Origin of the sequence: Algibacter lectus (genome assembly GCF_900112395.1) — a bacterium.
Lineage (GTDB): Bacteria > Bacteroidota > Bacteroidia > Flavobacteriales > Flavobacteriaceae > Algibacter > Algibacter lectus.
On sequence record NZ_FOLN01000005.1, the window covers coordinates 115,343 to 230,685 of the forward strand.

The following is a 115,343-nucleotide window of genomic DNA, read 5'->3' on the forward strand; positions in this document are numbered from 1 at the left end:
TGCTTCCATGTTCGGTATGTGTTACGGAACCACTTCCATAATTACCATTAGTATTTCCGTCGTTACCGCGAGTAGCATCCCCATCGTAATCCGTTGTAGATTGTGAAGCAATGCCTCCATTTGAAGCTAAAGCTAAGTTAATTAATTCAGGTGTTTCTTGATGAAACTCGAACCAATCTAAATTGAAAGCGCCATTTCCAAAATATAAATAAACCTCATGGGTACCCGTAACATTTTGAAGTAAAGATTCTGTAACCTGCTCCCAAACTTCCCATCCGCCTGTTTTTGGAACGGTAGTTTGAGCAATTAAAGTACCTTCTGTTGGGTGTCCTAGCATCACATTTATAAATCCATTTTCTACAGTTTCCTCGGTAGGATAACCTGCTACATTAAATGTAATTTGTGCAGGGGCTTCCGAAGTAAAATCGACGCTACCGTAACGAATCCATTCGTTATCATTTATACCTCCAAGATACTCATTGTTTATTGGAACCACTCCAAACATGCCACAGTAATCTAATGCGTCTATCTGAGAAAATGCATTGTAATTTACACCGCTACATTCATCATTATTGAAAAAGAAGTTATCCATATTTAAAAAAGAAGATCCCGTCCCTTTAAAAACAAAGTATAAATCGTGTATTCCTGTTATTTCAGAAGCCGTATAGCTAGAAAATATTTCATAATTATCATTGCTTCCTGTATTTCCTACTACTACACTTGTTAATAATGCACCGTCTGCTGCGCCACTTCTAACTTCAATAGATCCTCCAGTTGTAGAAGATGCTAAAATTTCAATTTCATTGTAAACATCGTCATTTCCAAAATGGACATTACTAAATCTTAAATAATCTCCATCATCAATATCTCCAATTGATTTATTAAAGATAGACAAATCGTATACTGTTATTCCTGATGAAGCACAGAAATCTTCTGCACTTATAGGTAAAAACGGGTTGTATGAAGCCTGAGAACAGGCATCTTTATTAAAAGATAGTTTATCTAAATTAAATAACCATCCTGTTTCGCTCACACTGGTGAATACAAAATAGATATTGGTTTCCCCGTTAACAACTTGATTTAAGTTTGCAGAAAACTCTAAATAATTAGATTCGCTACTGGTACTAGTTATGGGTATTGTAGCGAGTAAAGTTCCGGTATTAATGCCTGTTCTAACTTCTATAGACACATCATTATGGATACTAGACAAGATAGCTTCAACTGAAGTCATATCAGTTAAATCAATAGCATTAAAATTTATCCAATCTCCAGTATGTATCCCATAAACTTCTTTAGTATTTGGATCATCATTTATTTCTCTCGTTCCTACACCAGACATCGTATCATAGCATTCAGCCTGAAGGTTGTTAACTGTATTATTACAAGGCTTTGTTGTAATACAATCGGTTAACTGAGTAATTGTATTATTAGATCCATTATCTTCAACTGGTCCGCAAGAAAAAATATTACAATCTGTAGCACTCTCTAAAACCAAAGGATAAGGTGTATTGTTTGTAAATGTAATATTGTTAGCGTTTCTAGAAGGTATTGGCTCTACAGAACCTGCTAAAAATCTATTTGCAGGTCTTGTACCTCCTAATACAATTTTAATATCTGGATTATAGTAAGTTGTACCATCGTGTATTGTAATATTATGATTGGTTCCTCCTGCATAAAAATAAGGTGTATCTCCAATTTTAGGAATATAATTATCTAGGATAGTAACTTCATAAGAAGCGTTAGAACGAGAAATATCTTCTGATAGAATCGGCCCAACTGATGCATCTGCACGACAATTAATAACATCACCATCATTACCTAGCCAAAATCCGCCTTCGCAAGCAAGTGCTGTACAGTTCTCAATTCGTTTATTATCTCCACCTTCAGCTCCTGTATTTACACCTACACGCATTTTAACAATGGTACAATCTATAACTGTTGTATTTTCAGTACCTCTACTTACACCTGTAGAATCTCCATTAGAATCGTGTATAACTCCGGTAGAATAAGCTCTAATACCTGCTTCTTGAAGACTGAAGGTATAATCACTTGTATGATCTTTTAAATTAAAACCCCAAACGGTTTCAAAATCTACATTATCCGCAGGAGAATCTGTACCTTCTTCCTGCAGCATTTCTCCAACCGTACGTAATTCTCCCTCAACATAACAACCTTCTATTATTGCATTATGAGAACCTTGTACAAATATACCATGTCCATAAGCTCTCATAATAACACTACAATTTTTTATATGGTTTCTGTCTCCTCTAACCAAAATACCTGCATGTTTTTGATGTGCAATTACAGAACCTCCTCCTTTACCAAAAGTATCGCCATATCCATAAGGAAAAGAACCTCTTACGGTGGTTTTAAAACCTTCTATTAAATTATCTGCACCATCAAGATGTATTGAACCTGCTCCTTTAGAAGGAACCGTCATCCCGATATCTTCCATGGTTAAATTCAAGTATACATTATCATTTCCCGCTGCCCAAAACTCAATAATATCAGTGTTTCCGTATAATTTGAATATTTTAGTATCAATTTCAAATTTTACATCGGTAAAGTCAAATTTACAGTCGTTTCCCGTAAACAGGAGTAATTTTGGATTTGAAAATAATTTATCTGGTCCGCAATTAGTTTCATTAAAGTAATACGTACCCGGAGTCATTACGAAATTACCATCATTATCACCTAAATGGTCCTTTAATTCGGCAAGGGAATTTATTTCGGTTTGGGCTTGTACATAACCTAGCCATAAAAACAAGACTGGGAGAATTATTAATTGTATATATTTTTTCATTATTTGATGTTTTTTGTTAAAATTAAGGCATGACAATAAGTGTTCACTAAAAACATAAACAACACAATATCAATGCCTTTAAAGTGACTTTATTTTAATAAACATTTAGATTAAAAACAAAAAGCCTCCTTATTCAACATATTGCCTAAGGAGACTTTAAGTTTTAATCAATTACTAATACTTATATTTTTTCTGGGAAAACCCCTTCTATAGGGTTGCTTTCAAATAAGTAAGGTGAACCTACTACGGCTTTGTAAAATGTAGTATAAACATAAGTGCCTTCTGAAATAAAATCTGGGATAATTGTTTCATCCTCAGATTCATCGATAATTATAGTTTTTACAGAACCATCTATACTACTAGTATAAGTGAGTTCGGTTTTAATTAATAAATTATCAATAACCTCTCCATCAGTATCCGGAACTCTATTTGACACCCAAGTAATAATAGCTTCAGAATCAGAATAAGCGCTAGCTCCAAAATTTTGCCGAGCTTGTAGCGACTCCTTATATTCATCACCTAGAACTGTACCAAAAACATCATACTTTATCGATTTTCGGCCTTCTAGACCTTCTATATGAACAAAATACTCATTTCCTCCTTCTGGCAATTCCGCCTCCAGTTCATAAATTTCTGGTTCATAAACTGTTCTATTAATATCTAAAGTTGCAAGTATTTTTTCATCGTTATCTGTTGTGTCATCATCAAATAAAGCAACAACAATTTTCTTTATTTTTGGATCTGAGTTAACAAACACTCTAAATAACAACTTATTATGCCCACTAGATATTGTAGACACAGAATCTGGCATAGCCAAACTTACTACGTTTTCAGGAACGTACTGTTTATATGTTTCAACCAAATCTGTATCCTCACAAGAAAAACACAGTAATACAGCCGTAAACACACCAATTCCTATAAAATTGACGGTTTTATTCTTAAAATTATTAATCATAATTTTTATAATATTTTATTTTATTAAATTTTTATCGATTATCACCGTAGAACTCCATTTCACTAATATGAAATAGTGAATTAGTTCTGTTTTGCGCTACTTTCTGAACAAATCTGATATAACGAACCTTCGGCATATCAGGTGAAATATCAAAATTAAAGCCCGCTTCTGCAGCTTCAATATCTTCAGCCGTATTGTCATTATCCGGCTGTCCAGAAGGCTTAATAACCATGGCATCTTCTAATAACAGTGTCCAACCATCAAAACTTCCGTCTGCATTTAAATGATCGCTACCCCAAAGATCAAATAACCAAGGATTTCCATGACGATACATATAATTACCTAGTCTTGGCCAAAACTTAAATCTGTATACTTGAGATATTGAACCTATATCTAATGTAATCATTGCAGGTGTAATAGGAACTCCATTATAAGACCAGTCTATATATTCTGGTAAAACTCCATCTGGATCTTTCCAGTTTGGAGGTGAGTGATATCCATTATCTCCTTTTGTTCCATCATAAACTCTCGGAAGTATCCAACCGTAATCTGAAGGTGTATCATGTATCTGATAAACAGCCTGATAGTTCACTCTATCAAATAACTCTATATAAAGCGGTGTTATTGTAGCCTTGATTTGGCCACATCGATTATTAAACCTATCTCTAATTATAAATACAAAATCTGTTTCTACAGCCTCTAACCCTAAGACTAAACGTTCACCATTTTGTGCAGAAGAATATACAGCATCCTTAAATATCAGGCCTCCAAACTCATTTTCGGTGTAAATCTCTATAGTAACATCTCCTTCCTCTGGATTTTCCCAAGTTAATCTAATACCACCATAATCTGGGGCATAGGTTAATGTTTCACAAACAGATTTGTAAGGAGGTTCTTCTGGGTTTATAACAACAGAAGCTCCTACAGATTTATTTCCTGATTGATCAACAGCATACAAAATCACGTTATATTCTGAAGCTTCAGAAAATCCTTCAACTGTTAAACTACTATTAAACACCGATGATTTCACGCTTGATATTTCTTCATTAGCTCCTCTTTGATATTCTGCAACTACATATAACAAATCTTCATCATCAGGAAGATTATATGTTATTTTTGATGCTCCCGCTAAGTTTTCAACGGAACTTACATCTACAACCACAGGGCCGGGAGCGATACCATCGTCAGTAATTAACGATGATATCTTATCTTCTTCGCAACTAAATACAGTTGCTATGCACAGAAGCACTATAAATGACTTTAAATTTTTCATCATAATATTATTTAATTGTTCATACTAATTTTAATTACCAACCAAAAGCCTGATCTAAATTTGGGTTTGCTAGTATATCATCTTCGGCTATAGGCCAAAAATAATCTCTTATTGAAAATTCTGTAACACCATATTCTACTTGGTTATAAAAAGTTTCTGCCGTTGCTTTTTCATAACTCCATCCTCTCATTGAAGTACTATTCAATAAAACATGAGCTTTAAACCATCTTCTTAAGTCCCAAAAACGGTGTCCTTCAAAGGCTAGTTCTATTGAACGTTCTTGATGGATTATTTCTCTTAAACCTTCTTTTGTACTTGGCTTTGTTGGATTATTTGAAGACGCGGTCCAAGAAGCTTGAACTCCGTCTAATCCAGATCTTTCTCTTACATCATCAACATATTGAAAAACCTCTGCAACCGGCCCTGATACCTCATTTAAGCATTCTGCATACAATAAATATAAATCTGCTAATCTATATACTGGCCATGAATAATTTTCAGCAGTAAAACTATTATTTCCTATTGCTGATTTATAGTGCACTAATTTTTTTGGCCAATATCCTGTTTGGTTAAATTGTCTTTCATTAAGGTAACCTGCCATACCACCATTCTTGGCATCTACAACAAATAAACTAGTGTCATCTGCTTCATTATTTACATCATAAGATAGAATACCATCTCCCGCTAAAGAGGCATAAAACCTAGATTCTCTATCTAAATGTAAACCAATTGTTTCATACCCTTGTTTTACGTAAAACTTATTAGCTTCATCTCCGGTTTTTAAGTCGAATCTACTACTATAATCATAAGAATTATCTTCTTCTATAGGCACTCCATTTTTAGAATAAAATATTTCTGCCATATGCAATGGTATAGAATAATAAGAGTTGACCTGCCCTGAACTTGAACCTGAAAATTCATCGTCAATCCTTGCAAAACTATTATTTTGAATTGTATTTGTGGTTGGGTTAGCTTGCCCCCAAATAATCTCATTATTCCATCTATCTGTGATGGCGCCTCTAAGATTCATTTTTGTTATCGTCTCCTCTGATAAATTGTATGCTGTTGAAAACTTATATAAATTGTTACCTGCTTCGTGTGCTAAGTCTATTGCTTCTCTGCAAGCATCTGCAGCTAAAGTCCATTTATTAGCATCATACGTTTGATTTATATATGGTGTTCCTGCATTATTAGTCCAAGATGAGTATACTGAATTACCATTTACTAAAGGGCTCGCACTAAAAGCTAAAACTTTTGCTTTTAACATCGCAGCAATTGGCTTAGTTGCTCTACCTAGCTCTTCACCTTCCAAAGTTATGCGTGGTGGTAAATTTTCTATTGCCTCATCTAAAACAGATACAATATAATCTACAACATCATCGACCCCATCCCTTTCTATACGTACAGAAATAACATCTTCACTTACCTCAATATTTTCATCGATAATAGGAATAGGACCATACATTTTTAATAAATAAAAATGATAATAAGCCTTTAAAAATTTAACTTCCGCAATCCATCTTGTTTTTTCATCTTCGGTCATATCCCTAACATCGCTAATTCTATTTAGGAAAATATTACAATCTCTCAATGCTACATGCGGCTCTAAACGACCTCCGTTTCCCCATAGATTATATATTGGATTTGCTTTTGATTGTTCTCCGATAGAAAGTCGCATTCCATCCCAAGTTTGATGTGTCCAAACCTCATCTCCGCCTACTAATCCAATATTACTATTTACATCAGAAAAATGTGGTAAATAACCATATAATGTATAAAAGAATTTCTTAGCATTCGCTCTATTATTAAAAACCAAATCGAAAGTAGCTACGTTATCTGGTACTATATCAATATAAGAATCACATGACATTATACATATGAATATTATAGAATATATAATTTTATTCGTTTTCTTCATTTTCTTTTTTTTTATAAATTAACTCTAGCTCCAATGTTCACCGTTTTCTGTAAAGGATAATTTAATCCATTCCCTCTTAATTCTGGGTCCCAAAGTTTGAATTTACTCCAATGCACTAAATTTGTTCCACTGAGATATAGACGCACACTTGCCTGTCCGAATACAGCTCCATTTTCTGGTTTAAAATTATACCCGATTTCTAAGGATTTTAATCTCATAAATGCTCCATCTCTCATCCACCAACTACTTGTTTGGTTATTGTTCTGTACAGCATAAGTAGATAAGCGTGGCCATAAAGCATAAAGATCTTGGTTCTCTTCAGACCAGTGACTATCAGCAAAAGCTTGTAAAATTTGATTTTCAGAAATAGCATCTGGTAAATAATCTCCATTAGCATCAGTATCCGCAAATGGTGTTATTCCTGCTGAATCAATAAAAAAGGATACATTATCTAAACCTGCAAAAAATGCCGATATATCAAGGTTCTTGTATCCTACGGAAAATCCGAAACCATAACTTACTTCAGCTTGAGTAGGCTCTCCAATTGGAACTATATCTAAATTAGACACAATACCATCACCATTGATATCAGTATACTTTATATCTCCTGGCATAACTTCCCCAAATTGTTGTTCTGGTGAATTAGCTACATCGGCGTCATCAATAAACAAACGCTCTGCGACTAAACCATAAGCCTGGTTGAAAGGGTTTCCTAATTTAGACAACCAAGGTGTTGCAGATAAATCAGACTCCTCATATACAGTATATTCACTACTAGTTTTTACAAAATTTGCAGTTGCCTGTAACCACCAGTCTTTATTGAAATTGTGATTTACCAATAGTGTAAACTCAAAACCATTGGATTTTCCTTCACCTAAATTTGCAACCGGAGATGCTTGTAAACCTAAAAAGGAAGGTATATCCGAACGAGTTTGTAAAATATCAGTTGTTGTTTGTTTAAAATACTCGGCTTGCAATTGAATAGCATCTTTAAGAAGGTTTATTTCTAAACCATAGTTTTGCTTATAGGCTCTTTCCCAGGAAATATGTGGGTTTTCATATCTACTGATACTAACACCTGCACTAGATTCTTGACCAAACGTTCCAAATTGGGCTCCTGCCCCTGAATCGTTTAAATTAACATTAGATAAATAGAAAAACCTATCATTACGATTTCCAATATTAGCATTACCAACTACGCCATAAGACCCTCTTAATTTAAGCCTACTTATTAAATCTACATTATCAAAAAAGTTCTCATTAGATATTACCCATGCCGCTCCAACAGACGGAAAGAAACCATACCTGTTTTTTTCAGCAAAACGTTCTGATCCATTATAACCAAAATTCCCTTCTATAAAATACCTTCTATCAAAGCTATAAGTAAAACGGCCAGATAAACCGACGTTTCTACTAGGAAGTGATGCCTGCAAATCATCCGCATTTCCATCAACAGATTCTCTTAAAATACCAACTAGCAAGCCGCTAACAGCATGTTTATCATTAAAAGTTCTATCATAGTTTAATGCAGACTCAAAATAGATATTTCTATTAACAACTCTAGAGTCTTCATTCTCTGTAAAATTTAAATACTCTGTTCCCGAATCTGGGTTAAGACTCGTTAATGTGTATGTATTATTCGCTCTATTATAATCAGTATCTCCAATAGCATAATAATAAGGCTCATATTCCCTTGTAATATTATAAGAAGACGTACTTGTAATATTCCCCAAAGCTCTCCATTTAAGCCCCTCAACAATACCTCCTAAGTCTTGCTTAACTTGTAAACTTAAAACATTTACAGATCTACTATAGTCACGATACCCCCTTACTAATTCGGCATAAGGATTTAAATAGCCGGCTAACTCTCCATCTCCAGTATCCACATTACCAAACAAAAGATGCTCTGTAAATTGGTTAGCCTCATCAGCTTCGTAATAAGCTGGGTACCTTACTGGATTAGTTCTATTAATCATGTTATATACTTGGTTTCCTGTTGGCACAGGACCTCTATAATCATCAACAGTAGCATTTAAATTCACTATCAATTCTGTGCTAGAAGTTAAATCTATATTAACATTAGATCTTAAATTATAAACTTTATTATCAATGTTATTGTTATAATTTGCTTGATTATCAACTTTTAGTATCCCATTATCTTGAGCAACAGAACCAGACACATAATACCTAGCTACTTTTCCTCCTCCAGAAACACTAAAATTTAATCTTTGATTCTTAGTAAAATCTTGCAACAACTCATCTTGCCAATTTGTAACAGGATAAACAAAAGGATTAATGTTACCAGCAAGAGTATTGTCTATCTTGTTTTGTAAATACGGTAGCCTATCATTTCTATTTGGCGACACATTTCTAGTATTAACAGCGTCCATATGTAATCTTAAATATTCAAGTGGGTCTGCTATTTCTAAATTCTGAGTAGCCTGAGAATAAGTAGTTTCATACCTAACAGATACTCTTGGCTTTCCTAATTCGCCTGTTTTCGTTTTAACAGCTATAACACCATTGGCCCCTCTAGCTCCATAAATAGCAGTTGCTGTCGCATCTTTAAATACAGAAAAACTTTCAATATCATCTGGTGATATTCTAGCTAAATCGTCTGCTGTTAATTCTATATTATCTATTAATATTAACGGAGAAGAATAAGCTCCAAAAGTAGTTGCACCCCTAATAAAAAACTCTGCATTATCAGATCCGCCCCCAGGTTCACCAGAACTTTGAAAAGCAATAACTCCTGGAACCCGACCAGCAAAAGAGGCCGTTAAATTACTCGATGGTATTTTTAAATCTTCAGGTTTAACAGTAGATACAGCTCCCACCAAAGCTTCTTTCGTTTGCGTACCAAACCCAACTACAACAACTTCATCTAACCCAGTAAGGTCTTCTATCATTGTAATGTTTAAACTTGTAAAATTTCCTATTTTAATTTCTTGAGTTTTAAAGCCTATTGAAGAAACAACCAGAACTTCTCCTTTTTTTGCAATTAATTTAAAATTGCCATCAAAATCTGTTTGTGTACCTCTGTTTGTACCTTGAACGAGTATATTAACACCGGGTATTGGTATCCCTTTTTCGTCAAGAACGATTCCTGACACTTCAATTTGTTGATAATCTTTAAGATCTATTTTATCTTCTTTTTCGGTTAGCTCTGTCATAGTGGTTAGAAATGGAGTTTTTGCGTTAGCATAACCACTGACAATAAAGGAAGTACATATTAATATTGATTTAATCATCTTAATTCCCCTGTGTTTAAAAGGACGAAATAGATGAATTAAAGAATAAATTTTATTCATATTGTTTTGTTTAATAAAGTTAGTTGAATACTTTTTTGGTTTTGTATTAGTTGGTTAGTTTTTAGTTGTTCTTTCTCATATCTTATATTTTATTGATTAGTAATTAATTAACCTAAATAAAGGACGATCCTACACTTATAGTTAAAATAAAGGTTAAACCTACACTTATTGTAGATACGCAAGTATTAATTATAACTTTTTCAATATAAATTATAACCGTTTTACTTAGATAACCCCCTATATATTAGATAAATGCTATTTTTTATCTAAAAAAAAATAAAGAATATGATATTTATGTTTAAGATTACGAATAGATATTAATTAATATAAAATTCGTACTTTAAACAGTAAGTAATTTTATACACTGTGTGTTTTGAAATTTTCATTGCTTTTTAAGCAAAAAAAAACATGACCATTACAAATGTTGTAACAATCATGTTTTTTTAATATAACTAATATATATTATTAGTCTAAACTACTAATTTGATAATACTACCTTTTCAAAGCCTTCCTTATAGCGGCTTTAACCAAAGGTTCCATAACAGCATAACCATCTAAATTTGGATGTACCGTATCTCTACCATACGCCTTTATTAAACCTTTATCTGCATTTACCATTGATGTGTAATAATCTAAATACACAATATTGTTCTTTTTAGCATATGCTTTAATTAAACTATTAAGTTCGCTAATTTTTTCTATAGGTTCTACCGACGGACTCCAAGAATAGCTACTAGCAGGAAGTACAGAAGCTAAAACTACTTTTATGTTATTGGCTTTAGCAATTTCGGCCATTGAAAAAATATTATCTGCAATTTCTGCGATAGAAATAGGTCCTCTATTTCCAGCAATGTCATTAGTTCCTGCATGTATCACTACAGCTTTCGGATTTAAATTAACCACATCGGGCTTAAACCTTAACAGCATTTGAGATGAAGTTTGCCCGCTAATACCACGACCTACATAATTGTTTTCATTGAAGAAATCGGCATGAAACATCACCCATTTTTCGGTGATAGAGTTCCCCATAAACACCACTCTATTTTCCTTTTTAGTTGGTGCTTTCAATTCTTTATTTGCTTTTCTGTACCTTCCAAAATTTGCCCAATCATCATTAGGTATTAATTGAATTTTAACAACTGAAATTTGAGAGCTAGGTGCCTTTTCAGGTAATAAAACAGTTAATTTATCATCAATCAATTTTATTTTTATTTTTTTATCAGGATCACAAAGTAATCTCGCCTCTCTTGGTTTAATGGCTCTATCTATAATTAGTTTACCATTTTCTGGCCAATTAACAACATGTGCCATTAAAAAACCTTCTTCACCTTCAGTATATGCCCCCCATTCTGGTTTTTCATAAGGAATGGTTTGAGCAAATCCAACACCAACATTTAATGTAAAAGCAATTGTAAAAATTATTAACGCCTTGTAAACATTCATCTTTTATATATTTTATGTTTTACTAGTTTAAACAGACAAACAACCCGAAGGTTGTATGTCTATTAATCACTATATAATCTACTTAATACTTCAATTAGTTTGCTAACTCAATTTTAACAACAGAAACCGTAGCGTCTGGTGCTAACATTGGTACATCTACTAATACATCTCTAGATGTTGCTAAAGCATTTAATGTTTTACCAGGAGCTGATAATAACGTTGCTTTTTTAACTTTTATTTCTTTATTTAATTTTAATACACCATCTTTTGGCCAATCGAAAACATGAGCATAGATAACATTACCTTTTTTAGTATAGCGTCCCCATTTTGGTTTTTCAAAAGGACTTGCAGAAGCACCATAAACAGCTTCACCGTTTATTTTAGTCCATTCTCCCATAGCATTTAAACGTCTAATACTTTCAGCAGGAAACCTACCAAAACCATCAGGGCCAATGTTTAATAAGAAGTTACCACCTTTAGAAACGATATCTACTAATTTCTCAATTAAATCTTCACTACTTTTCCAGTTATTATCCGATGGTTTATAACCCCAAGACCCATTCATAGTCATACAAGCTTCCCAATCCGAATCAATTCCTGTATCTGGAATTTCTTGCTCTGGTGTTCCAAAATCTCCAGCAAATTGTCCTGGTTTATTGTTCATCCCATCCATTCCTGTTCTACCTTTATCAACTCTATTATTTACAATAGTGTTAGGCTGAATATCACGAATAAAACTGTAAAGTTCTTTTCCCATTTCGGTAGTATAATCAGAAATCCAATCTCCATCAAACCACACCACACCAATATCTCCATAGTTAGATAAAAGTTCTTTAACCTGAGGTTTCATATAGTTTTTAAAATACTCTGGAAATTCTGGATTCACAACCGATGGATCATCATGCTGTGCAATGTTGTAATTTGGATACAAGTTTCCTTGTGCTTGTGGATGGTGCCAATCTACGATAGAATAGTATAAACAAAATTTAATACCTTGTTTTTTACAAGCTTCAGATAGTTCTTTCACAATATCACGCTTAAAAGGTGCCGTATCCATAACATCATAATCAGACACTTTAGAATCCCATAATCCAAAACCTTCATGGTGCTTAGAAGTCAATACAATATACTTCATCCCAGCATTTTTAGCCATACTTACCCAGGCATCGGCATCAAACATAACAGGATTAAACATTTCTGGAAATTTCTCGTAATCTTTAACGGTGTAATCTAACTTATCCATGGCCCACTCAGCACCACCTCCAGCTATTTTTGTACCACGTTCTCCACCAATGATAGAATACGCTCCCCAATGGATAAACATACCGAATTTAGAATCGCGCCACCATTCCATACGCTCGTCATCAGACAATTTTTTCTTGCTGGAACTTTGAGCAAAACCCACATTAGTGTTTAATGCAACCACCAATGCTAGCAATAGTATTTTGTTTAAATTTTTCATTTTCTTTTATTTAGTGTTTATAGTTATTTTCTTTTCCGATTGATTACGCATAATAACCAAGTCTAATTTATTCGTTTTATTTTCAACATTAATTTGAAAAAAGTCTTTTACAGTTTTCACCTTTTTACCGTCAGCCTCAAGAATCACATCGCCTTTTTTAAGTCCGTTATTTTTCACAGCAGGGCTACCCGACCAAACTTTTAAAAGAATAACACCTTCTGGAGTATTTAAACCATAAGCCGATTGTTCTTGCTCAGATTCTACACTTTTTAAGTCGTTACGTAACCAAGCCACAACAAGAGTTCCTTTTTTATTTTCTTCGGAAGGATCTCGCATCACTGGAATTTCTGGAGTTTTGGCCATTTTTTTCAACTCTGCATTCTGAACTCCAAATTGATCCATAGGAAAGTTTTTGAAACCTATTTTTAATGCTGGCGAATTTTCAGCAACCGAAAAATCTAATGATGCTGGATCTCTAAACATCGGATCGCCAAAAGCACTGTGTAAATCTCTATTATAAATTTGTGCTTTCAACATCGATTCTTCATTCGGAAAAAAGTTGTAATCCATCTCTTTTCCCCAACCAGACAATCTTACATCTTGATAGCTTTTTTGAACAATATTATGTTTAAAAACATCTTCACTATTAACAAACCAAACATGTGGATGCAGAGAATTATTCACCATAATATTATTTTCGGCAACACGATTAAAACCTTCACGCAGTTTTAATCCGCTATTTAGCATCAAATTGTTATAAATATGATAATTCGATGAACCATCGTCTAAATCAACATCCCAACCATGATCGCAACGAAAACGATTATTTCTAATAATAGTCGTTTTTATGGCGTCCCATTTTGGCATATCTGCATTAGCTGTGGTTAAACTATCCATAATACCACGGTTTGGATGCCAAAAACGATCTCTTCCCCATGAGTTAAACGAACCATGATCGCTAGTTTCTAAAACAGTATTAAAGACATCGTTAAACTCTAAAATATGTCCGCCCCAAGTACCATCTCCAATATTAATACCTGCTCTTGGTACATCGTAAATACTATTACGACTCACCGTAATATCCATCGCCATAGCAATTTGCACACCGGCCGTTTGTTTTTCAACACGACCAATACGGTGAATTAAATTGTTATCCACTAAACATTCACGCGGATACAATTCACCTTTAGGTCCAGAAACAGTATCCATTTCTGCAACAGGCACAAACTCTCTATAAGTTAAAGCTGGCGATCTTACAGCCGACACATCACCAACAAATGAAACAGCACTTGCTCCACAATCGTGAATATAATTATCTTTAATTTCTAGTCCTTTATTATATTTACTCGCCATAATAACGTTACCTCCTAAATTGGTAAATTCACTATGTTCTACTTTACAGTTTTCAGTGCCTTCAAAAAAGACAACAGCCCCACGGTAAATAGTCCAATCGCTACGTAATAACGGCTCGAAATCTTCCATAAATGTACGTGTAGTATTTTCGAATTTAATACCCGAAATGGTAACATCTTTTACAGGATTTTCCAAAGTTCCAACCACTTGAATTAAATCTTTTAATACTGACACTTCAAGGTTTAAATCGTTAATAGCACTTATACTTTCTGGCCAATAGAATAATTTATTTCTTTTTTTATCTAAAAACCACTCACCTGCACTATCAAGCTCTTCAAACACATTTTCTACCATACGGTATTCTTCATGCGGTTTTGAACCTCTATTGTTTTGTTGCCCTCCTCTTAAAATTGGTGTTCCATCATCGTTAACTCCTGTTATTTCAAAATGAAAACCTCCCCATCTTCCGTTGTGTAATGCATTAAAAATTGCGCCTTCAGGATTTGCCCAAGTTGCAACACGCTCTTTAGAAATAGCATCGGCAGCATAACCTTGCCAATATTGAGCACTCTCATCATAATTTGGATAACGTGCTAAAATTTGTGGTTTTCGGTTTACTAAAAACTGATCGAAATCTAAACCTGTAGGAATGTCGGTTACAAAAATATTATTGCTAAAAGTCTTCCATTTAGCCTCTAAAACCTGAGACCCTTTTATACTAACTTCCGAAGCACCGGCTCCTTTTATAGTTAAACCACTTAATGAGGCCGGTATTTTTATAGCTTCCGATAAACGATATGTTCCCGGTAAAATATTAATAACAACCTTAGCTTCCGTATTAGCCGATTTTATTTCATTTGCTTTTTTTATAGCTTCAGAAATATTTGAAAAAGGCGCATCCTTACTTCCGTTTGCATTTGCGACTTCATTTTGAGATACATAAATTTCCGTAATGTCCGTGGTCGACGAACAAGACATCATAAAAACAAAAAATATTACAATTACACTTAGTTTTTTCATCTTAATTTTCAGCTTTAGTTATTGTTGCTTTTCCTTTTAAATAGCCCAGCGATTGTAAAAACAAATCGGCTTCATAAACCGTTTCATAGTAATATTTACCTTTCTTTTTAGACTTATTAAAAAAGCCATGTTCTTGCCCTTCATATATAAAAAGATCACATCGACTTCCTACCGCTTCCATTCTAGATTTATATTCTTTTCCTGTTGCAACCGGTATGTGTTTATCATTATCTCCTAAAAAGAAAATAGTTGGTGGTGCGCCTTTTGTAATATTATGCATTGGTGAAATTTCCATATAACGATCGCCAATACGCTCGTAACCATAACCACCTTCGCCATTATCTATTACTGGGTTAAACAAGATTAAAGCAGTCGCTTTGGGACTTACAGAAAGATCATCTGTAGATTCATTTAAACCCGGAAGCAATGTCGTTGCAGCTGCTAAATGTCCTCCTGCAGACCCTCCAGAAGCCACCATTTTCTTGGTATCGATTCCGAAGTCTTTGGCATGAATTTTTAAATAGCGCATAGCCGACTTCGCATCTTTTACAGCATCAAAAGGTGTGGTTTTATTACGGCTTTTTACACGATAATCTACCACCGCAGTCACCATACCTCGCGATGCAAAATATTTAGATTGATCTTCAAACTGCGTAATAGTTCCGCCATTCCATCCGCCTCCAAAAAAGAAAACTATAGTTGGATATTTTTTCTTCTTTTTAAAGTTATCAGGAAAATAAACACGAAGCATTAAAGAATCGTTATTCACCACTTTGTAAATCGCATCTTTAGTAACAACATCTTGATTATTTTGACCTTTACATGATGCAAAAATCATTAAACCTAATACTGTAAAAAGCGCTTTTTTAAAATTCATTGTCTATCTATTTTTAATTTTTATCGAATATAATTTCTGCGTTTTCATAACCTTTCTCTATTTTAAAAACTAACTGGTCGTCTCTATTACGGTTGGTTGTTCCTTTCCGACTTCCTACTAATTTACCATTTTCGTATAAACGTAATTCCGCAGATTTGTCTCCTTTTACAAAAGGCATGTTTATAGTGATTGCTTTATCGGTTTGAAACTTAAACCCTTGGTCTGTTTTTTCAATAGATAGAGTAAATGGCTCGCCAGCTGCTACAATATCCCAACCGTTATTTTCAAATTTATACATTCCTGAAAGGAATAAAAACTCTAATTTATCACTTTGTTCCGATTGTCTTGTAACAGAAAGTAATCCTTTTTGATATAGGGCATCATTTTTAACAATATCAGATTCTGAAGCATTAAGAATGATATGATCCTTAGTCGATTTATCATTCATTAACACATTAATAACTTGCGTATTTGGATAGTCTTTAATAGTTGAATATGATACTGCATTAACCGGATTTTCTTCACCTTCGAAATAAGGATTATAAACCATCGCGAATGGGTTTGCCCAAGCTGATGCATTACGTTTTACAATTAAAGTTTGTATAGAATCGCCAATAACCTCAGCAGGTGCTGTACCAGAACCTCTTTTTAACACGTTAGATTTTGGAGCCAAAGCCGTGTAAATACTTTGGTTCTCACTTCCTTTAATCCAAATTTTCATTAAATTATCTAGTGCGTCGCTTGTTTTCAATCTAAAAAGTGCTTGCACATCTTTGGTTGTTTCCAACTTCTTTTTATTTGTGATATAATCGTAAGCTTTAATATCTCCCTGTTTACTTCCAAAATCTGAGGTTGATTTTAAAGCAAGTGCTTTAGAATTCGAATCTAAAATTTGAAGCGATTGTCCTAAATTATGATAAAAATAATCGTGACGTTGTTTACCACTTTCTTCTTTTTTAGAACGAAATACATCTAAAATATATCCTTTTTTACTATTCGATTTTATAAGAGCTGTAAAACGTTGTTGGTTTGCTTTTGTCTTTGGTTCAAAAAACGACACCTTAGAAAAAGTTAACTTATCAAAAGCAGGTGTTGTGCTAACTTCTGGGAAGTTATTATCCAATTTAAAAGGATGGTAACCACGCATGGCATTATAATCTGATACCCCATCGACAACAACCGTATTGTGAGCCGGAAATCTAGAATAATATTCTCTATGGTCTGTATGCCAATAACTAGAACCTTTACCCATATCTAGACCTAAAGCATATTTATTAGCAAACAACTCGATTGAAATACCATTTACATGGGAATGGTTTCCGAAGGAACCAGCCGTAGAAATCATCATAGCATCATCGCCTTTGCCTAATCTTTGGTTAAACATACTCACGTTAGATGCGTAAAATGTTGGTGAGGTTAACTTCTCTAAGCCATTTTCATTCGCATCTCCCTTTTTTAAATGATCAACATAAAAAAACAATTGAAATAAATCGTTTGCCTCACGCTCATATTCCCCTTTAGAAACCATTTGGTCTAATAAGCCAGAAATAACCGCTTCTTTTTCTTCATTGTTATATTTACTATAATTTGAAATTAAAAGTTCAAAATTTTCTGGAGGTAATGTTTTATGATTAGAATCGCCAAAACCTACCGTGTAACCACTAGGAAATAAATATTGAAACGATGCTAATGCTGCTTTCTCTATAATAGGAAATTTAGAAAGCTCATTATTGTTAGTCGAATTATCTAATAAAGTAAAAATATTAAGTAAAGTAGTAATAACATGCACAGAATATGAAGCGCACTCCGGCCACATACCATTTTCTTGATCGTAAACTAGCAGCGATTCTTCAATTGATAATTGGCGTTCTGTAGATGTAGTAAACGTATGGTCTAAAAAGTACTCACGACCTTTTCCGTTTTTGTAAGCATCATTATTATCTAAAGTTAAAGCGACGTAAGTTAAAAACCGAGCCTGAAAAAGATTCCAGTTATTATCTGGTATACCGTTAGTAATAATTTGATCGCCCCATTTTTGAAATACCGCTGCACTATGGTCTAAGTTTACTTTTTCATCTTCAAAATAATCATACAGAAAATCGTATGTTGTTAATAAACTGATTAGAATTTTTTCATGAATCACTTCAAAGGTGGCCAAGCCAGAAATACGCTGTTGTGTACCGTTTTCTAAATCGATAGGTGCATCTCTGTAATACATGCCTTCTATATAAGTTTCGAAAACTGGCTTTGCAAATTCAGCATATTTTTTATCACCAGTAACCCAGTATAAAAAAGATGCATCTTCAACCAAACTCATTATATGGCGGTTGGTGCCCTCAATGGCGTGGCCTATTTTTGATGGGTGAAGCCATTCTTTTTTCTTTGTTTTTTTATGGGCTAAATAATAACCACGAGGATCATCAAAATAAGGTTCAACGTCTTCTAATTTAGGTGAAGAATATTCGGTGGCCCAATCTCGTGTTCCAGAAAAACGAACGGTTGGTACAGGTGCAGTTCCTTCAGAATAAGCAAACTCCCCACCTTTTAGAAACACTTTATTATGCTTCGTTTTCCAATTCATTTGTAATCTAGAAACTAGCCATGTTGGGTCGTTCTCCACATACTTTAAATACTTTTCTAGATTAGCAATTTTCTTATCGACTAAGCTTTTTTTCCACTCAATAGATTTTATACTGTTTAAAAAATCCTTTTTAGCGGCATTGGTAGCATAAATTCTAGGATGTCCAGATTCTTGTGCTTGCAACATTGAAGCACAACACATGATACCAATCATTAGGGGAATTAAAAAAAATTTCATTCTCATTTTCATACTCTTTTTTTTGCTATTTAATTTCGATATGTTGTCCCTCAGGATATGTTTTAGACTTCCCTTTTTTAAGTTGAATTAAAACAGGTTGATTAGAAGAATAGAAATATTTACCATTTTCAATTTTTAATTCTGCTGTTACCGTATCATTAACCGCTTCAATTTTTAAATCGCCTTTTTGGATATATTTTCCTTTTCCTAAATACAAATATTGAAACGCATTATTTTCTTCGGAAACAACCGCAAATGTGCCTTGAAACTCTATGTCTTGAGGTGTTTGACAAACCTGACTATCTGCAGCATTCAAAATATATTGTGTGCTATTTTTAGAGTTTACAGCGATACTCACAAAATGCTCTGAAGTTTTTATTTTTTCAATAGTTTTAATTGATTTCTCTCCCGTTTCATAAGATTCAAAAACAGATACAAACGGATTTTTAGCACCGTTAATTCCGTTTTGACGTATAATTAATGTTGGTGTTGTATCAGGGCTTTTATTTACTTGCCCAGGCGTAATGTCACTACGTAATGTTGTTGGTGGCGCATCTACCGAGTAAAGTGCTCTGTTGTTTTGCCCCATCATCCACATGTTAACATGTAATGCAGGTGATACGCTGTTGATATCCCAAGTGGCATTAAAATCTTCGGAATAGTTTACCTTTCTTTGATTTTTGAAGAACTTATAATTATCATCATATTTTACACCTAAATCATCAACGTTCTCCAAGTTTAAAGCCTTATTTGATGCGTTTTTAAGTGTAACGGTATTTCCTAAGTTATGATGAATATAATCGTTATCAGCTTGATCCGATCTAAAAACATCTACATAATATCCAGAAGTTTCCGAAGTACGAATCATAGCTACTAAGCGTCGTTTTTCATCAGCAGAAACATCAGAAAATGAAACATTCTGAGATGTTTCCGAAGTATTGTAAAACCCATTTGTAATGTCTACTGCTGGATCCATAGCGTTTATGGTAATATCACCTTTTCCATATCCAGGAACAATAGTATTAGAACCTGTAATTCCCCTGTGGTAACCTGCATCTGAAGACCAATACGATTCGTAAGCTGAAGCATCAGGCGCTAAAGCCCAACCTTTACCATAGAATTGCATAGCCAAACCATTTTCTGCCAAATGCGACTGGTATTTCCCTCCATACAAAGTAAACATTAAACCGTTGTTTTCATCATTTCCATTTCTCATAATAATGTGTTTATGAAAAGGAGAATACGCTGATTTGTGAAAAGGCAAATCGCTTCCTGAACCTTGTAATGGTTGGTTTAAAACTATGCCTTGCCAGTTAGACATATTTCTATCATACTGACCAGAAGCTATATTTTTACGGATTACGGTTGCCATTTTTTCAGCTGTTTCCGTATCACCTTCCCAAGTGGCATAGGTTAATAAAGACTCAAAAGATGAAATATTTGCAGGACCACCACGCATATCACCAAAAACTACTAAATTTCCGCGAGCATCAAGCCAACCTAAATTTGCCAATGCTGCTTTAGAAATAATTGGATTTCCGGCCAAAGTATTGATTCCTGATTTATATAACTTAACACCCATTTCTAGAACCAAAGGAATCATAGATGAAGCATAACCTGGAGATTCTGGCCATAAGCCAGTAGTTGTATTATAATAATCCATTATTTCTGGCAAGGCTGCACAGTAATCACTCGATTTTTCGGTGTAAAACGGAATGTAAAATTCCTTTCCTTTTCCGTCTTCATAAAAATCGTTAGACTCTAAAACAAGCATACTACCCAATACATTCTTATAACGGTTTACGTTCCAGTTTCCTTTTTTACCACCACGAATAAGTCCGATATCTATAAAACGTTTAAAAACAACACCTGCAACATCGGCTGGTGTTTTATCAATAGCTTTTAAATGCTCATGCGGGTTTTCATTTAAATAATCATAAAGAAAATCGTAAGCAATAGCAGTTGGCATTTGTCTATCATCGTGAATCACTTCATAATCATAATACCCCATGATACCACCTGGCTCGTAACCTCCAGGACCTTTTGTTGATTTTTTCGGATCTAAAGGTGGCTCCATATAATAGGTACCTAATAACCAAGTCCATAAAATATCTGAAGAAAATTCAGCATATTTTTCATCTTCGGTTACATAATAAGCAAACGCCGCTTGTTCGGCCAACGTTAATATTTCCATATTATTAGCACGTATCATGTGTCCTGTTTCCTTATACGGAATTAAAACAGGCGTTTTATCGGCACTAGAACGACTAATACCTAGTAAATCTCCCGATTCGTTATAGGAAATTCGATCTTCTAAAGGTACGTTTATATAATCGTTCCAAGTACGCATACCCGGTAAACGTACGGTTGGTAATGGCGCATTGCCTTCACCATAATCCCAGTTTTGATTTTTAATATAACATTGTGTGAAATGAGCTCCATCTTTCCAATACATCGCTAATCGAGAAACTATCCATTCCGGATCTTCAACATGAAGATTTACATGCGGATCTATTGTAGAAAGTAAATTTTCCCAAGAGGCTTTTGCCCAAGCTTCATTTTTAATTTTAGCAACTATAGAAGCTTTATCCGATTTAGTAGCATAAAGTTTTGGATGGCTTGTTGCTTTTTGCCCATAACTAGAGCTTCCAATCAAAAATAAAAGGATTAATAAGGGGGTTAATTTTGATAATTTCATCTAACTAAAAAGCTATTTTATGATTTCTATTGTATGACGTCTAAATATAAATATTATTTCTAATGCAACGGCACCGTTTCAATATCCGGGTTGTTCTGAGCTTCAAGATATTTTCTAAGAATTTCTTGATCTAACTCCGAACTATCTCCATACTGTTCACGTAATTCCGCTAGTTGCTTTTTAAGCTTTACAACGACATCAGCGTAAGCAGGATCGTTTACTACATTTTTCATTTCTTGCGGATCATTTTTGCGATCGTAAAGTTCCCATTCATCCACATCATAATAAAAATGTGCTAGCTTATATTCTTGTGTAATAATGGCATAATGTCTTTTCACCATGTGAATACCAGGATATTCGTAATAATGATAGTAAACGGCTTCTCTAGTCCATTCTTCTTGATTTCCTAATAAAAGAGGTATTAAACTTTCACCTTGCATATCGCTAGGTGCTTCAATTTGAGCAGCTTCTAAAATGGTTTGCGCAAAATCTAAATTCTGTACCATTTCGGTATTTGTAATTCCTGGCTCAATAACGTTTGGCCATTTAATTAACAATGGTGTTTTAAACGATTCATCATAAACAAAACGCTTATCAAACCAACCGTGCTCTCCTAAATAAAATCCTTGATCGGATGTGTAAATCACCATAGTATTTTCATCTAAACCAGAATCTTCCATGTAATCTAACAAACGCCCAACATTTTCATCAACAGATGCTATACACCCTAAGTAATCTTGCATGTAGCGTTGGTAACGCCATTTCATTAATTCCTTATCATCCATTTCTGAATATTTGGCTTTGAAATCTTCCATAACAGGACGATAAACAGAATCCCAAACAGCACGTTGTTCTGCATTCATGGCGCCTACTTCACGCTCAAAAGCTTCTAAATCCCAACCAGACTCATCTTTTAAACCTAGCTCTGCCATAAGCTCAGGATAAATTTTAGCATCTCCAGCCCAGTTCATGTGCTTTAACAAATTCATTTCTGCAGTTTTTGCTGCAGTACCTCTACCTTCGTAATCATCGAACAACGTTTCTGGCTCAACAAATGTTTTTTTAGTGTATTCTTTAAAATGTCTTGGTGCTGGCAACCACTCTCTATGTGGTGCTTTTTGCATTGAAAATAACATGAATGGTTGCTCGTCGTCTTTATTTTCTTCTAACCATTCTAAAGTCATGTCCATGATGATGTCGGTAACATAACCTTCAACCGTAATTTGTCCATCATTTGTATTGAAAATAGGGTTGTAATAACGCCCTTGCCCTGGTAAAATTTTAAATTCATCTACACCTTTAGGGTTGTTTCCAAAGTGTAATTTCCCAAACATAGCCGTTTTGTAACCCGCCTGTTGCATTAACTGTGGAAAGGTAGTTTGTGACTCATCGAAAGGAAATACGTTATCTACTTTACCATGAATATGGCAATGTTTACCTGTTAAAATAGTAGCTCTAGATGGCGCACAAATAGAGTTTGAAACACAGGCATTGGTGAATTTAATTCCCTCGTCTGCAATACGATCTATATTTGGCGTTTCAATTAAATGATTGCTGTACGCACTAATGGCCTGATATGCATGATCATCAGACATCATAAAAATAATATTTGGTCGTTTAGCAGGAAGTTCTTTTTTAACCACCACAACGTCCTTTTTTTCTTTTGATTTACAGGAAACAATTCCTATTAAAAGAAATACCGTTAATAATTTTAAAATAGAGTTTTGACTCATCATTCTAGTTAATTATAGTTTAGTAATACGCATAGCAAAGCCGTTATTGCTTTTTACGTTTAAATTTAATTTTGATTTATTTGAAACTTCAATCGTCTCTATTTTAACATGCGTTCTAGTTTCGATAGTCTCGTCGTCTGTATATAATTTAGCTTTGTAACTTTGATTTTCATCTAAAAAAGAAAAATCTAACAACACGTTTCGTGCCGCTTCCCCATTAATTCCACCAATATACCAGTCGTTTCCTTTTCGTCTAGCAATAACACCTATCTCTCCAATTTCTGCTTCTAATACTTTAGTTTCGTCCCAAGTGGTTGGTACACTATCAAAAAACTCTAATTCCGGTTCATTACCAATAGTCTTGGTATCTCCCCAAAGTCCATCTTCTTTAACTGGAGCTAATGGTGCTTTATCATACCAATATAAAAACTGTAACGGACTAAAAATACAAACCGTTTTTGCTAATTGAGAGGCATGCGACCCCATGGTGTTCACTCGAGAACTATAATAACAAACCGTATTATCCGATGCACCAGCAAGTGTACGTGTAAACATACTAATAAGGGTGTGCGCGTTAGGAACAGATTCCTCATCACCACGAATACCTTCTTGAGTTAAAAAGTTTGGATACGTTCTAGAAAAACCTGTTGGTCTATATTCATCGTGTACATTAATAATCATTTCATATTGCGCCGTTTTTTTCACAGCCTCGTGCATCCATGCCGTAGCATCTTGATCGCCTACACGAACAAAACCGTATTTAATTCCGGCAACACCCCATTTTTTCAATAATGGTAAAACCTCATCTATTTGCTTTTCTAAAGCACGACGGTTTATATATAGAATTAAACCAATGCCTTTTTCTTTTCCATAAGCTGTTACAGCTTCCATATCTAATGGGCCTTTAGATCTTTTTGGGTCTAAAGTTACCGTTGTCGCATCTGAGCTGTTCTTCATTTCATCGCCATACCAACCCGCATCAAACATAATATATTGCATATTATGCTCGGCTACAAAATCGATAGCGGCATAAGCGCCTTGTGTGGTAAGCGTAGTTTCTCTTAAAACTTTACCTGGCTTAATCCAAGATTCATCAGCAATAGCAGAAGGATCATTTAAATTTTGAATTAAATAATTATTCTCTAATAATTCACCTTCATTTTTAGCCATCATAACAACACGCCATGGCGATTGAAAAGGTAATTTTTTATGCACTTTGGCTCCAACTTCTACGCGTTTAGAAATGATAGCTCCAGAAATGGTATCTTGTTCTTGTTTCCCCATTTTACCATCTAAACTAGAAAGAATACTATATTTTGAAGACGTCCCTTTATCGAAACTTAAACGTGCATAATCCACCAACTTTGCCTCAGCTAAAGCAATTTTTAAACTATCGTGAATTTCGATTACAAGCGGACGCTCACAACCTTTTTCGAGTATAGATAATGGGATTTTTTTATACTCACCTTGTGCCGTTAAAACACCAGGACCACGTTTTGGTGTAGCCCAAACGTTATAATCTTCCTTAAAATTGTAGTGAATATTTTCGGCTAAGCCTATTTCTTCAATATTTTGTTGCTCCGGAATTTCATAGGCAAAGGCAACACCTTCGTTGTATGCTCTACCAATAATATTTACCTGAGCTTCACCCAATTTTAAAAATATTTTTATTTGATTATAGTGGTCTGTAATTCTGCTTAACTCAGCAAAATTAGATTGCCACTCGCTATTTTCTGTGGATATTTCGGTTTTTAATATGGACAAATCACCAGAAAAATCAATCTCATTAGATAATAACTCCAATATTGAAGATTGAATAACCTCTTGCTCTCCATATTTTACTAAAAAGGTAATCGCATCACTATTTTCATCATTCAAAAATGTGATATTATTAATACCGTTTGGGGAACTAACTGCTGTTATTTCGGCTTTTTTACAACTAACAAACAACATCAAACAAAGCAACCCTAAGCCATAATCTTTTAATATTTTCTTCATCATTTTTTTATTTTAATCCTATTGAAATTTCTTGAAAATTCATGGCTGGCACTTTAAAGCTAACCACATTTTTACCATTCATTTTTAAACGCTCACCTCTAAATTGTTTAAAACCAAACGTTAAAACCACTTCGCCTTTTTTATAAGTATCTGGAACGGTTAGCAGCATAACATCATCACAAGTTAATTGCATATTATTGCCATAAACTAAAGTTGCCGCACCTGATTTTTTACCTAAAATTTGGATAGAAAAATCATCTTTCTCAATAGATTTACCTGCGCCTAAAAAAAGTGTTGTTTTGTTTTCTTCTGAAGTCACCATCCCGAATGTGCCGTTAAAATTGATGTTTTGAAAAGCGTATTTACCAATAACATCGGATGAAAACACAATATCTGTTCTATCCTGAAGGCTTTCTATTTTTAACCCCACAAAGCTTTTATTTGAAGGACTTCCAAAGGTATCAACCTGCTTTATTGTTGAAGGCTCACTTGTTGTTGATGGCTCGTATATGGCTACAAACGGACGATTCCAAGCTTCTCCATATTGTCTAACCACTGTTGTTAAAAGCGGCGCTTCTTCTATATTCTTCGGAATCATGCCGTGACGAAAAGCTTCAGAAGGTGGCGATTTCACTTTAAAAATCTCACGGTTTTCATTGCCTTGCATCCACATATTCATATGTACCTGCTCTTCCCCTTCAATAGATAAATTATAGGTCGCATTTAAAGTGTTATTCGTTTGGGTTGAAACTTCGTCCCATAGATAATCGTAAGCTTTAATATTACCAGCTTTGGATGTAAGCTTAGAACTTTCAACTAAATTTAAAAACGCTCCATTTTCGGATGTTAACTTTAATTTCTGACCTAAATTATGATAGAAATAATCGTGATATTCATCTTTTCCTTCATTTTGTTTAGATCGAAACACATCAATATAATAACCCGAAGTTTCTCCTGTACGCACAATACTCATCACACGATTTTGATCGGAATTTGTACTCGGTTCATTAAAATAAATATCAGAAAAATTAATATTTGGATAATATCCTGTTTTACGTTCTGATGCTGGATATAAACGCTTCACCTCAAAAGGATAATAGCTACGCATTTTGTTATACTGCGATTTTCCGTTAACGGAAACCGTATTGTGCGCAGGAAATTGCGAATAATAGTCTTTATAATCTGGTCTAAAATAACTAGAACCACGACCACCTTCGGGAGCTAAAACATAGTTTTTACCATAAAGTTCCATGGCAATTCCGTTGGAATGTGCATGATTTCCTAAAGACCCAACTTGAGACACCATTAAGCCATGCTTTGAACTTAATCCGTTTCGCATAGCCACCCAACTTACCGTTGGTGCGTAAAAGGAATTCGTCATAAAATCACTTTTATCCGCAGGCTCTATGCTTTCATCTAAATGCACTTTAGTGTTATGTAAAATATCGTGAATGGAGTTTTTTTCATTCCTTTTATGCTCACCTTGATTTTTATCTTGAAGCATATAAAGTAACGCCGTAAACGTTTCCTCCTGCTCACGGTTATTAAACTGTTGCGCATTGGCAACAAGGTCTAAAAAAGGTTCTGTTTCCAGCGGTCCATAATGTGAATCGCCAAAAGCAACAATATAATTATTTGGATATAAATATTGAGGCATAACCGCAACAGCTTCCGGTATTACCGGCATAAACTGCATCACATCAATATCTAAGGCATTTTGTAATGTGCGCGCCAAATGCGTATAGCCTTTTGCTACACTTAATGCGTAACTAGAACTCTCGTTCCAAACGCCATTATCTTGATTGTATCCATAGTCTAAAACATCTTTAACCGACCACTGTCTAGCTTCCGATTCGTTAAAAATACGGTTTAAGTAATATTGACATCCTTTGCTATCGGCATACATTTTATCTTCATCTAAAACTAAAGCAATTTGTATTACAAAATTGGCTTGGTGTAAATTCCAGTTATTATCTGGAACGCCATTTTTTATAATTATTTCGGCTAACTTCTTTAAAGATGTTGCGTAAATTTCGTTTTCAGATTTATGTTCCTTTTGAATATAATGGTAGAGAAAATCGTAACATTGGGTTAATTCATCTACAATATTTTCTTTAATAACCTGAAAAGAAGTTAGACCAATAATGTTTTGAACGTTCCCTTTTTGCATATCAATAGGCTCATTTCTATAATACAAACCTTGCATATACACATCGAATAAATGGGTAGCTAGTTTTGCATAATCTGCATCACCTTCAATGAAATAAACCAGTGCTGCATCGCGAGCAATACGCATAATTTTCTCATTAGTATTTTCAATAATTCTTCCGGTTTTAGATGGTTTTACCCACTCCCACGTCTTTGTTTTTTTATGCTGAAGAAATAAACCTCGATCATCTTCAAAATACGGCTTCAAATCTTCTAAATTCGGCGTGTTGTAATCGGTAACATAGTCTCTTTGCCCCGTAAACCGAACAGTTGGCACCGGCGCTTTACCTTTGGCATGCGAATAAAACTCGCCATCGACATAAACATCTGTAGCATGAGAATTCCAATACATTTGAAAACGAGATGATAACCATTCTGGATCCGTTTTATACTGCACTACATATTTAGAAATCTTGCTTTTTATAGCTTCATAAGATTGTTTAACATCTTTAGAATTTTCTATATTTTGAAGAATATCTTCTTTGGAAACTTTAGATGAAATTAAACGCGGATGTTCGCGCTCAATACTCTTAGGAAATATGAATTGCCCATAATTTACCTGTACAAAACAGAAACTAACACTAATAAATAGGACTATTCTTCTCATTTCACTAAATATCTATTCGTTACGAACCCAAATATGACTTTCGTTTAATAAATCTTTATACTGTACTAAAAACTCAGCTTTCATTTTCTCAAAAACTGCTGGTTCTTTAGAAGCTAAATCTTCAGATTCACTGATGTCATTTTTCAAATTGAATAATACAAAATTGGTGAGTTCAGCATTTTTAACATAAGCTTCATTACCATCGTATAGGTTATGAATATTTGGAAGCACTTTATTGTCCGACTCCAAACGTGCCATAATTTTCCAATCGCCACTTCGCATAGCAACTCGGCGCTCATTAATAGCATCATAAAATGCCCATATTAATGGCTTTTCGCGCTCCAAATCACCTGTACTTAAAAACTTTTTAATGGATTGCCCATCTAGGGTTCTTTTAGGTAGTTCCGCACCAGCGATATCAACAAACGTTGGTAAAAAATCTAAGGCAGACACCACTTTTTCTGAGGTTCCGGTAAAAGTTTCTTTTCCTAACCAGTTTACAATACAAGGCACTCTAAAACCAGCTTCGTTAGTCCAAAGTTTCATACCTTTTAATTCTCCAGGTGTTCCATAAGAATGTTTCGCTTTCGAATATCTCATAAAAGTTTCTGGTCCGTTATCCGAAGTAAAAATCACTAAAGTATTATCGCCATATTTTTCCTTTAAAAACGCTACCAAACGCCCCACAGCAATATCTACATTTTCAACATTTGCAAAATATTCTGCTTGTTGAAGGTTGTCTGCCAATGGTAAATATTTTTGAACTAAATCTTCTGGTGAAGCAATAGGTTCGTGCGGTTCGTGAAATGCCACTTCTAAGAAAAAAGGCTTATCACTTTTTTTGTTTTCAAGCCAATTAATAGCTTCACTAACTACAATTTGACTACTAAAACCTTCTATTTCGCCAACTTTCTCACCGTTTCTAACAAAATTCTTTGGGTTTTGATGACTTGGAGATGCATTATTGTGTGTTGAAAACCAATGATCGAATCCAAAATCGTTAGGCTGTGGCTGTTCTTTAGAATTAAAACGAGAATTACAATGCCATTTTCCTGATAAGCAAGTATCATAACCCGCCTTTTTCAACAAGGCAGGAATAGTAACCTCATCGGCCTGCATGTGTACTAAATCACGATTATCCTTACTCTTTTTAGGACCAGGAATAAAATCATAAACACCAGCTTTATTTGGGCTTCTTCCCGTAAGTAAACCTACACGAGAAGGCGAGCACACCGGTGCGGTAGAATAGAAATTAGTTAGTTTAATTCCTGTTTTAGCCAATGCGTCTAAATGATGGGTTTGTATAATGGAATGCCCAAAAGACGATAAATCTCCATACCCTAAATCGTCACACAAAAGCAGAACAATATTAGGTTGTTTAATGTCTTCCTTAACTTTACTTTCAACCGTTGTTTTTGTTTCATTTTTACAAGAAAAACTTACTAAAAGACAAACAACAGCTAGATATTTTACAAAATTAAAATGCATACTTATTTTTTAGTTGAATTAAAAAAGTCTTTAAAAAACACCATTTGATAGATTATTGAATTCGCCCAATATTGATTGGTATGTGCCCCAGGTCTTTCGATATAATCGTGAGGAATTCTACACTCTAAAAGTTTTTTATGCAAACGCACATTAGCATCGTAGAAAAAATCGTCTACGCCACAATCGAACATAAACTTCAGATTTTCACCATCGAGTAAGTGCGTCATATTAATAACGGTATTCTGCTCCCAAGTTTCTGGTGAATCGGCATAAACTCCTAAACGTTTTGCGATTTCCCATTGCAATGGAAAACCTCTTATGTCTAAACCACCACTCATACTAGCAGCAACACCCCAAACATCGTGATGTCTAAAAGCTAAATATAGCGCTCCATGACCGCCCATACTATATCCCGTAATGGCACGATGATTTTTATCGGCTATGGTATTGTAATTACTATCAACCCCAGTAATAAGCTCTTTAGAAATATAAGTTTCATATTGCATATTACTCTCTATTGGACTATCAAAATACCAACTGGTTTTATGCCCATCGGGACACACAATAATCACATTATATAAATCGGCATAAGCTTCAATATTTGGAGCTTTACCTAACCAAGCTTTGTGGTCGCCACCTGCGCCATGAAGTAAATAAACGACTGGCAATTTTGGTCCGTTTTTTTTATAAGAATCAGGGGTTATTACCACATTTTTTATGTCTTTATTCATGACTGTACTATGCACAACCAACGTATCAATTTTTGACGCATAAAGCGATAATGATGCACAAAAAACGAGTAAAAATCCGATTAACTTTTTCATAAAATTTAACTTATTATTTTTTCTTTAAAATGATATCTTCTAATTCTTCTAAAGTTTTTCCTTTAGTCTCAGGCATCATGAAAGCAACAAACAATAATTGTAAAACCATCATACCTGCGAATACCAAAAATACAACACCAGCCCCAATCATTGGGTGGTTAAACAAAAATGGAATTAAAGAAGGAATTAAAGCCGCTAACACCCAGTGCGTTGAACTCCCGAAAGATTGTCCTGATGCACGTAAATGGTTAGGAAAAATTTCTGAAATAAACACCCAAATTACAGCGCCTTGCCCAATAGCATGTGCTGCAATAAATAGAAATAAGAAAATAGGCACTGCCATTCCCGTCCATCCTAAAAAGAATGCCGCAGATACTAATCCTAATGAAATAATGTATCCAACCGAGCCTATATACATTAAGGTCTTTCTTCCTAATTTATCAATTAAAAACACGCCCAATAAAGTAAAAACAAGGTTAGTAACACCAATACCAACACTACTTAAAAGTGCTGTACTTTCTCCCAAACCAGCTTCTTCAAAAATACGTGGTGCATAATACAGGAAGGCATTAATACCTGATAACTGATTGAAAAAAGCAATTAAAAACGCTAAGGTTAATGGAAACCTATATTTTTTTATAAAAATAGTTTCGGTTTTATCGCTAGCATCAGAATGTGCTGTAAACTCTCTAATTTGTTCGTTAACATCTGCATTAGGATCTATTAATTTTAAAACTGCTTTAGCTTCTTCAGTTCTAGATTGAGATAATAACCAACGTGGACTTTTAGGAACTTTTAATGCAAATAAAATATATAAAACTGCTGGTATAGCCTCTACACCTAGCATCCAACGCCATGCATTTTCTCCAATACCACTTAATAAGTAGTTTGATAAAAAAGCAATTAAAATACCAAAAACAATATTGAATTGATATAAGGCTACTAAACGGCCACGATCTTTAGCTGGAGCAATTTCTGAAATATAAGCAGGAGCCGCAATGGTTGATGCTCCAACGCCAATACCACCAATAAAACGAGCAAAAGCGAATACATATGGATCGTTTGATAAAGCAGAACCAATGGCCGAAACAGCAAATAACACACCAATAGCAATTAAGGTGTTTTTACGTCCGTATTTGTTTGTTGGAAAGCCTCCAAAAATGGCTCCAATTACCGTTCCCCAAAGCGCCATCCCCATGACTACCCAACCATGAAAAGCATCTGATGATTCCCATAAGGCTTGTAGTTTTTTATCGGCTCCCGATATTACTACAACATCAAATCCGAATAAAAATCCTGCTAAAGCTGCAGTAATAGACCATAATAATATTTTCTTGTCCATGTTATATCTGTATTTATTGTATTAAAATATTTAGTTTAGTTATGTTATTTTTTAAGAGGAATAACCATATTCCAAGTTTTTGTACCGTTACTAAATCCGCCAGGGCCATCCATGGTGGCAAAGAAAATATGTGTAGGCTTTCCGTTTTCTACAAAAACAAAAGGTCTTTCTAACTGTCCTTGTTTAATGGTTTTTCCATTGTTCCATTTTACTTTTTTTGTGTAAGCTCTTGGATTTTCATCTATTACCCAGTCGATACCGTTTTCAGAATGTGCTACCAATCCATCACCTTTTCCTCCAGTAATTAAACCTCTTTGGTCTTTTGCTATCATGTGGTAACCAGCATTATCACTCCATAAATGTGGATCTTCAACCTCTCCAAAACGTTCCATAGAAAATAATGGTTCGTCACCGATTACGGTATAGTCACCATCAAAACTAGGTGCTGTGGCCACGCCGATACTCATATCGCTTTGCGAAACGCCATCTTCCTTATAACTTCTTCCTTTAAAAAGTAAAACTACCGAACCATCTTCTTTAATTAAAGGTGACGGATTGGAGGTTAAAAAACTATAATATGAATTTGGTTCCACCTCTAGAATTGGTTCGTTCTGACGTTTCCATGGGCCATTCGGATTTTTAGATGTTGCTATACCAATACGTTTTCCCCAACGCGCAGCAATACACCATTTACTTGATAAATCGAAATCGCTTAAATTTTCTTCCGTAACGTCCTCAAAAGGATGTGTAGATCCCATATAGTAAAGAATGTAAGTATCTTTATATTTTACAATTTTAGGGTTATGGCAAGATTTTCCATCCCAATATTGTGTACCACGATCGCCTAAAGCAATATCTTGAAATTGATAAGGTCCTTCTGGAGTTTTTGATGTGGCATGCACAATTTCTGAAGCCACCATCCAGCCTGGATGAAACGGTAACATTTTTGGCCAGCGCGATGCGTACATATGGTACAAACCATCGTCTCCCTTAATAACAGAACTGCCCCAAACCCAATAATCGTCCATTTGCAAACCGCCATCAATAGGTGCTTCATCTAAATTATTATAAAGACTATTTTGTGCACCGCAAGAGAACAAACATCCAATAAACAAAAGAAAAATATATTTCATCATTTTATAAATTCAATTAAACGGTGATTATTTTTTTAAGGGTTGAAGTTTAATGTCCTTCAAATTAATTCCATTCCATTTTCCTGCTACAGGCATTAAATAAAACTCATATTTACCAGGTTTATCCACTGTAAATTGTCCTAATTCTGCTTTTTTAAATCGTTTTGGATTACTTCCTGTTGCGGCAACGTTTACATTTTTAGAAGTTCCTGCAAGTGCTACTGTAATTTCAGTAGATTCACTTCCTGAATAGCCAAGCTCCACATTAAATGTGCCTGGTTTATCAATTTCGAAAGACCAATATACTCGAGCTGTTTCGCTATCCCAATCGCCTACACAATCCCACTCTTCTTTGTATAGCGCGCCTGGCCCTTGTAAGTTTTCATATTGCGCTCTGTAAGCTGTAAGTACAGCTAATCCGTTTTCATCTTGCCCTAAAGTTTTTACAGGTAATGCATTAGGCATTTCTTTCAACTTTAAAACAATAACAGAAGCTACGCTATCTGGCGCTTTTCCTGTTAATTTCACCTGAATTCCATTATCCAATGTTTCGGTTTTAAACGTTCTACTTTTATCAGTAAGTAAATAACAAGATTCTACATTGTTTTTTAATCGAATTGGTAATTCTGCTCCATCTTCCCAGTTGTAAACATGAAGATAAAGTAATGCTTTATCGTCAATAGTTTTCATGGTAATACGTCCCCAGTCTGGTTCGGTAGAAGTTGGACTTGCTTGTGTACCGTAAATCGCTTCGGAATTTGTATCCATCCAAGCACCAATGGCTTTCATGCGCTCAACAGCTTCGGTTCTTAAAATGCCTTCTCGGGTTGGGCTTACATTCAATAAATAATTTCCGCCTTTACTACTCTGATCAATTAAATTATGAATTAAAGTAGGTATCGATTTAAAATTATCATCGTCGCTACGATATCCCCAACTGCCACTAACGGGTTGACATAATTCCCAATATTTAGCTTCGGGTTGATGTCTTGGACCGTTTCTTTCAAAAGTTTTATGGTCTCCGGGATAATCATCACCCAAACGGTCGTTTGTAATAATCCATGGTTGTAATGCTGTAGTAATATGGTGCAGGCTATCGACAACAGATTTTGTCATTTCACGAGGTGTATCCCACCAAAAATTTGATATCGGTCCGTATTCTGTAAGTAATTGTTTTACTTCTGGCAATGCTTTTTCGTAAACATACTCGTCGCTACTAACACGCTCAAAAGATTTATCCCAGCTATTCCCTAAACCACCCGGATGGTGCCAATCTTGAGCTTGCGAGTAATAAAAACCGAATTTAAGGCCTTGCTCTTGGCAAGCGATAGATAATTCTTTTAAAATATCACGTTTAAAAGGCGTGGCATCTACAATGTTATAATCGGTGGCTTTAGAATGGAACATCGAGAATCCATCGTGATGTTTAGCCGTGATAATCATGTATTTCATTCCGGCTTGTTTAGCTAAAGCCACAAACTCGTCGGCATTAAATTTTGTTGGATTAAATTCGTCGGCAAATTTCTCATATTCAGCAACCGGAATTTTACCTTTATTCATAATCCACTCCGCACTATTTGTTTGTGCTTCGCCGTTATAAAAACCAGCAGGAACCGTATAAATCCCCCAGTGAATAAACATACCAAATCGGGCGTCTTGCCACCATTCCATACGCGCTTCATCTGTTATATTTTCCGGATCGATATTCGCCTCGGCAACTACAGCTTTTTCTACTTTAGAACCACATGCTGTTCCTAAAAGAAAAACAAACAACATTGTACAAATACCTATTTTTTTCATCCTTGGATTTTTTATTATTTATTCTAAAAAAACATAATAGATACAATAATAAAAATTAAAGACTTTTTACGGTATAAATCATGAGCCTTTCCATATAAACTATAGCTTATTTATGCGCTATATTAATGAAATAGGCTACTAACAAGCCGTTGATCGATTTTAAACAAAAATAAAACGTTACATTTTACATAAAATTAAGCAAACCTTTTTATGGATTTTCTATACAAAAAGAACGAAATAAAATTAAGGATTAGTTACCTTCAAAATAAAATCTACAATAGGTTTTGGATCTTTTAAAGAATGTGGATGATGCCCTACTTCTGGTTTATGAATCATGTTTAACTCCCAACCTAAACTATTTAAACGTTCTTCTAATAAAGCACTATTTTCTGCCACAGGAACAACCTTATCTACATCGCCAACAACAATTAAAATAGGCACTTTTTGAACAGCAATATATTCCATGTGATTTATAGGATTTCCAGAAAATTGAGACGCTACTTCTTCAGTAAAATCATAGCTAACTAAGCAGGCTTCCCATGCTTTTTTAGAGCCATCGTCTGTGCCTTGTCCAGCAGGCCAACTTTTAAAATCGCAAACTGGTGCGTCGGCATAAATGCAAGCTACTTTTTCGGCATTTTGGTTCGCCCAATTAAAGATAATTAAACCACCTCTACTCATGCCTTCTAGCACGACTTTAGGGTTTAATTTATATTTTTTTATAATGAAATCGTAAAATTCATTCCAAATATTAACAGCCTTCGGACTTCCGAATAAATTAGCCACTTCAATATAAACCACATGAAAGCCTGCATTTAAGAGCGCAATATCTGTTTGTGGTTCATGACCCCAGAATCTAGCACGCCATATCCAATTTTTACTAGCGTTCGCTTTCTTTGGAAACACCACTTTATAATCCACTCCATTTAAGGTAGCTTCCTTTATTTTAAAACCATTCCACTCCTTTTTTACGGCTTCATTTTCTTCGGAAATATTTCTAATTGAAGTTTCAAAATTAGCTTTTGCTTCCACAGAACTTATTTCAGAAGAAAAACAATGAAAACTGATAAATATGATGATGAATAAACTGATTTTTTTTTTCATTTTTGAATTTTGTTTAATGTACTGAATTTTCGATAATTGCTCTTGCATCCTCAGGACTTGTTTTTTGTTTTCCGGTTAATAGATAAATAATCATACCAGCATCCGACGGATCAAAATCTCCCTTTTTAACACAAGTTAATTGCCTTTGATACAACCAATCTAATTGTTTTTTCGCTTTTTCCGAAGTATTTCTTATTGGTGAAGTATTTATCCAATCGAACATGGCTTTTGGTGCTTTCATACCTTCGTAATCTTTCCCGCCATTTTGATCGGATATTCTATCGCAAATCAATCCGTAGGATTCAAAATTCTCCTTAATTTCATTCCAAGTCCAACCAGAATGTTCTTCCCAGTCGTAAGGTTTATCAGAATGTCTATCGTTCCAATTCGAATGAGAAATAATTCTGACATATTTTAATTTTGCTTTTTTAGACTGAGAAATCGCAGAGCCCACAACATGCATAGGCCCTGCAGCGACAATAGTTAACGGATTGCTCGCCTTAGATTTATTAATTTCTTTTACAATGGCATTAATGGATTTTGTAGAATCGGCAACCGCTTCCAAGAAATTACTCTTTTTAAAATTATATATTTTTTGACCTTCTAAAGCACTGATTAACATTTCGGCTTTTCCTTTTTTCATTTGATGGTCGCTACCCCAAATATGGTCACTAAACGTGTAAACAGTAAGTTTATCCTGAAGGCCTTTTGCCGCCAATAGCGCCAATGTAAAAGGTGTAGCAGCCCAATCGTCATGATCGTGCTCATTACCATCGGAACTCACTACAATACGACCAATAGAATACGGTACAGTTTGTGCGAAAATATTAGAACTAAAACTTAACGTGATACAAATAAGAATAAAAGCGAGCTTTTTCATTTTAAAATGTAGTATTTATTAAATATTTTCAAGTTTCTTTAATCGTAATAAGGCTTCCATGTAATAATAATCGGCGTAAATAATTGGCACATCCATTTCTTTATTCTTCGGATGATTTCCTGTGGAATGCAATAGCAAGGCATCATTTTTGGCATTACTCAAATAAGCACTAGATGATAGATTTTTAACCAGTGTTTTTCCTGCATTGAAATATTTAGATTTTAATTTTTCATCTTGAACCAAACCTGATAATTCCATTAAGCCACATGCTGCAACCGCTGCTGCAGAAGCATCTTTTGGAGCATTAGGAATTTTAGGATCGTCAAAATCCCAAAACGGAATACCATCTTCTGGTAAACGGTCTAAAAATTTATCTGAAAGTTTTATGGCAGTATTTAAAAAATTAGAATCACCAGTTTCACGGTATGCCATTGCAAAACCATAAATTCCCCAACCTTGCCCGCGTGCCCACATAGACTCGTTAGCATAACCTTGGTGTGTGTATCCTTGTAAAAAGGCTCCTGTTTCTATATCAAAAGATCCGACATGAAATGCAGAACCATCTTCTCTCACCAAATACTTCATGGTTTGTTCAGCATGACTTTTGGCTATATCGTACAAACTTTTATCTCCACCATTTTTAGCTGCCCAAAAAAGCAATTCTAAATTCATCATGTTATCTATAATGGTGTTGTGTTTATAGCGCTTAATTTGAGAAGGCCAAGATAAAATGCTACCAACTTTCGGGTTGTATAATGTAGCTAATGTATCGGCTGCCACTAATAAAATTTCCTTGTAATTTTGGTTTCCTGTTAATCTAAAACCATTACCATAACTGCAATATAATTGAAAACCAATATCGTGATTTCTCGCAGGACTGTATGCTATGGTTTTTAATGTTTCGGTGAATTTAATAGCTTTATTTTTTAGGACCTCATCTCCAGACTCTTCATAAGCATACCATAAAATCCCAGGATAAAAACCACTACACCAATCTTTTGTTTTAACATAGCTCCATTGTTTGTTTTTTTCATCTATATGCCTCGGGAAACTATCGTAAAATGTAAGTTTTTGAGTTACTGTTTTTATTTTGTCTACGTTTTGATTTAAAACCCTGTTTAAATCAAACTTTGATGATTGATTTATACCTGTTTCTTTCTTTACAGAATTACAGGAGAAACACACAAATAGCATTAAAAACAATATCGATTTTATTAAACGCATTTTTTCAGTTTTAAAACATTTACATCAAATTTATAAACCAACCTGATGTTTCTTTAATATTTATGCAATTTAAATATTAAAGCATTCTCTCTCGTTAAATTATCATTCGAAAACTATAAATTATGGTTTAAAATTACGATTTCTGATATAATTAAGAGTTAGTTTACCACTAACATACCTTTTAGCTGTGCATAAAGAAAATTAAAATTCATTACGGTAAACAGCTTTCACACTTTTACCTAAGAATACTTCTAAAGAAAACACATAAAACCTCTATCCCTCGTAATGATGGGCATTTCAAGAAAAAAGAATCATAATTTACATTGATTGGTCTATAAGTTATCATGAACAATTAAAATTTTAAATACCATTGTAATTCTAAAACTAGATTAAAACCACTCTCAAATTTTGATATGATTTAAAAATAAATATTTCATTACTAAATCGTAGAAAAAAACAAAAGAGTATCTAAACAAACAAACTAATTATTTATGATGAAAAAAATCAAAAATCAGACCAGTCTGAAAAAACCACTAAGCCTATTTTGGATGATAGCTTTTTTGGTTTGTAGTATGACTAATGTTGGGTACGCAAATACAAACCCGACAAATGAGCAAAACAAAACTATTACTGGAACAGTTATTAGCGCAGAAGATAACATGGGAATTCCTGGAGTAAATGTAATTGTAAAAGGCACCTCTACTGGCGCCGTAACAGATTTTGATGGAAACTACAGTATTACAGTACCGTCAAACAGTTCGGTTCTTTCGTTTTCTTACATAGGGTATTCTAGCAAAGAGGTTACAGTTGGAAGCAACTCTACTATTAATGTAACGTTAGAATTAGACGTTGCAGCCTTGGATGAAGTTATTGTTGTAGGTTTTGGTACTCAGAAAAAAGCAACACTTACAGGTGCTGTTACGCAAGTAAAGGGTGATGATGTTTTTAAAGGAAAAGGAACATCAAGTGCAGCATTAGCTCTACAAGGAGAGGTTCCTGGTTTAGTTGTAACTAGAACATCATCTCGTCCTGGTAATGACGGTGCGAATATCCAAATTCGTGGAGATATTTCAGTAAATAACATTGGGCCACTTATTTTGTTAGACGGACTAGAAATTGCAGAATGGCAATTAGCAACTATTAATGCAAACGATATAGAAAGCTATTCTGTATTGAAAGATGGAGCCGCTGCTATTTTTGGAACCAAAGCTGCTGGTGGTGTTATTTTAGTAACCACTAAAAAAGGTAAGCAAGGTAAAATGAAAGTGAATTACAAAGCTGAAACTCAAATGAATTTTGCTGGAGACATGCCTGTTTCAAGTTTAAAAGATTGGGGAAGATTATGGTTACTTGCAGGAGAAAACGACACCTTTGGATATACCGATGGTAATGGTGTTGCACAACAAGCAACAGGAACATATCGCTTTTTCACACAGGAAGAAACACAAGATATTGTTGATGGAACTTATCCCCTTGCACCAGAATCTGTTTTTTGGCTAGGTAAAGACCACCGTTTGGATGATGTTAATCAATATGATGCCGTTTACGGAACTACAATCTCTGAAAGACACGATTTATCTCTTTCTGGTGGTAGTGAAAATGCAACTTATAGAACCTCGTTTGGTTATGCTAACGAACGCTCTCCAATATCATTTGTTTATGATGGAGCTAAACGTTACAACTTTCGAACAAACTTAACATATAAAATGAGTGATATGGTGAAAACGGATTTCAGCGTATCTTACGATAGTAGAAAAGTTGACGAACCCACTCAAGGTGTTGGTCACGGGGTACAAGACATGTACTTATTTCCGCTTTACAATCCACAAGGTCAATATTACGATATCTTTGGAGCAAACAACTTGTTAGCAAAATTAGATGAAGGTGGGCGCACAGTAAACAGAGAAGAAATTTTTAGACTAGGAGCGAAAATCACTTTAGATTTAAATCAATACGTTGAAGGTCTATCTCTTACCTATAATGGTAATATGAGTTCACGTAACGGAACTAGAATGGAACGTACTACATCTGTTACTATGTACGATTGGGACGGAAACGTTTCTAGCACACCTACATCATTATTAAACTCTGGTGTTAAATATTTTGATACTGATATCCGTTTCCAAAACCATGTATTACAAGCAAATTATTTAAAATCTATTGGGAAACATAATTTCGGTGTTCTTGTTGGTACAACAGCAGAACAACAACAAATTAACAGAGCGTATACCGCAAGAACAAATATGCTAAGTGATGAATTAGATGATATTAATACAGGAGATATTACTACTCAAGTTACGGGAGGTTCTCCTAAACAATCTAACGGAAGCACATTTAACTCTGGTAGTGAAGCTGTTGGTTTAATATCTTACATTGGTAAATTTAACTATGATTATAATGGCATCTATCTTTTAGAAGCTTTAGGTCGTCGTGATGGATCTTCAAGATTAGACCCTGATTATCGTTGGAAAAATTTCTTTAGCGCATCTGGAGGTGTTCGTTTATCAGAATTAAGTTTCGTTAACGACTTAAATATTTTTAATAATTTAAAAATAAGAGCTTCTTATGGAGAAACAGGCTCTGTAACAGGAATTGGCGCTTATGATTACTTATCGAGCATCAATACAAGTTCTACCATTTTTGGAGCTGCTCCTTCTTTAGCTAACACTGCATGGGTTGCTGGCTTAACAACTACTCAACGTTCTTGGGAGCGCGTAGCAACAACAAATTACGGTTTAGATTTTACAATTTTAGACAACCGTTTAAGTGGTACTGCTGAAGTTTTCCATAGAGAAAACAACGACATGTTAGTTCAAATTACTTACCCTCAAATAGGCGGCTTTTCTGCTCCAGACACAAACAGTGGTGATTTCGTTTCAGATGGTTACGAACTTTCATTAAACTGGAGGGATCAAATAGGAGATTTTAAATACAGAGTTGGTGTTATGTTTTGGGATAGTAAAAGTGAAGTTGCACGTATGGAAGGACAAACTGCAATTACTTATGGTGTAAACCAGATTGTAGAAGGCGATCCATTAAATGCTATTTATGCTTATAAAACAGATGGATTATTTCAAAATGAAGAAGATATACTAGATTACTACAACCAAGTTGGTTTTAGCGATGTTACTAGCCAATCTATGAAATCGGGATCTTTATTACCCGCCTACAGAAGTGCAAACCGATTAACTCCAGGAAGTGTTAAACGTGTAGATGTAAACGGTGATGATACAATTACTACAGATGATTTGGTTTATGTTGGAGATGCCAACGCACATAATAGTTATAGCTTTAGTCTTGGGTTAGAGTATAAAGGTTTCGATTTTAGTGCCTTTTTTCAAGGTGTTGGAAAACAAAACATAGTACGTGATGGTGCTTTAGCATATCCTTTTCGTTCTTGGTGGACCAACCAAAATCCAACTTACCTAACATCTTCTTGGACACCAGAAAACACCAGTGCTTCTAATCCTGTAATATCTTACAACGGACAAAGAAACAACTGGAACTACAGACATATCAATGATATCAATGTTATTAAAGCGTCTTACCTACGTGCTAAAGTACTTTCATTAGGTTACACATTACCTCAAGATATTTTAGAAAGAGTTGGTTTAGATCGCATTAGATTGTCGTTAACCGGAAATGATTTATTTGTAATCGACAATATTAAAGATGGTTTCGATCCAGAAAAAGGAGATTCTGCAGGACAAGGTAGTACTGTTCCTTATACCTCTACTATGGTATTAGGACTAGAAATTACATTTTAATAAAAATTAGTTTAAAAGAAATATATCAAGAATATGAAAAATATAAATAAAACCTTGAGAACCATATATCTCCTACCTGTTTTAGCTATTTTTATGCTAACGGGTTGTGACGACTATTTAGATCAAGAACCACAAGACGCACTAACAGAAGCCCTGTACTTTGAAACGGCTGAACAATTTGAAAACTCTGCTAATTACCTTTATACAAGATTAGGTTTTGATTATGAAGGTGATCAAGATTCACAAGGAGATGCATCATCCGATTTATCAGGAAATATACCTGCAACAGATGCCTATGGACAAGGGAACTCGACAACTCCAACTACCGATAATATTTGGCAAAACAACTATACTTATTTACGTGCTGTAAATCAGTTAATTGAAAAAGCCGAAGATTACCCTGGAAACCAATCAGATATTGAAGGGCCTGTAGGGACAGCATACTTTTTTAGAGCGTGGCACCACAACAATTTATTGAAACGTTTTGGAGGTGTACCTATTGCTATTAAAGCTTTTGATGTCGATTCAGAAGAACTATATGCACCTAGAAATAGCCGTTATGAAGTTGTAGCACAAATGATTGAAGATTTAGATATGGCTATTGCTTTATTACCTTCACAAAATGCATTATCAACATCAGACCAAGGTAAGCTATCTTTAGAAGCTGCTAAATCTTTAAAAGCACGCGTTTTACTTTACGAAGCTACATGGGAAAAATACGTTGGAACAACTACTGATGGTGATGGAGTTGCTACAGGTGCAGGATCTAACAAACCTACCGGATACCCTTCTACTGAAAACATGCTTGCAGATGCTAAACAAGCTGCTTTAGAAGTTATTAATAGTGGTGCGTTCGAACTATGGGATTACAGAGATGAGCTAGGCGAAGAACATTTATTCTACTTATACAACTTAGAAGATGGCGGATCCAACCCTATTGGTTTAACGAAAGCAGAAAATAAAGAATTTATATTTCAAACCGTTTTCGATTTTAGCTTAAGAAAAATAGGAAAGAATTTAACGCATGCTAAACCGGTTACTCCTTCTAGAAAAATGATGGATATGTATTTATGTACAGATGGTTTACCTGTCCAACACTCATCTGTTTTTGAAGGCTATGATACGATGCTGTCTGAATTCCAAAATAGAGATTTTCGCTTAAAAAGTTTTGTTAACGAACCTTTAAAAGAATATTGGGGATGGGGATCTAACACTAATGGTGGTGGTGCTCAATACGGTGTAGCTTTTTCAGAAAGTGGAGTTGCTTTTGATTATCGCTATGTTCCTCAATTAACATCTCCTGGTGCTGGTCGTAATATCGGATACCAAGGACGTAAATTTACAACTGAATATATTCTAAGAGAAACTAATCAAGAGTCTTTTAATTATCCACAAATTCGTTTAGCTGAAGTTATGCTTATTTATGCTGAAGCTACTGTAGAATTAGGAAACGGAGCTATTAGTGATGGTGACCTTGATATATCTATTAATAAAATTAGAGAGCGTGCAGGTGTGGCTCCTTTAACAAATGCTTTAATCGCTCCTTTTAGTGATTTAACTATGTTAGGTGAAATTCGTCGTGAACGTGCTATCGAACTAGATGGAGAAAACTTCCGTTTTGATGATTTAAAACGTTGGGGAACTGCTGTTGAAGAATTATCTAGAAATGTTTGTACAACTTATATTGAAGGAACAGAGTACGAAACTGCTGAAAACCCTAAAAACCCAGGAACAAATATTTGGTTACCAAGTGCTTTCCCTCTTGGTTTAACCCAAGCCGAAGAGCCTGTTTCAACATACTCAGGAATTGCTTCAACAAAACCAGGTGCTTTAATTTTAGATCCGTCAGGTAATAGAATATTTTCATTAAAGAACTATTTAGATGCTATTCCAACTAATCAAATAGATCAAAATCCAAACTTGTTACAAAATCCAAATTGGTAATATAAAATAGAAATATTTTAAACAAAGTTTTTTATTAAACCGGCAAATCGAAGATTTCGATATGCCGGTTTTTTTGTTAGAATAAAATCTACTCTATGATAAAAAAATCATAGAAAGACTTTCATTAGCGGTCATACCTAGGGAGAAGAATCATGAGTTATAGCTACTTATTAATGATTTATAAAAACTCCTGTGTACAATTTTTAACATTGTAGTTCTAAAACTATTTAAAATTTCCCTTACCGTAAGAAGCATTGAATCTTAAAACATCAATAATTCAAACTAACCCTAAACTTCGAAGATTTTAAAGTATTAAACTAAATTATTTATGATGAGAAAAATTAAAAATCAGACCAGTCTGAAAAAACCACTAAGCTTATTTTGGATGATAGCTTTTTTGGTTTGCAGTATGACACATATTGGATATGCAAACACAAGTCCAACAATTGAACAAAACAAAACTATTACAGGGACGGTTGTTAGTGCTGAAGACAACATGGGGATTCCTGGTGTAAATGTAATTATAAAAGGCACCTCTACCGGATCCGTAACAGATTTTGATGGAAATTATAGTATTTCGGTACCAAATAATAGTGCTACACTTATTTTTTCATATGTTGGTTATGTTTCTCAAGAAGTAAACATAGCTAATAACTCTACTGTTAATGTAACATTAGAGTCGGACATCGCTGCATTAGACGAAGTTGTTGTTGTTGTTGTTGTTGTTGTTGTTGTTGTTGTGTAGGTTATGGTACTACAAAAAAAGAGACTCTAACAGGTTCTATTGAACAGATTAAATCTGAAACATTTGAAGATCGTGCTGTAACTAACGTAGCTTTGGCATTACAGGGTCAATCTCCAGGTTTAGTTGTTAATAGAAGTTCTTCAAGACCTGGTAATGAAAATGTTAATTTACAAATTAGAGGAGCAACTTCTGTAAATGGAGGAAGTCCATTAATTGTAATAGATGGTGCGCCGGCTTTTGACACTAATGAATTTTACCAAATGAATCCCGACGATATTCAATCAATTAGTGTACTTAAAGATGGTGCCGCATCGATATATGGTTCAAGAGCAGCAAATGGGGTAATTCTTGTTACTACTAAAAAAGGAAAAGGTAAAATGAAGGTTGAGTATAACTCTATGATTAGAACCAATTTTCTTGGTTTAAGACCTCCTGTTTCAACTTACCAACAATACGGACAATTATGGGTAGACGCAGGAGAACAAGATACCGTACCTTATTACTGGAACTGGGGTGAAGATGCTGTAAGAGGATTTGCCGCTGGAGAAGAAGGCTTTTTCCAAACCGTTCCTGCTGTATGGGGGTATAACGGAAGTATATACATGGGATCTGCAGATCGTTATGAAGAATTGTACGGCTCTAATACTGGAAATCAGCAGAGTTTAAGCCTTTCTGGAAGTTCAGACCAAGCTAGGTATAGATTATCTTTTGGTACTTCAGAAACTAAAGGAGCTTTAAAAACGGCTTATGATGTTTTAAAACAATATTCAGTAAGATTGAATACTGATTTTGATATTACAGAAAAATTAAATTTAGGAGCTAATGTTTCTTTAAACAAAAATGTAACATCAAGTCCTTCTTCTTCATTTGGACGTGCATTAGTTACGCAAGATCCCCCTGTATTTCCTTCAAAAAACCCTCAAGGTCAGTGGTATGCTAACTTTGGTATAGGTAATACCAATTCTATAGCTGGTACCGTAGATGGTGGTAGAAATAATTTAGAAGAAAATTTGGCCAAACTTTCTTTAAACCTAAATTGCGATATAGGATATGGTTTTAGCGTAAACGCCAACGCAACTTACAATCATGTAAATAGTAGAGAACAAACTACAACTTTAACAGTACCGCTTTATAACTGGAATGGAGAGTATTCTAATGCTATAAACTCGAACTCAACTATTGAAACTAGACATGTAACAAAATCTTACCAAACTTATGGTAGTTTTTTAAATTATGAAAAGACTCTAGGCGACCATAGTATGAAAGCCTTGGTAGGCATAACTGCAGAAAAAAATGAATTTGAAGAACTTACAGGAAAAAGAACAGATATCGTGGATGAAGGTGTTTACGATTTAGATGTTGCAACGGGTGTTCAAACTAACGAAGGAGGACAGCAACATGAAGGCCTATATTCTTATTTAACAAGAATTAATTATGATTTTCAAGAAAAATATTTAATTGAATTGGTTGGAAGGCGAGATGGTTCTTCAAGATTTGCTTCTGGCTTTAAATTTAATAATTACGGTAGTGTATCTTTAGGTTGGAATATTTTCAAAGAAAAAATTTTAGAAAATTTTGATGAATTAAGTAATTTAAAACTTCGCGGTAGTATTGGTTCTAGTGGTAACCAAGTAGGTATTGGTCCTTACGATTACGTATCAACTATTGGTACAGGAACCGATCTTTTTGGTACAGGAGGAACACTTAGCCCAACAGCTTATGTAAATGGATTAACAACCACTACCCGTACATGGGAAGATGTGATTATGAAAAACATTGGAATCGATTTTGCTTTTTTCAACAATAAACTATCTGGTTCTTTTGATACTTACGAAAGAAAAAATAATGGCATGTTAGTTAGTGTAACTTATCCTGAAGTTTTAGGCGCTACTGCTCCGGAAACAAATAGTGGTAATTTAAAAACTACAGGTTGGGAAGCTGCATTAAATTGGAGAGGTCAAAAAGATGATTTTTCATACAATATTGGCTTAAATATGAGTGATAGCAATAACGTACTAGAAAACCTCGAAGGAGGAAATGCCATACAAGCAGGACTACGTAATACAGTTGAAGGATATCCTTTAAATTCGTATTTTGTTTGGGAAACAGACGGACTATTCAAAACACAAGAAGAAGTAGATGCTTACAATGCACTGTATGCTAAATCTGGGTCTGAAGTTCCTACCGGTGCCGCAGCCTTACGTATTGGCGATACTAAAAAAGTAGATTTAGATGGAAATGGTGTAATTAACGATCAAAATGCTGATGACCCTAATGGTAAAGGCCAAGGTGACGTTAAATTTGCAGGAGATTCTCAAGCACATTATGTATTTGGTATAAATTTAGGAGCTAAATATAAAGGTTTTGATTTTACAGCATTCTTTCAAGGTGCTTTAGAACAAACTGTAATTAGATCTGGAGTTGAAGCCTTCCCTTTTTCGGTGCCATGGTCTAACCAAACAACGGCTTATAACGGTATCACTTGGACACCAGAAAACACAGGTGCTACTTACCCTAGATTATCGGCTCAAAGAAATCTAGCAAACTGGAACTGGGGAAACACAGATGTTTTTGCTCAAAACAACAAATACATTCGCCTTAAAACACTAGTAATAGGTTATTCTTTACCTGATACTGTTCTAGAAAAATTAAAAATGGATAAAATAAGATTTTATTTCTCAGGAAATGATCTTTTTGAATTCTCTTCTTTAGTTGATGGTTACGATCCTGAAGCTGGCAATACTGCAGCAGAGAGTGATGGCACTATTAATTCATCTATATACCCTTTTCAACGTACAATTGCTCTTGGAGTTAATATAGCATTTTAGTCTATGAAAAAGGAATTAATAATTAATGTAAAAAATATAAAAATGAAACAAACAATAATCTTATTCTCAATGGCCTTCTTATTATTGGCTAGTTGTGAAGATACATTTCTAGACCTAGAAGATCTAGATAGCGTAACCGAGGAAGTTTATTTTGACACACCTAAAAATTTCGAAGATGCTGCTAACTATTTTTACAGAAGCTTACATTCTCCCAAAGCGACAAACAACGATGGCTTTGATATGATAACCGATTATGGAACAGAATTAAGTGGGTATATACAAGAATACGGCCAAGGTATTAATACAGCCACAGATGAAGATATATATTGGAGCAACGGCTACACTTACCTAAGAGAAGCTAACATATTAATTGCAAAAGCAGATGAATATGTTGCTAATGGCGGTAATGCTTCTGATATTAGTGAATCTGTTGCTACAGCGTACTTCTTTAGAGCGTACCATCACTTTAGATTACTAAAACGTTTTGGAGCTGTTCCTATAGTAACAGAAGTAACCAATGTAGATTCAGACGTTCTTTACGCCCCTAGAAATAGTAGATATGAAGTAGTTGCGCAAATTCTTGCTGACTTAGAAATAGCCATCAGCGATTTGCCTTCAACAGCTACCGGAGAAAGTCTTGGAAAAATTAGTAATATAGCTGCGATGGCTTACAAAGCACGTGTTCTTTTATTTGAAGGTACTTGGGAAAAATATGTTGGTACAGCAACAGATTTTGAGGGATCTGGAACCGATAATAATTCAGAATCATACATTGCAGAAGCGGTTACAACTGCAAAAGCAGTTATGGATAGCGGTATGTTTAGTCTTTGAAACAAAAACAGTGACCCTAATATGGATAACAACTCATACAAATGGTTGTTTTCATTAGAAGGTGCTAACTCAAACCCTGGAGGCTATACTAAAGCGTCAAATAATGAATTTATATTCGATTTCGAATCAAACAATCAATTAGGCAGCCAATTTACCCAAATTAATTTTGGTAGAAATGCACCGTCTCAAGTTGCTTTAGACATGTGTAGATGGGTTACCAATAGATAAATCAACTCAATTTGAAGGTTATGCTATACAATCTGATCAATTTAAAAACAGAGACAGAAGAATGTGGGCAAACTTTGGAGAATTAGTAATTGAAGATGCCTCGTTAGAAATACCTGCTATATCTGGAGTTAACAACTCTAATTTATCTAATCAAAAATTCACAACATGGAATGGTTATAGACTTGTTAGAACAGAAGCTTACAATTACCCTCATTTAAGATATGCAGAAATACTACTGACCTATGCTGAAGCTTTATATGAACGTGATGGCTCAATTTCAGACAATGACTTAGATATATCTGTTAATTTAATCAGAGATAGAGCTGGCATTGCTCCTCTAACAAACAGTCTCGTTGCTGATAATAACTTAGATATGCTAGAAGAAATTAGAAGAGAAAGAACAGTAGAGCTCTATATGGAAGATAATAATCACTGGAATGATATACGCCGATGGAATACAGCCGTAGACTTACTTAGCACGGACATAATTGGGTATGTTATCGAAGGTACTGAGTATGATACTAATGCTGATCTTTTTGATCCATCAATTGCAATTTATGGTTTTGATGATGATTACCCATCTGGAGTAGGACCTGTAAAAGCCTTAATTATTGACCCAGCAGAAAACAGGCCTTTTAATCTAAAAAATTACTTGTGGCCATTACCAATAAATGAAACGGTGATAAATACCAATTTAAAACAAAACCCAGGTTGGTAATAATAATAATAATAATCAATTTAATCCTTTATGATTAATTATTAAATCTAAAAAACCAGCAAATCGAACTTTTCGATTTGCTGGTTTTCTTTTTAATCCACTCAAAATAAAACTTTAAGAACATTACATTTAAAAATACATTATAAGTTACTTTCCTATAAAAACTGTACACACACCTCTCAAAACCCTTAAAATAACTGATAATTTATAGATATAGAACCATAAATTATAGTCGGCAACCTTAAAATGAGATAATATTGTAAAAGGAAGTCGTTAGCATATCATTTTGATTTCAGTTGATATAAAAACGATAACCTTCATAAAGTTTGAAATTAAGTATTATATAGTTTGAGTTAGTTTTTTTTTAATTGAAAATAAGCAGTTATAATTTTATAGCTGCTTTTTTTTTGTCCTTTTCCCAGATACCATTTCATATTAAAACAAAAAAAAGCCACCTACAAAGGCAGCTTTTATTTAGAGTGACTAACTCAAAATAATTATATATGCTAATAATTATTTTTTCTTTTTCTCAGCTAGAGTTTCTTTAATAATTAAAGCCGCATCTGTTGCGCCATGAATTTCGGCATATTTAGCAGCTGTCATTTTTTTAGAATTCTTAGTTTTTAAATCTGCTCCATGTATTATTAAAAGTTCCAGAATTTCAGTTCTGTTAAACTTTGCAGCATACATAGCCGGCGTCATGCCATTAGAAATTTGATTCACATCTTCACCTAAAGATAATAACTTCATAACAGTATCAATATCACCTAAAGCGATAGAGACGCAAAAAGAATTCACTTTAAAATAGCGTACACTTTCTAAAGTATTAGGAGTTGAATTTAAAGGTGTTGCATTTACTGTTCCTAAAGAAAAGCATAAGGCGATTGCGGAAATAATGATTGATTTTTTCATGATGAAAGATTTTTGATTTGATTAAATTGATTATGTTTTTTGATATACTTAAAAGACGACGGAAACTTAAAAGTGTTACATAAAAAATAAATAATATTGAGTTTTCATCATTTAATTTCAATATAATTAAGCAAAACCTCCATTTTCAAACAGATTAACAAACCCCTATTAAATAGGCTATTTTCAGGCTATATTTAATGGTCACTTAGGCCAAGTTATGTATCTTTGTAGTGTTTCATAAAATTTTTAAATAAAATGAATAAAAAAGTAATCTTAATGATTCTAGACGGTTGGGGAAACTCTCCAGACCCAAAAGTTTCAGCTATCGATCATGCAAATACACCTTTCATAGACTCTTTATATAAAAAATACCCATTCGCGACCTTAAGGACCGATGGTTTACATGTTGGCTTGCCAGAAGGCCAAATGGGAAATAGTGAAGTTGGCCACATGAATTTAGGAGCTGGCAGAATTGTGTATCAAGATTTAGCTAAAATTAACTTAGCTATAGAAAAAGATACACTAAAAGATGAAAAAGTACTAGTAGACGCTTTAAAATATGCTTCTGATAATAATAAAAACGTTCACTTTTTAGGTTTACTAAGTGATGGTGGCGTACATGCACATACAAGCCATTTACGTGGTTTTATTGATGCAGCTAATAAAGCAGGCGTAAACTCTTATGTACATGCCTTTACTGATGGTCGTGATGTAGACCCAAAATCTAGTAAAGGTTATGTTGAAGACTTACAAAAATATACAGAAGGCACTAAAGCTAAAATAGCAACCATTACAGGCCGTTATTATGCCATGGATAGAGATACGCGTTGGGAACGTGTAAAACTAGCCTACGATGCTATTGTAAACAATGTGGGTACTAAAACAGATAATCCTACTGCCGAAATTCAGGCTAACTATGATAATGATGTTACCGATGAGTTCATCAAACCATTAATTATTACAGAAAACAATGAACCTGTTGCTAAAGTAGAAAAAGATGATGTTGTAATCTTCTTTAATTTTAGAACAGATAGAGGTCGTGAGTTAACCGAAATGTTAAACCAACAAGATTTCCCAGAATACGATACCCAAAAATTAGATTTATATTATGTAACCATCACAAACTATAGTGATGCTTTTAAAGGTATAAAAGTGATTTTCAATAAAGATAATATTACAGAAACACTTGGTGAGGTTTTATCCAAAAACGGAAAAAAACAAATTAGAATTGCCGAGACTGAAAAATACCCGCACGTAACATTTTTCTTTTCAGGAGGACAAGAAACTCCTTTTGAAGGCGAATCTCGAATTTTAAAAAACTCGCCAAAAGTAGCGACTTACGATTTACAACCAGAAATGAGTGCTTTTGAGTTAACTGATGCTTTAGTTCCTGAATTACAAAAAGGAGAAGCCGATTTTGTTTGCTTAAATTTTGCAAATGGTGATATGGTTGGGCACACAGGTGTTATGGAAGCTGCAATAAAAGCTTGTGAAGCTGTTGATACTTGTGTAAACAAAGTAGTAACAACAGGTTTAGAAAACGGGTACACTACCCTATTAATTGCCGACCACGGTAACTGTGAAACCATGATTAACCCAGATGGTTCTCCAAATACAGCGCACACAACAAACCCAGTGCCCGTTATTTTAATAGACAACGAATTAAAAAGTATTAAAGATGGTGTTTTAGGAGATATGGCTCCAACTATTTTAAAACTTATAGGCGTAGAACAACCAAAAGCAATGACGCAACATCCTTTAATTTAAAATACAATAACTTAGGCTTTGTAAACTACCGTTAATAATTATGAATTTTAATAACACTAAAATAATTGCTGTCGATTTTGACGGCACGATAGTAGAAGATGCTTATCCTAAAATAGGAAAGCCTATGATATTTGCTTTCGAAACGTTAAAGAAGTTACAACAAGAAGGACATCGTTTAATTCTATGGACCTACAGATGTGACAGTAGATTAGACGAAGCCGTTGCTTTTTGTGAAGAAAACGGCATCAGTTTTTATGCAATAAACAATAGTTTTTCTGGAGAAGAATATACTACTGATATTAGCAGAAAAATAAATGCTGATATTTTTATTGATGATAGAAACATTGGTGGTTTTATTGGTTGGGGAGAAGTTTATCAAATACTTACCAACGAAACACCAGTAATTCCTAAACAGAAAAAAGGCTTTTTTAGCTTCTTGAAATAGTTTGAATTTGAAGTCTCTTCATTTCAACCAAAATTCAATCTTAGCGATTTAAGTATCTTTGCCATTATTTTTTAGAATATGATAGTAATAAAAACAAAAGAAGAAATTGAATTAATGCGCGAAAGTGCCTTAATTGTATCTAAAACATTGGGCGAAGTTGCCAAGGCATTAAAGCCAGGTGTAACAACGCTTCAACTTGATAAAATTGCCGAAGAACATATTAGAGACCATGGTGCTATACCTGGTTTTTTAGGGCTTTACGATTTCCCGAATACACTTTGCATGAGTCCGAACACACAGGTAGTACATGGTATTCCTAATAATACACCTTTAGTTGAAGGTGATATTATTTCGATAGATTGTGGTGCTTTAAAAAACGGATTTTATGGCGATCACGCTTACACTTTTGCTGTAGGTGAAATTGCTCCCGAAACCGAAAAACTACTTCAAGTTACTAAAGAATCTTTATACGTTGGTATCCGCGAATTTAAAGCGAATAACCGTGTAGGCGATGTTGGTTATGCCATTCAAAAATATTGTGAAGATCATGGTTATGGTGTCGTTCGTGAATTAGTTGGTCATGGATTGGGTGCAAAAATGCACGAAGATCCAGAAATGCCAAACTATGGTAAACGTGGTAGAGGTAAAAAGTTTATAGATGGTATGGTAGTTGCCATAGAGCCAATGATAAACTTAGGTACACACCGTATTAAACAACATAGAGACGGTTGGACTATTACAACTTTAGACGAAAAACCATCGGCACATTTTGAGCACGATGTAGCATTAGTAGACGGTAAACCTGAGTTACTTTCAACTTTTGCTTACATTTATGATGCTTTAGGTATAGTTTCTAACGAAGAAGATGAATTTCGCCAAAACGCATTAGTACTTTAAATGAATACATCCATAAAATCTATTGAACTCGCACTAAAACCGTTGCGAGAAAAACTCAATTCGCATAAACTATACAGTGATTTAGCCTCGGTTGAAGATATTAAAACATTTATGGAACAGCATGTTTTTGCTGTTTGGGATTTTATGAGTTTGCTAAAAGCGCTTCAAAATCATTTAACTAACACATCAGTACCTTGGACCCCTGTAAAACATCCTTCTACGGCTCGTTTTATAAATGAAATTGTTCTAGGTGAGGAAAGTGATGTTAACGAGCTAGGCGAGCCTTACAGTCATTTTGAAATGTACTTAGATGCCATGCAACAAATTGGAGCAAGCACAACAGATATCGATAAATTTATAAAAAACATAGTAGCTGGCACTTCAGTTTCTAATGCGCTAACTGCTTTAAATTTACCTAAAGAAACTCTAGAATTTGTAGAGTTCTCTTTTAAAACCATTGCTACTAATGCACCGCATAAAATTGCTGCCGCTTTTACCTTTGGAAGAGAAGATGTAATTCCCGATATGTTTTTTCAAATTATTAAACAATCGGAACAACAACATAAAGCCTCTTATAGTAAACTTACTTATTATTTGGAGCGCCATATAGAGCTAGATGGTGATGAGCATGGCCCATTATCTTTAAAAATGGTTGAAGAATTATGCCAAAACGATTCTCAAAAATGGGACGAGGTATTAGAAACCGCACAAGATGCGCTAAAATATCGTATTGCGCTGTGGGATGGTATTTCAAACTTAATTTCATCAACAAAAGCTCTAGAAGCATAAACATTGAAAAAACTTTTTAAACTTATATTGAATACCATTCCGAGACCCTTATTAATAAGGTTAAGCTATGTTATTCGTCCGGTTTTAGCTTTTTTTTTAAAAGGAAATACTTTTACCGACCCTATAGACGGAAAGGGTTTTAAAAGTTTTTTACCATACGGTTATGGGCAACAACGCAATAATGTTTTATCGCCTTCTACTTTAAGTTTAGAGCGCCATAGATTACTTTGGCTTTACCTAAAGAATGAAACCGACTTCTTTTCTTCGGAAAAAAAAGTGCTTCATTTTGCTCCCGAACAGTGTTTTTTGAAACGCTTTAGAAAATTAAAAAACTTAGATTATACTACTACCGATTTGCTATCGCCTATTGCTGATGTAAAAGCTGATATTTGCAATTTACCTTTTGAAGATAATAGTTACGATATTATTTTTTGTAATCATGTTCTAGAGCATATTCCAGATGATACCAAAGCCATGCAAGAGCTTTACCGTGTTCTTAAACCTGGTGGCATGGGCATTTTTCAAATTCCGCAAGATTTATCTAGAGCCACTACTTTTGAAGATGATACTATTACCGACAAAGCAGAACGTGCTAAAATATTCGGACAGTATGATCATGTTCGTGTTTATGGCCGAGATTATTTTGATAAGCTACGCAGCATAGGTTTTAAAGTAGATGAAGTAGATTATACCGCAAACCTTTCCGCGGAAGCGATAAAAGAATACTGCTTAGCTCCAGGTGAAATTATTCCTGTAGTTTATAAATAACATTTTTAGTTTTTCTCAATATTATGACACAATCTATTATACTAGCAACAGGTGCCATTTTTGGTATGTTATCTGTTATTTTTGGTGCTTTTGGAGCGCATGCTTTAAAAAAAATACTATCTGCAGACCAATTACAAAGTTTTGAAGTTGGAGTAAAATACCAAATGTATCATGCTATTCTTTTAGTGGCGTTAGGTTTGAATCCTGAATATGTAACGATGCCAATTTATTGGTGCTTTACCATTGGTATCGTGTTGTTTTCTTTTAGTATTTATGGATTAATACTATCAGATGCTCGAGGTAAGAAGTTAAAATTTCTGGGGCCTATTACTCCTCTAGGTGGTTTACTTTTAGTAACCGGTTGGTTACTTTTGTGCATTGCTGCTTTCTAATAAAATTAAGGCTAATCACTTATTTTTAATTTTCTCCAAAGCCATTCAAACTCAACGTTTCGAACTCTTTTCTATCATTTTCAAATATTAGGAACACTTTTAATTCAGGATGCGATTCTAAAAAAGTCTTTACCCTTTCTATTCCCATAGCTTTAAATGCGGTAGCATAAGCATCTGCAGTCATACAATTGTCGGCAATTACAGAAATGCTTAATAGGTTCGTTTTACTCGGATAGCCAGTTTTAGTATCGATAATATGTGCATAGCGATTACCGTCGGCATCTATTTTAAACTTTCTATAAGTTCCTGATGTTGCCATGGCTTTATCTTTTAAAGAAAGAACCTTATTAATAGATTGTGTGCCATTAAAATTAGGGTTCTCTACACCTACTGTCCAAATCTTTCCACTAGCTTTATTTAAACCTCTTGCTCGTAATTCTCCTCCAATATTGACTAAATAGTTTTTTACGTTTCTGCTTTCTAAAAACTCTCCAACCACATCTACCCCATAGCCTTTTGCTATAGCATTGAAATCAATAAAAGTTCCTTCTGGCTTAATAATTTTATTTCCTTTTAAGGACACCTTATCCAACCCCACAGATTGCATGAGTGTATTGATTTTAAGACTATCTAAATCCATTATTTTTCCTTCTGGACCAAAATCCCATGCATTTACTACAGCGCCAATAGTGGGATCGAAAGCACCATTAGTTGCTATATAAATAGCTTCGGAATTAGAAAAAACTGTTTTAAAGTGATTATCAACATCAATCAACTCATTTCTGTTAAGTTTTGAAATATCAGAATTATCAATATAGGTAGACATTGATGTATTAATTACAGCAAATAAACTATCGAGTTGTACTTCATAATTAGCATCTGTATCGTAAGTTACTTGGTAAAACGTTCCGAATACAGAACCTTCTAGTTGGGTGTTTTTAAAACTTTGTTCTGTATAATTAGAAGGCGCCTGCTTACAAGCACAAATCACGAAACAACAGAGCACTAATTTTAATATATTCATTTAGTTTAAATTAGTTTCTAAAACCTGAATACCATTATATTCTAATAAATACTCTTCGTTTAAATAAAGCGGCTCGTTCTCACCTTTAACACTACCTATTCCAACACCCGCGTATAATACTTTAGCATCATTTTCCCTAGCGTGCTTTTTAAAGCTTTCCATCCAAACTACATCATAATTATTAGGGTTCTCAGGAAGAATAACTGCTCTAACAATTACAAAGAAATACTGCTTAGTTTTATCCATGCAAACAAATTGCGGATGCCTTTTTAGTTTACTATTTATAGCTATAAACTCGAAACCACGGTGTTCTAAATCTTTACCAACATGGTTCATGGCTAAATTATGAAGTTCTTGTTTTGATAATGCTTTGCTCATAGTGCAAAAATAAGTAACCCTATTTAAACCGCACAAATTTAAAGCTAAGAAATGAATAATATTACGCGCTCATAGGTAGCGAAAAACAAAATGTAGTACCCATACCTTTTTCTGAAGTAAACCATATTTTACCAGAATGCGATTCTACAATTTTTTTACAATGTGCTAAACCAATTCCAGAGCCCTCGTATTCTAATCTGGAATGTAATCTTTGAAAGATGGCAAAAACCCGATCTTGATATTCTGTAGCAATACCAATACCATTATCGGTAACCGAAAATTTCCAGTACTTCTCTGCTCCATTATTAGCATCTTCTCCTTCTGAAATTTCGGTACACTCTATATTAATTCTTGGTTTTACATTAGGGTCTCTAAATTTAATACCATTTGTAATCAGGTTTTGAAAGAGTAAACGTAACTCAACTTCATTACCCTTTATAATTGGTAAGTCTTTGTAGCTAATTTCCGCTTCACTATCTTTTATTGTGCTCTGTAAATCTGCCGTTAAAACATCTAATAATGGCATGCAATTAACATCTTCAAAAACTTTAGATCTACCTAATCGCGAATATTGTAAAAGCGCATCTATTAATTTTTTCATTCGCACACTTCCCTCTTTGATAAAACCTAAAATTTGCTGACCATCTCCATCGAACTGGCTATAGTAGTCTTCATTTAAAACATCAATAAAACTAGAAACCGTATTCAATGGTTCTTGTAAATCGTGACTGGCTATATACGCGAATTGCTCTAATTCCTTATTTTTTGAGGTTAATAATACAGATTGTTTTTTAATTTCTTTATGCTGAACATTCAAGCGTGTATTTAATTTTTTATTTTTAATATAAGCAAATAGTAACGACAGACAGGCAATAAATAACAAACCAGATAATATCGATAAGATGATATTATGCTTTCGTTGTGTATCAATTATAATATTCTTCTCTTCTAATATGGCCGTTTTTTCCTTTATGTTACTTGTTTGAATTTCTAATGTTCTTTTATGATTCAAAATTTCATTATTTACAGAATCTATCTCATTTTGTTGATCAATTATTTGATTAATTTGTTCGTCTAACCTTTTTTCTAACTCTCTTTCTAAATTAAGGTTTTCGGCTAATTGTTTTGCTTTTAACTCACTATCCAGAGCTAGTGTTTTTAAGGAATAATCTTTAATATAAATAACTTCATCCTTTTCATTAATAGCATTAATTTGATTACCAATTGTTTTTATTTGACTTTCAATAATCTTCTTCTGCTCTTTATTTTCCCTAGTAGCGATGTAAAGTTTTTGCTCTGTTTTTTTATAGAGAGATTCTTTAATTTCTTTGGAAGTTACAGCATGACCTGCAAGTATTGGTGTGATTTTCAGTTTGGCTTCTCTTATGTACTTTCGGTTTATATCATATTTATAGCTATCGTCAACTTGTACCATGTTAATCATTGAGGAATTTGTTGGATAGCCTTCGGTAATAATTAGTACTTCCAGCCCCTTACTTTCTTCTAAAATAGATTTTAATAAATACTCGTAGGTGCTATTTACATAAACAACATTATAGTTTTTTATATCTTCAAGTTTATTTATTCGATCTACTTGAATAAGTTTTTCAAATATTCTTCTGTTTTTAGAAATTTTAGATAAGCTATTTTTAATAGTATCAGGTCCCATAACTCCTATTTTAAAGGTAGTAATTTGAGATATTTTAGACCATTTAACTTCTTCTGTTAAATTTAAAACCATAACAGCGCGCTGTTCATCTACAGAAGTAACCTTATCATTTTTTACATCCTGCCCATAAGATATTACGGTAAATAAAAACATACACAGGAGTAAACCAACATACTTTGGAAACCAAATTGCAGTGTTTTTAAAAGCGACTATAGCTAAGCGCATATCGTCAATTAAATATTTAAAATAATTGTTTAGCATTCTAATTACTCCATCCAAAAAGCACCTTTAAAAGAAAATTTAAAGAGTATTGTTAACGTGATATTATTATTGCATAATATCAGTATCTGTTATTTATTAATTTTGAGGGGACAAATGGAATAACTAACTCGAATTGTTAAGCTATATTTTAAACTTAACTATTACTTATTTATAAATTTATTAACTACATACTTTCAATAAAACATCATTGAATAATTTTGAATCTAATGGTTTCTTCACAAAATCTAAAAGTGTATTACGACTTTTAAATTGATTTATATCACTAGGGTCATCTGAGGATGACAGAATAACTATTTCTATATCCTTGATTAATCCTGAATCTATTTTATAAAATACATCTAAAAACTCCCAACCATTCATGGCAGGCATATTAATATCTAAAAAAATAATATCGGGTCTATCCTCCGGGTTTACTATTTTTTTCTCAAGGTAGTCTATAGCTTCAAAAGCGCTATCTACTAATACAGTAGAACTAACGCTGGCATTTTTTTTAGCGATATGTTTATTTAAAAAATTGGTCGCTTTATCATCATCGATGAATAAAATTCTCAATTGTTTATCTACAATACTCATATTATTTAGAAAATAAGTTCTTACCTATAAAAAATTCAGATGAATTCCTACTTGCTAATTTAATCATTTTATCGGTTATACGCCTTTATTTTCGACGAAATACACAGTTTTTAACTATTCAATCATTTATAACCAAGAACCCTACAACAAAAAACCTCTCAAAATCAGAGTGTAAGAACAAAAATTTAACACAATTTAAAGCAAAAAAAAACCAACACTATCGTGTTGGTTTTTTATAATACCTTGAATTTAGAGATTATCCTCCAAAATCATCAAATCTAATATGCTCATCAGGGATTCCGAAATCTTCACCCATTTTTTGAACTGCTTTATTCATTAACGGTGGTCCACAGAAGTATAATTCTATATCTTCTGGCGACTCGTGTAATGATAAATAGTTATCGATAACACAATTGTGAATAAATCCAACAAAACCGTCTCCTGGCGCATCTATATTCTCTTTTACTTTCCAGTTATCTTCTTCCATTGGTTCAGATAATGCTAAATAGAATTTAAAGTTCGGGAACTCTTTTTCTAACTCGTAAAAATGCTCTAAATAAAATAACTCACGTTTAGAACGTCCACCATACCAATATGTTACTTTACGACCTGTTTTTAAGGTTTTAAATAAGTGATATAAATGAGAACGCATTGGTGCCATACCTGCACCACCACCAACGTAAAGCATTTCACTCTCAGACTCATTGATGAAGAATTCACCGTAGGGTCCAGAAATAGTTACTTTATCACCTGGTTTTTGGTTAAAAATGTAAGAGGAAGCTATTCCTGGATTTACATCCATCCAGCCACCTTTGGCTCTATCAAACGGTGGACAAGCCACACGTACGTTTAACATAATTTCTCTTCCTTCTGCAGGGTAAGAAGCCATAGAATAAGCACGTTCTATTGTTTCCGTATTCTTCATAACTAATGGCCAAAGCTTAAACTTATCCCATTCTGCTTGAAATTTGTCTGGAGTTTCGTGTTCTTCAGGGTGTGCTGTAATATCCATATCAGAATATTTTACTTCACATGGAGGAATTTCAATTTGAATATATCCACCTGCTTTGTACCCCATATCTTCAGGGATTTCAACAACAAACTCCTTAATAAATGATGCTACGTTATAGTTACGAACTACAACAGCTTCCCATTTCTTAATTCCAAATACTTCTTCAGGAATAGTGATGTCCATATCTTGTTTCACTTTAACTTGACAAGCTAAACGTGCACCATGTTGTAATTCTTTTCTTGTAAAATGCGGCACTTCTGTTGGTAAAGCTTCACCTCCACCAGAGTTTACGTGACACTCACATTGAATACAAGTTCCACCACCACCACAGGCAGATGGTAAAAATATTTTAGAATTTCCTAAAGTTGAAAGTAAACTCGCTCCTGAAGCTACTTCTATCTCCTTCTCACCATTAATGGTAATCTTTACAGGTCCCGATGGTGATAGTTTTTGTTTTACAACTAATAATAAACCAACGAGTAAAAGTAAAATGATTAAAAAAGCAATTACTGTTACTCCAATTGTTCCTATTGTACTTGCGGCTAATATCATATTACTCATTTACTTTTATGTTGTTAGCTAACACTTCTTTGTTATCCTTTGCAGAATTTACTTTTGCAGTTGTTTCTTCCTTTGGTGCTTCTTCATCACCTCCAGTTAACATACCTCCAAAACTCATGAATCCAATCGCCATTAATCCAGTAATGATGAATGTAATACCTAAGCCTCTTAATGCCGGTGGCACATTTGAATATCTAATTTTTTCACGAATAGCTGCAATAGCTAAAATCGCTAAAAACCATCCTATTCCAGAACCTATACCGTAAACTGTAGCTAAACCTAAAGTTGGTATTTCACGAGATTGCATAAATAATGATCCCCCTAAAATAGCACAGTTTACTGCAATTAATGGTAAAAAGATACCTAATGAATTGTATAATGATGGTGAGAACTTCTCTACCTCTATTTCTACCAATTGTACCATGGTTGCAATAGTTGCAATGAACATGATGAATGATAGGAAACTTAAATCGTAACTTGCATACTCTTCACCTAACCAAGATAAAGCTCCTGGCTGCAATAAATACTGATCTAACAACCAGTTTAAAGGCACGGTAATCGCTAGTACAAAAATTACAGCTGCTCCTAAACCAACCGCTGTACTTACTTTTTTAGATACCGCAAGGTAAGAACACATTCCTAAGAACGTGGCAAATACCATGTTGTCGATAAATATTGATTTGAAAAATAACTCTATATATTCCATTTTTTTTATAGTATTCAGTTTTCAGTTTTTCAATTTTCCATAGACTTAAAAAGCTAAAGTAAATTAATTTAACTGCTCACTAATTAATGATCTTCTACTAATGCTGTATTTCTGCTACGTTGTATCCAGATGATTATTCCAACTACTATTAAGGCCATTGGTGATAATAACATAAAACCGTTATTCTCGTAACCAATAGCATATAATCCGGTTTTTTCAATTGGATCTCCTAATACCTTAAATCCTAATAAAGTACCAGAACCTAAAAGCTCTCTAAAAAATCCAACAATAATTAAAATTAAACCGTAACCCGCAGCATTACCAATACCATCTAGAAAAGATCTCCAAGGTTTATTTGCTAATGCAAAAGCCTCAAAACGTCCCATGATGATACAGTTAGTAATAATTAAACCAACAAATACAGAAAGTGTTTTACTTAACTCGTAAGCAAAAGCTTTAAGTACTTGGTCAACTATAATTACCAAAGCGGCAACAACAACCAATTGTACAATAATTCTAATTTTAGAAGGAATAATATTTCTCATTAAAGAAATAACAACATTCCCTATTGCTAATACGGCCATTACTGAAACAGCCATTACAATAGATGCTTTTAGCTCAGCAGTAATTGCTAAAGCAGAACAAATACCAAGTACTTGAATAGTAATTGGGTTATTATCTGCTAATGGATCTGTGATTAACTTGGCGTCTTTTTTTGATAAAAGTCCCATAAATTAATTGTTTTTTAAGTTTTTAAAGAACGGCTCATAAAGCTTTAAATCGCTTTTAATCATTGCTGCAACACCATTACCTGTAATAGTAGCTCCTGCAATAGCATCGACTTCGTTATCTGTTTTATCCTCGTTTTTTGGATCGGCATTACTTTTAGAAACCTCAATACCTTTAAAACGGTCTGCGTTATCTAATAAATGCTCCCCAATAAAATCGTCCATAAAGAAACGTTGCTTAATATTAGCTCCTAAACCAGGCGTTTCTCCTTTATGATCAAAATAAGCACCTTGTATTACCATGTTTTCGTCCATAGCAACATAAGCCCAAATAGCATCCCAAAGCCCTTTACCACGAATTGGTGCAATGTAAAATGTTTTACCATCCTTTTCACCTTTTAACAAAGGTAAACGTCTTGCAATACCAGCTTTAGCGTTAGCTTGTTCCTTTTTAATATCAATTAAATACGCTTGGTCATCTTCGGTAACCTTACCATCTTGAATAACCAATTGCTTCTTAATATATTTCTTGAATAATTCTGGTGCTTTATCTGTTGAAACAAAATTAGCACTAGTTTCGTCATTCTCGTTCACGCCCATAGCATACAAAATGTTTTGTTGCTTTTCTAGACGTTTATTTTCATCAATACTAGGTTTCAATGATGAAGCTGTAAAGGCTAATAATGAACCTACAACCAACACCATAACAACGGCGAAAATTATAGTATATGAATTTTTATCTGTTCTATTCTCCATCGTTATGCAACTTTAGCTTTTAAACGTTTCATTCTTTTCTTCACATTTCCTTGTACCACGTAATGGTCAATTGTTGGTGCAAACACATTCATTAATAGAATAGCTAACATCACACCTTCTGGATATGCTGGGTTGAATACACGAATCATAATAGAAAGAAATCCTATTAAGAAACCATAAATCCATTTCCCTTTATTGGTTTGCGACGCCGTAACTGGGTCGGTAGCCATAAACACGGTACCAAAAGCAAAACCACCAATAAGTAGGTGATGCCAAAATTCAGTACTCATTAATCCGTAAAATTTACTTGTTTCAGTAATCCATCCAGAACTAACAACACCATTAAATATTAAGCCCATTACTATAGCCCCAACACACGATGATAACATTATTCTCCAGCTTCCAATTTTAGCAAATACTAAAAATAAACCACCTAAAACAATAAGTAACGTTGAAGTCTCTCCTACTGAACCAGGAATAAACCCTAAGAACATATCGGCAACAGAGTGTGTTACAGCTTTACCTTGAGCTAGAGTTCCTAAAATAGTTTCACCAGAAATGGCATCTAAATTAGCACCGGCTGCAATTTCATTTGTTCTTTCAACTGCACCTTCAACCCAAACTTTATCTCCAGACATCCAAGTAGGATATGCAAAGAATAAAAAGGCCCTAATAGTTAAAGCTGGATTTAAGATATTCATCCCTGTTCCACCAAAAACTTCTTTACCAATAACAACACCAAATACAACTGCAACTGCTAACATCCATAACGGAATATCTACTGGTACAATTAATGGCACTAACATTCCTGTTACTAAATAACCTTCTTCTACTTCGTGACCTTTAATTACAGCGAATAAGAATTCAATTCCTAAACCAACACCGTAAGACACGATTACTAAAGGAATAATTTTCCAGAAACCGATCATGAAGTTATCTAAAGCCCAAAACTCCGGACTAAAGAAACCTACTGTTACTGCTTGAATTTCTCCAACCTGTAAGTTATGCTGGTAACCAGCGTTAAACATACCAAACAATAAACATGGCACCATAGCCATAATTACTGTATTCATGGTACGCTTTAAATCGTCGGCAGCTTTTATATGAGTTCCATTATGTGTGGTCTCATCTGGCAAGTATAAAAAGGTATGGATTGCATTAAATGCAGGAGCCATTTTTGTCCCTTTATACTTTAGTTTTAATTTATGTAAATTATTTTTTAAACCCATTATCCTATCTCTTTAAGCATTAAGTCTAAACCTTCTCTAATAATTTTTTGATGCGGTTGTTTAGATACACATACAAACTCGGTTAAAGCGAAATCTTCTGGTGCAACTTCGTACATTCCTAAAGCTTCCATTTCATCTAAATCTTTATACATACAAGCTTTTAATATTTGCATAGGATAAATATCTAAAGGAAAAACTTCCTCGTAAACTCCTGTAGTAACAAAAGCACGGTGTTCACCATTAGTATTGGTGTTCAAATCGTATTTTTTAGATTTACTTAACCATGAGAATGTCATAGCTCTAGAAGTAGAGATTTTATTAAACACAGGTTTGTTCCATCCAAAAAGCTCGTAATCATCACCTTCAGGAATAACAGATACTACATTGCTGTAATAATCTAAATTTCCGTCTGGTTTAATTTGCTTTCCAGATAATACATTTCCAGAAATAACACGATCGTTACCACCTTTAGAAACACCTTTATCGTAAATTAGAGTAGAAATTTCGCTACCAATAATGGTTTTAAAATATCTTGGTTTTTCAACCGAAGAACCTACTAAAGCTACAATACGTTCAGCATTAAACTTACCAGTTAATAAAAGTTCACCAATAATAACTAAGTCTTGAGCATTAACTGTCCAAACAACTTCGCCTTTATTTACTGGATTCACTTTATTGATAAGTGTACCAACATTCCCTGAAGGATGTGGCCCTGAAACCTTGTGCGTAGTAACACCTGTTAAACCAGCAAGTGGCGAGCTAGAAGTACCAACCGAAATGTGCACTGCACCTTCTGTTAGTTTCCCTAAAGCCGTTACCGCAGCCTGCAATTCAGCTTCTTTACCTTTTAAGGTAAAGTCTAAATCGGCAGCCAATGGTGCGCTAGCATACCCCGAAATAAAAATCGCTTTTGGCGGCTTATTCGGATTTGCAATCACATCATATGGGCGTTGTTTTACAAACGGCCAGCATCCTGATGCTAACAAATGTGCTTTTACAGATTCCGCTGTGGCACTGTTTAAATCAAATGCTGCTAAATCTGCATATACTTGCGATTTATCGGCTTCAATTTTAATAGCGTCTATGCGTCTTTTTGGTCCACGTTGTACTTCAATCACTTTCCCTGAAACTGGCGATGCGAACATAACCGATTCCTGAGATTTATCGAAAAACAAAGTATCTCCAGCTTTTACTGAAGTCCCTTCTTTTGCAACAAGTTTTGGAATTACGCCGTGAAAATCCTCTGGCCTTATAGTGTAGTAGTTACTGATAATCGCTTGTTCAACGGTTTTATCAGCTTCACCTATAAGTTTAATGTCCAGACCTTTTTTGATACGGATGTCGTTTGACATATTTATTTTTATTGAAATTAGTTGTCTAAAAATCGGTGCAAAAATACAAATAAATACCTAAATTATTCGTCCTAAAAAATGCATATCATTTATTTATACTAATTCTAAATAAGTAAATTTAATTAGGCATAGATTTTGTTTATATTTACACACAAAACTATAATGAATATGCATTCTAAGGTAATAAAAAAAATTCTCATCGCCCTCCTGCCCGCTCTGGTTTTTTCACAAGTTCAAGAAGTAAATCCACCAGATTATATTAAAACTATAAATTTTAAAAGTAACACGCCTGAAACCCAACTTCCTATACTAAAACTGGGCGAATATGTAGTTTTAGAGTTCGATGCTTTAAATGGTGAAGAAGCCGATTACTACTATAAAATCGAGCATTTCAATTTCGACTGGACACCTTCAACACTTATTAAATCAGAATTCCTGAGCGGCTTTGACAACCAACGTATTCGTGATTACGAGAATTCACTAAACACCTACCAAATATTTTCGCATTACAAACTCACTATCCCTAATCAATTCACCAAAGGATTACTCGTTTCTGGAAACTACATGATTTCGGTTTATAATGACAATAATGAGCTTCAGTTCTCTAGAAAATTTATGATTTATGAAGATAAAACCGCTGTTGGCGTAAGCGTAAAACGCTCTAGAAACATCGAATTTATAGAACAAAAACAACGTGTAGAACTCATAATTACTTCAAATAACATACAATTAAACAACCCCACTCAAACCGTAAAAGCTGTTATTATTCAAAATAATAATTTAAACAATGTTATTACCAACATAAAGCCGCAATACACGCTTGGCAACCAACTTATTTACAGATACGACAGTGAAACAAGTTTTTGGGCAGGTAACGAATTCCTGTTTTTCGAAAATAAAGATGTTCGTGCCGCCAATACAGGCATCCAGTTTATAGACCTAAAAGATCTTTACCACAACTACCTCTACACCAATATACCGCGCGCCAAAATGCCGTACACATACAACCCAGATATTAACGGTAATTACCTTATCACCAACGTAGATGCCGATGATGCCAGCATTGAAGCCGATTACGTGTGGATGCATTTTTCTCTACGTGGCGACGACTTTTTAATCAATAAGAACGTACATATATATGGAAACTTTAACAACTATGCTATAGACGATAGCACAAGAATGATTTTTGATGAAGTCAACAATCGCTTTATCAACACCATGCTTTTAAAACAAGGTTTCTACAACTACAAATATATTGTAGTTAACGATGATGGTACTGTAGACGATGGTGCAGTGAGTGGTGATTTCTGGCAAACCGAAAATAATTACAAAGTGCTTGTTTATTACCGCGATCTAGGCGCTCGATACGATAAAATAATTGGTTTAGGCGAAGCCAGTTCAGTAAACATCACAAATTAATACGTTAATATTATAAAATCGACAAAATATAGGGTAAGAAATGCATTTCAACTAATTTATTCGCCAAACCCGTTGAAATCACGCACTAACTCTTTAATATTTATTATTTTAGCAAAGTAAATTGCTTAATCAATCATGGTACAACAAGTTACATCTGGCATTAAAATTTCGGTAGTTACAAACTTCGAAGGTTCATTTTATAAAAACTATAAAATGCAATACGCCTTTGGTTATACCGTAACTATAGAAAACCAAAGTAAAGATTCTGTGCAACTTTACGCGCGTCATTGGGAAATTCTAGACGCCTTAAACAATGTTGAAACCGTTATCGGCGAAGGCGTAGTAGGTAAAAAACCGGTTTTAAAACCTGGAGAATCTCACACTTACACCTCTGGCTGCCTACTCACCTCTCCTTTTGGTGCTATGCAAGGGCATTACAACATGGTTAATTTTACAACCACTAGAAAATTCCAAGTTACCATCCCTACATTTAAATTGAGCGCTACTTTTGCTATCAATTAATTTCTGAATTTATTTTATTTTAGCGTTACCCGAAAAGGGTCGGGCTTTCCGCTATATCTTTATTTGTGCAGTATTATTTCGGCTTAGCAACACGCTATTTTCTAAATCCAAATTTTGGAGCTTTCAACTAATTAAAAGGCTTGCACAAAAAAGGATGCCGCATCAATCCCTAACGCAATTATCCGCAAATATTTTCACATCACCCAAACCTATTCTCATCCGCGTATCAACACTGCATTTCACAAATGGATAACACCTTCTTAAAAAATAAAACCCCGCTTCTACTGTAACATTTTAATCCAAATTGTTACTTATATATAAAGCAGCTACTTTAAATATTCTTAAGATTATAACCAATAATCTTAAACACACTTTTTTGAATATCTCAATAGTGTTTCACTTTAAAATATAAATTATGGGAGGCGAAGGATCAATGATGGCTGCAAACCAGTCATTAAAAAACAATAGAAGTTTAACCTCAAAACGCAAAGAAAAAGGAGCGTTATCTGGCAGTTATGCCAATATAGAATTAAAAGAGTTTCCAAAAGCAACACAAGAACAACTAGACACTATAAAAGCACAAACCTTAACAGATAACAAAAAAGCTCTAATACAAACCATTGCGTTTTTTATAATCGCCAGCCTAGGTTTACTTATCGCTGTACACTACTTATTCTAACAAAAAAAGAGCTGCTAGATTAAAAAATCTAGCAGCTCTTGATATATAAAAGTTTTTTAAAGAACTAGCTTACTACTTCCTTAATACGCTTAATAGCTTCAATAATTTGATCTTGCGAAGCTGCATAAGAAATACGAATACAGTTAGGGTTACCAAAAGCATCACCTGTTACTGTTGCCACTAATGCTTCTTCTAATAAATATAAAGAAAAATCGGTAGCATTATTTATTGTTTTTCCTCTTAACGTTTTTCCGAAGTAATAAGATACATCTGGAAATACGTAAAACGCACCTTCTGGCGTGTTTGAGTTAAAACCTGTAACATCGCTCAATAAGTCTAAAACTAAATCACGACGCACTTTAAATTCATCTATCATGTATTTTACAGCACTCGGATCTGCGTTTAAAGCAGTAATTACAGCACGTTGTGCAATACAGTTAGCACCACTAGTAATTTGACCTTGCATTTTATTACATGCACGAGCAATTTTTTCTGGAGCACCAATAAAACCAATACGCCATCCCGTCATAGCAAAAGCTTTCGAAACACCGTTTACAGTAATAGTATTGTTATACATATCATCAAATTCCGCTATACTTGCGTGACCAGAACCATAGTTAATATGCTCGTAAATTTCATCTGAAACTACATAAATATTAGGATATTTAACCAATACATCGGCTAGAGCTCTTAACTCTTCTCTACTGTAAACAGATCCACTTGGGTTACATGGAGAACTAAACCACATCATTTTGGTTTTTGGAGTAATAGCCGCTTCCAATTGTGCTGGTGTCATTTTAAAATCTGTATCGATAGATGTTGCAACCTCAACTGGCACACCACCATTTAACTTAACAATATCAGAATAACTTACCCAGTAAGGACAAGGTAAAAGCACCTCATCACCATCATTTAGCATAACAGCTGCTATATTTGCCAAACATTGTTTAGCTCCCGTAGAAACAACAATTTGTGGTAAAGTATACGTTAAATTATTATCACGTTTAAACTTTGTAACAACCGCCTCTTTCAACTCTACATAACCATCTACTGGTGAGTAAGAATTGTAATTATCATTCACAGCCTGAATAGCTGCTTCTTTAATAAAATCTGGGGTGTTAAAATCTGGTTCCCCAAGACTTAAACCTATAATGTCTTTTCCTTCGCCTCTTAATTCGCGAGCTTTGGCTGCCATAGCTAACGTTGCCGAAGTAGCCATGTTTAAAATTCTTTCAGATAATAATTGCATGAATTGTGTTTATGAAGTAAATATAAAGTTTAGGCAATGTTAGGATTTTTCCCAAGTACCTTTAGTTGATTATAATGTTCTGAAACGGCTTTCCAAAATGTGTTGTATTCATTATATGGTAAGCTAAATTCGTTTGCTGTTTCCTTTACTATTTTTGCTATTTTGCTATAATGCACGTGGCTAATATTTGCAAACAAGTGGTGCTCTACTTGTCTGTTTAATCCACCCGTATAAAACTCGGCTAACCAACTTTTAGGTGAAAAATTACATGTAGTAAATAATTGGTGAATAGCCCAAGTATTTTTCATGTTACCATCTTCATCTGGTAAAGGCATAACTGTACTTGGTACAACGTGAGCCAATTGAAAAACCACACTTAAAATAATTCCTGCTGTGTAGTGCATAATTAAGAAGCCAATTAATACTTGCCACCAAGTAAAACCTACAACTAAAGGTAATGCTACCCAAATTGAATAATATACAATTTTACCAATAATAAGTTTAGTCCATTGCGTTGCAGGACTTGGTAACTTACCGTAAGCTAATTTACGCTTTAAGTATTTGTAAGTTTGTATAAAATCTGTTGTGATAGCCCAGTTTGCAGTAAGCAAACCGTATAAGAAAAACGCATAATACTTTTGATATTGATGAATTTTAAACCATTTTGAATGTTTAGAAAAACGAATAATTCTACCAGCATCAATATCTTCATCATGCCCTTGAATGTTTGTATATGTATGGTGCAATACGTTGTGTTGCACTTTCCAGTTATAATCGTTACCAGCTAGTATATAAATACTGCTTCCCATTAATTTGTTAACCCACTTTTTACTAGAAAAAGAACCATGGTTAGCATCGTGCATCACATTCATGCCTACACCAGCCATACCAATCCCAACAACCACCATGCATAAAGCTTGTAGCCATCCAGACATTGGAACAGTTAAAATTAATACTGCAGGAACAATTAATAAAGCAAACATTATTATGGCTTTTGTATATAATTCCCAGTTTCCTGTACGTTTAATATCATTTTCCTTAAAGTAATCATTAACACGTTTATTCAACGTTTTAAAGAACTTCGCGGGGTCTTTTCTCGAGAACGAGACGGTTTGTTTAGTCATTCTAATAATTTTAATATGATTTTAAAAATGTTTTTTTGATCATACCTATCTGCAAAGATATGAATAAAGCTATTTAAGTAATCCCAATTTTTTGTAAAATTATGTACTTAAAAAGTATATTTTTGTTGAAAATTTAACATAAATGAAACTGCTTTTAAAATATTTCCCTAACCTCACCGAAGACCAAATTGAAAAATTTACACTTTTAGAATCCCTATATCAAGATTGGAATTTGAAGATAAATGTAGTTTCACGTAAGGATATCGACGAGTTATATTTACGTCATGTATTACACTCTTTAGGTATTGCCAAAGTGATAGAGTTTAAAGATGGTAGCCACATTTTAGATGTTGGTACAGGTGGTGGATTTCCAGGAATCCCTTTAGCCATTATGTTTCCTGAGTGTTCTTTTCATTTAGTAGATAGCATTGCTAAAAAACTAAAGGTTGTAAATGAAGTGGTTGAAGGCTTAGGCTTAACCAACGTTAAAACAACACACAGCCGTGTTGAAGAAATTAAAGAAAACTACGATTTTATTGTAAGTCGTGCCGTTGCCGCTATGCCTACTTTTGTACATTGGGTAAAAGGAAAAATTGCAAAAGAGCAAAACCACGAATTGAAAAATGGCATTATCTATTTAAAAGGTGGCGATCTAGAAGAAGAGCTAAAAGATTACAAAACCACTACTATTTATAATTTAAGCGACTATTTTGAGGAAGATTTTTACGAAACCAAAAAAGTAGTACACTTACCTTTAAAATACCGTGGATAGTTTATAAAACACTTGTTAAAAATAAAAGCCAGTAATAACAATCGTTATTACTGGCTTTTTTATGTTCTGTATAATGACATTAATATGATAAACTAATCACAATGCAGCCACACCTATCAACTTATTGAAAACTTAAGCTTTCTCAGGTATTTCTTTTAAAATCTCAATAACGAAATCCCAATATTTTTGAGCCGATGAAATTTGAGCACGTTCATCCGGAGAGTGCGCACCTTTAATAGTTGGTCCAAAACTAATCATATCCATATCTGGATAATTGGTTCCAAGAATTCCACATTCTAAACCTGCATGACATGCTGCAACGTGTGGCTTCTCATTATTTAATTTTTCGTAAAGTTTTGTCATCACTTTCAAAATAGCCGAATCCATGTTTGGAGACCAACCAGGATAATCACCTGTGCATGTAACCTCGCAACCTGTTAACTCAAAAGTTGAGCGTAGTGTATTTGCTAAATCCCATTTAGAACTTTCTACAGAAGAACGTGTTAAACAACCAATTTTTACAGCGCCATCTTTTACAATAACTCTTGCTATGTTGTTTGATGTTTCTACCAATTCAGGAATATCTGCACTCATACGGTACACACCATTCCAAGCGGCATAAATAGCACGTGTTAAACCTTCTTGAACTCCTAAGTCCATAATTTTTTCTGGAGTTTCAACTTTAGAAACCACAATTTCTAAGTTAGGTTCCATAGTTTTTAACTCAGCCTTTAACATCGCTTCTTGTTCTTTTGTTTCTAAAAGAAAAGCTTCTTCGTGTATAGCATCGATTGCAACAATAGCATTGCTTTCACGAGGAATGGCGTTACGCAAACTTCCGCCATCGATTTCCGAAATACGTAAGCCAAAATTCTCAAAACCATCAAATAATACACGGTTCATTATTTTATTAGCATTACCTAAACCTTCGTGAATTTGCATTCCCGAGTGGCCACCTTGTAAACCTTTTACAGTTATTTTGTAACCTATTTTAAATTCTGGCGTTTCCTCTTCTTCGTAAGTTCTAGTAGCAGTAACATCGATACCACCGGCACAACCTACTCCAATTTCATCATCTTCTTCAGTATCTAAGTTCAATAGAATTCCTCCTGTAAGTAATCCGCCTTTTAAGCCCATTGCTCCTGTCATTCCAGTTTCTTCATCTATAGTAAACAAAGCTTCAATTGCAGGATGTGCAATATCTGTACTTTCTAGAATAGCCATAATGGTGGCCACACCTAATCCGTTATCGGCGCCTAAAGTGGTACCTTTTGCACGAACCCAATCACCATCAACATACATTTCAATACCTTGAGTATCAAAATCGAATTCAGTATCATTATTTTTTTGATGTACCATATCTAAATGCGATTGCATTACAATGGTCGTTCTATTTTCCATACCTGCCGTAGCTGGCTTTTTGATAATTACATTACCAACTTCATCTTCTATAGTTTCGAAACCAAGTTTTTTACCAAAGTCTTTCATAAAAGCGATAACACGTTCTTCTTTTTTAGACGGACGCGGTACAGCATTTAAATCGGCAAATTTATTCCAAAGCTGTTTAGGTTCTAAATTTCTTATTTCTGAGCTCATTTTGTTTACATTTTAATGCAAAGTTAGCAAAAATACACAGATATTGGTAGCTACTCCTGATTGATGTGGCATCCTTTTTTTTGAATACCGAATAGTTCTCCAAAAACTCCAAGTTTTAATAATTAAGATTGATGTTACCTAATAGAGAAATGCGTACATTAAAAAAAAGATATAACTGAAAGCAGGAAGAAACCTTTATAAATATGTATAACCTTTGGGTACAAATTTTTACTATTTTTGGTCTATGCTGAAAGATAAAAAAACGATTATTGCGCTGCTGTTGATTCCGCAGTACTTTTTAGTGAAATTATTAGGGAATTACCCCGGTTTTGTGGAGACTTTCTACAGTAACGGACTTTATGTATATATATCCAAAATGTTTCGGTTTTGCTTGGGTTGGTTGCCTTTTTCTTTCGGCGATTTGTTTTACGCAGCAGGTTTAATTTATATTTTTAGATGGTTTTATAAAAATTGGAAACGAATTAAAATCGATACCAAACAATGGTTTGCAGATGTGTTTTCGGCAGTTTCTATATTGTATTTTGCCTTTCATTTATTTTGGGGATTCAATTATTACCGATTGCCATTGTACAAAAGTTTGGATTTAAATCCGGAATACAGCACAGAACAATTAGTTAAAGTTACAGAGCAACTTATTTTAGAGGCAAACGCTTTACATTTTGAAATCACAAAAAACGATTCTATAAAAGTAGATGTTCCGTTAACCAAAAGCGAGATTTTAAAATTGGCTCCAGATGGTTATTTGGGATTAAAACAGGTGTTTCCAGATTTGGAATATTCGCCTAGAAGTGTAAAAAAATCCTTATTTAGTTATCCCTTAACCTATATGGGTTTTAGTGGCTACTTAAATCCGTTAACCAATGAAGCGCAAGTTGATGGCCTTATCCCTACTTTTAAATTTGCCACTACCACAACACACGAAATTGCACATCAGTTAGGTTTTGCTGCAGAAAACGAAGCTAATTTTATTGGTTGCTTAGCAGCCATAAACCATGAGAATATTTATTTTAGATATTGCGGTTACACCTTTGGCTTACGCTATTGCTTAAATGAAATTTATCGACGCGATCAAGACCTTTACCAAAAAACGGTTGAAAATTTAAATATTGGTGTTTTAAAAAATTACGAAGAAGTGCGATTGTTTTGGGAAGCACACCAAAATCCGGCCGAACCCTTTTTTAAAAGCTTCTATAGCGGCTTTTTAAAAGCAAATAAGCAAACTAAAGGCATGGAAAGCTATAGCTATGTTGTTGCATTATTGGTCAATTATTTTGAAGAAAAATGAGAAATTCTTAAAGATTACAACTTTATATGTAAAGGAACTTTGATTCTAGATAGATATCCGTATTTTTAGCTAAAACTAACAGATTGTATCTATGATTAAAAAATGTATTGGAATCTTGAGCTTCTTTTGCTGCAGTTGCTTATTCGGCCAAGATTATTTTCCAAAAAATGATGGTGTTAAAACTACAAACACCAACTACACAGCATTCACGAATGCAAAAATCCATGTTTCTAGCGGACAAATTATTAACAAAGGCACCTTGTTAATACATAATGGAAAGGTAATTTCTACCGGAACAAATGTTTCGATTCCAAAAAACACTAAAATTATTAATATTGAAGGTAAAAGCATTTACCCTTCTTTTATTGATATGTATTCCGATTTTGGAATTGAAAAACCAAAAGCACAACCAAGAAGCAGAAGTCAGGCTCCACAATACGATGCCAGCAGAACAGGATATTATTGGAACGACCATGTGATGCCAGAAAACGAGGCACTTTCTAAATTTAACTACGATTCTAAAACAGCCAAAGCATTATTAGATGCTGGGTTTGGCGTTGTAAATACACACATACAAGACGGTATTCATAGAGGAACCGGTGCTTTAGTAGCGCTTAATACTAAGGAAGGTAATGAAACACGTATACTAAAAGAGAACTCGGCACAATATCTATCTTTCGATAGAAGCGCCACGTCTCGACAAGCTTACCCAAATTCTATAATGGGTAGTATTGCTTTGCTACGCCAATTGTATAACGATGCGGCATGGTATAAAAAAGGACTTAGTAAAACGAAAGATTTATCTATTGAAGCCTTAAACAGAAACCAAGATTTAATTCAAATTTTTGAAGCTGGAAGTAAAGCCAATGCACTAAGAGCCGATAAAATTGGAGATCAGTTTGGTATTCAATATGTTATTTTAGGTGGTGGTGACGAGTATGAGCGTATTGATGAGATAAAAAACACCAATGCTGCGTTTATACTTCCCGTAAACTTTAAGGATGCTTACGATGTTGAAAACAGTTTTTTAACAAGTTCATTAGCACTTAGCGACATGCGCGCATGGAGCCAAGAACCAACGAACCCAAAGGTTTTAGCCGATAACAATATTAGTTTTGCACTAACAACGCATACTTTAAAATCGCCAAGTGAATTTAAAGGCAAATTAATGCAAGCTATTAAAAACGGACTTTCTAAAGAGAAGGCTCTAGAAGCATTAACGCTTGTACCTGCGCAATTACTTGGGCAATCTACAGCAATAGGAACACTTAACAATGGTGCTTATGCTAACTTTTTAATTACCTCGGGCGATATTTTTGAGAAGAAAACCAAGCTTTACGAAAACTGGGTACAAGGTCAACAACACATTGTTACCAACATGAACACTATAGATATTGTTGGTGATTATGAGTTTAGCGTAGATAATACGGCTTATAAAATGACTGTAGAAGGCGATATTAAAAAGCTGAAATCTAAAATTACAAGCGAGACTAAAACCTTAGGTTCTAAAATTAGTTATAATAATGACTGGGTTCAAATCTCGATGACTACAAAAGATTCTACGTCGCAAGATTTTATTCGTATTGTAGCTCATGTTGAAAACGATACTGCTTTAAAAGGAAAAGCTACTTTACCTAATGGTAATGAAATTCCATTTTCAGCCAAAAAGAGTACAAAAACCGAAGACGATTCCGAAGAAAAAGATAAAAAGGACGATGATTCTAAAAACAACATAGCCTCTATCTCCTACCCTAACACTGCTTACGGATTTAAAACACTACCAAAACAAGAAACGCTTTTGTTTAAAAACGCAACGGTTTGGACTAACGAAACCGATGGTATTTTAGAAAACACAGACGTGCTTATTAAAAATGGTAAAATAGTTAAAATCGGTAAAAACCTCAGCGACGGAAAAGCTCAAATTATTGATGCTACTGGCAAACATTTAACGGCTGGTATTATAGACGAGCATTCGCATATTGCAACCGCCTCTGTTAACGAAGGCGGGCAAAACTCGTCTGCAGAAGTAAGCATCGAAGATGTTATCGACAATGAAGATATTGGCATTTACCGCAACCTTGCTGGTGGTGTAACCTCTATACAAATATTGCACGGTTCAGCCAACCCAATTGGTGGACGTTCGGCTATTATAAAATTAAAATGGGGCGAATCTGCCGATAATTTAATTTATAACGATTCACCTAAATTTATAAAATTCGCTTTAGGAGAAAACGTAAAACAAACTAGATATTCTAATGGTGTGCGTTTTCCACAAACTAGAATGGGTGTCGAGCAAGTTTACATCGATTATTTTACACGCGCTAAAGAATATGATGCTTTAAAGAAAAGTGGTAAACCTTATAGAAAAGACGTCGAAATGGACGTGCTTGCTGAGATTTTAAACAAAGAGCGTTTTATTTCTTGTCACTCTTACGTTCAAAGTGAAATTAATATGCTTATGAAGGTTGCAGAACAATTCGATTTCAACATTAATACATTCACTCACATTTTAGAAGGTTATAAAGTAGCCGATAAAATGGTTGAACACGGTGTTGGTGGCTCTACATTTAGCGATTGGTGGGCGTACAAATACGAGGTTAACGATGCTATTCCATACAATGCTGCCATTATGCACAATGCAGGCGTTACGGTTGCTATTAATAGTGACGATCCAGAAATGTCTAGACGTTTAAATCAAGAAGCTGCAAAATCTATTAAATACGGAGGTATTAGCGAAGAAGAAGCTTGGAAGTTTGTTACTCTAAACCCTGCTAAACTTTTACACATCGATAACCGTGTAGGAAGTATAAAAGTTGGTAAAGATGCCGATGTTGTTTTATGGACCGATCACCCAATGTCTATTTATGCTAAAGCAGAAAAAACAATTATTGAAGGTGTCACTTATTTCGATTTAGAGCGCGATACTATGCTGCGTTCGGAAATTAAAAAAGAGAAAAACGAGCTTATCAACCAAATGCTAAAAGCTAAAAACAAAGGCTTAAAAACGCAACCTATTAAGAAAAAGGAAAAAGTAGATATGCATTGCGATTTTATTGGCAATATAATTAACTAAAACATAGAAAATGAAATATTTCAATTTATATATAGCGTGTGCCTGCCTCCTATTTTTCGGATCCATACACGCCCAACAAACCCCAGCAGACAAACAAAGCAAAGCTATATCTATAGAAGGTGCCACGGCACATTTAGGTACAGGTGAAGTTATTGAGAACGCCCTTATTATGTTTAATGAAGGTAAAATCACTTTCGTAGGAAGTGCTAATATGAAAATTGCTCGTATTGGTGATGTTATCGACGGTAAAGGCAAACACGTCTATCCTGGTTTTATTATTCCGAATTCAACTTTAGGTTTAGTTGAAATTGATGCTGTAAAGGCCACTGATGATGATTCTGAAATAGGAACATGGAACCCTAACATTAGAAGTATAATTGCTTATAATACGGAATCTAAAGTTGTAGAATCTATGAGACCAAACGGTGTTTTACTTGGGCAAATTACGCCACGAGGCGGTCGTATTTCTGGCACATCATCTGTAGTGCAATTTGACGCTTGGAACTGGGAAGATGCTGCTGTAAAAACAGACGACGGAATTCACATAAACTGGCCGAGCAACTTCAAAAGAGGACGCTACTGGTTAGGCGAAGATCCTGCATTAAAAGTGAATAAAGAATACGGCAACCAAATTACAGAAATAGAAGACTATTTTAATAATGCCAAAGCGTATTTAAAAGCAAGCCCTTCTATCACCAACTTATCTTATAAGGCATTAGAAGGTGTTTTCAATGGTTCTAAAAAACTTTACATTAATGTAGACGATGAAAAAGGCATTATTGATGCGGTTAATTTTATAAAGAAAAACGCCATTCCAAACATGGTTATTGTTGGCGGAGCAGAAGCTTATAAAGTAACCGGTATTTTAAAATCGAATAACATCTCTGTGGTTTTAAACCGTATACACTCGCAACCAAGCCAAACTGATGACGATTACGATTTACCATATAAATCGGCTAAGCTATTAGTAGATAACGGCATTACAGTAGCCTTACAAGCCAACGGACAAATGGAACGTATGAATTCTAGAAACCTACCATTTTACGCAGGTACAACCGTAGCTCACGGATTAACAAAAGCACAAGCGCTACAGTTAATCACATTAAACCCAGCAAAAATACTGGGTATCGATGCGCAGTATGGTTCTTTAGAAACTGGCAAGAGCGCCACCTTATTTATAAGTGAAGGTGACGCCTTAGATATGCGTACCAACATAATTTCTCATGCTTTTATAGACGGACGCTTAATTAGTCTAGAAACGCACCAAACAGAATTATGGAAACGTTATTCCAAAAAATATCAATCCAATTAATACCAACAAAAAAAGCAAGCTTCTCAGCTTGCTTTTTTTATTTTATATCAATTGTTATTTAAAACTTACTTAGCAACCTTAGCGGTTTCAGGAGTTTTAAATACGCTACTATCAGGAGCTTCTGTAGATAGTTTTACGTTTATAAATTTATCTTCACGACCAGCAGCTGTTGGTACATTCTCTTCAGCTTTATAGCCAACCATCGCTTCTACTACATCTAAGCCATTCACATTTTGCCAAGCTGTATAGCGTCTAAAATGTAATTCGCTACTTTTCTCTTTAGAGAAATACGTAACTGTATAACCTAACCATTCCATTTTGTAGGTTGTTGGGTTGTAGTAAAGCACATAATCGTCACCCGACGATTCACCAACACCATTTTGGTAAGAAATTTTTATCCCAGGATACGTAACACCTTCAAAAGTTAAAGGCTCAGCATCACCATAAATAATACCATCATCAGCTAAAACAAAAGGCATCGCATAGAAATAAAACATTAAGTTATAGTAAAAACGAGGGTTTCCTTTAAACGCTTTCTCTCCTTTAGTATTTAACCAAACATCCTCATCATTAGCACCAATAGTATGCTCTGGCATATCTACAACAATGTTTCTATTCTTTAAATTAGTAATCGTAGATACATTGCCACTTTCTTTCACTTGTGTGTATGCTAGAGATTGCATCTTATTCCATGTGTCCAATCCGCCATGCGCATCGAATACTTTAACTAAAGCTTCAGGGTATTTTTTAGTTGGAGCCTCTACTGTAGTTTCAGAAATAATTTCTGGCTTTGCAGCATCTTTTTTTGTTTCATTTTTACACGAAAACATTGAAATAGCAAGTAATAATAAAAAAGTGTGTTTCATAGTGGTTTTTTAATTTGTCCGTAAGTCGGAAATAAGCACTCAAAATTACATTAAATAAATTATTTTTGTAAAATATTATGATGAAAGCAATTACAAGCATCCAGAATGCATACATAAAACAACTCGTTCAACTAAAAGAAAAGTCTAGGGAACGTAAAAAATCAGGCCTTTTTCTAATTGAAGGCATTCGCGAAATAGAATTAGCCATAAAAGGTGGTTATGTATTAGACACCGTTTTATTCTACCCGGGACTCTTTTCGGAAAACGAACTAGAAGCGTTAACTACAAGCCAGGATTCAACTATTGAAATATCTAAAGACGTTTACGAAAAACTTGCTTACCGAAGCACTACAGAAGGTGTTCTAGCCGTTGCCAAACCAAAAAGCCACCTAATAAGTGATTTAAAATTTGACACCCAAACGCCGCTAATCTTAATTGCTGAAGCTCCAGAAAAGCCAGGTAATATTGGCGCTATTTTACGTACTGCCGATGCTGCCAATGCCGATGCCGTAATAATAGCCAACCCAAAAGGCGATTTATACAACCCAAACATTATTCGTTCTAGCGTAGGCTGTGTGTTTACCAATACTATAGCAACGGGTTCTACTACCGAAATTATAGAATTTCTAAAAGCGCATAACATAAATATTTACTGTGCCGCACTACAAGCTTCGGTAGACTATCACACTCAAGATTTCACAAAAGCTACGGCCCTTGTTGTTGGCACAGAAGCTACAGGTTTAAGTGATCAATGGCGCGTAAATTCCACTCAAAATATCATTATACCTATGCAAGGCGAAATCGATTCTATGAATGTTTCTGTAGCTGCAGGTATCTTAATTTTTGAAGCCAAACGCCAACGTAATTTTAAATAATTGTAAATTACCAAAAATACGTCCCTCCAAATCAACAATCTTTTTTAAGGTTGAAACATAACAAACATGACCGCAAACACGCTTTTCTACATCATTTTTGCACTAATAATCATCAATTTTATAATTGAGAAAGTTTTAGATGCATTAAATGCGAAACACTTTAATGATGCGCTTCCAGAAGATTTGCAAGATGTTTACGATGCTGAAGAATACAAAAAATCTCAGCAATACAAAGCCACCAATTACAAATTTAGCTTACTAACATCGACCTTTACCGTAATGCTTACTTTAGGATTTTTATGGTTTGATGGTTTTGAATTCATTGACAATATAGCACGAAGCTACAGCGAAAACCCAATAATTATCGCACTTATATTCTTCGGTATTATTACCATTGGTAGCGATATACTCAACACACCATTCTCTTATTACAGCACATTTGTAATTGAAGAAAAGTTCGGCTTCAATAAAACCACACAAAGCACTTTCTTTTTAGATAAGCTAAAAGGCTGGCTCATGATGGCCATTGTTGGCGGAGGTATTTTAGCCATAATTATTTGGTTTTACCAAGTTACAGGAAACAATTTTTGGTTATATGCTTGGGGATTAGTGGCTGTTTTCAGTTTGTTTATCAATATGTTTTACTCCAAACTTATTGTACCACTTTTTAACAAACAAACCCCATTAGAAGCCGGTAGTTTACGCGATAGCATTTCGAAGTACGCGAACACAGTAGGTTTTAAAATTGACAAAATATTTGTTATAGATGGCTCTAAACGCAGCACAAAAGCCAACGCTTATTTCTCTGGTTTTGGTAGCGAAAAACGTGTAACGCTTTACGATACTTTAATAAACGATTTAGATGAAGATGAAATTGTTGCTGTGCTAGCTCACGAGGTTGGCCATTACAAAAAGAAACACATCATTTTTAATTTGGTAACCTCTATTTTACTCACCGGTTTTACCCTATTTATATTATCCCTTTTTATTTCTAACCCATTATTATCAGAAGCTTTAGGCGTGCAAATACCAAGTTTCCATATTGGGTTGGTGGCCTTTGGGATGCTTTACGCACCTATTTCGGAAATTACAGGATTAATCATGAATTGGTTTTCTAGAAAGTTTGAATACCAAGCCGACGATTACGCCAAAAACACCTACAAAGCCGAACCTTTAATAACCTCCTTAAAAAAGCTTTCTAAAAATAGCTTAAGCAATTTAACACCTCATCCCGCTTATGTTTTTATGCATTACTCGCATCCTACGCTGCAGGAACGCATTGGGAATTTAAGACGATAATTATTTTAACTTAAAAAACACAAACCCCATGAACTGGAAAAACACCTACCTACTATCGATAACAGTAATAATACTTACAGTAGTAGCAAGTATAATAACCAACTACCAATATGGATTTACCCCTAACCTAATTGGTAACGCATTAACTTTCATTAAACTTTTTATATTCTTTAGTTTTATAAACATCTTAAATAAGTCTATCACAGCAAAAGCTATAAAAAAATACTTAAGACCTCTTGAGTATGCATTATATATTTTTATTACACTTAATATTATTGCTGTTGTAACATTAACTTTTCAGTTAATAACACGTCCCGACCTATTTGCGCATTTCCAAATCATTATAAGTTATGCACTGCAAATTTTCACAATTTACTTAGCTATTAATGCTTTTTATTTAAGAAAAAAAATATTAGGGAAATACAATGCCATTCAAAAAATCAGCTACACGCCTACCGATGTTAATGCTTTAAAAACCAAAACATACAACACCATTGATGATAGATTGAGCCTTTGTAAAAGATGTGTAAATAAAGCTTTTGACTCTAAAACTGGGTTAATTTGTAGTTTAAATAATGCTAAACCAAGTTTTGATACATATTGCACCGATTTTATAGTTAATGAAGCAGAGACAGAAAGAATAGACAAAACCGAAGCCATTGAAAAACCAGGATTTTTTGGTAGTTGGAAAGGCGCTTTAGTGATGTCGATTCTTGGTTTTGCACGATTTGCGATGCGCGGACTCGATGATCCTTTTGGTGTAGTATTTCTTGCTCTTGGTTTAGGCTGGCTTGTAATTGTATTAACAAGCAGAAAGAGTAACTAATTTATCCAAACCTTATTGATAAACTTCTATTTATCAATAAAAAAACAATTATGGTAATTTGGATTTATAGGTGGTGATTACACTAAAACCACCTATAAAACCGAACCTTTTATTATCTTAAAGAAGCTTTCCAAAAACGGTTTTAAGCATTTTACACCACATAAGCTGACGCCTTCATGCATTACGCGTACCCCAAACTTTTACAGCATATCAATAATTAAAAAAACACTTCTAATGTTTCTATTAGGTTGATTTTGCTAAATAAATACTCCAATGACTTCATTTTTCGTAACAAAAATAAATATACAATCGCTCCAAAATAAAAAAAACATAATGCCTAAACCTCACCCCCAGCCCAACCCCGCGTTAACGATTGCAGCGGCATCCTTTTTAAAAATTTAAGCAGCCAAAAACTTTGTTATTTCTACAAACATTCTAGATAAACACTACCATACGGAAAGCTCTAAATTTTTAAAAAGATATAGCGGAAAGCGTGTTAAAACGCCCAAAAAATTGAATATCCAAAAAATTGATTACCTTTGCAGCTTGAAACTCGGGAAAAATCGAGTTTATATTCCTCAGAGAGAGGATGTGTTACTGGAAGTTTAAGGTTAAGTATGTCGATTCGCTTTCTTATGTAACACCACATAACAAAATCGAATACTTATACAAGAATGAGCACATTCCAAGAATTAGGTCTTAATGACGACCTATTGCATGCAATTACCGATTTAGGATTTGAAAAGCCTAGTGAAGTTCAAGAAAAAGCAATCCCAATTTTATTAAATTCTGAAACCGATTTAGTGGCACTTGCCCAAACCGGAACAGGAAAAACAGCGGCATTTGGTTTTCCAATGTTAGCTAAAATAGATGTAAACAGCCGCACAACGCAAGGTTTAATTTTAAGCCCAACACGTGAACTTTGTTTACAGATTACCAACGAAATGAAACAATACGGTAAGTATTGTAAAGGTTTAAATGTGGTTGCCATTTATGGTGGATCTAGCATTACAGACCAAGCTCGTGAGGTAAAACGTGGTGCACAGATTATTGTAGCTACACCAGGTAGAATGAAAGATATGATTAGCCGTAGATTGGTTGATATTTCTAAAATTCAATATTCGGTTTTAGATGAAGCCGATGAGATGTTAAACATGGGTTTTAAAGAGGATATTACCGATATTTTATCGCATACTCCAGAAGACAAAAACACATGGTTATTTTCTGCAACGATGCCTAGAGAAGTAGCTAGAATTGCGAAAAAATTTATGGACAACCCACAAGAAATTACGGTTGGAAATAAAAATGAAAGTACAAGTAATGTAACTCACGAGTATTATTTAGTAAACTCTAGAGACCGTTACCAAGCTTTAAAACGCTTAGCAGATGCTAACCCAGATATCTTTTCTGTAGTATTTTGTAGAACAAAACGTGATACGCAAAAAGTAGCCGAAAACTTAATTGAAGATGGTTACAGCGCTGGTGCATTACACGGCGATTTAAGCCAGAACCAACGTGATTTGGTTATGCAATCGTTTAGAAAAAACCAAATACAAATGCTTGTTGCAACAGATGTTGCGGCTCGTGGTATTGATGTTGATGATATTACACACGTAATAAACTACCAATTACCTGACGAAATTGAAACGTATACACACCGTTCTGGTCGTACCGGACGTGCTGGTAAAAACGGTATTTCTATGGTTATTGTTTCGAAAAGTGAAGTTCGAAAAATAAAAAGTATTGAACGCATTATTAAACGTGAGTTCGAGAAAAAAGAAGTGCCAGATGGTATGGAAATTTGCGAAGTGCAGTTAATGTCTTTAGCAAATAAAATACATAATACTGAGGTTAATCATGAAATTGATAAATACCTTACTAGTATTAATGAAATGTTTGAAGAAACTAGCAAAGAGGAATTAATTAAGAAATTTTTCTCTGTAGAATTTACACGTTTCTATAACTATTACCAAAAATCTAAAAACTTAAACGTTGCAGAAGGCTCTAGAGATAGAGAGGGCGGACGCGAAGGTGGTCGTGATTTTGGAGGAAACTCTAACTCTACTAGATACTTTATTAATGTTGGTGAGAAAGATGGTTTTGATTGGATGAAATTGAAAGATTTCTTAAAAGACCAATTACAACTTGGTAGAGATGATGTATTTAAAGTGGAAGTTAAAGAGAGTTTCTCTTTCTTTAATACTGAAAATGAAACTAAAGATAAAGTTTTAGCTTTCTTTACAGACTTTAAACATGAAGGACGTTTTGTAAATGTTGAAGTTTCGGAAAATCGTGGTGGCGGAAGACGCAACGATAGACGTGGCGGAGGCGGAAGACGCGACGATAAACGTGGTGGCGGAAGACGCAGCGATGATAGAAAAGGTGGTTCTGGAAGCAGAAGCGACAGACGTAGAAGTAACGAAGGTGGAGGAAGCTCTAGACGTTCGGACTCTGATTCTGGTGGCGGAAAATTTGCTGGAGCTAGACGTTCTAGAAGATAGAACTTAGTTTTATAATATATAAAAAGCTGACTGAAAGTAAATTTACTTTTGGTCAGCTTTTTTTTTATGCTTAAATTTTAGCGTTTTAATGTAAAGTGTCCGTGGTATTGGCGATTTTTACTTGGCCGGTTTACTACAAACCAATAATCGGATGTGGCCAGCATGCGCCCATTAAAGGTTCCATCCCACCCTTTTGAGTGCGGATTTAACTGAATAATTAATTTACCATAACGATCGAAAATATGAACTTCTAAATCGGGTTCGGTTTCTGCGAATTCTATTTTCCAGTAATCGTGGTAGCCGTCGTTATTTGGCGTAAAGTACTTTGGATAATTCAGTAGATAGATATCTTCGGAATATACCATGCAGTCGCTCTCGCTAGTAACATATACCGTATAATCGCCAGCATCTAGATTATCGAAGATATTACTGCTTGTGTATATATTACCATCTATAGAGTATTTAAACGCACCAGCGCCCTCGGTTGTAATAATTACAGAGTTGCTGTTTGTCGTCCAATCGTTAATTTCAATATGTACCGCGAGTGGCAAACTAGCATCTACTACCCTAACAGTCTTAGTTATGCTACATCTAGAGTTACCTATATTAAAGACTGTAATGGTATAATCGCCAGCTTGATCGACCATAATACCAGAGCTTGTTTCTCCGGTGTTCCAAAGATATTCGTCGTGCATAGAACTCACATAGACTTGCACACTTTCACCTGGGCATAAATACCAAACCTCATCGATATCAATAATCGGTTGGCTACTTACTCGAATAAAAAATGATGTAAGTGCATAACATTCTGTATTAGACGAAAGTTCTACGCGCGCAAAAATTTCTTCTGTAGCACTTTGGTTCTCGTAGTTTTCTGGTAATATATTAGATTTAGTTTCGGCTTCAGTTTGAGATTTATGGTAAGTAACATTTCCGGCTTGACCGTTTAAAATAGTTGCCGTTTGATCGCCTAGATTAAAAAAGGCTTTACCGCCATTAGAGCCATCGTCACAAATAAATAAATCTTCCGCCACATAGGCCGTTGGCGTGTCGTTGATAATAACATTAAAGCTCGATGTTGAAAAACAGTCTGTTGCTTTATTTTCTAAACGTGCAAAAAGTCCTTGGTTGCTGCTAAATGTTGTAAAAATACTGGTATTCAAGCCTGGACCACCTGCATCGGCTTCCGCTTGCGATTCGTAATACGTTACTTTGTATTCGGTTGGAGGTGCATCGTTTAAAACCTCATCATCAAACTGAGATAAACTAAGCGTTTCAACACCATCGTTAGAAACATCATCACACAAAACAAGATCGATAGGAGTTCCCGCTGTTTCTGTTTCTATTATTAATTTAAAACTCGATATATCGTAACAATCGGAACTTAAGGTATTGCTAATTTTATAATAAATATCTTGAGCGTTACTCGTATTGGTGTACATACTATTCAGCATATTAACACCATCTGTTGCATCTTCAAAGCTTTCAAAATAACTTACCTCAAAAAGTGTTGTACTTTGTGCCCCCATAATATCGGCGGTTTTACTACTTAAATCGAAAGTTTCAAAACCATCATTTCCAATATCTTCACAAAATACATAATCGGTTACGGCGTTCGCTATTGGCATATCGTAAATTGTGAAATTTTTAGCCACACTATAGGTGCAACTTCCAGATTTAAAAATAGCCTTAACCAAATAATCGCCTACCGCTGCATAAGTATGCTCGGGTTTTATTAAAGTCGATGTTGTGCCATCTCCAAACTCCCATAACACAGAATCTATAGATTCGCTCGTTATTAAATCAAACGCTACGGCATCATTAAAACAGGTGTTTTCAACTTCTATTTTACCAACAAAAAACGACTGAATAAAAGAGGGCAAACCAAAAATAGCGCTGCGCCCACTAAGGTTTATTGTTCTATATTGGTAATCGCTGCTCAGGCCTTTATTATTAGGCGCTTCTATAACACTTAAATAAGACGAGAATGTATTAGACACATATATTTTACCATCTGGTCCTAATTGCAAACCCGCAATTAAGCGTCGTTCTTTAGCGAGAACCACATTGGATGCTTTTATGGCGCTTGGCGTAAACACACTCAAATCTAATTGATGCAATTCTGAGGTGTAATATTGCTGATTTAAATCGCTAACGTAAAGGTATTGGCTATTTGTAGAAAACTCTAAACCGTAAGCACCATCTAAATAATCTGCTCCAAAAAAATTATCGATTAAAACAGGATTAGACACCACGCCAGTTTCTTTATTAAAATCGAATAATTCTACAAAACTATTGGTACTCCATTTAGCAACTGCTAATTTTTTTCCGTTAGGCGAAAACTTCATACAGCCAATAACATTAAAACCCGCTCCACCGTGATAGCTTCCAACATCTGATATTACTGGAGTAGCTTCTACACCGGTTGCTGTAATTTTAAATGTTGCAAAACTACTACTATCCCAAAGATGCGCAGTAACCCAATAATCTACACCGTTACTATGCTGTACTGCCGATATTTTCTCAGTGCCAGGAGCTACTAAAAACACATTTTTTTGAGATGTTACAGCGCCATTACCGCCATTTAAACTCATATCGACTTCTGAGTATTGTAGGCCTTCGGCTTTAAAAAAATCTATAATTGTAAAAATATAGTAAATTGTATCAGAATTTGGCTTAGGCACAATAACAGCCGATTGCGTACTCGACGGATGCCCATTTAAACCATTACCATTTGGCATAATATTATGGTTTCTATCCCAAACATTAACACCGTTAGTATAAAATAAAAGTTCGCCTTTTTTATTGGAAATTACCGAACATCCTTCGTTAGTAGAAAGCGCTCCGTCTGTAAGAGAATTTACCCCACCATCATTAAAATTAACGCCCGCATTAAAACCAAAATACCAGTTAGCAGCTTGGTCTTGCGCATTAGAAAAACCCGGAAAAAACAAGACCACAAAAAAGCACAATAAAGCTATGTATTTTAAGCAGTTAGCAAACTTAAATTTGCAATTAAAATTCAACGTTTTGGAAGGATTTATTAATTTCCTTCAAAAATAAGCATCTGTAATAATATTCTTAACAAAAAACTTTTAAATTTTCATAAAAAAGCCATAATCTTCGTTAAATAGGCATAACTCAAGCCTTTCAAAGTTAAATTATATTAAAATATATGGTTATATTTAATAGTTTAGTACTTTTATAAAAAATTTGTTGATGAGAAAATATGTATTACTCCTTTTTACTTTTGCTTTATTGGTTGGGCAAACTCACGCCCAAGATGCCGAAAAAGCTATTGGTGTAGTTCTTAATGCATCGACATCCACTCCACTAGAAGGCGTTAATATTGTAAACCTTAACCAAGTAAAAGGAACCACAACAAACGACAAAGGAGAATTTGCAATTACAGCTAAAGCTAACGATACCTTGCACTTTTCATATTTAGGTTTTAAATCTATTAAAGTACGTGTTACTAACGACTGGTTAAAATTTGGAAGCTCCAACATAAACCTTACCGAACTTGCGCTTGCCTTAGAAGAAGTTGTGGTAAGCCAACTAAAATTAACAGGTTTTTTAGAAGTTGATATAAAACAAGTACCTGCCGTAAACAGTAATTACCGTTACAGTATTTCTGGTATAGAAGGTTCTGGTTACGAGGCCGATAAAAAATCTGGATTAACTAAAGTTATTGGCTCTATTTTTAACCCAGCCGATTTTCTACATCGTATGTTTGGTAAAAAACCGAACGAGCTTAAAAAGCTTAAAAAGATGAAAGAAGACGACGAAATTAGAAACCTTTTAGCAAGTAAATTCGATCGTGAAATGCTTACCGTTTTACTACAAGTAGACCGCGTAGATTTAGACGAAATTGTAAGCCAATGTAACTACTCAAAAGGATTTATACAAAAGGCAAACGATCTACAAATTCTAGATGCCATAAGCGAATGCTATGAAGAGTACAAGCTATTAAGTCGCGGTAGAACACGTAAAATATAAACTATTTGGGCGTTACCACAAGGGTCGGGCTTTCCGCTATATCTTTTTGCAAACACTTGTCTGTATTTAAAACTACTTACTTTTTTTAAACACCAGTTTCAACAAAACTTAATGTGATTAACCTTTGCAAAAAGGATGCCGCATCAATCCCTAACGCACCCATCTGCCAAATTTAGCTTCAAAGCAATAATTAGTTAAAACTTTACTAATTAACACTTTAAAAAAACTTAAAGACACAATAGACTAAACAATAATTGATTTAATTTGATATTCAACCATCAAAATAAATCATGCCGTATAGAAAAACACTACTTTTCTTTTTATTACCTGCAACCATGATTTCTCAAAATATTACAGGAAAAATCTACGACTCGGAATCTACGGTAAAAGGTGCTAAAATTTTCAATAAAACAAAAAACACCACAGCATATTCCGATGCAAACGGAAGTTTCAATTTACCAGCAGCACTAAATGATACTATTACCATTAGTTCGCTTTTTCATGCTACTAAAACTCTAAAAGTTGACACCTTTCATGTGGAAAACGAATTGGTTATTGAATTAAAAAAACAAGTAAACCAACTACCAGAAGTGTTGCTCGCCGATAAGCAAAACGATTTAAAAACGTTTGAAACCAACAGTGATTTAGGAGCTGTGTTAGCATACGACTTAAAAAACAATACAGAAACTTGGTACAAAAATATGCCTAAATCTGGAATAGATTTTGTTCAAGTTTCTAAACTAATAGGTAAGTTACTAAAGCTTAAAAAAAAGAAACCTGTAGAAATAACAACAATAAATCATAAAACATTCGACTCTCTATTTGCAACACACAAATTTTTCAATGCAGAATTATTAGCAAATCAATTAGAAATACCCGAAGGCTATGCGCCTTTGTTCTTTGACTATTGCGAAGAACAATATGTAAACAGTGAATTACTTTTAGAGAAAAATGAATTTATGCTACTAGATAAACTGCTTAACTGCAGCCGCGATTTTAGAGAACTATTAAAAACGACCGAAACCGATTAATTCGTTTCATAAAAACGTTCGGTAATTTTCTCGTGACTTTTAATGGTTTTAGTGCACCAATCTAAGCGTTTTTGTAAAATTTCATTTTCGGTTAAATGCCATTCTAAATTAGACGCTCTAAGTTTAGAAGTAGCTTGTTGCAGAATAATAGCTGCAGAAACCGATATGTTCAAACTCTCGGTAAATCCAACCATAGGTATTTTTAAATAGCAATCTGCCTCATCTAAAACTGCTTGAGATAAACCTTCCGTCTCTCTTCCGAAGAAAAAACAAGATTTTTTAGTAACATCAAAATCCTTAATATCGCAATCGTTAGCATGTGGCGTAGTAGCAACAATTTGGTAGCCTTTAGCTTTTAGATCGATAATACAATCTTTTACATGGTTGTAACGATTTAAATCGACCCATTTTTGAGCGCCCATCGCTATTTCCCTATCAATATCTTTAGAGTTTCGTTCTTCTACAATATTAAGTTCTTGTATTCCAAAAACATCACAAGTACGCATTACCGCACTAGTATTATGCAGTTGGTAAACATCTTCTGTAGCTACCGTAAAATGTTTGGTGCGCTGTGCTAAAACTTTGGTGAACTTTTCCTTTCGTGATGGCGTAAGGAAGGTTTCCAAATGCTCTAAGAGTTTTATATCGATCATGCGTCAAAAATATAAAAGTATTTTAAATCACGAACTCACAGGTAGAGAAGATTTTAGAATTAAAAGAAAGTGATCGTCTTTAAATTAAAACGGAAGCCGTTCTCAATTCATTTTAAATTTATATTTTTAACCGTATGAAACATATTGTTGTATTATCAGGAGCAGGCATTAGCGCAGAAAGTGGTATTAAAACATTTCGCGATGCCGATGGTTTATGGGAAGGTCATGATGTTATGGAAGTTGCCACTCCACAAGGGTTTGCAGCAAACCCAGAATTGGTTTTAAACTTTTACAACCAACGCCGTGCACAGCTAAATACCGTAACGCCTAATAAAGCACACATTGGGTTAGCAGAGCTTGAAAAAGATTTTAAGGTAAACATTATTACCCAAAATGTAGACGATTTGCACGAACGCGCCGGCAGTACAGACGTAACCCATTTACACGGCGAATTACTGAAAGCGAGAAGCACCTTTGATGAAACCGATATAAAAACATGGAAAACCGACCTCAACCTCGGTGATTTATGCAAGCAAGGTTATCAAATGCGTCCGCATATTGTATGGTTTGGCGAAGATGTCCCGATGATGGATAAAGCCATTAAAATTTGTGAAACTGCCGATGTTCTAATTATTATTGGTACTTCTATGCAAGTGTATCCTGCGGCTAGCTTAATGCATTATACTCCAGAAAACACCGACACCTATTTTATAGACCCGAAACCCAATATGGTGAGCTCTAAAAACATTACTGTAATTGCAGAACCAGCTACCGTTGGTGTTTTAAAATTGACCAACATATTAAAACAGCCTTGATTTTCATCGGATTTTTACTTCATTAATCATCGTTTCAGCAATTTATATAAGAAATAGTTCCGTTACAAATTCGCAAACTGATATAAAAGACTATCTTCGCGCAAAATTTAGAATTACGATTTATGAAACGTATTAATGAATACAAGAAATTATTTGGTGCCGAACAAGATATGAGTTTAAAAGCTCTAAAATCTTCTTACAGAAACTTAGTAAAAGAATGGCACCCTGATAAATTTCAGGCTGGAGATGAAAAAGCTATTGAAGCTGAATTAAAAAGCAGACAAATTATTGACGCTTACCACTTTTTAGTTAGTATTGCTCCTGAAACAAAAGCAGCTAATTTAGATGAATTTAATGCGACTATTGCTACACCTATAATGGATTGGCAACATAAAGGGTTACTTCTAGAAGTTACTTTTTTAGACGGAAATACTTATGAGTTCTTTGGTGTAAACAAAGCATTGTATATCAAATTTTCACAATCTGATAAACAAACACGTTTTGGTAAACGAAACATCTTTAACTCATTTACCTACAGAAAAATTAAGAAAAGTGAAGTAGAAGCTTAGGCTTTATTCTTCTCTTCAATCCATCGGCTCATAAATTTGGTGCTCTGCATGCTATGATGATGTAGCATTTGACCCATAAAATTATTTTGTCGATGTATATTTAAATCATCTACAATCGATTCAATTCGCGATAAGAACATCTTTTTATGTTTTTGCGAATTGAATCGATTGTTTATTATAGCAAATCCGTTCTTCTGCATTTTACTCCAAAGCACTTCGTTTTGGCATAATGCGATGGCTTGGTTCGCAAAACTATTGGCATCATCTTCAATAAACCCATTAGGTTCAAAATCGCCAAACATACCTTCTGCTCCAATAGTAGACGTTACCATAGGTGTACCATTTTGCATGGCATCTATTAATTTACCTTTTAAACCTGCACCAAACCGAATTGGCGCCAAACACACTTTAGCCTCTTGCATAACCGTATGCACATCTTCGGCAAAACCTTTTATTATAAAACCTTGCTTCTCGTTGTTTAACTGTGTTACTTTTTGAGATGCATAAGCACCATAGATATGTAATTCCGCTTGCGGTAATTGTTTTTTAATTAATGGCCAAATAGTATCTTTTAGATAAAGTACTGCATTATAATTAGGTTCATGCAGAAAATTACCAATGGTTATAAAATCCTGTCTGGTTTCAAACTTAGGAAGCTTAGTAATGGCATCCTCAGAAATTGGCTCTAACATAAACGGTAAATAAAGTAACAACTCCTCATCTACTTTAAAGTCGTTTTTTAAAATATCCATTTCCGCTTCCGAAATAATTAAGGTTAAATCGCAACGGTGAATACTTGCTATTTCTCGTTTTGCTGTATCGTTAAACAAATAGCTTTTATCGAACAAAATATTATCTTTAAATGCCTGATGGCGGCCTTTACGTAAACTATGTAAATCTTCAGTATCTAAAATCTTTATAGCATTTGGGCAGTTTTCGGTAACACGCCAGCCAAATTGTTCTTCCATCATAAAACGATCGAAAAGCACAAAATCTGGGTTAAAATCTTTTATAAACATATCGAAACTAGAATTATTCAATTCGATAGCCGTTTGTAAAACACCTATACTTTCTAAATTAAAAGCATTATCGCTTTTTGCACACGGACTCGCAAACGTGATGTTGTAATCTTGACTTTTAAAGGTTTCAATTAACTGCATCATTCGGCTACCTGCAGCAGAACTTTTAGGCTCTGGCCAAACAAATCCGATAATTAATACTTTTTTATTCACTTAAATTATATGATATTAAACCGTAATAACTGCTCTCCTATTCTAATGCAACCGATAATATGACTGTGACTAAACCTACTCAGGCTTGGCTTCCATTCCGTATTTAATACGCACCAACTGCGCCCAATCTACAACAGCTTGTATTTGCGCATCGCTAAGTTTAGCTTCAGAATGTGTAATAGTGTAAGATTCTAAAGGCATTTCCTTCTCCTCTACCATTTCTATAATTTCTTCAAACTTATGGTCTTTTCTTTTTACTGAATTACCAACCCAATTAGAAAAATTAAGTTCTTCTTTACCTTCTTCTACATGGTGGGCTAACCAAAAGTTAACGGGAGTTATATTATTGTACCAAGGATATCGGGTAACATCACTATGGCAATCGTAACAGGTTTCTTTTAAAATGAGTTTTACATCTTCTGGCGGATTTGTTTCAGCTAAAAAAGCATCTACCGAAGCTAAATCACCTTCATTTTTGTCTGGACCAAAAAATTGACCGATCACAAAGGCCACTAATAAAAACAACAATACTTTTTTTACTATCTTCATTTTAATTAAATTTAAAGCATAAAAATAAGCAATCCATTTGACTACCGAGCAACTGTACAACGAATTAAATTACGTGAACCATTCTAGAGAAAAGCGCTTGTTTTATTCTAAAATGGTGATTAATAATCCCGCATTAATCCCGAAGTTACTGGATCTTCTTTTTATGGTAGACGATAAACTATCGCCAAGAGCAGCTTGGGTTTTAGAGTTTATGTGTACCGAAAACACCGCTACTATAGCGCCTTATTTAGAACCTTTTACCCAAGGTATAAACAAAGTGCATTTAGATCCTGCAGTGCGCCCTGTGGCAAAAATATGTCAAATTTTAGCACAGCATTATTATTCAAAAGAAGATAACCTGATAAAAACAACTTTAACAAAAACACAACAAGAACGTATTATTGAAACCTGTTTTGATTATATGATTAATGATGAAAAAGTTGCCGCTAAAGCCTATAGCATGGTTGCGCTGTTTTTATTTGGAAAAGATTTTGATTGGATTCATTCAGAATTAAAAATAATTTTAGATCGCGATTATCCTACTCAAAGTGCTGCATTTAAAGCACGAGCACGAATTATTCTAAAAAAAATGAAGAAAAAATAAATTTAAAAACCGTTAAATCTTCAAGCATCCGACTTCGGACTTCCAACGAAAAAAACTATCTTTACAGCTTCAAAAAAATCAAATAAACTATGTCATTATCAGCATTAAACGCCATATCACCAATCGATGGTCGTTATAGAAGTAAAGTAAATGAATTAGCACCTTATTTTTCGGAAGAAGCTCTCATTAAATATCGTGTTTTAGTAGAAATTGAATATTTCATTGCACTTTGCGAAATTCCTTTACCTCAATTAGAATCTGTTGACAAAGCTGTTTTTGATGATTTAAGAGGTATTTACAAGAATTTTTCTTCGGAAGATGCACTTGCCATCAAAAAAATTGAAAGTGTAACCAACCACGATGTTAAAGCGGTTGAATATTATATAAAAGAAAAATTTGATGCTTTAAACCTTTCTGCATACAAAGAGTTTATCCATTTTGGGTTAACCTCTCAAGATATAAACAACACAGCAATTCCTTTAAGTATTAAGGAAGCGATGAACGATGTTTATGTACCTGAATATTTTGTGGTTTTAGAAAAACTAAAAACATTATCTAAAGATTGGGCACACATACCAATGTTAGCAAGAACGCACGGGCAACCAGCTTCTCCTACTCGTTTAGGTAAAGAAATTGAAGTGTTTGTTGTACGTTTACAAGAGCAATTTAATTTATTGAATGATATACCAAGCGCAGCCAAATTTGGTGGTGCAACGGGTAATTTTAATGCACACCACGTCGCTTACCCAAATATTGATTGGAAAGCTTTTGGAAGCACATTTGTTCAGGAAAAATTAGGGTTACACCACTCGTTCCCTACAACACAAATTGAGCATTACGACCATATGGCGGCTTTGTTTGATACCTTAAAGCGTATAAACACCATTATCTTAGATTTAGATCGCGATATCTGGACTTACGTTTCTACAGATTATTTTAAACAAAAAATTAAAGCAGGTGAAGTAGGAAGTTCTGCTATGCCGCATAAAGTAAACCCTATCGATTTTGAAAACTCTGAAGGAAACTTAGGAATTGCAAATGCTATTTTTGAGCATCTTTCGGCTAAATTACCAGTTTCAAGATTACAACGTGATTTAACAGATAGTACGGTTTTACGTAATGTTGGGGTGCCTTTCGGACATACCTTAATTGCTTTTAAATCTACCGTAAAAGGTTTAGACAAATTACTTTTAAATGAAGATAAATTTGCTCAAGATTTAGAAAACAACTGGGCAGTTGTTGCCGAGGCTATCCAAACGATATTACGTCGTGAAGCATACCCAAATCCTTATGAAGCGTTAAAAGGTTTAACCCGAACTAATGACAAAATAAACCAAGCTTCTATTTCTAATTTCATTGATACTTTAGACGTTTCGGACACTATTAAAACCGAATTAAAACAAATTACACCTAGCAACTATACTGGTATATAATATGTTTGATGATAAAACTTCTTTAATACTCTGTGGCGTTCTTGTAGCGGTTATTTTTTGCACGGGTGTTTTACAGGTTCTCGATAATTATATTGTTTTAACCGTAATATCTGTTTTATTTTTAACCATTTTGTATAATATTATTTATACCAAACAGAATTTAAAATAGTTAAAATACACTCATAAAAAAAAGGGACACTTCGGCAAAAGTGTCCCTTTTTACATTAACATTTAACTGTAATAATTACGAGTTAAATCATTTAAAAAAGTTTTGAATATCTTTAAGTTGGTCTTTATCAAAATTGGCACCTTTTAATGCGCCAACCAGAGTTCCCATTTTTGATGGATTCATGTCGCTACCTAAAACACGTACAACACCAAAACCATATTCTTTAGAGCTTCCGAAAATAATAATCTCATCTGCCTCATCATCAGTGCCTATATATTTTACAGCAATCTTATTGCCTTTATCACTAAACTCAATAAGTTCGTTGTATTTCTCATCCTTTAGAATTTTTTTAACCGCAGCTATTTCTACTTTTATATCTTCTGTATTACTTTCATTAGCCTTATAGCCAATAAAGTTTAAACGGGTTACAGAGTTAAAAGCTTCATTTTGCTCTTCGGTAAAACTAGATTTATCTACTTTCAACATAGAAATTGGTAAATCTTGCGAAATAAAATTTGGCGCCTCTTGGTGGTCTACAAAATAAGTTTGTAAAGTTGGCCCGCTGCTACAGCTAACTAACATAACTGTAGCAAAAAGACCTAATAACAAGTGATTAATGGCTCGTTTCATAATTGATGGTATTAATTTGATTGATGAAATTATTTTTATATTTAATTAAAATAGCTGTTAAACAGTATTAAACTATTTGTTCTTATCTAAATGCTTTCCTCCTGGAATATTCATTTTATCGGTAAGTTTAGAAATTTCATTTAAGTCAATATCACCCGTTAGCGATACAACAACAGTTTCAATTTTACGTTCCTTTCCTCCTACTTCAATACCTTCTTCCATAAACTTATCAACGCCGTTTACAAAAATTAAAAGCTCCTTAACGTGGTCGGCATCCTTACCTTCTTTTACGTAAAAATTCACGTTAGTACCATCGTCTTTCACTTCCATTAATTCTTCTAAAGCACTAGAGCGCGATTTTACCCATTTAGCAAGATCTGCTGCTATTACCTTATTATCGGTAATCATGGTTTTAAAACTTGTAATGCTTTTTACCATATCCATATAAGCCTTAGCTTCTTCATCTTCCACATTAATTCCCATTTTGGCAATCATTTGAAACATTTTTGGTTTTATTGATACATACGTCACATCCGAGTTGTCACTATATTTCTCAAAAACATCTTTTTGCGCCATACCTGTTAAGGGCAATAACATCACGGCCATTACGAATACTATTAATCTATTTCTCATTGTATTTGATTTTAATTTATTTGAATTGTTCATTTTTTCTCAATTAGTTTTTAAAAATTAATCCTGTAGCATTATCAATTTCGTTTAGATATCCAAGGGTTGCTTTACCTTTTTCCAATTCGTCTAAATAATTTACTGTAGACACACCTTTATTAAAATTTTGCGAAATCATTTCTAACGATTTTGTTAATTCCATTAAAGCCACTTCCGGATCTTCATAAGTTCCTAGGTCATCATTGTTTAACGAACCACTTCCAAAGTAAAACCCAATCATTAAAACCGCTACTGCAGCTACCGAAAGCCATTTGTAATTAAAATTACGCTTGGTTGCCTTAGTTTCTGTTTCAAAAGGGATATCCTTATTAAATTGCTCCTGCTTGCTTACCAAAAAATAGCCAAACATGGGTTTATACATTTCTAAATGGGGTGCAACATTGTCTCCTGCAAAATAGTTTTTTAACAGCTGCTCTTCCTTTAGGCTTGTTTCGCCATTCTCGTATTTTTCTAGTAAATTTTCTATATTATTTAATACCATAATTATGTGTATTAGTCAGTTTTTCTCTTATTGCTTTTCTTGCTCTCGATAAGTTTACGCGTACTGCTGTATTATTCATATCCAACATTTTCGAAATCTCATCTAAATCGTACTCTTCTATATCTCGTAGCTGAATTATTGTTTTCTGCAACTCGGGTAAATCTTCAATAATTTTCGACACCCAGTTAACGCTATCATTTAATTCAACTTGCTTTTGTAAAGCCGTTTGTTTATCCTCGTAATTTGTATGAACAATTTTAAGATTCTGCGCCTGTTTCGATTTCAACTTATCGAAACAAAAATTCTTAGTCATCGTCATCGAAAAAGCCTCCACGTTTTTATACTCAGCAATCTTTTTCTTATTGTTCCACAACTTAATTAAAACCTCTTGGGTCGCATCTTCGGCTTCTTCCGTCGAAACTAGTAAGCGTTTCGCTAACCGAAACACTTTATCCTTAAAAGGCATTACAACATTTAAAAACTCCGTTTGAGTCATTTTGAATTGGTTTTATTAAAACAGCTTGGTTACGGCTATTTAAGTTACGACGACTACATTTCTCATTTGTTACATCAAATAAAAAAAAACTTTAAAATAATTTGGGCGTATCCCTTTTCCGCAAAAGCTACAAAGGGTCGGGCTATACGCTCCAAGTCCTCGTAATCCCGATTCTCATCGGGCTTACTGTGGGCTTTCCACTGCTATCCCTTACGTAAGGTCTGCCTCCAAAAACAGTCTAAACTAAAAACAATATCGTTAAACGCGGCATAATGTTTGATTTTTAAACTATAACAATATTTTTTATTACACAATAATGTACCTAAATTTAGAGTTTTAAATATCGTGCTCTACTAAAAAAATTAACATGAAAAATATAAAAAACCTTTTCCTTATTACCTTAATATCCTTAGCAGTAACAAGTTGCTTTAAAGATGAAGACGATATTATTGTCTCAGAAACCGAGAAAACCGAAGAAATAAACGACTTTGTATGGAAAGCCATGAACTCTTGGTACAACTGGCAAGACCTTGTACCTGATTTAGCCGACTCTAAAGCTGATGATAATAGCACTTACCAAGCCTATTTAAATCAATATTCTTCTCCAGAAAACTTATTTAACAGTCTTATTTACCAAACCGATGTAGTCGATCGTTTTTCTTGGTTTATAGAAGATTATATCGAACAAGAACAAGCCTTTCAAGGTATTAGTAAATCTTTTGGTTTACGCTTTCAAGGTGTTCAAATAAATACCGAAGGCGATGTTATTATATATGTACGCCACGTAGCCGACGACTCTCCTGCTAGCGCAGCCAATATTAATCGTGGCGATATTATAAACGCTATTAACGGTACGGTTCTAACAACTACAACATACAATACAGCCATAAATGGTCTATATCAAGATGATGTTACTTTATCTTTCGTTTCGGAAAATGCTGGTACTTTAACAGCTATAGAAGATAAAACTATTACATCTGCTGTAATCTCAGAAAACCCGGTGTATTTAACCAAAGTCTTTTCAGATATCGATGGGAAAAAAGTTGGTTATTTAGTGTATAACGCCTTTAGATCATCATACAACGACGAGTTAAACGACGCCTTTGGCTTTTTTAAAGACCAAAACATTAGCGAATTGGTATTAGATTTAAGACTTAACGGTGGCGGATCTGTAGAAACATCTGTTTACCTAGCTAGTATGATTTATGCTAACGCCAATACAGAACGTTTTGCTGAGTTAATTTTTAACAGCAAACAACAAGACGAAAACGATTATTACAACTTTGCAAACACTTTAAACGTATACAACAGCGATAGTGAAAGAACCGGTACACAAACCATTAACCGTCTGAGCACTTTAAACCAAGTCTATATTTTAACTTCCGGTAACACAGCATCGGCTAGTGAAATGATTATTAATGGACTAGCTCCATACATGCCAGTAAAACTTATTGGTACTACAACTTATGGAAAAAACGTAGGATCTATTACTTTATACGATTCTCCTTCCTCTGATTACTTAAATCAAAGCACAGCAAACTCTTCGCATTTAAACGCTCTACAACCTATTGTATTTCAAATTTATAATAAAAATGGAGACAGTGATTATGCTGATGGTTTTATACCTAACCTAGCTGAAATTAAAGAATCTGATTATTGGAATGTTACCTTACCATTTGGTGACGAAAACGAAGCGATTTTAAAAACGGCTTTAGATGATATTAGAGGTATTAGCGGACGAAGTACTGTTACCAAACAAGGCGATTTTAAACTTTTAAAAACACCTTTAACAGGTAACAAATTCGAAAACGAAATGTATATTAATAGCGATTTTATTTCTCGTTAATGCAAAAACATAAAACGTATTTTAATTGGAGCTCGGGCAAAGATTCTGCCTTAGCTCTTTATTATTTACAACAAAATCAAGATTATTCTATAGAGCAGTTAGTAACAACCGTAAACAGCCACTACAATAGAGTATCTATGCATGGGCTTAGAACAGATTTACTATTAGCCCAAACCAAAGCCTTAAACATTAAAGCGAGCCTTATAGAGCTTCCCGAAATGCCTAGCATGGAAATTTATGAGGATGTTATGCTTAAAACCGTATCGCAACTCAAAGCCGATGGTTTTACACACAGTGCTTTTGGTGATATTTTCTTAGAAGATTTGCGTACTTATAGAGAAAACAATTTAGCCAAGCACAACATTAAAACAGTATTTCCTATTTGGAAAAAAGATACTAAAACACTCCTTACCGAGTTTTTAAATTTAGGTTTTAAAACTATTATAGTTTGTGCTAATTCTAAATATTTCGATGCCGATTTTGTAGGTACAATTATAGATGAAAATTTTATAGCTAATCTACCAGAAGGTGTTGATCCTTGCGGGGAAAATGGGGAATTCCATACTTTTTGTTTCGACGGCCCTATTTTTGAAAACCCGATACCTTTCACTATAGGCGAAAAAGTATATCGCGAATATGATATACCTAAAACCGATAACAACACAGTCTGTTCTGCAGATAAATATGGCGTTTGGTATTGTGATTTAGTACCAAACCTAACAACATAAAAAATGCCACCATAACAGGTGGCATTTCTTTTTATAAAAATACAATACGTATTCTATTTAGTTCTTTATTAATTTCTGTGTAAGTACACCTTCCGTTGTGGTTAACTTCACAATATATACACCAGAATTTAATCGAGCAACACTTATAGGCGTTGCTTTATTACTCACCAATTGCTTAAGTACTAATTTACCAGTAACCGAATAAATAGTAACAGTTCCAGATTTAGAAACGTATAATTGAGACGTTGCAGGGTTCGGATACAATCCTAAAGCATTTGTTCTTGTTTTATCATTTAAGCCTAGCGTAACTTGCTTTAACACACCAATAGCATCTAAATCGAAACCAGAAGAAGAAAAAGGTGTCGCGTAAGGATCGTTAACTATATTTCCATAACTATCGTATGATGCATACGCAGGATCAATAGTGCCAATAACATCAATAAGCTTTACATGAGTAATGGCATTTTTGTTCAATAAAGCATTATCTGTAATATCATCTAAATCGAAAGGAGTGCCGTAACTCGCTCTATATTTTCCTGCCAAATTGTTAATGTAAGTTGGGTCTATGCTTCCAAAACCTCCAACTTGAGTATCTGTTTGGGTTTGACTATGCGATGGAAATCTAAAAAAGTTAGCACCATCAGAACTCACTTCAACAAAAGCTAATTCTAAAAATGTATCACTAAAGCTATTTTCAAAAATAGCAAAATCGAACCCCACATTATTAACTATAGGGTTTTCAAAAGTTAAAACCGCAGTTCCTCCATCACCAAGACTCACTATCACACCATTAGACTTTCCAATGGCATTATCTGCCTCTCCAACAGTTGCCAACGGCCCTGTTGGGTTTGCAATATTTTGAGGTCCGCGAACCACTTCTGCACCTGTAGCCCAAGCTACTAGATCTTCAGAATCGCGATGAATAGCTGTTGAGCCATCAGCACCTGCTTTTGGTGCGTAAGATTGCGCATTAACAGATAAACTAAATAGTACAAAAAGTAATAAATTGAGGGAATTTTGCTTCATGATTTTTTAAATTAGGTGTAAAAAAAACAGTCACAAAGTGCAACTGTTCTTAATATGTTATTGTTGTTTTTCTAAAAGTGCTCTGATACATTAGGATGCATCAGGACTTGTAAAAGTTTAGATTTTAGTTAAAGTAAATTTTCGATGCACCAAGACCAACATTAAAAGTCTCAAGTAAAGTAGCGCTATCTAAATCGTAAATTAACAACTCACTTTGTGCTGTAAAACTTGCGTTTGTTACATAAATTTTATCATCATCAACAGATAGTCCGTAAAGATAAATATCAGCAATTTCCAAAATAGATGTTGTTGGTAAAGTTGACTCATCATCATCCAACTCGTATATTTTATTACTCATAGAATAATAAACCTCGTCATCATCATGTGCCATTTGGCTTGGGTGTAAACCTGCTGCAAACTCAAGAGTTTCAATAACAGTATTTGTAGTTGTATTAATTCTTGTAATAGAGGCCGCTGTTTCTACATAATCAGCTACCCAAGATCTGGTATCACCACTACATAAAACAACTAAGTTTCCGTTAGAATCAAAAGCTATTTCATCTGGAGCATCATTAACTATTATAGTTTCAATACTATCATCTGTAGTATCAATTACAGAAATAATGTTATTAATATTATAACCTCCTTTGTGCGATACATATAAATTATCGCCTTTAGCCAAAATTCTTTCTGGACCTTCACCTATTGCAATAGTACTTGTTACAGTGTTTGTAGTTAAATCGATTTCAGCAATAAAATCATCTGTAGTATCCGTACCGTCTCCCCAGTTTGTTACATACCCTTTACCGTTTAAAAAAGTAATGTATCTTGGAGTTAGTAAACCTGTTGAAATTTCAGCTTGTTTTAAAAATGTATATCTATTTACTACAGTAATTGTGTTAGCGTTATCAGAAATGATATAAGCTAAATCGCCGTTAAAACCAATAGATTGTAAATACACGCCTAAATTTTCTGAATTTACATTGTAATAAATTTCATTCTCTACAGTCATGTAATCATCTGAAATATAAGATACAGATGCTGGTCCGCCTTCCGAACTAACTAAAATACCATTATCATAGTCGCCTAATGGTAATTGCACATCGCCATCATCGTCATTAGAACATGAAAAGACAAAAAGTGATACTGATAAAAGTGATAAAATAATTTTCTTCATTTTTGATTTATTAGAATTTATAGTTGATTTGAATATTAAAATTTCTATTCGGCATAGGCCTAAAAGCTACGTTTTCGTAAACTTCATTAAATATATTTTTCAGAGTAATCCCTATTTTTAGTTCGTTTTTTGTGTTCTTAAAAAAAGTGTAATTACAACCTATATTCCCCACATCATAACCGTTTAAAGAAGTAAAACGTCCTTCTAGATTATCTGCTGTAGTAAAAACATCACCATTAAACATGTGCTGATAAAAAACTGTGACAGCTTTATAATTGTAGGCCAAGGCTAGATTCCCTTTATGAAACGGCACATAAATAAGTTGTTTATTGGTTTCTAAATCTTCAGAAACAGTGTAAGAGTAATGCCCAGAGACATTAAATTGATGCTCATTAATGTTGTAATGCGATTTCACCTCTACTTCGGCACCATAACTTGCTACTTCTCCAATATTTATAGGCGACCATAGGCCAGTACTGTTTGGTTGCCACTGTATCATATCTTCAGTATTGATATAATAACCATTAAGTTTTACATTAAAATTAGGGTAATTAAAGTTTTGCCCTAAATCTATTTGGTAAGACGATTCTGGAACCAGATCTAAATTTCCGCCTGGTTGCCAATACAAATCGTTAAAAGTAGGAATACGGTAGTTTTTAGAACCGTTTATTTGAATCTGATAATGTTCAAATAAATCAAAACCAGCATCAACTGAAAATACAAAGGGTCTCTCACCTCCTGTTGTAAAATCTTGTCTTAGGTTAACGCCATAACTTATCGAGTTATTAGGTTTGTGATTAAGCAACGCTGTTGTAGAAAATACGTTTCTTACCGGTTCCTTAAAACTATCTCCGTTTCCTTTTGAATTTGAATATTCTAATATGGTTTTAAATTGAAGTTTCTCATTAAAACTCACATTAAAACTATGATTAATTAATAATGTATTTACTTTTCCTAAACTATAATTATCTTTATCCTTGTTCTCGAAATATTTAAACATTTCGTGTAAATGAACCACTTTTAATCGTGAACTAAATTTACCAATAATTCTCGACCATTCCAACATAGATCTAAAGTTTTCGTCCTCATATTTACTACGAGAAGGCCCAACTAGAGTGCCAGAAAAATTACGCTCGCCAATATAACTTTGGTGGTATAGTTTTAAAATATCCTTATCGGAAATAAAAACGCCCAAATTCACATTCATATTTAAATTATGGAACTCACCGTTTTCATTTACACTATCGGTACCAAGGTATTTATAGTCGTTATCAGAGTCTACATAATCTACTCCAATATTTGCCGTCCAAGCTTCACTTCCAAAGGAAGAATTAATACCTAAATTTTTAGAATTAAAACTACCATAACCCGTTTTTATGCGAGTTTCAGCATGATTACTAAATTTTAAATCATTATTTAAATGAATGCTACCACCAATAGAACCACTGCCATATTGCACGCTACCACCACCACTTCTTATATCTATAGAACTATAATTTGAAGTATTTACGGTATTAAAGTCCGTTTGGCCGTTTAATTGTGAATTAATATTAATTTCATTCCAAATTACGGCTGTTTGCGACGCTGTTGTACCTCTAAAAGAAGGCGACGACACCATACCGGCACCATTTTCTTTAAAATAAATATTAGAGTTAAAAGCCAATAAATTGGTTAAAGATGTAGCATTATTGCTTAAAACAGAATCGGTAAGTTTTTCAATTTTTATACCAGCAGCATAGTTTTTTAATTTACTATCACTTAAAATTACAGCATCTAGTTTTTGAACAGCATCAACCTGTGCTCGCACACCGCTACAAACGCCTAAACCTAAAATTAAAAATGTAAAAATCTGTTTCATAAATCTTTAAAACTCTTTACCCGAGAGTTGTTTTAGATGATGAAAATGGCAGGTCTCCTGACTTATTTTATGTTATCTTACCTTCCCAGTTAATACCAGTGGTTTTGAAGTTAATAACACCTTCTAAAGAAGTACCGAAAATATTTCGATAAAAACTTACAGTTGCGGGAACAGTCCTAGATTTTAACTAGATTCCCTTTTAATTCATTCAGCACGTACTGAATGAAACCAAAATTCTCTGCAAAAGTAGATTCTTTTTTAAATGCAGACTAATGAAATTCACTTTTTCTTGTTCAATTTATAAACAAGGTAAATAAAACCAATTAAAAAATGTAGTATTATAATTCCTCCTACTATATATATTGTTAAATTTGAACCGTTTCTCATAATAGAAATTTTATCTAAAGTTAAAAAAACCACCTCATATCAATGTCACTATTGTTACAAAAAAAGTACGTATCTTCTATTTTATTTTTTATTCTAATCGGCTTTTTTTCTTGTAAAAAAAAGAAAGAAAGTACTACAGAAGCTTTTGTAGCAAAAGAAGTGAAATTAAAATACGCCAAAGGCTTCTCAATAAAAGATCTTGGCATGTACAAAACTTTAGAAATAAAATCTCCATGGCCAAATGCCGAAACTACTTTTAAATACGTTTTAGCAAATTATGGTGATGACAGACAAGCGGATAACACAATTTCCTTACCCATTAAAAAAATTGTGGTAACATCTACCACACACCTTCCGGCTTTAGAACTTTTAGGCGTAGAACAAACTTTGGTAGGTTTCCCTGGCACAAAATATATTTCTTCGGAAAAAATAAGATCTAGAGTTGATAATGGTTCCATTAGAGAACTTGGCAAAAATGAAGGCATAAACACCGAAGTGCTTTTAGAATTAAACCCCGATTTAGTGGTTGGTTTCGGTATCGATGGTAATAATCGCTCTTTAGACCTTATTGCGCGCGCAGGAATCCCCGTAATTTTTAATGGAGATTGGGTGGAAGAGTCGCCACTTGCAAAAGCCGAATGGATTAAGTTTTTTGGTGTACTTTACAACAAAGAAAAAGAAGCCGATTCTATTTTTAACCGCATTGAAACCGAATACTTAAATGCTAAAAAACTAGCTAAAAATGTAAAAAACAGACCTACTATTTTAAGTGGCGCCATGCATAATGACATATGGTATTTACCTAACGGAACAAGTACAGAAGCACAATTACTAAGAGATGCTAATACCGATTATTTATGGAACGATTCTAAAGGCACAGGAAGTTTACAGCTTAATTTTGAATCTGTTTTTATGAAAGCTCAAGATGCCGATATTTGGTTAAGCCCATCCAATTATTCTAGTCTAGAAAAACTAAAAAATGCAAGCGCTCACAATGCCGAATTTAAAGCTTTTAAAAACAAAAACATTTACACTACAAACAATACAACTGGCGCCACAGGAGGCGTTTTGTATTTTGAATTAGGCATGAGTCGTCCAGATTTAGTATTGAAAGATTTGATAAAAATTTGTCACCCAGAACTATTAACAGACTACAATCTTTTTTTCTTTAAACCTTTAGAGTAAACCATATTTCACACAGTTTTTAAACACAAATAATGAACAAAACCTATACCTATTCATTTTTAGCATTGGCACTAACTTTAGTGTTGTGCTTTTTCGTGAATATTAGTTTAGGCTCTGTTTCAATACCGCTAAAAGCTGTTTTTAATAGTTTACTAAACAGCAATGTAGAACAACAAAGTTGGCAACATATTATTTTAAACTACCGCTTACCAAAAGCCATAACCGCCATAATTGTAGGTTCGGGTTTAGGTATTTCTGGCTTATTGATGCAAACATTATTTAGAAACCCTTTGGCAGGGCCGTTTGTTCTCGGTATAAGCTCGGGAGCCAGTTTAGGCGTGGCTTTAGTAATTTTAGGTTCTGGTGTGTTTGGAGGCGTTTTAGCATCACTATTTGTATCCAAATGGGGCATTGTAATTGCGGCGAGTTTAGGTAGTTTTTTAGTTTTACTAGCCGTTTTAATGGTTTCTATTAGAGTTCGAGATACCATGGCCATACTTATTATTGGCCTAATGTTTGCCAGTATTACCGCTGCCATTGTTAGTGTGCTTTCTTATTTTGGATCGGCAGAACAATTACAACAATATGTATTTTGGGGTTTTGGTAGTTTAGGAAATTTATCGTGGAGCGATCTCACCATATTTTTAATTATTTATGTACTCGGGATTTTAGCTAGTTTATGCTCCATAAAATCGCTTAACACCTTACTTTTAGGAGAAAACTATGCAAAAAGCTTAGGATTGAATATTAAAAAAAGTCGTTTAATAATTATAATCGCTACCAGTTTACTTGCCGGAACAATCACCGCTTTTACTGGTCCAATTGCCTTTATAGGCTTAGCGATACCCCATTTAACACGACAAATATTTAATACCTCAAATCATAAAATATTATTGCCAGCCGTATTTTTACTAGGCGGAATTGTTATGCTAGTTTGCGATAGTATTGCTCAATTACCAAATAGCGATTACACCTTACCTATCAATGCCATTACCGCTTTAATCGGAGCACCCGTTGTTATTTGGCTTCTGGTTAGAAAACGTGGCATGGTATTTTAGTATTATAAAAAAGTAGTAGACAAAAGCAGGAAACCTATATTATATAATGAAAGAGCAAAATCCACATATCATTTTAAAAACCGAAGATTTATCTATTGGTTACGCCTCAAAAAAGGCAAAAACGGTTGTGGCATCTCAAGTTAATGTTGAATTAAAAAAAGGAGAATTAATCGGACTTATTGGTGCAAATGGCATCGGGAAATCGACACTTTTACGCACCTTAACACATGTGCAAAAACCTCTTTCTGGAACTGTATTTATTAATGAAAAATCTATTTTAGATTACAATCCGTTAGATTTAGCCAAAGTTTTAAGTTTGGTTTTAACCGAAAAAATAGCATCCAAAAACTTATCTGTTTTTGAACTTATTGCACTAGGTAGACAACCTTATACCAATTGGGTTGGTAATCTATCTGAGCAAGATAAAAACATTGTAAACCAAGCTATTCTTCAAACAAATATAGAAGATTTACAACATAAAAAATGCTTCGAATTAAGCGACGGTCAACTTCAAAAAGTTATGATTGCTCGCGCCTTAGCCCAAGATACCGATTTAATTATTCTAGATGAACCCACCTCGCATCTCGATATGTATCACAAGGCTTATATTTTAAAACTACTTCAAAGACTCGCTAAAGAAACAGGTAAAACCATTCTGTTTTCTTCTCACGAAATAGACTTAGCCATTCAACTTTGCGATACTTTAATTGTAATGAATGCCGGAACTGTAGTTTCCGATCAACCTTGTAAACTTATAGAACAAGGTGTTTTTGAAACTCTTTTCCCTAAAGATTTAATTGCTTTTGATAAAAACACGGGGAGTTTTAGGGTTAAGAAGTAAAAACCTAAATTAAATTTTAGTTGAAGCTTCTTTTTTAACTTCAATCTTCAACCTAAAAAAATTATCTTTGAACCTATACCCTATTTTTAAATGAACGACAGTCTCATCTTAATCCTCGCTATTATTATTTCCGCAGTTATTGGTGGTTATTTAGGCATGCTTTTTACTAAACTTAAAAGTAAGAGCGAAAAAAGTACTTTAGAAGAACGTAACAGCAATTTACAGCAACAATTTGAAGCCTTCAAGCAACATACTGCAACCGAAAAACAGGAACAAAAAGTAACAATTTCTAAAATTGAAAACGACCGTGAAAATATTCGTCGTGAAAAAGATTTTTTAAATGCTGAATTAGCAAGAAGAAATACAGAGTTTGAAAACTTACAGGCCTTAAACCTTAAGCGCGATGCTGAATTAGAGGAACGCCAAGAGCAACTGCGTAAAGATTTTGAAATTTTAGCAACCAAAATACTAGATGAAAAATCGGAGAAATTCACACTTCAGAATAAAGAAAACATTACTAATATTTTAAATCCGCTTCAAGAAAAAATTAAGGTTTTTGAACAAAAAGTAGACTTAACACAAAAGGAAAGTATTAGCATGCATTCCGCTTTAAAAGAGCAATTGTTAGGCTTGAAAGATTTAAACCAACAAATGACAAAAGAGGCTACCAACCTAACACGCGCCTTAAAAGGTGATAGCAAAATGCAAGGAAACTGGGGAGAATTGGTATTGGAGCGTGTGTTAGAAAAATCGGGATTAGAGAAAGATCGCGAATATTTTGTACAACAAAGTTTTACCTTAGAAGACGGATCTCGTGTGTTGCCCGATGTGGTTTTAAACCTACCGGATGGTAAAAAAATGATTATTGATAGTAAGGTGTCTTTAACCGATTACGAACGTTTTGTAAATGCCGAACTAGAAGATCAGCCCCAGTTTTTAAAAGCACACGTCAATTCGATTAAGCGTCACGTAGATCAACTTTCAGAAAAAAATTATCAAGATTTATACGATATTGAATCGCCAGATTTTGTACTTCTTTTTATCCCCATAGAACCTGCTTTTGCTGTGGTTGTTAATGAAGATAATTCTATTTACAACAAAGCTTTTGAGAAAAACATTGTTATTGTTACACCATCGACCTTATTGGCGACATTACGCACCATAGACAGCATGTGGAACAATGAAAAACAACAACAAAATGCTATTGAAATTGCACGACAAGCTGGAGCACTTTATGATAAATTTGAAGGTTTGGTGAAAGATTTAACCAACGTTGGAAAGAAAATTGACGCCGCTAAAACCGATTATTCATCAGCAATGAATAAACTGGTTGATGGCCGAGGAAATATAATTACAAGTGTAGAAAAACTCAAAAAAATGGGGGCTAAAGCAAAAAAGGCATTGCCCGAAGCTATTATTAAACGTGCTCAAGAAGATGAAATAGATTAGTTATTTTCGCATAACGCATTGATATATTATTAGCCTAGCAAAACGATAGCTACGAAAATCATTTTTTAAAAGTAGATTTTTATAAAACTTCCTAAAAATTAAATACCTTTATTGATTACGTTTAATATATTTTTATTTTAGAATATATTTCGCAGTATTATTTAAAACTAAACGACTAAAATTTTATGTTCAAGCATCCTAAAGAATCTCAAGTTTCAATTACAGAATTAATGCTTCCGTCCCACTCTAATTTTAGTGGAAAGATTCATGGTGGACATATTTTATATTTAATGGATCAAATTGCATTTGCCTGCGCTTCTAAACACTCTAGACACTATTGTGTAACGGCTTCTGTAAACAAAGTAGATTTCTTAAACCCTATTGAAGTAGGGCAATTAGTTACGCTTAAAGCTTCTGTTAATTATACAGGAAGAACCTCTATGGTTATTGGCTTGCGTGTAGAATCGGAAAATATTCAAACAGGAGAAGTTAAACATTGTAACTCATCATATTTTACAATGGTTGCTAAGGATGAAAATGGAAATAACGTACCAGTTCCTGGCTTAATTTTAGATACAGAACAAGGCGTTAGACGCTTTGCGCGTAGTATTGTAAGGCAAGATCAAGCTAGAAAAAGATCGTCTCGATTTAATTCTTCAGATTTTAAAATTGAAGAACATATCGATTTTGTAAAAACTCAAAACGTACAAGTAAATTTATAAGAAGATATCTTCTTTTATAAATTCAAGACATAAAAAAAGTTCAATTAACTGAATAAAACACTTTCAGTTAATTGAACTTTTTTAATTATTATAATAACCTCATTATAATCGACTTAATAATTCGGCTTTCTTGTTTTCAAACTCTTCAACCGAAAGTATATCTTTCTTTTTTAGATCTGCCAATTTTTCTATTTTCATAAAAATATCTTCCTCTAAAGCGCTATTGTTATTGTTATTATTATTTGTGTTTACTGGTGCTTGCTCTACAAATATAGGCTCTGGTTGATTTTGAATAATGTTATTATTCACCGGTGCTGGTTTAGGTCTATTATCTTCACCCGATACAATTGGTAGCGTACTTAAATCTACCGTACCATATTGACTTGTAAACGTCACAGAATAATTTCCGCCTTGTTGTTGCCCTACACCTCCAATTTGGTTGTCTAAAGTATCAAACACTGTTACTTTTCCGTTTTGTTGAATCGCTAAACGTCCAATATTAGAAAAAATAGCATAGCTCGTTCCGTTTTGGCTTCCTGTAGAATTAGGAAAACCTAAATTACCCCACCAGTTACCAGATCCAGATTGAAATCCGTTTTGGTTTTCTACTTTCGGTAACGGTTTATATTGTATACCACCTTGATTTATTAAATTAGATAATTCAACACACAGACCATCTACCGTAGATTTAAGCTGATTGTTAAACATATCGCCTACCATGGTCATGCCACCTTGCATCCACTGACCTCCGCCGCCTAATTCGGAAATATTAAATTGAGCCATTGTGCCATTACTTCGCATAAGGGCTTGCGTTAAATCTGTTACGGCATTAGTGCTCACTCCATAACGGTTTGCTACATTCGTCATATTCTGAAAGCTAGCATCTGTGAATATTGAATTCATAATATATATTCTCTTTTTAGTTCAAATTGTTAACTTAACAATTTTGCGGTAAAGGTAATCTATAGTAATACCAATAACCTTCTTTTATACAGAAGTTTAGCTTTTATTTTACATTAAAGAAGAAAGAAGTTTCTTTCTTAACAGTAGCGTCATATTCTAAGTGAAAAATCTATTTTTACAGCATGTAATTTGAAGTCAATTTTTGGTAATCTGCTATTTCCTGCGTTTCCCAAGCTTCATCTTTTCCGAGTAATTCTCCCATTATTTTAGCTACTTCAGGAGCCATTCTAATACTTTCTTTAGCATCAAGTAATTGGCAACGTACTCTACGCGCTAGAAAATCTTCTACTTTCCTTGCCATTTCATGCCTTACAGCCCAAACGACTTGAGCTTGTATTACAGACATGGAAGTACTTATAGATTTATCCCATCCGTTTTGTTTAGATAACTCAAGAAGTGCATCTTCATCACTTCCGTAGAAATATAAAGGATTATCAAAATTAACGTCTTCCTTATAACCATGTATTTTTAAATCTCTGGTTTTTGAAGGTTTATGTTCCCATTTATGGTTTTTCTCTGCTTTATTCACTAAATCTTCGCCCATTTTTCTAAAAGTGGTCCATTTGCCACCAACCATAGTTAAAAGCCCCGATTTTGATGTATAAATTTTATGACTTCTAGAAATCTCTTTTGTTTTATTGCCTTCTCGTTTAGGGGCCGCCAATGGTCGTAAACCAGCGAAGACACTTAATACATCACTTCTTTTAGGCGCTTTAGTTAAATAACGACTTGCGGTATTTAAAATGAATTCAATCTCCTCGTCGAAAGCTATGGGTTCCAAAACTCCGCGTTCTACAGGAGTATCTGTTGTTCCAATAATAACTTTATTATACCAAGGCACTAAAAAGAGTACGCGACCATCATCTGTTTTCGGAATAGTAATCGCATCTTTTCCTGGCAAAAACGATTTATCTAATATTAAATGCACACCTTGGCTAGGAGCAATTGTTTTTCTAGAACCAGGAGCATCCATTTGTAACACATCATCTGCAAAAACACCGGTAGCATTAACAACTTGTTTACCTTTTATTTCGAATACATCTCCAGATTCTTCATCCTGAACTTTAACACCCGTTACATCGTCCTTTTCATTTTTAACCAAAGTATTTACAGCACAATAATTAAGAACAATAGCTCCCATTTCTGAAGCACTTTGAAGCGTATTTATAGCCAATCGCGAATCATCGAACTGACCGTCGTAATAAACAACACCTGCTGAAATTTTCTTCGGATTAATTAAAGAAATACGTTCTAAGGTTTCTGACTTTGAAATATGTTTAGATCGGCCTAAACTCAGTTTACCTGCTAATAAATCGTAAACCGTTAAACCAATGGTGTATAAAATTTCATCGTACCAGCCGTGTGTTGGAATAATAAACGATTGAATTTTTACGACATGAGGTGCATTACGCAACATTAACCCACGCTCCACAACTGCTTCTCGCACTAAAGCAATATCACCTTGCTCCAAATATCTTACGCCGCCATGCATTAACTTGGTGGCTTTACTTGATGTTGATTTTGTAAAATCTGATTTTTCCAATAACACTACCGAGTAACCTCGTGCTGAAGCCTCTAAAGCAATCCCTATTCCGGTTGCTCCACCGCCTATAATTATAAAATCGTAAGTTTTAGAATCGGTCCTTAACTTATACATCATGTCTTCTCTGTTCATGTAGACTTACTTTATTTTTAGGAGGGCTATTAGTTACAAACGAAGTTAATGAAATTACAACCAACTAGAATAGGTTTAAAAACAAAAAACCCCGCATAATTGCGAGGTTTTTAATATAAATTGACTTGATATTATTTACTTAAGTACATTTTACGTCTTGAATATAAATCATAAAAAGCATCATCTTTTAAACTATCAATAAATAAGATACTTTCTCCCGTACTCTTCATTTCTGGTCCTAGTTTCTTATTTACATTATGGAACTTATCAAAAGAGAATACTGGTTGCTTAATAGCGTAACCTTCTAATTTAGGGTTGAAATTAAAGTCTTTGACTTTCTTTTCGCCTAGCATTACTTTAGTTGCATAATTTACATAAGGCTCTCCGTATGCTTTTGCAATAAATGGTACTGTTCTAGAAGCTCTCGGGTTGGCCTCAATAATATAAACCGTATCATCTTTAATAGCAAATTGGATATTGATTAACCCAACTGTATTAAGTGCTAAAGCAATTTTTTTAGTGTGATCCTTTATTTGTTCCATCACTAAATCACCTAAGTTAAAAGGTGGTAGTAATGAGTTACTATCTCCAGAGTGAATTCCGCAAGGTTCAATATGCTCCATGATTCCGATGATGTACACATCTTCTCCATCGCAAATAGCATCAGCTTCAGCCTCGATAGCACCATCTAAATAATGATCTAGAAGTAATTGGTTACCTGGCATTCTGCTTAATAAATCTACAACGTGCTTTTCTAACTCTTCCTTATTAATTACAATTTTCATACCCTGACCACCAAGAACGTACGATGGACGTACTAATATTGGAAAGTCTAATACATCTGCAATCGCAGCCGCTTCATCAGCTGTTGTTGCGATATCAAATTCTGGATAAGGAATATTATTTTCTTTAAGCATGTTTGAGAACAGTCCGCGATCTTCAGCTAAATCTAAAGCTTCAAAACTTGTTCCTAATATCTTAACACCGTATTTAGTTAATTTCTCCGCTAATTTTAATGCAGTTTGACCACCTAACTGAACAATTACACCTTCTGGTTTTTCATGTTTAATAATGTCGTAAATATGTTCCCAGAATACAGGCTCGAAGTATAATTTATCAGCTGTATCAAAATCGGTAGAAACCGTTTCTGGGTTACAGTTAATCATGATGGTTTCGTAACCACACTCAGCTGCGGCTAAAACACCATGCACACAACAGTAATCAAACTCGATACCTTGACCAATTCTGTTTGGTCCAGATCCTAAAACAATTACTTTTTTCTTATCTGTAACAACACTTTCGTTATCTGCATAACGATTACCGTCTGCAGTTTCCATATCACTTTCAAAAGTTGAATAGTAATAAGGAGTTTTTGCTTCAAACTCAGCCGCACATGTATCTACTAATTTGTACACACGGTTTATACCAAGTTCTTCACGTTTATTATATACTTGACTTTCTAAACAGCCCAACATGTGCGCTATTTGGCGATCACCATATCCTTTTTGTTTAGCCTCTAATAATAAATCCTTTTGAATGGTATCTATTTTGAAGGTAGAAATTTCGTTCTTAATCATATGAAGTTCCTCATATTGCTTTAAGAACCACATATCAATTTTGGTGATTTCGTGAATTCTGCTTAGCGGAATTCCCATTTCGATAGCATCATAAATAATAAAAACACGATCCCACGAAGCATAAGTTAATTTTTCAATTATTTGTTCGTAGTTTTTGTTTTCTTTACCATCGGCACCTAAACCATTTCTCTTAATTTCTAGAGATTGTGTTGCTTTGTGTAAAGCTTCTTGAAAAGAACGCCCGATACCCATAACCTCACCTACAGATTTCATTTGAAGTCCTAAAGTTCTATCTGAACCTTCAAATTTATCAAAGTTCCAACGTGGTATTTTTACAATTACATAATCTAATGTTGGCTCGAAAAGTGCCGATGTAGATTTAGTAATTTGATTTTTTAATTCATCTAAATGATATCCTAAAGCCAATTTTGCTGCAATTTTAGCAATTGGATAACCTGTTGCTTTACTCGCTAATGCTGAAGAACGAGATACACGTGGGTTAATTTCAATA

88 protein-coding genes and 1 riboswitch (2 of these 89 running past the window's edge) are annotated in these 115,343 nt (G+C 34.2%); of the genes, 37 read left to right on the forward strand and 51 right to left on the reverse strand.

Going from position 1 to position 115,343, the window contains the following annotated elements; all coding sequences use genetic code 11:
- The 22 genes from BM246_RS10425 to BM246_RS10530 form a co-directional block, all read right to left on the reverse strand.
- Positions 1–2,803: the 5' portion of a carbohydrate-binding protein gene (locus tag BM246_RS10425; RefSeq protein ID WP_074937727.1), read on the reverse strand. 545 nt of this gene lie to the left of the window's left edge; the window shows 2,803 of its 3,348 coding nt (coding positions 1–2,803); its start codon is at positions 2,801–2,803; its stop codon lies beyond the left edge, outside the window.
- Between the two features lie 181 nt (positions 2,804–2,984).
- Positions 2,985–3,758 carry a DUF4998 domain-containing protein gene (locus tag BM246_RS10430; RefSeq protein WP_042504830.1) on the reverse strand — a complete coding sequence of 258 codons (774 nt, stop codon included), beginning with the start codon at positions 3,756–3,758 and terminating at the stop codon, positions 2,985–2,987.
- 31 nt (positions 3,759–3,789) lie between these two features.
- Positions 3,790–5,034, reverse strand: a complete 1,245-nt coding sequence (locus BM246_RS10435; protein ID WP_083415769.1) for a DUF5000 domain-containing lipoprotein — start codon at positions 5,032–5,034, stop codon at positions 3,790–3,792.
- Positions 5,035–5,065: 31 nt separating this feature from the next.
- Entirely contained in the window at positions 5,066–6,949 is a 1,884-nt protein-coding gene (locus BM246_RS10440; protein ID WP_074937731.1) for a RagB/SusD family nutrient uptake outer membrane protein, read from the reverse strand.
- A gap of 11 nt (positions 6,950–6,960) precedes the next feature.
- Positions 6,961–10,200 carry a SusC/RagA family TonB-linked outer membrane protein gene (locus BM246_RS10445; RefSeq protein ID WP_231961841.1) on the reverse strand — a complete coding sequence of 1,080 codons (3,240 nt, stop codon included), beginning with the start codon at positions 10,198–10,200 and terminating at the stop codon, positions 6,961–6,963.
- A gap of 552 nt (positions 10,201–10,752) precedes the next feature.
- The gene (locus BM246_RS10450) at positions 10,753–11,703 is read right to left on the reverse strand and encodes an SGNH/GDSL hydrolase family protein (RefSeq protein WP_231961842.1); all 951 of its coding nucleotides are present in this window, start codon (positions 11,701–11,703) and stop codon (positions 10,753–10,755) included.
- Positions 11,704–11,797: 94 nt separating this feature from the next.
- Entirely contained in the window at positions 11,798–13,165 is a 1,368-nt protein-coding gene (locus tag BM246_RS10455; RefSeq protein ID WP_042504833.1) for an alpha-L-fucosidase, read from the reverse strand.
- Positions 13,166–13,171: 6 nt separating this feature from the next.
- The gene (locus BM246_RS10460) at positions 13,172–15,538 is read right to left on the reverse strand and encodes a PDZ domain-containing protein (protein ID WP_074937735.1); all 2,367 of its coding nucleotides are present in this window, start codon (positions 15,536–15,538) and stop codon (positions 13,172–13,174) included.
- A gap of 1 nt (position 15,539) precedes the next feature.
- Positions 15,540–16,415: an alpha/beta hydrolase gene (locus BM246_RS10465; protein WP_074937736.1), complete on the reverse strand. Its 876-nt coding sequence runs from the start codon at positions 16,413–16,415 to the stop codon at positions 15,540–15,542.
- Positions 16,416–16,428: 13 nt separating this feature from the next.
- Positions 16,429–19,233: a heparinase II/III domain-containing protein gene (locus BM246_RS10470; protein ID WP_074937739.1), complete on the reverse strand. Its 2,805-nt coding sequence runs from the start codon at positions 19,231–19,233 to the stop codon at positions 16,429–16,431.
- A 25-nt stretch (positions 19,234–19,258) separates the two neighbouring features.
- Positions 19,259–21,931 (reverse strand): endo-acting ulvan lysase-like protein, encoded by a 2,673-nt coding sequence (locus tag BM246_RS10475; protein ID WP_074937741.1) that lies wholly within the window; start codon positions 21,929–21,931, stop codon positions 19,259–19,261.
- Positions 21,932–21,990: 59 nt separating this feature from the next.
- On the reverse strand, positions 21,991–23,667 hold the full coding sequence (locus tag BM246_RS10480; protein ID WP_139221880.1) for a sulfatase family protein: 1,677 nt from the start codon (positions 23,665–23,667) through the stop codon (positions 21,991–21,993).
- Positions 23,668–23,676: 9 nt separating this feature from the next.
- Entirely contained in the window at positions 23,677–25,665 is a 1,989-nt protein-coding gene (locus BM246_RS10485; protein WP_083415770.1) for a glycoside hydrolase family 97 protein, read from the reverse strand.
- Positions 25,666–25,669: 4 nt separating this feature from the next.
- A complete protein-coding gene (locus tag BM246_RS10490) occupies positions 25,670–28,477 on the reverse strand; it encodes an endo-acting ulvan lysase-like protein (protein ID WP_074937748.1) in 2,808 nt (935 codons plus the stop codon).
- A gap of 12 nt (positions 28,478–28,489) precedes the next feature.
- The gene (locus BM246_RS10495) at positions 28,490–29,965 is read right to left on the reverse strand and encodes a sulfatase-like hydrolase/transferase (RefSeq protein WP_074937751.1); all 1,476 of its coding nucleotides are present in this window, start codon (positions 29,963–29,965) and stop codon (positions 28,490–28,492) included.
- Positions 29,966–29,967: 2 nt separating this feature from the next.
- Positions 29,968–30,789: an alpha/beta hydrolase gene (locus tag BM246_RS10500; RefSeq protein ID WP_074937753.1), complete on the reverse strand. Its 822-nt coding sequence runs from the start codon at positions 30,787–30,789 to the stop codon at positions 29,968–29,970.
- Positions 30,790–30,802: 13 nt separating this feature from the next.
- Entirely contained in the window at positions 30,803–32,131 is a 1,329-nt protein-coding gene (locus tag BM246_RS10505; RefSeq protein WP_042504843.1) for a sugar porter family MFS transporter, read from the reverse strand.
- A 44-nt stretch (positions 32,132–32,175) separates the two neighbouring features.
- Positions 32,176–33,267 carry a glycoside hydrolase family protein gene (locus BM246_RS10510; RefSeq protein WP_074937755.1) on the reverse strand — a complete coding sequence of 364 codons (1,092 nt, stop codon included), beginning with the start codon at positions 33,265–33,267 and terminating at the stop codon, positions 32,176–32,178.
- A 24-nt stretch (positions 33,268–33,291) separates the two neighbouring features.
- A complete protein-coding gene (locus tag BM246_RS10515; protein WP_083415772.1) occupies positions 33,292–35,064 on the reverse strand; it encodes an alpha-L-fucosidase in 1,773 nt (590 codons plus the stop codon).
- 243 nt (positions 35,065–35,307) lie between these two features.
- On the reverse strand, positions 35,308–36,168 hold the full coding sequence (locus BM246_RS10520; protein WP_175489792.1) for an alpha/beta hydrolase family protein: 861 nt from the start codon (positions 36,166–36,168) through the stop codon (positions 35,308–35,310).
- A gap of 13 nt (positions 36,169–36,181) precedes the next feature.
- Positions 36,182–37,048: a hypothetical protein gene (locus tag BM246_RS10525; protein WP_074937759.1), complete on the reverse strand. Its 867-nt coding sequence runs from the start codon at positions 37,046–37,048 to the stop codon at positions 36,182–36,184.
- 18 nt (positions 37,049–37,066) lie between these two features.
- The gene (locus BM246_RS10530) at positions 37,067–38,272 is read right to left on the reverse strand and encodes a glycoside hydrolase family 88 protein (protein ID WP_074937762.1); all 1,206 of its coding nucleotides are present in this window, start codon (positions 38,270–38,272) and stop codon (positions 37,067–37,069) included.
- Between the two features lie 491 nt (positions 38,273–38,763).
- Between BM246_RS10530 and BM246_RS10535 the strand changes: the two genes are divergently transcribed.
- From BM246_RS10535 to BM246_RS10560, 7 genes are all read left to right on the forward strand, one after another.
- Complete coding sequence (locus BM246_RS10535; protein WP_231961843.1) at positions 38,764–42,039, forward strand: SusC/RagA family TonB-linked outer membrane protein; 3,276 nt, start codon at positions 38,764–38,766, stop codon at positions 42,037–42,039.
- A gap of 33 nt (positions 42,040–42,072) precedes the next feature.
- Entirely contained in the window at positions 42,073–43,983 is a 1,911-nt protein-coding gene (locus tag BM246_RS10540) for a RagB/SusD family nutrient uptake outer membrane protein (RefSeq protein ID WP_231961844.1), read from the forward strand.
- 385 nt (positions 43,984–44,368) lie between these two features.
- On the forward strand, positions 44,369–44,728 hold the full coding sequence (locus BM246_RS19765) for a carboxypeptidase-like regulatory domain-containing protein (protein ID WP_175489793.1): 360 nt from the start codon (positions 44,369–44,371) through the stop codon (positions 44,726–44,728).
- Positions 44,677–47,556, forward strand: a complete 2,880-nt coding sequence (locus BM246_RS10545) for a SusC/RagA family TonB-linked outer membrane protein (protein ID WP_262481201.1) — start codon at positions 44,677–44,679, stop codon at positions 47,554–47,556. The genes BM246_RS19765 and BM246_RS10545 overlap by 52 nt, the downstream gene beginning before the upstream one ends.
- 42 nt (positions 47,557–47,598) lie before the next feature.
- The gene (locus BM246_RS10550; protein ID WP_175489794.1) at positions 47,599–48,387 is read left to right on the forward strand and encodes a RagB/SusD family nutrient uptake outer membrane protein; all 789 of its coding nucleotides are present in this window, start codon (positions 47,599–47,601) and stop codon (positions 48,385–48,387) included.
- A 21-nt stretch (positions 48,388–48,408) separates the two neighbouring features.
- Positions 48,409–48,615 carry a hypothetical protein gene (locus BM246_RS10555; protein ID WP_074937769.1) on the forward strand — a complete coding sequence of 69 codons (207 nt, stop codon included), beginning with the start codon at positions 48,409–48,411 and terminating at the stop codon, positions 48,613–48,615.
- A gap of 25 nt (positions 48,616–48,640) precedes the next feature.
- Positions 48,641–49,333, forward strand: a complete 693-nt coding sequence (locus BM246_RS10560) for a RagB/SusD family nutrient uptake outer membrane protein (protein ID WP_231961849.1) — start codon at positions 48,641–48,643, stop codon at positions 49,331–49,333.
- A gap of 513 nt (positions 49,334–49,846) precedes the next feature.
- Here the strand turns inward: BM246_RS10560 and BM246_RS10565 are convergent.
- Positions 49,847–50,245, reverse strand: a complete 399-nt coding sequence (locus BM246_RS10565; protein ID WP_042495672.1) for an ankyrin repeat domain-containing protein — start codon at positions 50,243–50,245, stop codon at positions 49,847–49,849.
- A 255-nt stretch (positions 50,246–50,500) separates the two neighbouring features.
- On the opposite strand from BM246_RS10565, the gene gpmI reads away from it, so the two are divergent.
- From gpmI to BM246_RS10595, 6 genes are all read left to right on the forward strand, one after another.
- A complete protein-coding gene (gene gpmI / locus BM246_RS10570; RefSeq protein WP_074937773.1) occupies positions 50,501–52,012 on the forward strand; it encodes a 2,3-bisphosphoglycerate-independent phosphoglycerate mutase in 1,512 nt (503 codons plus the stop codon).
- A 40-nt stretch (positions 52,013–52,052) separates the two neighbouring features.
- Positions 52,053–52,457, forward strand: a complete 405-nt coding sequence (locus tag BM246_RS10575; protein WP_074937775.1) for a BT0820 family HAD-type phosphatase — start codon at positions 52,053–52,055, stop codon at positions 52,455–52,457.
- Between the two features lie 78 nt (positions 52,458–52,535).
- Complete coding sequence (gene map, locus BM246_RS10580; RefSeq protein ID WP_042495677.1) at positions 52,536–53,354, forward strand: type I methionyl aminopeptidase; 819 nt, start codon at positions 52,536–52,538, stop codon at positions 53,352–53,354.
- Positions 53,355–54,143, forward strand: a complete 789-nt coding sequence (locus tag BM246_RS10585; RefSeq protein ID WP_074937778.1) for a DUF3050 domain-containing protein — start codon at positions 53,355–53,357, stop codon at positions 54,141–54,143.
- 3 nt (positions 54,144–54,146) lie between these two features.
- Positions 54,147–54,911: a class I SAM-dependent methyltransferase gene (locus tag BM246_RS10590; RefSeq protein ID WP_074937780.1), complete on the forward strand. Its 765-nt coding sequence runs from the start codon at positions 54,147–54,149 to the stop codon at positions 54,909–54,911.
- A gap of 23 nt (positions 54,912–54,934) precedes the next feature.
- Positions 54,935–55,303 carry a DUF423 domain-containing protein gene (locus BM246_RS10595; protein ID WP_074937783.1) on the forward strand — a complete coding sequence of 123 codons (369 nt, stop codon included), beginning with the start codon at positions 54,935–54,937 and terminating at the stop codon, positions 55,301–55,303.
- 25 nt (positions 55,304–55,328) lie between these two features.
- On the opposite strand, the gene BM246_RS10600 is transcribed toward BM246_RS10595, so the two are convergent.
- The 10 genes from BM246_RS10600 to BM246_RS10645 all read right to left on the reverse strand — a co-directional run bounded on the left by BM246_RS10600 (position 55,329) and on the right by BM246_RS10645 (position 65,573).
- A complete protein-coding gene (locus BM246_RS10600) occupies positions 55,329–56,327 on the reverse strand; it encodes an FAD:protein FMN transferase (protein ID WP_074937786.1) in 999 nt (332 codons plus the stop codon).
- Positions 56,328–56,705, reverse strand: coding sequence for a hypothetical protein (locus tag BM246_RS10605; RefSeq protein ID WP_042495681.1), 378 nt, complete (start codon positions 56,703–56,705; stop codon positions 56,328–56,330).
- Positions 56,706–56,766: 61 nt separating this feature from the next.
- Complete coding sequence (locus tag BM246_RS10610; RefSeq protein ID WP_139221881.1) at positions 56,767–58,653, reverse strand: YfiR/HmsC family protein; 1,887 nt, start codon at positions 58,651–58,653, stop codon at positions 56,767–56,769.
- 162 nt (positions 58,654–58,815) lie between these two features.
- Entirely contained in the window at positions 58,816–59,208 is a 393-nt protein-coding gene (locus tag BM246_RS10615) for a response regulator (protein WP_175489795.1), read from the reverse strand.
- 277 nt (positions 59,209–59,485) lie between these two features.
- On the reverse strand, positions 59,486–60,793 hold the full coding sequence (gene nqrF, locus BM246_RS10620; RefSeq protein ID WP_042504916.1) for an NADH:ubiquinone reductase (Na(+)-transporting) subunit F: 1,308 nt from the start codon (positions 60,791–60,793) through the stop codon (positions 59,486–59,488).
- 1 nt (position 60,794) lies between these two features.
- A complete protein-coding gene (gene nqrE, locus BM246_RS10625) occupies positions 60,795–61,508 on the reverse strand; it encodes an NADH:ubiquinone reductase (Na(+)-transporting) subunit E (protein WP_074937789.1) in 714 nt (237 codons plus the stop codon).
- A gap of 83 nt (positions 61,509–61,591) precedes the next feature.
- Positions 61,592–62,239: an NADH:ubiquinone reductase (Na(+)-transporting) subunit D gene (locus BM246_RS10630; protein WP_042495691.1), complete on the reverse strand. Its 648-nt coding sequence runs from the start codon at positions 62,237–62,239 to the stop codon at positions 61,592–61,594.
- Between the two features lie 3 nt (positions 62,240–62,242).
- Complete coding sequence (locus tag BM246_RS10635) at positions 62,243–62,992, reverse strand: Na(+)-translocating NADH-quinone reductase subunit C (RefSeq protein ID WP_042504869.1); 750 nt, start codon at positions 62,990–62,992, stop codon at positions 62,243–62,245.
- A 2-nt stretch (positions 62,993–62,994) separates the two neighbouring features.
- The gene (locus BM246_RS10640; protein ID WP_074937791.1) at positions 62,995–64,221 is read right to left on the reverse strand and encodes an NADH:ubiquinone reductase (Na(+)-transporting) subunit B; all 1,227 of its coding nucleotides are present in this window, start codon (positions 64,219–64,221) and stop codon (positions 62,995–62,997) included.
- Positions 64,221–65,573 (reverse strand): Na(+)-translocating NADH-quinone reductase subunit A, encoded by a 1,353-nt coding sequence (locus BM246_RS10645; protein WP_074937793.1) that lies wholly within the window; start codon positions 65,571–65,573, stop codon positions 64,221–64,223. Before BM246_RS10645 ends, BM246_RS10640 begins: the two co-directional genes overlap by 1 nt.
- Before the next feature lie 168 nt (positions 65,574–65,741).
- Between BM246_RS10645 and BM246_RS10650 the strand changes: the two genes are divergently transcribed.
- From BM246_RS10650 to BM246_RS10660, 3 genes are all read left to right on the forward strand, one after another.
- The gene (locus tag BM246_RS10650; protein WP_074937987.1) at positions 65,742–66,992 is read left to right on the forward strand and encodes a type IX secretion system plug protein; all 1,251 of its coding nucleotides are present in this window, start codon (positions 65,742–65,744) and stop codon (positions 66,990–66,992) included.
- Positions 66,993–67,127: 135 nt separating this feature from the next.
- A complete protein-coding gene (gene apaG / locus BM246_RS10655) occupies positions 67,128–67,514 on the forward strand; it encodes a Co2+/Mg2+ efflux protein ApaG (RefSeq protein ID WP_042495695.1) in 387 nt (128 codons plus the stop codon).
- A gap of 415 nt (positions 67,515–67,929) precedes the next feature.
- On the forward strand, positions 67,930–68,193 hold the full coding sequence (locus tag BM246_RS10660; RefSeq protein WP_074937795.1) for a hypothetical protein: 264 nt from the start codon (positions 67,930–67,932) through the stop codon (positions 68,191–68,193).
- A 64-nt stretch (positions 68,194–68,257) separates the two neighbouring features.
- Here BM246_RS10660 and BM246_RS10665 read toward each other — a convergent pair whose 3' ends face one another.
- Both BM246_RS10665 and BM246_RS10670 read right to left on the reverse strand, forming a co-directional pair.
- Entirely contained in the window at positions 68,258–69,442 is a 1,185-nt protein-coding gene (locus BM246_RS10665) for a pyridoxal phosphate-dependent aminotransferase (RefSeq protein ID WP_074937797.1), read from the reverse strand.
- Between the two features lie 29 nt (positions 69,443–69,471).
- Positions 69,472–70,566, reverse strand: coding sequence for a fatty acid desaturase family protein (locus BM246_RS10670; protein ID WP_042504877.1), 1,095 nt, complete (start codon positions 70,564–70,566; stop codon positions 69,472–69,474).
- A 142-nt stretch (positions 70,567–70,708) separates the two neighbouring features.
- Between BM246_RS10670 and rsmG the strand changes: the two genes are divergently transcribed.
- On the forward strand, positions 70,709–71,338 hold the full coding sequence (gene rsmG, locus BM246_RS10675; RefSeq protein WP_042495702.1) for a 16S rRNA (guanine(527)-N(7))-methyltransferase RsmG: 630 nt from the start codon (positions 70,709–70,711) through the stop codon (positions 71,336–71,338).
- Between the two features lie 132 nt (positions 71,339–71,470).
- On the opposite strand, the gene BM246_RS10680 is transcribed toward rsmG, so the two are convergent.
- Entirely contained in the window at positions 71,471–72,934 is a 1,464-nt protein-coding gene (locus BM246_RS10680) for an aminoacyl-histidine dipeptidase (RefSeq protein ID WP_074937800.1), read from the reverse strand.
- Positions 72,935–73,178: 244 nt separating this feature from the next.
- On the opposite strand from BM246_RS10680, the gene BM246_RS10685 reads away from it, so the two are divergent.
- The 3 genes from BM246_RS10685 to BM246_RS10695 all read left to right on the forward strand — a co-directional run bounded on the left by BM246_RS10685 (position 73,179) and on the right by BM246_RS10695 (position 78,625).
- Positions 73,179–74,240: a DUF3810 domain-containing protein gene (locus tag BM246_RS10685; RefSeq protein WP_074937802.1), complete on the forward strand. Its 1,062-nt coding sequence runs from the start codon at positions 73,179–73,181 to the stop codon at positions 74,238–74,240.
- A gap of 91 nt (positions 74,241–74,331) precedes the next feature.
- Positions 74,332–77,313 (forward strand): amidohydrolase family protein, encoded by a 2,982-nt coding sequence (locus tag BM246_RS10690; protein WP_074937804.1) that lies wholly within the window; start codon positions 74,332–74,334, stop codon positions 77,311–77,313.
- A 10-nt stretch (positions 77,314–77,323) separates the two neighbouring features.
- Positions 77,324–78,625: an amidohydrolase family protein gene (locus tag BM246_RS10695; RefSeq protein ID WP_074937806.1), complete on the forward strand. Its 1,302-nt coding sequence runs from the start codon at positions 77,324–77,326 to the stop codon at positions 78,623–78,625.
- Positions 78,626–78,690: 65 nt separating this feature from the next.
- Here the strand turns inward: BM246_RS10695 and BM246_RS10700 are convergent, their stop codons facing one another.
- A complete protein-coding gene (locus tag BM246_RS10700; RefSeq protein WP_074937808.1) occupies positions 78,691–79,491 on the reverse strand; it encodes a DUF6503 family protein in 801 nt (266 codons plus the stop codon).
- 80 nt (positions 79,492–79,571) lie between these two features.
- Between BM246_RS10700 and BM246_RS10705 the strand changes: the two genes are divergently transcribed.
- The 4 genes from BM246_RS10705 (at position 79,572) to BM246_RS10720 (ending at position 84,992) form a co-directional block, all read left to right on the forward strand.
- The gene (locus BM246_RS10705) at positions 79,572–80,366 is read left to right on the forward strand and encodes a TrmH family RNA methyltransferase (protein ID WP_074937810.1); all 795 of its coding nucleotides are present in this window, start codon (positions 79,572–79,574) and stop codon (positions 80,364–80,366) included.
- 66 nt (positions 80,367–80,432) lie between these two features.
- Positions 80,433–81,665 carry a M48 family metallopeptidase gene (locus tag BM246_RS10710; RefSeq protein ID WP_074937812.1) on the forward strand — a complete coding sequence of 411 codons (1,233 nt, stop codon included), beginning with the start codon at positions 80,433–80,435 and terminating at the stop codon, positions 81,663–81,665.
- A gap of 28 nt (positions 81,666–81,693) precedes the next feature.
- Positions 81,694–82,491 (forward strand): hypothetical protein, encoded by a 798-nt coding sequence (locus tag BM246_RS10715; RefSeq protein WP_074937814.1) that lies wholly within the window; start codon positions 81,694–81,696, stop codon positions 82,489–82,491.
- Between the two features lie 674 nt (positions 82,492–83,165).
- A complete protein-coding gene (locus BM246_RS10720; protein ID WP_074937816.1) occupies positions 83,166–84,992 on the forward strand; it encodes a DEAD/DEAH box helicase in 1,827 nt (608 codons plus the stop codon).
- A 77-nt stretch (positions 84,993–85,069) separates the two neighbouring features.
- Here the strand turns inward: BM246_RS10720 and BM246_RS10725 are convergent, their stop codons facing one another.
- The gene (locus tag BM246_RS10725; protein ID WP_139221882.1) at positions 85,070–88,018 is read right to left on the reverse strand and encodes a T9SS type B sorting domain-containing protein; all 2,949 of its coding nucleotides are present in this window, start codon (positions 88,016–88,018) and stop codon (positions 85,070–85,072) included.
- 193 nt (positions 88,019–88,211) lie between these two features.
- Here BM246_RS10725 and BM246_RS10730 point away from each other — a divergent pair, with 193 nt between their 5' ends.
- Positions 88,212–88,991 carry a carboxypeptidase-like regulatory domain-containing protein gene (locus BM246_RS10730; protein ID WP_042495732.1) on the forward strand — a complete coding sequence of 260 codons (780 nt, stop codon included), beginning with the start codon at positions 88,212–88,214 and terminating at the stop codon, positions 88,989–88,991.
- A 290-nt stretch (positions 88,992–89,281) separates the two neighbouring features.
- The gene (locus BM246_RS10735; protein WP_074937820.1) at positions 89,282–90,022 is read left to right on the forward strand and encodes a carboxypeptidase-like regulatory domain-containing protein; all 741 of its coding nucleotides are present in this window, start codon (positions 89,282–89,284) and stop codon (positions 90,020–90,022) included.
- Here the strand turns inward: BM246_RS10735 and BM246_RS10740 are convergent.
- A complete protein-coding gene (locus tag BM246_RS10740) occupies positions 90,019–90,675 on the reverse strand; it encodes a TrmH family RNA methyltransferase (RefSeq protein ID WP_042495737.1) in 657 nt (218 codons plus the stop codon). The genes BM246_RS10735 and BM246_RS10740 overlap by 4 nt on opposite strands.
- A gap of 134 nt (positions 90,676–90,809) precedes the next feature.
- Here BM246_RS10740 and BM246_RS10745 point away from each other — a divergent pair, with 134 nt between their 5' ends.
- Positions 90,810–91,490, forward strand: coding sequence for an SIR2 family NAD-dependent protein deacylase (locus BM246_RS10745; protein ID WP_074937823.1), 681 nt, complete (start codon positions 90,810–90,812; stop codon positions 91,488–91,490).
- A 122-nt stretch (positions 91,491–91,612) separates the two neighbouring features.
- Positions 91,613–92,059: a KTSC domain-containing protein gene (locus BM246_RS10750; protein WP_042495738.1), complete on the forward strand. Its 447-nt coding sequence runs from the start codon at positions 91,613–91,615 to the stop codon at positions 92,057–92,059.
- Here the strand turns inward: BM246_RS10750 and BM246_RS10755 are convergent.
- A complete protein-coding gene (locus tag BM246_RS10755) occupies positions 92,056–93,291 on the reverse strand; it encodes a glycosyltransferase family 4 protein (RefSeq protein ID WP_074937826.1) in 1,236 nt (411 codons plus the stop codon). The genes BM246_RS10750 and BM246_RS10755 overlap by 4 nt on opposite strands.
- A 75-nt stretch (positions 93,292–93,366) precedes the next feature.
- Entirely contained in the window at positions 93,367–93,840 is a 474-nt protein-coding gene (locus BM246_RS10760; protein ID WP_042495740.1) for a heme-binding domain-containing protein, read from the reverse strand.
- A gap of 37 nt (positions 93,841–93,877) precedes the next feature.
- Between BM246_RS10760 and BM246_RS10765 the strand changes: the two genes are divergently transcribed.
- A complete protein-coding gene (locus tag BM246_RS10765; RefSeq protein ID WP_042505805.1) occupies positions 93,878–94,444 on the forward strand; it encodes a hypothetical protein in 567 nt (188 codons plus the stop codon).
- An 89-nt stretch (positions 94,445–94,533) separates the two neighbouring features.
- Entirely contained in the window at positions 94,534–95,877 is a 1,344-nt protein-coding gene (gene purB / locus BM246_RS10770) for an adenylosuccinate lyase (protein ID WP_074937828.1), read from the forward strand.
- Positions 95,878–96,133: 256 nt separating this feature from the next.
- Here purB and BM246_RS10775 read toward each other — a convergent pair whose 3' ends face one another.
- The 4 genes from BM246_RS10775 to BM246_RS10790 form a co-directional block, all read right to left on the reverse strand.
- Positions 96,134–96,676, reverse strand: coding sequence for a DUF4252 domain-containing protein (locus BM246_RS10775; protein WP_074937830.1), 543 nt, complete (start codon positions 96,674–96,676; stop codon positions 96,134–96,136).
- A 72-nt stretch (positions 96,677–96,748) separates the two neighbouring features.
- Positions 96,749–97,309, reverse strand: a complete 561-nt coding sequence (locus BM246_RS10780; protein WP_042495960.1) for a DUF4252 domain-containing protein — start codon at positions 97,307–97,309, stop codon at positions 96,749–96,751.
- 43 nt (positions 97,310–97,352) lie between these two features.
- Positions 97,353–97,844, reverse strand: coding sequence for a hypothetical protein (locus BM246_RS10785; protein WP_042505807.1), 492 nt, complete (start codon positions 97,842–97,844; stop codon positions 97,353–97,355).
- The gene (locus BM246_RS10790) at positions 97,831–98,340 is read right to left on the reverse strand and encodes an RNA polymerase sigma factor (RefSeq protein ID WP_042495747.1); all 510 of its coding nucleotides are present in this window, start codon (positions 98,338–98,340) and stop codon (positions 97,831–97,833) included. The genes BM246_RS10785 and BM246_RS10790 overlap by 14 nt, the downstream gene beginning before the upstream one ends.
- Before the next feature lie 367 nt (positions 98,341–98,707).
- Between BM246_RS10790 and BM246_RS10795 the strand changes: the two genes are divergently transcribed.
- Positions 98,708–100,186, forward strand: coding sequence for a S41 family peptidase (locus tag BM246_RS10795; protein ID WP_074937832.1), 1,479 nt, complete (start codon positions 98,708–98,710; stop codon positions 100,184–100,186).
- The gene (locus tag BM246_RS10800) at positions 100,186–100,914 is read left to right on the forward strand and encodes a Dph6-related ATP pyrophosphatase (RefSeq protein ID WP_042505809.1); all 729 of its coding nucleotides are present in this window, start codon (positions 100,186–100,188) and stop codon (positions 100,912–100,914) included. The genes BM246_RS10795 and BM246_RS10800 overlap by 1 nt, the downstream gene beginning before the upstream one ends.
- Before the next feature lie 57 nt (positions 100,915–100,971).
- Here the strand turns inward: BM246_RS10800 and BM246_RS10805 are convergent, their stop codons facing one another.
- The 3 genes from BM246_RS10805 to BM246_RS10815 form a co-directional block, all read right to left on the reverse strand.
- Complete coding sequence (locus BM246_RS10805) at positions 100,972–101,940, reverse strand: T9SS type A sorting domain-containing protein (protein ID WP_074937834.1); 969 nt, start codon at positions 101,938–101,940, stop codon at positions 100,972–100,974.
- Between the two features lie 124 nt (positions 101,941–102,064).
- Positions 102,065–103,117 carry a DUF5074 domain-containing protein gene (locus tag BM246_RS10810; protein WP_074937836.1) on the reverse strand — a complete coding sequence of 351 codons (1,053 nt, stop codon included), beginning with the start codon at positions 103,115–103,117 and terminating at the stop codon, positions 102,065–102,067.
- A 10-nt stretch (positions 103,118–103,127) separates the two neighbouring features.
- On the reverse strand, positions 103,128–104,975 hold the full coding sequence (locus BM246_RS10815; RefSeq protein WP_074937838.1) for a TonB-dependent receptor plug domain-containing protein: 1,848 nt from the start codon (positions 104,973–104,975) through the stop codon (positions 103,128–103,130).
- A 30-nt stretch (positions 104,976–105,005) separates the two neighbouring features.
- A riboswitch (cobalamin riboswitch) is annotated at positions 105,006–105,223 on the reverse strand.
- A 181-nt stretch (positions 105,224–105,404) separates the two neighbouring features.
- Here BM246_RS10815 and BM246_RS10820 point away from each other — a divergent pair.
- From BM246_RS10820 to BM246_RS10840, 5 genes are all read left to right on the forward strand, one after another.
- Entirely contained in the window at positions 105,405–106,547 is a 1,143-nt protein-coding gene (locus tag BM246_RS10820) for an ABC transporter substrate-binding protein (protein ID WP_074937840.1), read from the forward strand.
- A gap of 32 nt (positions 106,548–106,579) precedes the next feature.
- The gene (locus BM246_RS10825) at positions 106,580–107,605 is read left to right on the forward strand and encodes a FecCD family ABC transporter permease (RefSeq protein WP_042505815.1); all 1,026 of its coding nucleotides are present in this window, start codon (positions 106,580–106,582) and stop codon (positions 107,603–107,605) included.
- 46 nt (positions 107,606–107,651) lie between these two features.
- Entirely contained in the window at positions 107,652–108,446 is a 795-nt protein-coding gene (locus BM246_RS10830; protein WP_074937842.1) for an ABC transporter ATP-binding protein, read from the forward strand.
- Positions 108,447–108,536: 90 nt separating this feature from the next.
- A complete protein-coding gene (rmuC, locus tag BM246_RS10835; protein WP_074937844.1) occupies positions 108,537–109,895 on the forward strand; it encodes a DNA recombination protein RmuC in 1,359 nt (452 codons plus the stop codon).
- 185 nt (positions 109,896–110,080) lie between these two features.
- Positions 110,081–110,617, forward strand: a complete 537-nt coding sequence (locus BM246_RS10840; protein ID WP_042495764.1) for an acyl-CoA thioesterase — start codon at positions 110,081–110,083, stop codon at positions 110,615–110,617.
- A gap of 102 nt (positions 110,618–110,719) precedes the next feature.
- On the opposite strand, the gene BM246_RS10845 is transcribed toward BM246_RS10840, so the two are convergent.
- The 3 genes from BM246_RS10845 to carB all read right to left on the reverse strand — a co-directional run.
- Complete coding sequence (locus BM246_RS10845; protein WP_042495766.1) at positions 110,720–111,520, reverse strand: SHOCT domain-containing protein; 801 nt, start codon at positions 111,518–111,520, stop codon at positions 110,720–110,722.
- A 175-nt stretch (positions 111,521–111,695) separates the two neighbouring features.
- On the reverse strand, positions 111,696–113,255 hold the full coding sequence (locus BM246_RS10850; RefSeq protein WP_074937846.1) for a glycerol-3-phosphate dehydrogenase/oxidase: 1,560 nt from the start codon (positions 113,253–113,255) through the stop codon (positions 111,696–111,698).
- 131 nt (positions 113,256–113,386) lie between these two features.
- On the reverse strand, positions 113,387–115,343 hold the 3' portion of the coding sequence (carB, locus tag BM246_RS10855) for a carbamoyl-phosphate synthase large subunit (protein WP_074937848.1). The gene runs 896 nt beyond the window's last position; only the last 1,957 of its 2,853 coding nucleotides appear in the window; its start codon lies off the right edge, out of view — the gene reads right to left on this strand; its stop codon occupies positions 113,387–113,389.

Coding starts and splice junctions, on each gene's coding strand:
- BM246_RS10430 (WP_042504830.1), bottom strand. CDS start 3,758: ATGATTAATAATTTTAAGAATAAAACCGTCAATTTTATAGGAATTGGT.
- BM246_RS10435 (WP_083415769.1), bottom strand. CDS start 5,034: ATGATGAAAAATTTAAAGTCATTTATAGTGCTTCTGTGCATAGCAACT.
- BM246_RS10440 (WP_074937731.1), bottom strand. CDS start 6,949: ATGAAGAAAACGAATAAAATTATATATTCTATAATATTCATATGTATA.
- BM246_RS10445 (WP_231961841.1), bottom strand. CDS start 10,200: ATGATTAAATCAATATTAATATGTACTTCCTTTATTGTCAGTGGTTAT.
- BM246_RS10450 (WP_231961842.1), bottom strand. CDS start 11,703: ATGAATGTTTACAAGGCGTTAATAATTTTTACAATTGCTTTTACATTA.
- BM246_RS10455 (WP_042504833.1), bottom strand. CDS start 13,165: ATGAAAAATTTAAACAAAATACTATTGCTAGCATTGGTGGTTGCATTA.
- BM246_RS10460 (WP_074937735.1), bottom strand. CDS start 15,538: ATGAAAAAACTAAGTGTAATTGTAATATTTTTTGTTTTTATGATGTCT.
- BM246_RS10465 (WP_074937736.1), bottom strand. CDS start 16,415: ATGAATTTTAAAAAAGCGCTTTTTACAGTATTAGGTTTAATGATTTTT.
- BM246_RS10470 (WP_074937739.1), bottom strand. CDS start 19,233: ATGAAATTTTTTTTAATTCCCCTAATGATTGGTATCATGTGTTGTGCT.
- BM246_RS10475 (WP_074937741.1), bottom strand. CDS start 21,931: ATGAAATTATCAAAATTAACCCCCTTATTAATCCTTTTATTTTTGATT.
- BM246_RS10480 (WP_139221880.1), bottom strand. CDS start 23,667: ATGATGAGTCAAAACTCTATTTTAAAATTATTAACGGTATTTCTTTTA.
- BM246_RS10485 (WP_083415770.1), bottom strand. CDS start 25,665: ATGATGAAGAAAATATTAAAAGATTATGGCTTAGGGTTGCTTTGTTTG.
- BM246_RS10490 (WP_074937748.1), bottom strand. CDS start 28,477: ATGAGAAGAATAGTCCTATTTATTAGTGTTAGTTTCTGTTTTGTACAG.
- BM246_RS10495 (WP_074937751.1), bottom strand. CDS start 29,965: ATGCATTTTAATTTTGTAAAATATCTAGCTGTTGTTTGTCTTTTAGTA.
- BM246_RS10500 (WP_074937753.1), bottom strand. CDS start 30,789: ATGAAAAAGTTAATCGGATTTTTACTCGTTTTTTGTGCATCATTATCG.
- BM246_RS10505 (WP_042504843.1), bottom strand. CDS start 32,131: ATGGACAAGAAAATATTATTATGGTCTATTACTGCAGCTTTAGCAGGA.
- BM246_RS10510 (WP_074937755.1), bottom strand. CDS start 33,267: ATGATGAAATATATTTTTCTTTTGTTTATTGGATGTTTGTTCTCTTGC.
- BM246_RS10515 (WP_083415772.1), bottom strand. CDS start 35,064: ATGAAAAAAATAGGTATTTGTACAATGTTGTTTGTTTTTCTTTTAGGA.
- BM246_RS10520 (WP_175489792.1), bottom strand. CDS start 36,168: ATGAAAAAAAAAATCAGTTTATTCATCATCATATTTATCAGTTTTCAT.
- BM246_RS10525 (WP_074937759.1), bottom strand. CDS start 37,048: ATGAAAAAGCTCGCTTTTATTCTTATTTGTATCACGTTAAGTTTTAGT.
- BM246_RS10530 (WP_074937762.1), bottom strand. CDS start 38,272: ATGCGTTTAATAAAATCGATATTGTTTTTAATGCTATTTGTGTGTTTC.
- BM246_RS10535 (WP_231961843.1), top strand. CDS start 38,764: ATGATGAAAAAAATCAAAAATCAGACCAGTCTGAAAAAACCACTAAGC.
- BM246_RS10540 (WP_231961844.1), top strand. CDS start 42,073: ATGAAAAATATAAATAAAACCTTGAGAACCATATATCTCCTACCTGTT.
- BM246_RS19765 (WP_175489793.1), top strand. CDS start 44,369: ATGATAGCTTTTTTGGTTTGCAGTATGACACATATTGGATATGCAAAC.
- BM246_RS10550 (WP_175489794.1), top strand. CDS start 47,599: ATGAAACAAACAATAATCTTATTCTCAATGGCCTTCTTATTATTGGCT.
- BM246_RS10555 (WP_074937769.1), top strand. CDS start 48,409: ATGGATAACAACTCATACAAATGGTTGTTTTCATTAGAAGGTGCTAAC.
- BM246_RS10565 (WP_042495672.1), bottom strand. CDS start 50,245: ATGAAAAAATCAATCATTATTTCCGCAATCGCCTTATGCTTTTCTTTA.
- gpmI (WP_074937773.1), top strand. CDS start 50,501: ATGAATAAAAAAGTAATCTTAATGATTCTAGACGGTTGGGGAAACTCT.
- BM246_RS10575 (WP_074937775.1), top strand. CDS start 52,053: ATGAATTTTAATAACACTAAAATAATTGCTGTCGATTTTGACGGCACG.
- map (WP_042495677.1), top strand. CDS start 52,536: ATGATAGTAATAAAAACAAAAGAAGAAATTGAATTAATGCGCGAAAGT.
- BM246_RS10585 (WP_074937778.1), top strand. CDS start 53,355: ATGAATACATCCATAAAATCTATTGAACTCGCACTAAAACCGTTGCGA.
- BM246_RS10595 (WP_074937783.1), top strand. CDS start 54,935: ATGACACAATCTATTATACTAGCAACAGGTGCCATTTTTGGTATGTTA.
- BM246_RS10600 (WP_074937786.1), bottom strand. CDS start 56,327: ATGAATATATTAAAATTAGTGCTCTGTTGTTTCGTGATTTGTGCTTGT.
- BM246_RS10605 (WP_042495681.1), bottom strand. CDS start 56,705: ATGAGCAAAGCATTATCAAAACAAGAACTTCATAATTTAGCCATGAAC.
- nqrF (WP_042504916.1), bottom strand. CDS start 60,793: ATGATATTAGCCGCAAGTACAATAGGAACAATTGGAGTAACAGTAATT.
- nqrE (WP_074937789.1), bottom strand. CDS start 61,508: ATGGAATATATAGAGTTATTTTTCAAATCAATATTTATCGACAACATG.
- BM246_RS10630 (WP_042495691.1), bottom strand. CDS start 62,239: ATGGGACTTTTATCAAAAAAAGACGCCAAGTTAATCACAGATCCATTA.
- BM246_RS10635 (WP_042504869.1), bottom strand. CDS start 62,992: ATGGAGAATAGAACAGATAAAAATTCATATACTATAATTTTCGCCGTT.
- BM246_RS10640 (WP_074937791.1), bottom strand. CDS start 64,221: ATGGGTTTAAAAAATAATTTACATAAATTAAAACTAAAGTATAAAGGG.
- BM246_RS10645 (WP_074937793.1), bottom strand. CDS start 65,573: ATGTCAAACGACATCCGTATCAAAAAAGGTCTGGACATTAAACTTATA.
- BM246_RS10650 (WP_074937987.1), top strand. CDS start 65,742: ATGCATTCTAAGGTAATAAAAAAAATTCTCATCGCCCTCCTGCCCGCT.
- apaG (WP_042495695.1), top strand. CDS start 67,128: ATGGTACAACAAGTTACATCTGGCATTAAAATTTCGGTAGTTACAAAC.
- BM246_RS10660 (WP_074937795.1), top strand. CDS start 67,930: ATGGGAGGCGAAGGATCAATGATGGCTGCAAACCAGTCATTAAAAAAC.
- BM246_RS10665 (WP_074937797.1), bottom strand. CDS start 69,442: ATGCAATTATTATCTGAAAGAATTTTAAACATGGCTACTTCGGCAACG.
- BM246_RS10670 (WP_042504877.1), bottom strand. CDS start 70,566: ATGACTAAACAAACCGTCTCGTTCTCGAGAAAAGACCCCGCGAAGTTC.
- rsmG (WP_042495702.1), top strand. CDS start 70,709: ATGAAACTGCTTTTAAAATATTTCCCTAACCTCACCGAAGACCAAATT.
- BM246_RS10680 (WP_074937800.1), bottom strand. CDS start 72,934: ATGAGCTCAGAAATAAGAAATTTAGAACCTAAACAGCTTTGGAATAAA.
- BM246_RS10685 (WP_074937802.1), top strand. CDS start 73,179: ATGCTGAAAGATAAAAAAACGATTATTGCGCTGCTGTTGATTCCGCAG.
- BM246_RS10690 (WP_074937804.1), top strand. CDS start 74,332: ATGATTAAAAAATGTATTGGAATCTTGAGCTTCTTTTGCTGCAGTTGC.
- BM246_RS10695 (WP_074937806.1), top strand. CDS start 77,324: ATGAAATATTTCAATTTATATATAGCGTGTGCCTGCCTCCTATTTTTC.
- BM246_RS10700 (WP_074937808.1), bottom strand. CDS start 79,491: ATGAAACACACTTTTTTATTATTACTTGCTATTTCAATGTTTTCGTGT.
- BM246_RS10705 (WP_074937810.1), top strand. CDS start 79,572: ATGAAAGCAATTACAAGCATCCAGAATGCATACATAAAACAACTCGTT.
- BM246_RS10710 (WP_074937812.1), top strand. CDS start 80,433: ATGACCGCAAACACGCTTTTCTACATCATTTTTGCACTAATAATCATC.
- BM246_RS10715 (WP_074937814.1), top strand. CDS start 81,694: ATGAACTGGAAAAACACCTACCTACTATCGATAACAGTAATAATACTT.
- BM246_RS10720 (WP_074937816.1), top strand. CDS start 83,166: ATGAGCACATTCCAAGAATTAGGTCTTAATGACGACCTATTGCATGCA.
- BM246_RS10730 (WP_042495732.1), top strand. CDS start 88,212: ATGAGAAAATATGTATTACTCCTTTTTACTTTTGCTTTATTGGTTGGG.
- BM246_RS10735 (WP_074937820.1), top strand. CDS start 89,282: ATGCCGTATAGAAAAACACTACTTTTCTTTTTATTACCTGCAACCATG.
- BM246_RS10740 (WP_042495737.1), bottom strand. CDS start 90,675: ATGATCGATATAAAACTCTTAGAGCATTTGGAAACCTTCCTTACGCCA.
- BM246_RS10745 (WP_074937823.1), top strand. CDS start 90,810: ATGAAACATATTGTTGTATTATCAGGAGCAGGCATTAGCGCAGAAAGT.
- BM246_RS10750 (WP_042495738.1), top strand. CDS start 91,613: ATGAAACGTATTAATGAATACAAGAAATTATTTGGTGCCGAACAAGAT.
- BM246_RS10760 (WP_042495740.1), bottom strand. CDS start 93,840: ATGAAGATAGTAAAAAAAGTATTGTTGTTTTTATTAGTGGCCTTTGTG.
- purB (WP_074937828.1), top strand. CDS start 94,534: ATGTCATTATCAGCATTAAACGCCATATCACCAATCGATGGTCGTTAT.
- BM246_RS10775 (WP_074937830.1), bottom strand. CDS start 96,676: ATGAAACGAGCCATTAATCACTTGTTATTAGGTCTTTTTGCTACAGTT.
- BM246_RS10780 (WP_042495960.1), bottom strand. CDS start 97,309: ATGAGAAATAGATTAATAGTATTCGTAATGGCCGTGATGTTATTGCCC.
- BM246_RS10785 (WP_042505807.1), bottom strand. CDS start 97,844: ATGGTATTAAATAATATAGAAAATTTACTAGAAAAATACGAGAATGGC.
- BM246_RS10790 (WP_042495747.1), bottom strand. CDS start 98,340: ATGACTCAAACGGAGTTTTTAAATGTTGTAATGCCTTTTAAGGATAAA.
- BM246_RS10795 (WP_074937832.1), top strand. CDS start 98,708: ATGAAAAATATAAAAAACCTTTTCCTTATTACCTTAATATCCTTAGCA.
- BM246_RS10800 (WP_042505809.1), top strand. CDS start 100,186: ATGCAAAAACATAAAACGTATTTTAATTGGAGCTCGGGCAAAGATTCT.
- BM246_RS10805 (WP_074937834.1), bottom strand. CDS start 101,940: ATGAAGCAAAATTCCCTCAATTTATTACTTTTTGTACTATTTAGTTTA.
- BM246_RS10810 (WP_074937836.1), bottom strand. CDS start 103,117: ATGAAGAAAATTATTTTATCACTTTTATCAGTATCACTTTTTGTCTTT.
- BM246_RS10815 (WP_074937838.1), bottom strand. CDS start 104,975: ATGAAACAGATTTTTACATTTTTAATTTTAGGTTTAGGCGTTTGTAGC.
- BM246_RS10820 (WP_074937840.1), top strand. CDS start 105,405: ATGTCACTATTGTTACAAAAAAAGTACGTATCTTCTATTTTATTTTTT.
- BM246_RS10825 (WP_042505815.1), top strand. CDS start 106,580: ATGAACAAAACCTATACCTATTCATTTTTAGCATTGGCACTAACTTTA.
- BM246_RS10830 (WP_074937842.1), top strand. CDS start 107,652: ATGAAAGAGCAAAATCCACATATCATTTTAAAAACCGAAGATTTATCT.
- rmuC (WP_074937844.1), top strand. CDS start 108,537: ATGAACGACAGTCTCATCTTAATCCTCGCTATTATTATTTCCGCAGTT.
- BM246_RS10840 (WP_042495764.1), top strand. CDS start 110,081: ATGTTCAAGCATCCTAAAGAATCTCAAGTTTCAATTACAGAATTAATG.
- BM246_RS10845 (WP_042495766.1), bottom strand. CDS start 111,520: ATGAATTCAATATTCACAGATGCTAGCTTTCAGAATATGACGAATGTA.
- BM246_RS10850 (WP_074937846.1), bottom strand. CDS start 113,255: ATGAACAGAGAAGACATGATGTATAAGTTAAGGACCGATTCTAAAACT.